Raw genomic sequence first — 115,343 nt, 5'->3', positions numbered from 1 at the left:
GCGGCTGGGATCCGCTGTACTTCGTCGACGAAGGCCGCCTGGACGCTACCCAAACCTGCGCCGACATCGTCGAGATGATCTTCGCCGACATCACCGCGCCAACCACACCAGCAGCCGGGGCTGGCCCCGACCGATTTCAGGCCGATGAGTGGCCCGCTGCCACGGTGGACGATCAGGATGGCCCCGTCGAATCGTCTCGAACGCTGGTGGTGCGGTGCTGGGGAACCAGCCACACCGAGCACCTCGTGGGTGAGTCACACCGCTTGGTCGACGTCACCGATCTTCCGGCGCCGGGCACGGCGGTAACGGTCGACCGATGGCGAAACGGCGGGTTCATCGAGCGGCTGAGCACCAGCTTGACCGCACGGCTTCCCGATGTCGCCATGGTCTTCCACAATCACGGCCGCGGCGGCGCCACTTCACGCGACCTGCTGGAAGCCATCGAGACCGCCGATGTCGACCAGGACATCGCCGTGTTCGAGTGCGGTACCAACGACGTACTGCGAGGTCACCAGGCCCGCCTCGCCGACAGTGTCGGCCTGCAGGAGTTCACGCGCAACTATCGAGCCGCGCTGGGCCAGCTCACCGCCCGCTCCCGGACTGTTGTCTGTCTGGCCTCGCCACCGGTCGCCGCGCATATCGGCCCGCGGGCAGCGGCAATCAACCGCGACCTGTGCGCTTACAACCTCGCTGCCCGTGACGTGGCGCGAGACGCCGGAGCTGTGTTCGTAGACTGCTGGGGCAAGTTCGTCACAACGGCCGCACTGCTGCATGAGCGCTCCGATAACTGGTCAGCCGCGCAAGTCCGTGGATGGCAGACGGCCTGCACCTGTCGCCCGTCGGGGACGAGATTGTCGCACGCAGCCTCGAGGCCGCCTTGGTCGACCAACACGTGATCCGCCAACTGCTTGCACCGACGAAACCGAACCGACAACGCCACAACACCGACGTGACGGTCCGCCACGGCCGCGTCGAGGACATCCCCGCCTGCGTCCACTTGCACGTCGATGTCGCCGCCGAAGGCAAATGGATCGGACCGGAACCCCCGATAGATGAAGACGACGTCGCAGCCCGTCTGCGCAACCTTGTCTCCACCACCGCAGGGCTGCTCGTTGCCGAGCATTCATCGGCCGGGATCGTGGCCACGGCCACCGCGGCTTTCATGACGCCCGATGTTGCGTCGATCACCATGATGGTCGCCTCCAGCCACAGGGGTGAAGGTATCGGGACCGCATTACTGGAGCGGCTGATTGACTGGTGCGAAAACAACAACGCGCACAAGGTCACCTTGCAGGTCTGGCCGCACAACCTCCCCGCGATCGGCTTGTACCATCGCGCGGGATTCGAGGTCGAAGGCACGCTGCGAGCACACTACCGACGCCGCAACGGTGAACTCTGGGACTCGATCATCATGAGCCGCTTGCTGCCCCGCCGCGACGGCCATGACTCCGCTCGTGCATAGATCGACGCCACGGACGCGGCCACGGCGTGCCGGGGCGGTGGCGGGGTCAACGCCACTGGTTGAGCCCGCATCGTGCCCCTTCGAGGCGACTGGTGGTGCAATGGCGTGTCAGGTCGTGGAGGTGCAGTGGTAGATATGCGAAAGCCGAGGTGCAGCGAACGTCACTCATCGGTGGAGACAGCTGGCTGCCTGTGCGCTGGCGGGCTGCGCTTACTTCTCATTTGCCGCATCCTTACCGACCCATACCCCAGCCCTGCCGATTCATTCGCTCGAAGTAGGCATCGTCTGCGGCCTGGATCTCTTCCTCTGTCAGCACTCTCCGATCGTCCGGCTTGGGGTCGACCTGTTCGAACGTTTCGCGGATCGCTGTGATCCCCGCCGTGACGTGTTCATCTCGGGTAAGTGGACGCATCGCCTTCTCCACTTTCGCGGCAGCATCCTGCTCGGCGGCTGCGGTGGCTTCCAGAATCATCCGCGCGAGTCTGTCTCCCCAGCGGTGCACGTCTCGGGTGAGTCGCCTACCACCCAAGGCGTCATCGACAGCGGCGTGCGCGAACTCGCCCACCCTCTCTGCGACGGATGCGCGCGGAGTGCTGATCGACCAAGCGATTGATGCAGAGGTCCTCCACGCAACTGGCATCTGTACCGGTCGAGCGGCTCGATATTCAACTTTGTCTACCCGGTCCGTCCCCACCTGATTGTGGGATCCGCGGCAGCCGTGGCGGCGTCGTGTGCTCGGAGAGTTGCCGTGAATCGCCCCGGCATGTCCGGAGACTTCATCTCTTGGAGAGGATGGAGTCGTGTCATCGAGGAGGAAGTACCCGGCCGAGCTGCGCGAGCGGGCCGTGCGGATGTTTGTGGAGATTCGTGATCAGCACGGGTCGGAGTGGGCGGCGATGCGGGCGGTCGCCGAGTTGCTGGGTGTAGGGCATCCGGAGACCGTCCGGACGTGGGTGCGTCAAAGTGAGGTCGACACCGGTGCGCGGGCTGGTGTGACGACCGAGGAGTCCGAGGAATTGAAGCGGTTGCGGCGTGAGAACGCAGAACTCAAGCGCGCCAACGCAATTCTGAAAGCGGCGTCAGCTTTCTTCGCGGCCGAGATAGACCGGCCACAGCGCTGATAGTCGGGTTCATCACCGAACACCAGGGCCGCCGCGAGAGCGGCGGCCTGCGGTGGGGCGTCGAGTCTATCTGCGCCGGGCTCACCGAGCTCGGGGTGAAGGTCGCCTCATCAACGTATTACGAACACCGGAACCGCACCGCCACGAAGCAGGAGCTGCGTGAGGAGGAAGTGGCGGTGCAGATCCAGCGTGTGCATCGCGAGAACTACGGCGTGTACGGCGCGAGAAAGGTGTGGCTGCAACTGAACCGGGAGGGCATCCGGGTTGCGCGCTGCACGGTGGAGCGGTTGATGCGTCGGCTCGGGCTGCGAGGTGCGGTGCGCGGCAGGGTCAAACGCACCACGATCCCGGACCCAGCCGCACCGAGGCCAGCGGATCTGGTGCAGCGCAAGTTCGCTCCGGTGGCGCCGAACCGATTATGGGTTGCCGACATTACCTATGTGTCGACGTGGTCGGGGTGGGTATATGTGGCGTTCGTCGTGGACGCCTACGCGCGTCGCATTATCGGCTGGCGCACGTCGACGTCGATGACTGCGGCGTTGGTGCTCGACGCGATAGAGCATGCGATCTGGACTCGTGAGCGCGAGGGATGGGACGTGAAAGATGTTGTGCATCATAATGATCGAGGATCTCAGTATACGTCGATCGCGTTCACCGAACGCCTCGCCGAGGCCGGGATCCAACCCAGCGTAGGCGCGGTTGGATCGAGCTTCGATAACGCCCTCGCCGAAACGATCAACGGCCTCTATAAAACCGAGCTGATCAAGACGCGGGCGCCGTGGCGCACGGTCGACCACGTCGAACTGGCCACTGCCGAATGGGTGGATTGGTTCAACCATCGACGCCTCTACCAGCATTGCGGGGATATGCCACCCGCCGAGATGGAGGCCGCCTACTACGCTCAGAACCTAGCTCAGCAAACCGCCGGGCTGTCACACCAGTAGGTCTCCGGACATGCCGGGGGGATTCACCGCGTCGCTGAGTATTCGGCTGATGGTGGAGCGGCTTTTGTTCAGTTCGGTTGCGATGCGGGTGGTATTCCAGCCGTCGAGGTGATGGTGAGCCAGCGCTTTGGCGACGAGTTCGGGGTCGCGACGCCGAGCTGGATCCCGTGCGCACAGTCGCAGTGCGAGCTGAGAAAACCTGTGGTCCGCGGATCGCAGCGTGAGCGGAAGGGTTTGCCCAGACTCGGTGACCGCAGGCGGTGTCTGCGTGTTCGCCAGACCGTCGGCCAACGGCTCAGCGATCGGCTGCGCTGGATCGGTGGCGTGTGCACGCTGTTCCCCATGAACGGAGTGTGCGAGTGCGAGGAGCGCGACGGTGGATTGGGCCATGGATCCTTCGATGATCAGCGGCCACAACCACGCTTCGCTCTGGGGTACTCCAGCGGTGATCGCCAGGGACCGGAGCGCGGTGAATGACAGCCAGAACGCGCCGGTGGCGATGAGGACGGTCATCGCGGTCGCGACCCACCTGGTGGCGCGGGTCGCGGTGTGCGCACGCGCGAGGACCGTTACCCCGTGGACTGCGGCCAGCAGCGCCAAGGGCGGGATCACCGCGACCGCGGCGGCCACGACCGGCAGGGCCGTGTCGTGCAGCAGGGCTTGGGTGGCGTTGCCGGTGATGCTGACGGTGGCTGCGGCGGCGAGCACGGTCCAGAAGAAGCCGTGCGCACGGGATTTCGGTGTGACCGCCTCGGGATCCGACGTCCGCGCGGTGTCCGTGGACGAGGTGAGAGCGAGGTCGGTCATGAGCGGGTTCCTCCGGTGGCGGGCTGGGCGGCGTGCGGACGGTCCGTCCGGTCGTGGCGGTAGGCGGGGGCGAGTGGATGGGATTCGCCGGTGAGTACAGCGAGTGCTGCGGCGATCTCGTGCAGGTGGGCTTTGACGTAGGTGGCGGTGACTCCGGCGTTCTTGCCGCGGTGTCCGGCGTATGCGCGGGCGACGGCGTAGCTGAAGGTGCGTTCCACCCAGGTGAGGGTGGTGTGGCGCAGCCAGTGCATGCTGACGCCCTGGGCGGCGACCCACGGCAGTTCCTCCCCGACGCGAGCCCAGATGTGGTCGTAGCGGCGGGAAGTGATGGGTTTGCCGTTGCGGTAGCGCAGCAACTGTTCCGAGCGTGGGCTCCCGCGCTCGGCCGCGTGTTCCAGTAAGCCGAGCATCAGGGTCGGTGACACCGGTTGCCACCGGTCGCTGCCGTCCTTCTCCCGTAGGAAGATCAGGCACTGGTCGGGGTCGAGATCGTGCGGACGCAGGGCGAGGGAACCGCTACGGCGGCAGGCGGTTTCGATGTGCAGGCGCAGGACCAGCGCGTCGAGGTCGGGGTCGTCGCCGGTGGTCGCGGCGGCGGTCCAGATCTCGGCCAGCTGATCCGACCCGATCGCGTAGCGGTGTGACGGGCGGCGTGTCGGGCGCGCGATCCGGCGGGCGGGGTTGTCGACGGGCCGGATCCAGCCTGAGTCCTCGGCGAAGCGGTAGACACACCGCAGGGCGCTGACGAAGTTCTCGGCGGCGCCGGTGCCGCCGCGCGAGGCCCGGTTGGTGCGGGCCTCGGCCTGGAGGCGGCGGGCCATGTCCTCGAACTCGGCCTTCTCCGGTTCGTCCAGACGCCGCTCGGCCCAGTGGGTGAGCAGATGGGTGAAATGAGTGTCGTAGGTGCGCAGCGTGCCCGGCGACAGCCGTGCCCGCACCTTCGGAATGACCTCGGCGAAGGTCGGCACCGTGGCGCCGGGGTGGACGAGATCGGCGGGAGAGATCCCCATCTGGGTCAGCAGCAACCGTGCTGCGGCGAGGGTGTCGGCCGTTACCGGCGAGTGGCTGGAGGTCGTCATCAGTGGGCCTCGCTCACCAACGCGAGACTCGGCGAGCACAGTTCGTCGAGCACGGCCGGTGGGTGGATCAGCAGCTGATGGTTGGTGTGGTGCGCGATCAACAGGGCGCGGTCACCGATGTCGAGCCCGATCCGACGGCGCAGCCTGTAGGGGATGCGAAAGTAGCCGCCCTCGGCGAACACGACGTTTGCGTCGGGTGCGGGGCAGGCCAGCAAAGCACCGGCATCGAGACAGGTCAACTCGAGTCGGATCCCGGGCTGCCAGTCGAGGGCGGTGAAGACGGTGCGGTCGACGATTCGTCCGCCGGAGCCGACGGTGCACAGCCCGTACTGGATGTGCCCGTTTCGGGGACGGACCGAGTGGTTCGTGACCTGTGGTCCTGAAGCGAGTTCCTGCAACCGCGACTGCGGCGGGATGACCGGCGCGATCACCGCGGATCGCTTCCGTCAGCAAACATCCGGGAGACGGCACAAGTGACGGAAACTGGCAAAAGCGCCACCAATCGGCGCAGGTCAGAAGGTGAAATCACAGCTCAGGCTCCTGTAATAAAGGGCCCTCGCGCACACTGCACGAATATCTGTCACGAATGACGGAGATCTGTGCGCGAGAGGGGACTTGAACCCCTACGTCCGTGGACACCAGAACCTAAATCTGGCGCGTCTGCCAATTTCGCCACTCGCGCTTGATGGTACGACCGTCCAAACTCTACCGGGCCAATCGGTCATAGCGAAGCATTGGGTTGGCGTGGCGTACTGGCCAGTAACCTCACCTGGGATTATAACGATTTGGCAAATCTCAATATGAGGGGCACTCATGTTTCGTACGCGTTGGTAACCCGATGGACCAGGGGCTTCAAACATGAGGCGGAGTCATGTTTACCTCCATTCTGGTACGTATGTACCGAAATACTCCTAAGTAATGGCCACGCCCGGAGGCAAACGTGAGGATTTCCTCATGATTTTGTGCCATCCTCGCCCGTATCAGGCCGATCACCCGCGATCACTCGTGAACCGGTAGGGACCGGCGTGTCGCCGAGGCATGTCGCATGGAGAAGGAAGTCGAAGCGTCTTGACGATCAACGAGAGCACCAAGACCGAGGCCGGACAGAGCACGAAGGCGGTTGTCGCCGCCGGGAAGGCCGCGTCGGATGGGGCGCGGTCGCCGCTGTTGGATCGTCTGCTCGACGGCGTTCCGTACGCGCTCGCCTTCGGGGGCCAGGGTGCCCGGTGGCTGAGCGAGCTGGAGGAGATCGGGCGCGACAGTGCGCTGGAGCCGGAGCTGACCGCACTGGTCAACGAGGCCGCCACGCTGCTCGAGCCGGTGGCCGCGCAGTTGTTGGTGGTGCGTCCGGTCGGCTTCGACCCGATCGGCTGGATGCTGGAGAACGAACTCGCCGACACCGACGAGGGCGAGACCTCGGCGGCTCCGTCCGAGCCGGTGCTGCGGTCGGCCGCGGTGTCCATGCCCGGCGTATTGCTGACGCAGGTGGCGGCCGTGCGGGCGCTGCGGCTGCAAGGCCTGGATCCGTCCGAGCACGCGCCGGTCGCGATCGTCGGGCACTCGCAGGGCCTGCTCGCCGCCGCGGCGGTCGAAGCCGGCGGCGCCCGGGACGCGGAGCTGCTCGCAGTGGCCCAGATGATCGGCGCCGCAGCCGGTTTGGTGGCACGGCGACGTGGGCTGATGCCGGTGGGCGAGCGCTCGCCGATGGTCGCGGTGTCCAACGTCGATCCCGAGCAGCTGCGCGCCGTGGTGGCCGAGGTGTGCGAGGGAGCCGATCCCGCCGCGAGCGTGGTGGTCTCCATCCGCAACGGACGTCGGCGCGCGGTGCTCTCGGGGCCGCCCGCGCAACTGGAGCGGGTGCGCCGGCGGTGCGAGCAGATCCACGACGAGCAAACGCGCGAGCGTGACGCCAAGGTGCGTGGTGGCTCGGTGTTCGCTCCGGTCTTCGAAGACGTGGCCGTCGACGTGGCGTTCCACCACCCGGCGCTGGCCGACACCGTCGACCTGGTGAGCAGCTGGGCCGACCAGTGCGGGCTGGACACGGAGCTGGCGGGCCGGTTGGCGCGGCAGATCCTGGTCGATCCGATCGACTGGGTGGACGCCGTCGAGGGCGTGATCTCCGCGGGCGCGCAATGGATTCTGGACCTGGGTCCGGGCGACCTGCTGTCCCGCGTCACCGCGGGCACGTTGAAGGGCACCGGCCTCGGCATCGTCGCGGCCGCCACCCGCGCCGGACAGCGCAGCCTGCTGACCCCCGGCGCCGCGCCGGAGCCCGCGGCCCCGTGGTCGGCGTTCGCGCCGCGCCCGGTGCGACTGCCCAACGGGCGCATCGTGGTCGAGACCGCATTCACCAAGCTGACCGGACGCTCGCCGATCCTGCTCGCGGGCATGACCCCCACGACGGTCGACGCGAAGATCGTCGCGGCCGCGGCGAACGCGGGCCACTGGGCGGAGCTGGCCGGCGGCGGGCAGGTGACCGAGCAGATCTTCGCCGACCGGGTGGCCGAGCTGAAGAAGCTGCTGCACCCGGGTCGTTCGGTGCAGTTCAACTCCTTGTTCCTCGATCCGTACCTGTGGAAATTGCAGCTGGGCGGCAAGCGGCTGGTGCAGCGCTCCCGCGCGGCGGGCGCCCCGTTCGACGGCGTCATCGTGACCGCGGGCATTCCGGAGCTGGAGGAAGCGGTCGCGCTGATCCACGAACTCACCGAAGCGGGCATCGCGCACGTCGCCTTCAAGCCGGGGACGGTCGCCCAGATCCGGGCCGTGCTGCGGATCGCCGACGAGGTTCCGGACTACCCGGTGATCATGCACATCGAGGGCGGCAAGGCCGGTGGCCACCACTCCTGGGAGGACCTCGACGACCTGCTGCTGGACACCTACGCCGAACTGCGCAGCCGTGCCAACGTGGTGATCTGCGTCGGTGGCGGCATCGGCACGCCCGAGCGGGCGACGGAGTACCTCACCGGCCAGTGGGCGGTGCGGCACGGATATCCGGTGATGCCGCTGGACGGTGTGCTGGTCGGCACGGCGGCCATGGCGACGCTGGAGGCCACCACCGCGCCGGAGGTCAAGCAACTGCTGGTGGACACCCCTGGCACCCCGGACTGGGTCGGGGCGGGCACCGCGTCCGGCGGCATGGCCTCGGGCCGCAGCCAGCTGGGCGCCGACATCCACGAGATCGACAACGCCGCCTCGCGCACCGGCCGCCTGCTGGACGAGGTCGCCGGCGACGCCGACGCGGTAGCCGCGCGCCGCGACGAGATCATCACGGCGCTGAACGCCACGGCCAAGCCGTACTTCGGCGACCTGGCCACCATGACCTACCAGGACTGGCTGGAGCGCTACGTCGAGCTGGCGGTCGGGCTGGACCGCCGCAAGGACTTCGACTGCGGCAGCGACCTGGGCGACGCGATCGCGGAGGCCACCCGCTCGGTGTGGCTGGACATCACCTGGCGCGACCGGTTCGCGGAGATGGTGCGCCGCACCGAATCCCGGCTGCACCCGGCCGACCGCGGCGAGATCCCGACACTGTTCACCAGCGACGACGACTTCGAGGACCCGGTCGCGGCGCTGTGCGCCCTGAAGGACGCCTACCCCGCTACGGCGCAGACCCTGCTGCACCCCGCAGATGTCCCGTTCTTCATCGCGCTGTGCAAGACCCCGGGCAAGCCGGTGAACTTCGTGCCGGTCGTGGACGCCGACGTGCGCCGCTGGTGGCGCTCGGATTCGCTGTGGCAGGCGCACGATCCGCGCTACTCCGCCGATCAGGTGTGCGTCATTCCCGGCACCGTCTCCGTCGCGGGCATCACCCGGGTCGACGAGCCGGTCGGTGAGCTGCTCGACCGTTTCGAGCAGGACACCGCCTACTCCCTGGTGCGTGCGGGCGTGACGCCCGCCCCGGTGGACGCGCGCCGCACGGCGGGTGTCACCAGCGGCCCGATCGACGCCGTGCTCGCCGCCCCCGACGTGCAGTGGGCCGGACGCACCACGATCAGCCCGGTGCACCGGCTCGGCGACCTGTCCGAATGGGTCGTCGACGGCAAGGGCGCGGTGCACCCGCCCAGCGGCGCGACGCTGGCCGAGACCACCGGCCCCGAGCCGGAGCACGAGTACCTGGAGCTCACCGTTCCGCTGCTGGCGGGCAACGCGGTGCGCATCCGGATCACCGTGCCGACCTCGATCTACAACGGCGGCGCCCCGGTGGTCACCGAGGCCGACGCCGACGAGGCCATGTCCGCACTGCTCGCGGTCGCGGCGGGCCAGGATCTGCCGGAGGTCAAGGGCAAGGTCGCGCATGTGAACCTGGCCTGGACGCCGGATCTGATCGCCGACCACGCCGGGGTCACCGGCTCCGGCCTGCCCGCCACGCTGAGCACGCTCGGCCGCACCGTGCCCGACGTGCTGGTCGGCGCCTGCTGGCCCGCCGTGTTCGCGGTGCTCGGCGCGGCCCGCACCGCGCAGGACGAGAGCGTCATCGAGGGCATGCTCGACCTGGTCCACCTCGATCACCAGGTGCATCTCGCCGGCGAACTGCCCGCCGAGACCAGTGTGCTGGCGGTGCGCGCGGAGGCCGGGGAGACCCTGGACACCGACCTCGGCCGCGTCGTCGAGGTGCACGTGCGGATCACCGCCATGCTGGACAAGCCCGAGACCGGGATGTCGATGCCGGTGCTGGCCACCCTCACCGAGCGTTTCGCGATTCGCGGGCGTACCGGCGCGGGCGAACTCACCGATCCGCCGCGCGCGGCGGGCACGGTGTCCGACGCGGCCAACGACACCCCGCGCAGGCGTCGTCGCGACGTGACGATCGTGGCGCCGCGCACCATGCACGCCTTCGCCGAAGTCTCCGGCGACCACAACCCGATCCACACCAGCGATGCCGCCGCGAAGCTCGCCGGGCTGGGCAGCCCGATCGTGCACGGCATGTGGCTGTCGGCCGCCGCGCAGCACGTCGTGTCGGCGGTCGATCCGGCGGCTTCGGTGCCCGCGCGGACACTGACCGCGTGGACCACCCGCTTCCTCGGCATGGTGCGCCCCGGTGCGCAGATCGATGTGCGCGTCGAGCGGGTCGCCGTCGACGCGGGCAGTGAGATCGTCGAGGTCTCCTGCCGGGCCGAAGGCGAACTGGTGATGGCCGCGACCGGTCGCACCGCGGCGCCGAAGACCGTCTACGCCTTCCCCGGACAGGGCATCCAGCGCAAGGGGATGGGGCTGGACGCCCGCTCCCGGTCGAAGGCGGCCAAGGAGATCTGGGACCGCGCGGACAAGCACACCCGTGCCGCGCTCGGGTTCTCGATCCTGGCCGTGGTGCGCGACAACCCGACCTACCTGAAGGCGCGCGGCGTCGAGCACCGGCACCCGGACGGCGTGCTGCACCTGACCCAGTTCACCCAGGTCGCCATGGCGACGCTCGGCGTCGCCCAGGTGGCCGAGCTGCGCGAAGCCGGCGCGTTCGTCGAGGACGCGCTGCTCGCGGGCCACTCCGTCGGTGAGTACAACGCGCTCGCCGCCGTCGCCGGGGTGCTGCCGCTGGAAGCGGTGCTCGAGGTGGTGTTCCAGCGTGGGTCCGCGATGCACGAGCTGGTGCCGCGGGACGCGCAGGGGCGCAGCGACTACCGGATGGCCGCGATCCGGCCCTCGCAGATCGGTCTGCCCGACGCGGAGGTCGTCGGCTTCGTGCGGGAAGTCGGCGAGCGGGTCGGGGAATTCCTCGAGGTGGTCAACCTGAACCTGCGCGGTTCGCAGTACGCGATCGCGGGCACGGTGGCCGGGCTCGACGCGCTGGAGGAGGAGATCGACCGCCGCCGTGCCGAGTTCGGCGGCAAGCGGGCGTTCATCCTGGTCCCCGGCATCGACGTGCCGTTCCACTCGACGGTGCTGCGCAAGGGCGTTCCGGAGTTCCGGCAGAAGCTCGAGCAGCTGCTGCCGGTGGATCTGCGCCCGGAGACCCTGGTCGGCCGCTACATCCCGAACCTGGTACCGAGGTTGTTCTCGCTCGAGCGGGCGTTCGTTCAGGAGATCGCGGACCTGGTGCCGTCCGAACCGCTCGCGGAGGTGCTTGCCGACTTCGACAGCTGGGCCGCCCGTCCGACCGAACTGTGCCGCGTGGTGCTGATCGAGTTGCTCGCCTGGCAGTTCGCCAGCCCGGTGCGCTGGATCGAGACCCAGGACCTGCTGTTCACCGACCCCGCGCAGGGCGGCCTCGGTATCGAGCGGTTCGTCGAGATCGGCCTCGGCGCCACGCCGACGGTGGCCAACCTGGCCTCCCAGACGCTGAAGCTGCCCGCGTTCGGCGGCGCCACCGTCGAGGTGCTCAACATCGAGCGTGAGGCGGCCATCGTCTACGCGACCGACACCGACCCCGCGCCGGTGGACGAGCCGGTCGAGGAGGCCGCGGCCGCAGCGGCTCCGGCGGCCGTCGCCGCCGCCCCCGTGGCCGCGCCGGCCCCGAGCTCCGGCGGCCCGCGTCCGGACGACATCGCGTTCACCGCCGCCGACGCCACCCGCGTGCTGATCGCGTTGTGGACCAAGCTGCGGCTGGACCAGATCGGACCGGTGGACACCATCGAGGGCCTGTGCGACGGCGTGTCGTCGCGGCGCAACCAGCTGCTGGTCGACCTCGGCTCCGAGCTCTCGCTCGGCGCGATCGACGGTGCGGCCGACGCCGACATGGGCGCGCTGTCCGCGACGGTGGAGCGGCTGGCCCGCACCTACCGCCCCTTCGGCACGGTGCTCACCGACGCCATCGGCGACCATCTCCGCAAGGTGTTCGGCCCGTCCGGCAAGCGTCCGGCCGCCATCGCCGAGCGGGTCACGAAGGTATGGGAACTCGGTGACGGGTGGGCCAGCCACGTGACCGCGGAGGTGTCGCTGGGCACCAGGGAAGGCACCAGCGTGCGCGGTGGCGACCTGGGCGGACTGGTCTCCGGTGCGCTGAGCGACGCCGCCTCGGTCGACGCGGCCATCGACGCGGCCGTGCAGGCCGTCGCGGCCCGCCGCGGTGTCGCGGTCTCGCTGCCGTCGGCGGGCGGGAGTGGCGGCGCGACGGTCGACGCCGCCGCGCTGGGTGAGTTCACCGAGCAGATCACCGGACGCGACGGCGTGCTGGCCACGGCCGCGCGCGTCGTGCTGGAACAGCTCGGCCTCTCCGAGCGGGTTTCCGCGCCCGAGGCGACCGACGACTCGCTGGTCGATCTGGTGTCGGCCGAACTCGGTTCGGACTGGCCGCGCCTGGTCGCGCCCGCGTTCGACGCCCGCAAGGCGGTCCTGCTGGACGACCGGTGGGCCACGGCGCGCGAGGATCTGGCCCGGCTGTGGCTGGCCGACGACTCGGGCAGCGCGAACGGACCGGTCACCGGATTCCTCGGCGCGGGCGAAGCCGTTGCCGCACAGGCCAACTGGTGGCGCCAGCGTGCGATGCACGAGGCGCGTTCGGTGCTCGCCGGGCTGTACGGGCGCATCGCCGAGGCGGCGCTGAGCACCGCAGAGCCGGGTCTGTGGTCCTCGGACATCGCGGTGATCACCGGCGCCAGCAAGGGTTCCATCGCCGCGGCGGTGACCGGCAGGCTGCTCAGCGGCGGCGCCACGGTGGTGGTGACCACCTCGACGCTGAACGACGAGCGCCTCGCCTTCTACCGCAAGCTGTACCGCGACAACGCCCGCCACGGCGCGGCGCTGTGGGTGGTGCCCGCGAACATGGCGTCCTACCAGGACATCGACGCCCTGATCGACTGGATCGGCTCCGAGCAGGTCGACAGCGCGGGCGGCGCGAAGATCAAGATCAAGGACGCGATGACGCCCACCCTGCTGCTGCCGTTCGCGGCGCCGCGGGTGTCCGGTGACCTCGCCGACGCGGGCGCGCGCGCCGAAATGGAGATGCGCGTGCTGCTCTGGTCGGTCGAACGGCTGATCGGCGGTCTGTCGAAGCTGGGCGCCGAGCACGATGTGGACGCGAAACTGCATGTCGTGCTGCCGGGTTCGCCCAACCGCGGCATGTTCGGCGGCGACGGCGCCTACGGCGAGTCGAAGGCGGCGCTGGACGCGGTGGTCGCCAAGTGGCGGGCCGAGAAGTCGTGGTCGGCCCGGGTCACCCTGGTGCACGCGTTGATCGGCTGGGTGCGCGGCACCGGTCTGATGGGCCACAACGACCCGATGGTCGAGGCGGTCGAGAAGGCGGGCGTGCAGACCTGGTCCACCGCCGAGATGGCCGACGAACTGCTCAAGTGGTGCACCTCGCGGGCCCGTCAGGTCACCGTGAGCGGCCCGCAGCAGATCGACCTGACCGGTGGGCTGGCCAGGGCCAAGCTGGATCTGCCCGCGCTGGCCAAGCAGGCCGCGGAGCAGGCGGAGGAGCAGACCGGCGCCGACGCGGGCCGCACCATCGCCGCGCTGCCCGCGCCGCCGACCGTGACCTCCGCGCTGCCGGTGCCCGAGTGGGGCGAGGTGACCGCGGACCCGGCCGACATGGTGGTCATCGTCGGTGCGGGGGAGCTGGGCCCCTACGGCTCGGCGCGTACCCGTTTCGAGATGGAGGTCTCCGACGAGCTGTCGGCGGCGGGCGTGCTGGAGCTGGCCTGGACCACCGGCATGGTCACCTGGGAGAACGACCCGAAGCCGGGCTGGTACGACGCCGCGTCCGGTGACTACGTGCCCGAGCACGAGCTGGCCGAGCGTTACCACGACGCCGTGGTCGCCCGCTGCGGCGTGCGCCGCTACGAAGACGACGGCGCCATGACCGACAACTCGGCCCCGCTGATGACCTCGGTCTTCCTCGACCAGGACCTGTCGTTCACGGTGGGCGGCGAGGCCGAGGCCCGCGCCTTCCACGCCGCCGATCCGGAGCACACGGTGATCACGCCGGTCGAGGGCTCCGGTGACTGGACCGTGACGCGCAAGGCGGGCACCGAGATCCGCGTGCCGCGCCGGGCCAAGCTGTCGCGCACCGTCGGCGGCCAGATCCCGACCGGGTGGGACCCCACCATCTGGGGCATCTCGCCCGACATGGCCGCTTCGGTGGACCGGGTCGCGCTGTGGAACATCGTCTGCACGGTGGACGCGTTCGTCGGCTCCGGGTTCAGCCCCGCGGAGCTGCTCAGCTGGGTGCACCCCTCGCTGGTCGCCAACACGCAGGGCACCGGCATGGGCGGCATGTCCTCGATGCGCTCGCTGTACATCGACAACCTGCTCGGCGAGTCGCGCCCGAACGACATCCTGCAGGAGGCGCTGCCGAACGTGGCGCTGGCGCACGTGGTGCAGTCCTACGTCGGCAGCTACGGCGCGATGGTGCACCCGGTGGCGGCCTGCGCCACCGCAGCGGTGTCGGTCGAGGAGGGCGTGGACAAGATCCGCCTCGGCAAGGCCGATCTGGTCGTGGCCGGCGGGTACGACGACCTCGGCATCGAGGGCATCGTCGGATTCGGTGACATGTCGGCCACCGCGGATTCCGCGGCCATGAGCGCCAAGGGCATCAGCGACCGGTACTTCTCCCGCGCCAACGACCGCCGCCGCGGTGGATTCATCGAATCGCAGGGTGGCGGAACAGTGCTGCTGGCGCGCGGCAGCGTCGCGCTGGAGATGGGCCTGCCGGTGCTGGGCGTGGTCGCCTACGCGCAGTCCTTCGCGGACGGCGTGCACACCTCCATCCCGGCTCCCGGCCTGGGCGCGCTGGGCGCCGGTCGCGGCGGGAGGGAGTCCAGGCTGGCGACCGAGCTGCGCAAGCTCGGCGTGACCCCGGACGAGATCGCCGTGGTGTCCAAGCACGACACCTCGACGGCCGCCAACGACCCGAACGAGTCCGAACTGCACGAGCGCCTCGCCACGGCCATCGGACGCTCGGACGGCGCTCCGCTGTTCGTCGTCTCGCAGAAGACCCTCACCGGGCACGCGAAGGGCGGCGCGGCCGCCTTCCAGCTCATCGGCCTGTGCCAGGTGCTGGAGCAGGGCGTCATCCCGCCGAACCGCAGCCTCGACTGCGTGGACGAGAAGATGCTGGCCTTCCCGCACCTGGTGTGGCTGCGCGAGCCGTTGCGGCTGGGCGATCGTCTTCCGCTCAAGGCCGGTCTGGTCACCTCGCTCGGCTTCGGCCATGTGAACGGTCTGCTTGCGGTCGTGCACCCCCAGGCGTTCATCCAAGCCATCGAGCCGGAGCAGCGCGAGGAGTACCAGCGCAAGGCGCAGGAGCGGCAGCTGTCCGGGCGGCAGCGGTTCGTGGAGGCGATGTGCGGCGGCGCGCCGCTGTACGAGCGGCCCGCGGATCGCAGGCTCGGCGGGGACGGCACCCCGGCCAAGCGGGCGCGCGAGCTGGAGGCCGACGTGCTGCTCTCGCCGGAGGCGCGCCTGGCGCAGGACGGCGCCTACCGGGCCAAGGGCATCGGATGCGCGTAACCGGAAGCGCGGCGGGGCAACTCGCAGCGCCGGGTCCGTGCGCGGGCTCGCCGAGCACGTCGTAGGCTGCCCGCCTATGACGATCCTCGGTATCGGCTTGGACTTGGTGACCATCTCCGAGTTCGCCGAACAGCTCGAACGCGCCGGAACCACCATGCTCCGGGAAAGTTTCACCGCGGGAGAGCGGCGCTACTGCCAGAGCAAAGGGACCGACCCGGCGCGCAGCTACGCGGCGCGGTGGGCGGCGAAAGAGGCGGTGCTCAAAGCCTGGGCATCGTCTCGGTTCGCCCGCCGCCCGCAGATCGGGGACAACCCCTATCCGCTGATCGAGGTGGTCAACGACGCGTGGGGCAGGCCGAGCATCAAGCTGCACGGCCTGGCCGCCGAATTCCTGCCCCGGGTACGGGTTCACCTGTCGCTGACCCACGACGGCGACACCGCCGCCGCGATGGTGGTGCTCGAGGACCCGGGCGAGCTGGCCGACCTCATCGAAGGCCGCGACAACGCCGGGTGAGCCGCGCGGTGGTCCCGGTGCCCGCCGGGACCACCGTCATCGCTCGCTGCCGGTGCGTGATTCCTTCTCCGCGACGAGCAGGTAGGCGACCATCAGCCGCTTCAGTTCGGCGACCGCTTCCGCACTGCTCTGCTCGTCCTGCACCGAGAAATTCAGCATCGAATAGACCACGTGCACCAGCACTTCGGCCATCATGGTGCGCCGCGCCCGCGGCGTGCGCGGGGTGAGCGGGCGCAGCATCTGCGACACGACTTCGGCGAACTGCTTCTCGTGGATGGCGCCGGTGGCCCGGGTGGACGGCGTGGACTGCATGGCGAGCCACACTTCCCGCCGGGACGGGTCGGTCATCCAGAGGTTGGCCAAGTGGTCGACGAACTGGTTCATGTGCCGCAGCCAGTCCAGGGACGGGATCTCGCCGTGGAAGTCGGCCAGCTCCTGGGAAACGGCAACCAGGTCTTGGCGGTTCAGCTCGCAGACGATGACGTACTTGTTGGCGAAGAACTGATACAGCGTGCCGATCGGCACCTCCGCCCTGGCCGCCACCTCTTCACAGGTGAAGGATTCGAAGCCGACCTCGACGAGCAGTTCCCTGGACGCCTGGAGTAAGGCGTCGAACTTTCGTTTGCTGCGTTCCTGCGTCGGCCGGCGTCGCGGCATGAGCTCCTGTGGGTCGTCCTGCAGCTCCAACGCAGGGTCCAGACGGTGCTTCGACCTGGCCTCCGCGCGTACTTCCACGCATCCAGGCTAACGGTAGGGACAAGCGTGCGATACGCGCATCCGCCGTTCGCGTCCCGGTGACTCGATTTCCGCTACCCATCCGTAACCGATGTGGTGCCGAACACTTACCGAGCGCGCGTGCATCGCGACGTGTGTTCCGAGCAGGGGAATCCATGGGGCTCATGGCTTTCGGCAAGCCCGTGAGCTCGGTCAATGCACAGAGGGAAGGCGTGATCAGTGGTGGCTGAATCTGTGGTGACTCTCGGCGTTTCGACCGAACGCGGTGCCGTGCACGCGGTGGCGCTGGCCGACGGCAAGAAGCTGGCCGACCGGGTGCTGCTGCGCCGGGTGGTGCGAACGGACGGTGACGGCAAGGCGGAGGTGGCCGCGGCGGTGGAGACCGCGCTCGGCGCGCTGACCGCCGGGCTGGGCGCGGAGCGGGAGGTCGGCGGCGTGGCGGTCGCCTACCGGGACCCCGCCGAGCGGCGCGCCATCGTGACCCGGCTGGCGGCCGGTCCGTGGCACAGCGCCTCGATGGTGTCGGTGAAATCGGCGCATCTGAGCGTGGCGAGCATGATGACCTGGCTCGACGCCTACGACAACCTGCTGATCTGCGAGGTGGTGCCCGGGTACCACGCGTTCACCCTGGTCGATCGCGGCCGCCGCCGGGTGCTCGCCGCGGTGGGGCAGGCGGGCCGCGCGACGCCGCGCTCGCTCGGCCTGAGCGTCGCGGCCACAGGGGAGCAGCTGGAGGCGGCCGCCGCGCGCCCCGACGCGGTGGCGCTGATCGGTTCGGCGGGCGCCGGGTCGGCGGTGCTGACCGCGGTCGAGACGTTCGAGGTGCCGGTGATCCCCTGCACCATGGGGGCTTTCGCGTCGGCCGCCGGTGCGGCGTTGAGCGCGCGGCTGGAGCAGGACGGCTACGCCGGGCCGGTGAGCGAGCCGCAGCGAGGGCGCGGCGGGGTGGCGGTGTTCGCCGCGGCCGGCGTACTGGCCAGCGGAATGGTCGTCGGCGGGAGCTACCTGCTGAACGATTCCGCCCAGCCGCTGCCGACCGTCGTCGCGGCGGACGCCAGGATCGAGGGCACCGGTGCGGGCCACGCCACCGAGCCCGTCCCGGCCGCGGACACCGAGGCGGACGGGCCGGTCGGTTCCGGCTTCGACGCCTCCACGGCCGGGGTGCAGCTGCCCCAGCACAGCTGGGGCCCTGCGCCGCGGAATCTGCCGCTGCCGCTGGTCGCCGCGGATGCCACGGACGGGACGGAGACCGAGGCGGAGGGCCCCGAGCCGCTGGTACCGGGCACCGGTCTCCCGTCCGATCGCAAGGTGGGCGCGCCCGACGGCGCGCTGCTGTTCCCCGGTGAGGCGCCGCCGCCCGCGGCGTTCACCCCGGAAGCCGCGGACTGGTGGGACGAGCATCTCCGCCTGATGGCGCAATGGGCCGCCCAGCAGGTCTGGCAGGCCTGAACTGGAGCCGCGCGGCGACCTCGGCCCGGCGTCCTTGCGGCGCCGGGCTTTTCGCTGCCCGCGCTACACCGACAGGTCGCGACGCAACTTGGCGACGTGGCCGGTGGCGCGGACGTTGTACTGCGCGACGGCGATCTTGCCCGCTTCGTCCACCAGGAAGGTCGAGCGGATGACGCCGACGACCGTCTTGCCGTACATGGTCTTCTCGCCGTACGCGCCCCAGGCGGTGAGCGCGGTGCGGTCGGGATCCGACAGCAGCGGGAAGGTGAGCTGTTCCGCGTCGCGAAACTTGGCCAGCTTGGCGGGCTTGTCCGGCGAGATGCCCACCACGTCGATGCCCGCGCCGTCCAGCTCGGCCAGATTGTCGCGGAAGTCGCAGGCTTGCTTGGTGCAGCCGGGCGTGCTCGCGGCGGGGTAGAAATACACGATCACCTTGCGACCGCGGTAGTCCGACAGCGAGACGTTCTTGCCGTCGGCGTCGGGGAGCGTGAAGTCGGGGGCGGTGTCGCCCGGGGAGAGTCGTTGGTTGGTGGTCACCTCCAGCACGCTATCCGAAGGCGGTGACCGGAGATCCTTCGCGCGGCCGGTGGGCGCGGCGTGGCGGCGGATAGACTCGTCCGCGAGCCCCGGCGCCATACGGAGGGCCGGACATGTGGCGTGATCGTGCACCGGGTGCGGCAATCGACAACAGGAGGGTGGAACGTGGCAAGGGATACCGAGCGGATCGAGCGGGAGATCGAGGCCGCCCGCACTCGGCTGGCGAGCACGCTCGACGAACTCGCGGTACGCGCGGACCCGCATCGCATCGCGGACGACACCAAGCAGATCGTGGTCGGGAAGCTGAACGAGCCGAAGGTGAAGTACAGCCTGATGGGCGCCGCCGCGCTGGTGGTCGGGCTGGTGCTGCTCAAGATCTTCCGCTGAGCTGGAAAAACGACGACACCCGGTGTGGCATCGCCCACCGGGTGTCGTCGTTTCGCGGTCGGTTCAGACCGTCGGGCAGGCGAAGCCGTCGCCGTCGGGATCCAGGTGCGGCCCGAAGCCGGGTTCGCCGCGGAACAGCGGCGCGCGGCCGGCGGCCCGGGCGTCGTCGCAGTTGGCGAAGGCGCCACCGGCCGAACCGGTCTGCGACAGACCGGCCGAGCCGGTCGCGGCGGAGCCGGTGTCGACGGCCGAGGAGCCGGTTCCGGCGGATCCGGACGGAGGGGCGGCTAGGGCGGCGGGAGCCGCGAGAAAGGTCAATCCCGCGACGGCCGCGCTGACGGAGAGCCGGCGAACGTTCATGTATTCCTCTGTGTGGTTGCTGCGGTGGAAGGGCGTCCGACCGGACGCCGCATCCACTGTTGTGACGGGCCGCTCTCTTGTCAACCTCGGGGGGAGGGAACTAGGGGATTAGGGGATCGCACCCATCGTCGTCGCTCACGCGGTAGTGCCGGTGCCGCGGATGTGCTCCGCGGGGATATTTCCCATGCGTCCGGCCTGATAGTCCTCCATCGCTTCGATGATCTCGGCGCGAGTGTTCATCACGAACGGCCCGTACTGCACCACAGGTTCCCGGATCGGCTGTCCGCCGAGCAACAGCACTTCCAGCGCTCCGGTCCGATTGTCTTGGCGCGCATCGGCTGTCACGCTGATCGCGTCGCCGCGGCCGAAGACCGCCAGCTGTCCTTCGCGCAGCGGTCTGCGTTCCGCGCCGACGCCACCGCTGCCGGAGAGCACGTACGCCATCGCCGTGAATTCCTGCGGCCACGGTGTTTCGAGTATCCCGCCGGGCGTGATCGATGCGTGGGCGTAGGCGATCGGGGTGTAAGTCGATCCCGGGCCGGTGAATCCACCGACTTCCCCGGCGATGAGCCGCACCAGCGCGCCGCCGTCGTGCGAACTCACCAGGGTCAGTTCGCGTGCCCTCAGGTCTTGGTAGCGCGGTGTGGCGAACTTCAGTGCACGCGGCAGGTTCACCCACAGCTGGATGCCGTGGAACCACCCGCCCGAGGCGACCATCTCCTCCGGCGGCACCTCGTCGTGCAAGATGCCGGAGCCCGCGGTCATCCACTGGGTGTCGCCTTCGCCGATGACTCCGCCGCCGCCCTGCGAGTCGTGGTGCACCATGGTGCCGTCCAGCATGTAGGTCACCGTCTCGAAGCCCCGGTGCGGATGCCAGGGCGCGCCTTTCGCCTCGTGCGGTTCATAGGCAACCGGGCCCATCTGGTCGAGCAGGATGAAGGGATCGGCCGCGCGCAGATCCATGCTGGGGAACGGTCTGCGCACCTCGAATCCAGCGCCCTCACGTTGGGTGTGCGCGGTGACCACGCTTCGGACCGGCCGCTCGCGCAGGGTCGCGTCGGGGCGGGGCAGGCGGGGCAGAACCATGATGTCGGGAACGGTCACGGCGGGCATCGGAACCTCCTGAGGAGTTGGTGTCCATGTCAACCAACCGCGACTACACTTCATTCCCATGGTCCGGTGGTTGAGTGACGACGAGCAGGCGACTTGGCAGGCCTATGTGCGGCTGCGCCAGCGTCTGGACGGGGCGATTTCCGCCGGGCTGGCCGAGGACGGCCTGTCCCTGGCGGACTACGAGCTGATGGTGGCGTTGTCCGCCGCCCCGAACGGCTGTCTGCGCGCCAAGGAACTGGCCGCGGAGGTGTGCTGGGAGAAGAGCCGGTTGTCCAAGCATCTGGCCAGGATGGACGCGCGCGGCCTGGTCGAGCGGCGGCCCGCCGAGGAGGATGCGCGCGGCATCATCGTCCAACTCACGCCGGAAGGGCGCGTAGCGCTGGAGCGGGCCGCGCCGAACCATGTCGATCTGGTCCGTCGCGTCTTCGTGGAGCCGATGACGGCGGACGAGGCTCAGGTGCTGCGCGCGCTGGCGGACAAGGTGATCGCCGAGGTGGAGCAAGTGACCGAACTCGGCGCCTGAGCGGCGGGATGGCGCCGAGCTACCCGGCGTCGGTGCTGTTTCCCCGCCACCGACGCCACCACCGCCGACGGGGGCGAGTTGTCGCCTCCTCGTTCTGCGGTGGGGAGGGCGCTGGGTTCCGGCTGTTCGACTGCTCGCGCCTCGGCCGCGCGGCCGCGCGCGCGTGCCGCCACTGCTCGACGATCTCGTCCGCGTTCACCGGAGCGATCGGCACGAACGGCCCTTCCGGCATCCGCAGCCAGTCCACGATGCGTTTGTTGAGTTCGCTCACGGCCGCCCGCACCTGGCGTTCGCTGGTCGCGTCGCGCACCTCGTCGGGCAGGTGCTCGATATCCCGGCGCAACAGCAGCGACGGTGGCAACAGCGCCTCGCTGCCGACGCCTTCGCGACGCAGATATCCGCGTAGCCACCAGTCCTGGTCGTAAGCCGTGCCCGCCCCGGGGATCGGCTTGCCGGTGCCGGGGAGGTTGTCGAATTCGCCGCGCTCGGCCGCCTCGCGGATCTGCTTGTCGACCCACGATTCGAAGGTCTGCTTCGGCGGCTTGCGCTCGGTCATCGCGACGGCCGGGGCGGCGGATACATGACATTACTCTACGGAACTTTGTAGTAGACGTGAAAAGCCTTGTGTGCCAACTATTTTGAAACAGTCAAGACCACGGACGGATCGGCGGCTTCACCCACAGCAACTTCTCGTCGGTGTGTTCGCGCCGGGCGGCGGGATGCCCCGGATGGCGGGCGGCCCAGTCGCCCTTCTCCGCCAGCAGCCGCGCCACCGTGGTCCAGGTCTCGTCGGTGCTCGGCGGATTCGTCGCGGCGGCCCTGGCCAGTTTGCGCCGGACGGGCGCGGGCATCGCGAGCACCTCGGGACCGGTGATGCCGCGGTGCCAGAGATAGCTCGCCAGCCGTCGCGCTTTCTCGGCGCGGCTCTTGGCCGCCGCGTCGTTGTGTGCGTAGTCGGTCACGGCATGTCCACAGGGTTGCAGGTGCCTCGACCCTAACGGACGCAGCCGGACGTCATCCGTCGACGGCCTGCGCCTGGCCGAGGAGCACGAAGCTGCGCTCGGGCCGCCGCGCCGGAAGGGCAGGAAAACGCCCGGCAGCCTCCCCCATCCGCGGATGGGGGAGGCTGCCGGGCGGTGGTGGCGCTCAGTACGCGCTGTTGACGTTGTCCATCGAGCCGTAACGGTGCGCCGCGTAGTTGCAGGCGGCGACGATGTTGGCCACCGGATCCCAGATGTCGAAGGGTGTGCCCGCGACGTGGTAGGCGGCGAAGGTGGGGTCGATCACCTGCAGCAGGCCCTTGGACGGGATGCCCATGGCGGCATTGGAGTCCCACAGGTTGATGGCCTGGGGGTTGCCGGTCGACTCACGCATGATGTTGCGGTGGATGCCCTCGTAGGTGCCCGGGATGCCGTTGGCCTGCATGACGTCGAGCGCCTGGCGGATCCAGCCGTCCAGATTGTCCGCGTAGACCGGCGGGGCCGGGGCGGGCATCGGGGCCGGGACCGGCTCGGGAGCGGGAGCCGGGGCGGGCATCGGCGCGGGGATCGCCTCCGCGACCGGGGCGGCGGCCTGCTCGGCGACCGGAGCGGGCGCGGCCTCCTGCTGCTGCTCGGGCTGCTGCTCGGCCACCATGGCGATGCGAGACGGGACGCTGTCATCGGCAACGGACGCCGCGGAGCAGGCGGCCACGGCAACGACACCGGCGGCGGCGACCGCGACGGTGACGGTTTCGCGGAACGAGGGGCGGCGAAGGGTGGAAAGGCGTCTGTCAGGCATTGCGAATCGGTTCCTTGATCGGGGACTTACTCGATCCGGCCGCAGTTGGGCAGCACGGATCCTGCGGCGTACGCTCGTGGACGCGCGCCGAAACGGCCATGTGCTGTTGTGTGGTTTTGTTGTGGGGGACGTTGACGTCCCCGGAACGCGACGCGGTTCGTGCGGCGCCGGATCGCCCGCACTGGGGCTCGGCCGCGGTGTCGCGCGAGACTTCGCACCTCGATGCGAAGAGACGGGCGGAAGTAGGTTCGCGGGTCCGTTGCCGGATTCCGCTCCGCTGATCACTGGCGGGCAACTGCCTGCCGTGTGATCGTTACCGAATCGGTGTCTACAACTCCTCGGGCTGACCAAACTTCAGTTCGCTTCGTGACCTGATTGCAGAATGGTCACGCTAGGTGAACACAGGGTGAACGGATCTTGAATGCCAGGTGTTGTCGATCTTGGAAAGCCGATGACTCGGTAGCCGAATCGTTATCCAAGCTGGGAGTTTGCCATTAAACCTCTTGTGCTGTACGTCACATAATTTTTCGGCCGTACAGCTGGATTTGTGGGTCTCGACAGGCGTAACGCTGTCCGAATTGAGACCCGTGGTGCATCTGGGAAAAAGCCCAGGTCACGATGATGTCACGGCGGCTGGCTGCTGTGGGGACGAAAAAACCGTGCCCTTGCCAGCGAATGCTGGCAAAGACACGGTTTCCGTGTTGTGCGCCATCAGGGACTCGAACCCCGAACCCGCTGATTAAGAGTCAGCTGCTCTGCCAATTGAGCTAATGGCGCGTGCTCCGTGTTCCGGTGCGGGACAAACCTTAACAGGCCAGGGCTGTAGAAGTGAAATCGTGCCCTGACCGGCGGCGGCGCGCGGCGCTCCCGCCCCGGTAACGCCGGGGATCGCCGGGGTGATCTACGGGTGGTAACGCTGCAGTGACGGACAAGGTGTTCACATTGGCGCGAACGTGACGCACTGGCAGAATGTCCGATTGTGGTTCCGACCGCCCGCGTACACGGCGGGGTGAGCGGCGTGGTGGTCGGGAGACTTTGAAACGGGGTTGAAATGAGTGTTGGTCCAGGTCGGCGGAAGCGTAAGCCGGCCGCACGCTGGTCGGTGCGCACTATCGCGGGACCGGTGATCGTCGTCGCGGTCGCCGCACTGGCATTGACGGGATGTTCGGCGTCCGACGCCAAGGATGCGGCGCAGGTGGCCATCGACCGCAACCCCATCACGGAATTGATCAAGCCCAAGCTGCTGTCGCCGGTGAAGGACGGTGAGGTCGGCGTCTCGCCGGGCGTCCCGCTGGCGTTCAAGGTCGAGGACGGCAAGTTCACCAACGTGACCTTGGTCAGCCCGCAGGGCAAGACGGTGGAGGGCAAGCTCGCCGCGGACGGGCGGTCGTGGGAGACCGCCGAGGTGCTCGGCTACGGCAAAACCTACCGATTGAAGGCCGACGCGATCGGGCTGGGTGGTGCGAACTCGGCGACGCTGAGCTTCACCACGAGTTCTCCCGGTAACCAGACCAAGCCCTACCTGGTTCCCGGCGAGGGCGAGGTGGTCGGTATCGGCCAGCCGGTGGCCGTCCAGTTCGACGAGAACATCCCCGATCGGAAGGCCGCGCAGTCGGCGATCAAGATCACCACGGAGCCGCCGGTGGAAGGCGCGTTCTACTGGGTGAACAACCGCGAGGTGCGGTGGCGGCCCGAGCATTTCTGGGCGCCTGGGACGAAGGTCACCATCGACGTGAACGTCTATGGGCGTGATCTCGGCAACGGTTTGTTCGGGCAGGACAACATCCACTCGTTCTTCACCATCGGCGACGCCGTGATCTTCACCGCCGACGACAACACCAAGCAGGTGACCGTCGAGCAGAACGGTCAGGTGATCCGCACCATGCCGACCTCGATGGGCAAGGACAGCACGCCCACCGACAACGGCGTCTACATCGTCGCCGACCGGCACGAGAAGATCATCATGGACTCCTCGACCTACGGCGTGGCGGTCAACTCGCCCGACGGGTACAAGACGCCGGTGGACTTCGCGACGCGACTGTCCTACAGCGGGATCTTCTTCCACTCGGCGCCGTGGTCGGTCGGCGCGCAGGGCTACAGCAACACCAGTCACGGTTGCCTGAACCTCAGCCCGGCGAATGCGCAGTGGGTCTTCCAGAACGCCAAACGCGGTGACATCACGATCGTGAAGAACACCGTGGGCGGCACCCTGTCCGGCGTGGACGGCTTGGGTGACTGGAACATCCCGTGGCCGGTCTGGAAGGCGGGCAACGCGGACGACAATCGCTGAGCCGAAAAAGAACGCCGAACGGGCCACCGGAGCGAATCCGGTGGCCCGTTCGGCGTTCGGGGGCGTCAGGGCAGCATGTTGCAGCCCAATCGGGCGTCGCCCAGGATCGCGATCGCGCTGCCCGTGGCGGCGCACAGCAGCTTGCTGCCCGCCGAACCGCTGCCGGCGGAGCCGGTGGTCGCCAGGCCGCCGGCCGAGCCGCTCGATGCCGAGCCGGACGCGGGCAGCGGGGGGAGCCCGATGCCCGCGACGGCGGTTCCGCTGGATCCGGTGAGGAGGGTGGCGCCGACGAAGGCTGCGATCACCGCAGAACGCATCACGAGGTGTGTCTTTCTGGTCGAACCGGGCGAGCGCCCCAGCGACGCCGTCCCCTGTGCACCGCAGTCTACGGAGGCGGGAGAGATTCTGAAGGATATTCGTTTCACATTTCGCCGACTCCGGAACCGCAAAGAGTTTGTGGCGCAACGAAAAAACCCGGGTGGCTCCGATCTCTCGGAGCCACCCGGGCTATTGGGGTGAGCGACGGGACTCGAACCCGCGACAGCCAGGATCACAACCTGGTGCTCTACCAACTGAACTACGCTCACCATCGCCGGTAAGAACCGGCGGGCTAGATATTAGCGTGTCAACCCGCCCACTCCCTAATCGGCGTCTGGCGAGCCGTTGACCTGCGCCGATTCGGCCTGCTGTGCGGCGAGGTCGGAGATCTCGGCGGCGACCACGGCGATTTCGGTGGTGGAGGGACCGGGCGGCGCGACGAACGCGGTTCGCCGGTAGTACTCCAGTTCGCGGATGGACTCCTGGATGTCGGCCAGCGCGCGATGGCTCAGGCCCTTCTCCGGCTGGCCGAAGTAGATGCGCGGGTACCAGCGACGACACAGTTCCTTGATCGAGCTCACGTCGACCATCCGGTAGTGCAGGTGGGCATCGAGCAGGGGCATGTCCCTGGCGATGAACCCGCGATCGGTGGCGATCGAGTTACCGGCCAGTGGCACAGTGCGCGGGGTGGGGATGTACTCGCGGATGTAGTCGAGCACGCGCTGCTCGGCCTCTTCGAGGGTGACGGTGGAGCGGCGGGCCTCGTCGGTCAGCCCGGAGCGCGCGTGCATCTCGGCGACCACCGCGGGCATCGCGGCCAGCGCGTCGTCGTCGGCGTGGATGACGATGTCCACGCCCTCGCCGAGGATGTTGAGATCGCTGTCGGTCACGAGTGCGGCCACCTCGATCAGCTTGTCGCTGTCCAGGCGCAGGCCGGTCATCTCGCAATCCATCCACACCATGTATTTGTCGGACACCCGTGCAACATTAGCCGGGCGTGGGCCCAGCGCATGCGGTACGGCGCGGCAACTGCATGGCAGCCGATCCGGTCCCCAATCCAACCGGCGGGGATACAGTTCTCCCAGATCGGCACCCGGCGTTTTCGGTACGGCAGCAAACGCTGCGTAACGCAGTTCCGGCGAAGCCAGGAGGACGCGCGATGACCACCCCTCAGGAGAAGGCGGCCGCGGCGCGCAAAGCGGCCGACGAGGCGGCGCGTATCGCGGCGCAGGCGGCCGCAGCCGCGGAGGCCGCGGAACGCGAACTGGCCGAGCAGACCGCGGGAGCCGGTTCGGCAGGACGGGACGAACCGTCCGCCGACGCCCGAGGGGCGTCCGCCGCCTACGAGATCGCCGCCGGGTACGCCTTCGAGGGCGCTGCGCTGGAACTGGGCACCGTTGTGGTCGACGGCACGGCGGTTCCCGATGCGCGTGTGCGCATTCCCCTGCGGATGATGAACCGGCACGGCCTGGTTGCCGGAGCAACCGGCACGGGGAAGACGAAGACCCTCCAGGGCATCGCGGAGCAGTTGTCGAGCGCCGGGGTTCCGGTGGTGCTGGCCGACATCAAAGGCGACCTGTCGGGGCTGGCCGAACCGGGGCGATCGGACCAGAGACTCGCCGCGCGCAGCGCGGAGACCGGCGCCGCGGACTGGGCGCCGACCGGATTCCCGACGGAGTTCGTCTCGCTGGGCACCACCGGGACGGGACTTCCGGTCCGCGCGACGATCAGCTCGTTCGGCCCGGTGCTGCTGAGCAAGGTGCTCGAGCTGAACGAGACGCAGGAGTCGACCCTCGGCTTGATCTTCCACTGGGCCGACCGCAATGGGCTCGCGCTGCTGGACCTGAAGGACCTGCGCGCTGTGATCACGCATCTGACCAGTCCCGAAGGCAAGCAGGACCTGAAGGGCATCGGCGGCGTCTCCGCGACCACCGCCGGGGTGATTCTGCGCGCGCTGGTGAATCTAGAGGCTGGCGGCGGCGACACGTTCTTCGGTGAGCCCGAACTCGACCCGGCCGACTTGGTGCGGGTCGTGGATGGGAAGGGGGTGATCACGCTCTTCGAACTCGGCGCTCGGGCGGCGCGTCCGGCGCTGTTCTCCACCTTCCTGATGTGGGTGCTCGCCGACCTGTTCCAGACGCTGCCGGAGGTCGGCGACGAGGACGAGCCCGTGCTCGTCTTCCTCTTCGACGAAGCCCACTTGCTGTTCTCCGACGCTTCCAAGGCGTTCCTGGATCAGGTGGAGCAAACCGTCAAACTGATCCGGTCCAAAGGGGTTGGTGTGTTCTTCTGCACCCAGCTGCCCACCGATATCCCGAATCCGGTGCTCTCCCAGCTCGGCGCGCGTATCCAGCACGCGCTGCGCGCGTTCACCCCGGACGACCAGAAGGCGTTGTCCAAGACCGTCCGCACCTATCCCCGGACCGGTGTCTACGACCTGGAGCAGGCGCTGACCTCGCTCGGTACCGGCGAGGCCATCGTGACCGTGCTCTCCGAGCAGGGCGCGCCGACGCCGGTGGCGTGGACCAGGCTGCGGCCGCCCCGGTCGCTGATGGACGCCATCGGCGCGGACGCGATCCGATCGCGTGCCCTGTCCAGCTCGCTGGCCTCGAAGTACGCCCGGACCATCGACCGGGAGTCGGCCTACGAATTGCTCGCCGCGAAGGTGGCCGCGGCGTCGCCGGAGCCGGAGGCCGCACCCGTACCCGGCCGTACCGCGACCCGTGCCGAAGAGGACTCCGCGGCCGAGCGGATCATGAACAACCCCGCGGTGCGCGGCTTCCTGCGTTCGGCTGCGGCGGCGGCCGGCCGGGAGATAACCCGCAGTCTGTTCGGCGCGAGGCGCCGGTGAGCGCGGCGGTCCGCGCGGGTCAGCCGACGTCGCGGGCGAGCAGGTCCGCGGTCGTCTCCCGGCGGACCAGTTCGCGGGCGCGGCCGTGTCCCACGGCGATGATCGGCGGGCGCCCGACGCAGTTGTAGGACGACGCCAGGCTGTGGTGGTAGGCGCCGGTGCAAGGCACCGCGAGCACTTCGCCCGGACGCAGGTCCGCGGGCAGCCTGATGTCGGCGGCGATGAGGTCGCCCGCGTCGCAGAAGCGACCGGCGACCGTCGCGGTCATCTGCGGGCCGCGCGGGTGGCGGTTGGCTACGACGACGTCGTAGCGGGCGCCGTACAGCGCGACGCGCGGGTTGTCGCCCATCCCGCCGTCCACGGTGGCGTAGGTGTGGCCGCCTTCCACGTGTTCGACCGACAGCACCCGGTACAGCGTCACCCCCGCCTTGGCGACGATGGCTCGACCGGGTTCCAGCGCTATCGCGGGGCGTGGGAAGTGGTGACGGGCGCAGGCGGCGTCGAGGGCGTCCTCCAGGATGTCGGCGAGTTCGGGGAGGTTCATCTCGGTGTCACCGCCGCGATAGGCCACCGCGTGACCGCCGCCGAGATCCAGCTGGGTCAGGACGGCGCCGTGGTCCTGCCGCACCTGTGCCATGGCGCCCACCATGCGCCGTACCGCCTCGCCATAGTGGTCCGGGTTGTCGATCTGCGAGCCCAGATGGCAGTGGAGGCCGACCAGGGTGAGGTTCGGCTGACGCATGAGCCGGTCGATCGCCTCGGCGGCCGAATCGCTGCCGAGGGGGAAGCCGCACTTCTGGTCGTGCACACCCGTACGCACTGCGGGATGACCGTGGACGTCGATGCCGGGAGAAAGTCGTAGCAGCACCTGCTGCGGTTTTGTGGCCAGGGCGGACAGCAGCGTGATCTCCGTGTGCGAGTCGACCACTATCCGGCCGATCCCCATGTGCACGGCGGTGGCGAGCTCGTCGAACGACTTTCCGTTGCCGTGCAGCACGATACGGCGGGGCTCCACGCCTGCCGCCAGCGCGACAGCCAGTTCCCCCGCCGAGCACACGTCGACCGACAGCCCTTCCCCGGTGACCCATTCCATGACGGCGCGGATCATCAGGGCCTTGCCCGCGTAGATGATCTCCGCCTCGGGGAACGCCTTGCGATAGGCGCGGCAGCGGGACCGGACCTCCTGCTCGTCCAGGAGATAGGTGGGCGTCCCGTACTGATCGGCGATATCGGCCAGGGCGACGCCGCCGAGGGTGATCCCGCCGTCGCCGTCGTAGTGCGTGTCCCGCGGCCACACCGCGGCATCCAGGCGCGAAGGTGATCCCGACCGCAAGGACGGGAGGATGTCGAGCAGCGTCACGATGTACTCCTGGGTCGCCCCCGCTTTCTCGGATTGCGGGGCCGATGCCAGGACTACGCCGGGTACGGGGCCGGTGGGCTGGTCATTTGCGGATCCTTGACCACCCGGCGTTCCTTCTTGACAGGTCGCTGACGCTCAGTTGCCGAGCTTCTTGTAGAACGCGCCCGCAATCGGAGCGGTGACCGCGCGCGGACCGTATTGCCCCGCCACGCTCATCCCCTTGCTGATCAAGCCGGGGACCACACGCATCTTGTTGCGGGCGAGTGCGTCGATCGAGACCTTGGCGGTGTATTCCGACGAGACCCACATGAAGTCGGGCACCATCCGGTCGACGATCGAAGCTTCGGCGGGGTCGGGAATCTCGGTGCGGACCGGCCCGGGCGCCAACAGCGTGACGTGCACACCCGAGCCTTTCAGCTCGCCGCGCAGCGATTCGGAGAAGGTGTTGGCGAACGCCTTGCTCGCGGCGTAGGTGGCGTTGTTCGGGATCGGCATGTTGCCCGCGGCCGACCCGCTGATCAGGATACCGCCGCCGCGCCGGGCGAGCATGCCGGGCAGCACGGCCAGGGTCAGATCGTGCACGGCGACGGCGTTGAGCTCCATCTGCGCGCGCTCGTAGGCCGGGTCCAGTTCGGCGACCGCGCCGAAGGTCGCGATGCCCGCGTTGTTGCACAGCACGGCGATGTCGCGGCCGGCCAGTTCGTCCACCAGCAGACCGCGCTGCTCGCGGTCGGCCAGGTCGACCGGGCGCACCTCGGCGGTGATGCCGTGGGCCAGGGTCAGCCGCTGCGCGAGCTCGGTGAGCAGCTCCTCGCGGCGGGCGACCAGGATCAGCGAGTAGCCGCGTGCGGCGAGTTCGGCGGCGAGCGCGGTACCGATGCCGGAGGAGGCGCCGGTGACGACCGCGCGATTCTCGGAGGTGGGGGAGGGCAGGCTCACCCGGTGCAGCCTAGGCGATGCGGCGCGGTGGCCCGCCGCACGATCCCCGGCGACGTCTCCGCGCCGCCCGATCACAGTCGTGCGGCGAGCCGGGTGCCCTGGTCGATGGCCCGTTTGGCGTCCAGTTCTGCGGCGAGTTCGGCGCCGCCGATGAGATGCAGGCTGACCCCCGCCGCGCGCAGCGGGGCCTCCAGGTCACGCACGGATTCCTGGCCGGCGCAGACGACGATGTTGTCGACGGGAATCAGCTGGGGCCGTTGCCGTTTCTCGCCGAAACTGATGTGCAGTCCGTTGTCGTCGATGCGTTCGTAGTTGACGCCGCCGAGCTGCTCGACGCCCTTGGCCTTCAGCGCGGCGCGGTGCACCCAGCCGGAGGTCTTGCCCAGATCTTTGCCGAACGGCGTCGTCTTGCGTTGCAGCAGAACGACTTCCCGCGCGGCGGGCGCGGGCCGGGGCGTGGTGAGCTGCCCGGGGAGCTGGTCGTCGTCGGAGGTGACGCCCCACTCTTCCTTCCACTCCTCCAGCTTGAGTGTGGGATGGCCCTCCACGGTGAGGAATTCGCTGATGTCGTAGCCGATGCCGCCCGCGCCGATCACCGCGACGCGTTTGCCGACCGGCTTCTCCTCCCGGACCAGCTCCGCGTAGGACAGCACCATGGGGTGGTCGATACCGGGGATGTCGGGGATGCGCGGCTGCACGCCGGTGGCGAGCACCACCTCGTCGTAGCCTCCGGCGACGAGTTCGTCGGCGCCGACCCGCTTGTTCAGATGCACGGTGACGCCGGTGCGCTCGAGCATCCGGTTGTAGTAGCGGATCGACTCGCTGAACTCTTCCTTGCCCGGGATGCGGCGGGCGATGTCGAACTGGCCGCCGATCTTGTCGTCGGCCTCGAACAGATCGACGCGGTGGCCGCGTTCGGCGAGGTTCACCGCCGCCGAGAGCCCGGCCGGGCCCGCGCCGACCACCGCGATGCGCTTGCCGCGGCGGGTCGGCAGCAGCTTCAGCTCGGTCTCGTGACCCGCGCGCGGGTTGAGCAGGCACGACACGGTCTTGTGCTGGAAGGCGTGGTCGAGGCATGCCTGGTTGCAGGCGATGCAGGTGTTGATCTCGTCGACGCGATCCTGCGCGGCCTTGTTGACCCACTCCGGGTCGGACAGAAACGGACGGGCCAGCGAGACGAGCTGGGCGTCACCGCGGGTCAGGATCTCCTCGGCCACCTCCGGCATGTTGATCCGGTTGGACGCGCAGACCGGTATGCCCACCCGCGCGGTGATCTTCGCGGTGAACTCGACGAAGGCGGCGCGGGGCACCGAGGTCACGATGGTGGGGACGCGCGCCTCGTGCCAGCCGATGTCGGTGTTCAGGATGTTCGCTCCGGCGGCTTCGAGTTCTTGTGCCAGCGCGATGATCTCGTCGAAGGTCTGCCCTTTCTCCACCAGCTCGGCCATGGACAGCCGGAACACGATGATGAAGTCCGGGCCGACGGCGGCACGGGTGCGGCGCACGATCTCCACCGCGATCCGCCGCCGGTTCTCCGGCGATCCGCCCCACGCGTCGGTGCGCTTGTTCGTGCGCGGCGCGAGGAACTGGTTGATGAAATAGCCTTCACCGCCCATGATCTCGCAGCCGTCGTAACCGGCGAACTGCGCGAGTTTCGCGCAGCGGGCGTAGTCGTCGATGGTGCGCTCGATGCCCTTGGCCGACAGGGCGCGCGGCCGGAACGGGTTGATGGGCGCCTTGATCGATGACGCCGACACACTGCCCGGCATGTAGGAGTAGCGGCCCGCGTGCAGGATCTGAATGGCGATCTTGCCACCATGGGCGTGCACCGCTTTGGTGATCCTGCGATGGCGGTACGCCTCGGTTTTGTTGGTCAGCTTGGCGCCGAACGGCAGCAGCCAGCCCGCGCGATTGGGCGCGTAGCCGCCGGTGATGATCAGGCCCGCGCCGCCGCGTGCGCGTTCGGCGAAGTAGGCGGCCAGTTTGTCGGTGTCCCAGGCGCGGTCCTCCAGGCCGGTGTGCATCGACCCCATGACCACCCGATTGCGCAAGGTCGTGAAGCCGAGATCGAGTGGCTCGAACAGATGGGGGAAGGAGCTCATGGGTGAGGTCGCCTTTCTCCGTCAATCCGCGTGCGGGGCTGACGCGCGCGGGTGCAGTGCTTGCAGAACTTCGTCGCACCATTCGACGAACCCCGACTCCACGCGAATGCCCGCGCGCAGGACGAGGTACTGGTGCAGGGCTGTCCCGCCGAGCCGGTCGGGGGCGGGGAAGTCGCGTTTCTCGATGTGCCGGTACAGCTCGAGGCGCTGGGCGTGCTGGTCGCGATGGCGGGCCACTTCGGCGCGCAGGGCGGTGATGTCCCCATACGCGGCGGCGCGGATCTTCACCGCGAGCTCGTTGCGCGGGGTGCCCGAGTCGCTCGGTGCGGCGATCCAGCGCGCGAGTTCGGCGCGGCCCGCCTCGCTCACCGAGTAGACCTTCTTGTCCGGTCTGCCTTCCTGCGCCACTGATTCGCCGTCTACCCAGCCGGATTCCTCCATGCGTTTGAGCACGCGATAGATCTGCTGGTGGGTCGCGCTCCAGAAGTATCCGATGGACTTGTCGAAGCGGCGCGCCAGCTCGTATCCCGAGCCGGCGCGCTCGGTCAGCGATACCAGCAACGCATGCTCGAGTGCCATGCGGTGAGAATAGCCGTGACATTCGGTACTATGCAACTAGGTGCATATCGGCTCTCGTCTGAACCGCGGTCCGGTTGCGATTTCCGCCGCACTCGCGACGGCCGTGCGCATTAAGCTGCGCGGCATGACCGAGGTGAACGCCCGGGCGACAGTAGGACAGGCCGCCGGGCGCGGGCAGGTGCTGGCGTGGGGGCTGTGGGACTGGGGGTCTTCGGCATTCAACGCCGTGATTCTCACGTTCGTCTTCTCGGTGTACCTCACCGACAAGGTCGGCGACGACCTACCCGGCGACGTCTCCGCCAGCGCGTGGCTGGGATTTGCCTTGGGTCTGGCGGGCCTGATCGTCGCGTTGACCGCGCCGATCAGTGGGCAGCGCTTCGACGCGTCCGCCAAGCGCAAACGTTCGCTCGGCGCGCTGACCGCGCTCACCATCGCGGCGATGACGCTGATGTTCTTCGTGCACGACGACTATCGCGACCTGTGGCTCGGTCTGGTGCTGCTGGCGTTCGCGTCGGCCTGCTTCGAGCTGGCCAATGTGCCCTACAACGCGATGCTGCGGCAGGTCTCCACGCCCGCGACGGTCGGCCGGGTCTCCGGCTTCGGCTGGGCCATGGGCTATTTCGGCGGTATCTTCCTGCTGCTCATCTGCTACTTCGGCTTCATCGCGGGGGAAGGCGACAATCGCGGAATGCTCGGCGTGCCCACCGACCAAGGACTGAACATCCGCTTGGTCGCCGTGCTGGCCGCCGTCTGGTTCGCCGCCTTCGCGCTGCCGGTGCTGTTCGCGGTCCCGGAACTGCCACGCACCGGCGCCGATCCCGGCGCGGCGAACGCCGGATTCCTCGGCTCGTACCGGGTGCTGTGGCGGGACCTGCGCGAGCTGGCGCGCATCGACCCGCGCACGGTCGGGTTCCTGGTGGCCAGCGCCGTGTTCCGAGACGGTCTCGCCGGAGTGTTCACCTTCGGTGCGGTGCTCGCCGTGCGCGTCTACGGCATCGCCGACTCCGATGTGCTGCTGTTCGGGATAGCGGCCAATGTCGTCGCGGCGCTGGGCGCGGTCGTCGCGGGCCGTTTCGACGACCGGAACGGCCCCAAGGTCGTCATCGTGGTGTCGCTGTCCGCGATGCTGGTGTGCGGGCTGGCGCTGCTCGTGGTATCCGGGCCGTTGATGTTCTGGATCTTCGGCTTGCTGCTCACCGTTTTCGTCGGTCCCGCGCAGGCGGCGGCGCGGTCGTTCCTGGCCCGCCTCGCGCCGCCGGGCCGCGAAGGCCAGCTGTTCGGCTTGTACACGACCACCGGGCGCGCGGTGTCTTTCCTCGCGCCGAGCCTGTTCGGCGCGTTCGCCTGGCTGTTCGACGCCGAGCGCGCCGGTATCGCGGGCCTGCTGATCGTGCTCGCGGCGGGGCTGGCGATGCTGCTGCCGCTGCGGTCGCCGAAACCGGTCGCCGTCGTCCGCGGCGACGCCGAGGGGGTGCGCCCGGCCGAGTGAGGCGCGCACCTGGCTCGGATCAGCGCCTTCCTGGCGGCCGCCAGCCGCCCATGCCGAGGGCGATCAATCGCATCTGCTGGACGGTGCGGTCGATGATCGCCTGTTCGCCGCGCGGCGCGGCCGACACGTAGGCGGCGATTCCGTCGGTCACCGTGGTGACCATGAGGTCGGCGGCGATCTCCAGGTCACGCGGCGTCCAGGAGTCCAGGGCCCGGATCCGGGACAGATCGGCGACCAGTTCGCGCACGATCAGCTGGATCTCCCTGGCGATTGCCGCGCGCAACGCCGCGGACCCGCCGTGGCGCTCCCTGGTGAGGAAGCCGAACAGCTCACGCTTGGGGCCCACCTGGGCGAACACGAATCGCACCGTGTCCGACAGGCTTGCCTCCGCGTTGCGGCGGACCTCGCGCAGCGCCAGCCGCAACGCGGTGACGCCGTCGTCGACCAGCGTGGCGCCGAGGTCCTCCAACGAGGCGAAGTGCCGGTAGAAAGCCGTCGGCACGATACCGGCCGACCGTGCGATCTCGCGCAGGCTGAGCGCGGCGAATCCGCGCTCGGCGGCCAGCGCGAGGGTGCCGTCCAGGAGTGCCTGCCTGGTCCGCTCCTTGCGCTCGCCTCGGGTAGCTGCCTGCTCATTCATCCCGGTGAGCATACATCCGTTCACCATTCGACCTATCCCTAGATGTAGTTCGAGTCACATGTTTCGCCGGTTGACACCTAGCCCCCGTCATCAGTCACACTAGTTGAGTGTACAGACGTGCACTGAAATCAGGTCGCACGTCGTCAGCCCGACAAGAGGCACGGAGAACTAATGGTGGATCTGATCAACCTGGTGCAGACCCTGACCTCGCCACACCCGCTGGACCGGTATCTGGAGCTGGTCCGCCCCACCCTCACGGTGCGGGACATGCGGGCCGAAATCACTCACGTGCGCCGCTCGGCGCCGGGTTCGGTCACGCTCACACTGCGGCCGACCCGGCAGTGGAAGGGCCATGTCGCCGGACAATATGTCCAGATCGGCGTGGTGATCGACGGTGTGCGGCACGCGCGGTGCTATTCGCCGGTCAACCCGGAAGGCGGGCGGGATCGCCACATCCAGCTGACCGTGAAAGCGCATCCGGACGGCCTGGTGTCGCAGTACCTGTATCGCCACGCCACTCCCGGCATGGTGGTCGATCTGACGCCCGCCGACGGCGTGTTCCGGCTGCCCGAGCCGCGGCCGCGGCGCCTGCTGCTGATCAGCGGCGGCAGCGGCATCACGCCGGTGCTGTCCATGCTGCGCACGCTCGCCGCGGAGGACCATCCGGGCGAGGTCGTGTTCCTGCACTACGCGAAGTCGCCCGCGGTGCTCCCGCACCGAGCGGAACTGGACGCGATCGCCGAGCGGCACCCGAACTTTCGCATCGAGCTGCGCTATCCGCACCGCACGCGAGACGTGACGAGGGTGGATTCCGGTGCGCCGTGGGTGGACCTGAACCAACCGAAGGGCAGCGGATACTTCGACTACGACGAACTGGAGCGCGTCGCGCCGTGGTTCGCCGACGCGCAGACCTACGTCTGCGGCCCGCAGTCGCTGATGGACGCCGTGCGCACGATCTATCAGGCCGAGCAGCTGGAGGACCGGCTGCACACCGAGGAGTTCACGCTCTCGCTCGCCCCGGCCGACGCCGCGGACGCGCAGGGCACCGTCGACTTCTCGGCCAGCGGCGTGAGCGCGCCGAACAACGGCGCCACGCTGCTCGAACAGGCCGAATCCGCCGGGCTCAGTCCGGAGTACGGCTGCCGCATGGGGATCTGCTTCTCCTGCACAGCGGTGCGTCGTTCCGGTTGCACGCGCAATCTGCGCACCGGCGAGACCGACAGCGACCCCGACCAGCCGATCCAGCTGTGCATCAGCGCGCCGGTCGGCGACGTCGAGATCGATATCTAACGAAGGGGACCAGTCATGACCATTCTGACCGAAACCGAGCACGGACCGCTGGTCCTGAGCCCGGACCAGATCGAGGAACTCGGCCGCGAACTCGACGAGCTGCGCGCCGCGATCGTCGCCGACCTCGGCGAGCGCGACCGGGAATACCTGTACTCGATCATCAAGGCGCAGCGCGGCTTCGAGATCGCGGGCCGCGGCCTGATGTATCTCGGCTTCCTTCCGCCGTTCTGGCTGGCCGCGGTGGCCGCGCTGAGTGTCTCGAAGATCCTGGACAACATGGAGATCGGCCACAACGTGATGCACGGCCAGTACGACTGGATGCGCGAGCCCGGCCTGAATTCCCGTGTGTTCGAGTGGGACACGGTCTGCCCGGCCGATCAGTGGAAGCACTCGCACAACTACCTGCATCACACCTACACCAACATCCACAACAAGGACCGCGACATCGGCTACTCCATCCTGCGCATGGACGAGGGCCAGGAGTGGAACGTGCTGCGGCTCGGGCAGCCGCTGTACGCCTTCGCGCTGATGATGCTGTTCGAGTGGGGTGTGATGGGCCACGACCTGGAGGTCGAGAACATCCTGGCGGGCAAGAAGAAGTGGCCGGAGGTCAAGAAACTACTGATCGGGCAGTGGCGCAAAGCGGGCAAACAGGTGCTCAAGGACTACCTGGTCTTCCCCGCGCTCACCGGTCCGCTGTTCTTCCACACGCTGGCGGGTAACGTCACCGCCAACCTCGTGCGCAACGTGTGGGCCTTCGCGATCATCTTCTGCGGTCATTTCCCGGCCGGCGTACAGACGTTCACCGAGGAGGAGACCGAGGACGAGACCCGCGGCGAGTGGTACATCCGGCAGATGCTCGGCTCGGCCAACATCACCGGCAGCAAGCTGTTCCACATCATGTCCGGGAATTTGTCGCACCAGATCGAACACCACCTTTTTCCGGACCTGCCCGCGAGCCGTTATCCGGAGATGGCCCCGACCGTGCGCGCATTGTGTGAGAAGTACGGTTTGCCGTACAACACCGGTCCGCTCGGCAAGCAGATCGGCTCGGTGTGGAAGAAGATTTTCAAGCTGGCACTGCCGCCGCGCTGGGTCGAGAGCGAGCCGTCTCCCGGTGTTATCGTGATGCGACAGCGGAAGGCGAGCGAAGCGGGCGTGTGAATGATCGGGAAATTCGAAAGCAACAAAGATCTCATTCAGGAATTGACGTCTTCCGGCGCCCGGCATGTCGGCAATATCGCCAACATCATCACGGGCACCGTCGCCGAAGTCACCCGGGAGATCGGTGAGTGGATCACCGATGCGATCGAGATGAACGAGGCGGCGGCCGCGGCGCGCCGGGACGCGGCGGCGCAGCAGGACCTCGACCGTGACCTCGGCGACGAGGCCGAGGTAGCGGTCACCAAGCCGCAGACGGCTACGAAGCCGCAGGCAGAGGGGGCGGAGAGTTTCCTCGACGCCGAGGTCGTCGAACCCGAGGTCGACGAGCCGCGCTGATCACCACACCGGCAGCCTGCGCCGGTGTGCGATGACGTCGGTGATCAGATCCTGATAGCCGTCGATCAGCTCGGCCAGCCTGGTCCACTGCAGGTGGGCCGCGTCGCCCGCCTGCGCGGGCTGCGGCCCGGCCGTGACCTCGTCGCCCAAAGTGTGACGAGCCGCAACCCATTTCGCCGCAATTCGATCGATCACCGCGCCGAGGGTCTCGGTATGCAGGGAGGCGCCCTCCCGGTGTTGCACATTGGCCGCGACCCAGGCGTCGATCCGGCCGATCCATTCGGCACGGCAGCCGTCGATGTCCTCCAGTTGCTGGCTGCAGGCCGCGACGCTGGTGCTGGACGCCCCCGGTGCGTGCGCTCGCGTCAGCGTGCGCTGCCGCCGCTCGTGGCAGTCGACGAGTTTCCGCGCGGCGTGCAGCACGCTGTGGCGATGCTGGCTTTCGCCGGGCTCGCGGATCGCGCGCAGCAGTGCGGCGGGCGGTGGTAGCTCTTCGGTTCCGAAACTGCGCTGAGCGTATTCGGTGGGCATGGGCGTACCTCTGCGACATGACGACTCCTTGGATACGCCAGGGCCGAGGGGGATTTCGGGGAGGGGCGCCCCTCGGCTCCGGCGTAGTCCCGCAACCGGATGTCGTCCCGCGGTCCACCAGCACGGCAGAGAACCGGGAAATCCGCGACGATGCGAGAGAAGACGTCCGATAAAATCGGGACACTTTCAGGAAAGCGCGGTAGCCGAATCCGCGCAACACTCTGGTCTGCGAATCCGGGAGCTGCCGGGAAATCGTTATGTTCCGTTACGGATCGGTCAACCGGCGCGGATCGTCGCCCGGCGTTCTCCCATTCCTCGAGCGCATGAGCAGCAACCGATTCGCCGCGACCGCTGCGCGCTGCCGCTCGATCCGCTAGCCTCGGTGTTCGTGCCCGCCTATGTGTCATCGCCCGAGTTGACATTCGGCTTCATGTTCGCGTTGGAAGACCCCGAGCGAATCGCAGAGGTCGTGCGCAATCTGATCGTCCGCAAAACCATCTCGGTCTTCCGTCTCGCCAGGCTGTCGGACGACGACGGCCCGCCGGAGCGCTACGTGGTCAACTGGGCGGTCATCCCGCAGATCTCGATCACCACCAGCGCGCCGGATCACGAGGAGTTGCGGGCCACCCGCACCATGCTGGTCAACGCCTTCCTGAGCGAAGACGGCGAGGTCAGCTTGTATTCCGCGCAGTCGAGCGGGCCTGCCTGACCGGGCCGCCCCGGATGACGCGCATCCGGGACGGCCGCACCGATCAACCGACTGGAACCGGCGCGTCGAGTCGTCCGGACCGGGCGAGGGCGAACAGGCCGGCCGCCGCGGCCGCACCGACGGCGACGAGCACCGCCCAGGCCAGCGCGCTCATCCCGGCTTCGCGCGTGGCGTCCAGCAGTGCTCCGATACCCAGGTTTCCGAGCAGAATGCCGATGCCGACAATGGTGTTGTAGAGGCCGTAATGCGTCGCAACCAGGCGGTTGCCCGACAACGCGACCACCGTGTCCATTTCGAACGGAAACACCGCCGCCGCACCGATTCCCAGTGCTGCCGCGGTCAGCAGCAGTGCGCCGATCGCGGGCCACACGCCGAAGCGGGTGCCCGGAATCGCCACCAGTGGCACGAACGCCGACGCGAGGATCGCCAGGCCGGCCACCAGACTGTGCGCGCGACCCCACCGCCGGCCGAACCATCGGGTGATGCGCAGTTGACCGGCGATCGCGATCACTCCGGACAGCACGAACACCGCCGTCATCAGCACGGTCGCCGAGTCGCCCGCGATCCGCGCGGCGTGCACGGGCAACGCCAAGTAGACCTGGAAGGCCAGCACCGAGGAGCTGATCATCGCCGCGGCGAACAGCAGGAACGGGCGGTTGGCCAGCACGAGCCGCCAATCATCCAGCACCGAGCCGGTTTTCGGCTCGCCCACGTGCTGTGGGAGCGCGCGTAGCTGGGCCAGCGTCAGCACGCCGAACACCACCGCGGCGCCGGTGGCGGTCGCGCGGAAGTCGACGGCCATCAGCGCGAGCCCGACGATCGGGCCGACCAGGATGCCTGCCTGGTAGAAGACGTTGAACACGGCGAACGCCTCCACCCGCCGCTCGCCGGAGTCCGCCGCGAGATACGCGCGCACCGCGGGGTTGAACAGCGCACCCGCGAAGCCGGTGGCCGCCGAGGCGACCAGCAGCGCCGGCAGCGTCTCCGCGACCGCGAGCAGTGCGAAACCGCCCGTGCGCAGCAGGCATCCGGTCACGATGAGCGGTTTGTAGCCGAGTCGATCGGCCAGCGTGCCGCCGAGCAGGAACATGCCTTGCTGGGCGAAATTGCGGATGCCGAGCACCAGCCCCACCGCCCACGCGGCCAGCCCGAGCGGCCCGGCCAGGTACCCGGCCAGGTAGGGCATCAGCATGTAGAACCCGGTGTTGATGGCGAACTGATTGACCATCAGCACGCGGCTGGGCCGATCGAAGCCGCGGAAGGCGGCGATCAGGTCGGTCATCGTGTCCCCTCCTCGCGTGCGCCGCCACGAGGATCGATGACCGTGGTGCACCGGGTCCAGGACTCCGCGACCGCGTCGCCCGGATGCGCGATGCGGCGCGGCGCGGCGGGCGGGGTGGCGCCGAGCAAGCCGTGCGCACGGCAGTACTCGTCGTTGTAGACGGTGTCGAAGTAGCGCAGCGGACCGTCGGGGAAGACCGCGGTGATTCGCGTGGCCGGGTCGCTGGTGCGGGCCAGCCAGCCCGCGACCAGGGCGACCGCGCCGACGCTCCAGCCGCCGGCGGCGTGGTGGGTCGCGGCGAGCCTGCGGCAGGCCCACACCGCCTCCGCCGGCGCGACCCAGTGGACCTCGTCGAACGCCGGATAGTCGACGTTGTCCGGGTGGATACTCGACCCCAGCCCGCGCATCAACCGCGGGCCCGCCGGCTGCCCGAAGATCGTGGACGCCACGGTGTCGACGCCCACCAAGCGCAGGTGCGGAAAATACCGGCGCAACGTGCGGCTGATCCCCGCGGAATGCCCGCCCGTCCCGACCGAGCAGACCAGGACGTCGATCCGTCCCAGCTGGGCGACCAACTCCAGCGCCAGCGTCTCGTAGGCGTCGCGGTTGTCGGGGTTGCGGTACTGGTCGGGGCACCATGCTCGCCGGTCCCGGGTCAGCAGCTCGGTGACGCGGTCGCGGCGCGCCTGCTGCCAGCCGCCGGTGGGGTGCGGCTCGGTGACCAGCTCCAGCCGCGCGCCATAAGCCGCGAGCATGCGCCGCATGAGCGGCTCCAAGCCGGGGTCGGTGACCAGCGTGACCGGGTGGTGATACACCATGCCCGCCAGCGCGAGGCCCAAACCGAGGGTGCCGCTGGTCGATTCGATGATCGGAGCGCCCGGTGCCAGGTCGCCGCGGGCCCTGGCGCGCTCGACCATGTGCAGGGCAGGCCGGTCCTTCATCCCGCCGGGGTTGGCGCCTTCGAGCTTGGCCCAGAAGCCGCGGCCGTCCGGTTGCGTTGTGCTGTCGAGTGGTTCGGTGATCCAGAGGACCGGCGTGTTGCCCACCATGGTGTCCGGCCGCGGGCAGCGCTGGGCGGCGGTCAGGAGACTCGCCGGGCTCGCGAGCGGGGCCGAGGTCGCCGGTTCGCGCGGAGCGGGTTCGGGCACAGCCGGGTTCTGCAGTGCAGAAGTCATGGGAATCGTCGATTCTGTGCGGTCGCTGGCTACAGCGACGGTGTGAGTGCGGAGGTCGCACGAACACCGGCCGGGCCCCGGCAGGCTCCGGCCTGACGCTGACCGATCAGTTCCGATCGATACCGAATCGAGTGAGTTTGTCTCTGCCCGGCCACACCGGGAGCGCCGCGACCGGAGGCGCGCGCACGCCGCCGCCGAGCGCGGCCGCGGGCGCCGTCAGGAGCACCGACACCGCCGCGACCAGCAGTAGCACCAGTAGTGTGACAGCGCGCGGCAGGGCGGCGAGCACCGCGTCCGCGGGTACGTGCCGGTCCGGCTCGGCGGCGTGCTGATGGCGGTCGAGGAGGATCGCCGGGGAGGCGGGGGAGGCCATGACGGGACCGGACGCTTCGATGTGCGCGTGCGGCGCGACGGCATGTGTGAAGACGTGACACTGCGGCACCGCCATGGCGATCACCCAGACGGTGTACGCGAGAGCCACGAGCACCCGGGCAACCGGTAGTCGCAGCGCGCCGAACGTCACGGTTCCCGATGGTACAAGTCCGGCAGCGGCACGAGTCGCCGGTGGTGCGGCGGCTCGGTCGATTCGATTGCGGCGCAAGCCCGGCCGTGCGGCAGGGCCCCCTCTTCGAACCCTGTTCGTTGGCGTGTCGGTATCAGATGGTGCCGTTCCCGAGCGCCTGGATACGGGACAATCAGGACACCTACTGGTTGTGGCTTGGATCACAGCAACCGTAAGGAGCATCGCTCATGGAACTCGAGAAGCCCGTCGTCCCGTCCGACCCGATTCGCGTGCGCGGCGATCTGGATCCCGCGCTGTCGCGGTGGTTGTGGCTGGTGAAGTGGCTATTGGCGATACCGCACTACATCGTGCTGCTCTTCCTGCACATCGCCTACGCGGTGCTCACGGTGGTCGCCTTCTTCGCGATCCTGATCACCGGCAAGTACCCGCGGGCACTGTTCGACTTCAACGTCGGCGTCATGCGTTGGGGATGGCGGGTGACCTTCTACGCCTTGTCGGTACTCGGCACCGACAAGTACCCGCCGTTCAGTCTGCGCGCGAACGCCGACTACCCGGCCGACTTGGAGATCGACTACCCGGAGACGTTGCACCGTGGCCTGGTCCTGGTGAAGTGGTGGCTGCTGGCCATTCCGCACTACCTGATCGTCGGCGCGGTGGTGAGCGGCGGCATCGCGGTCGCGGGCGGCGAGGGTGACGACTGGGGCGGCGCCTCGATGTCGCTGCTCGGCATCCTGTTGCTCGTGGCGCTGGTCGCGTTGCTGTTCACGGCGCGGTACCCGCAGGGCCTCTACGACTTCGTGATGGGCATCAATCGGTGGATCATCCGCGTGCAGGCCTATGCCGGTTTGATGCGCGACGAGTACCCGCCTTTCCGGCTCGACCAAGGCGCTCGCGAGTCCGACTGAACCCGATATCGCCACCGGATCCGCCCGCCCGGCAGCGGGCGGATTCGTGCGCTCGGGGCCGGAAAGGCTTCGGCGCGGTTTCCGGAAAGGGCCACACCCGGCAGGCATCGGTGTTAGAAACACTGTCACTTCAGATTTTGGAGCGCTCGCGCACGACGAGTAAGGATCGCCATGACCGTCGCCGAGATGCCTGTTTTCGAAACACTCGAATCGAACGTGCGCGGGTACTGTCGCTGCTGGCCCGCCGTCTTCGACACCGCCAGCGGCGTGTGGTTACGCGACGAGAACGGCAAGGAATACCTGGACTTCTTCGCGGGCGCGGGCTCGCTCAACTACGGCCACAACAATCCGGTGCTCAAACGCGCACTCCTGGACTACATCGCCGGGGACGGCATCACCCACGGACTCGACATGTCCACCGTCGCCAAGCGGCGGCTGCTCGAAAGACGGTGTCGCGCAGCGGGTCGGATTCCGCGCTGGAGGCCGCGACCGCTGCCAAGGGTGAGCGGATCGCACGGGCCCTGAGCGAGCCGACCGCGGCCTTCCCCGGTGTCTCTACTCGTGGACGTGGCCTGGTGCACGGCGTCGTCTTCGAGGACGCGTCGCTGGGGGAGAAGGTCGCGCAGGCCGCCTTCGACCGTGGTCTGCTGGTGGAGACCTCCGGATCGGCGGATGAGGTGGTCGAACTGATGCCGCCCCTGACGATCGCCGAGGACTCCTGCCCGCCGTCGCCCCCGCAGGCCGACGAAACCGCCTCCTCGCCCGCGAGTGCCTAGGGGCTGCGCGCACCGGCTGATCGATCCGGGGCGGGATGGTGCGCGGTGTCGAGTCCGGCGCGGGGTATGCGGCGGGAGACCAGCGCCCGGCGCTGGAACGCGGGCCTGCCAGTCGATCCGGGGTGTCCAGTGGCCGCTCGGGACTTCGTCGCAGGGGCTTGCCATAGCTGGTGAATACGCGCATTGCGCCCGGACACGAAGTGCGAAATCTTCGAAGGTTAGGACATTCGGATCCTGACGAGAACCAATCCAGGCGAATGTGGGAACTGCTCGTGAACTGCTCGCGGTCGATGTCGCGCGTCGGCGCCTCCGGCGGCTTCGGCGCGTTCGTCGTTCCCGGAACGCGGAGAGCGCCGTGACGCGGGCCGGGGAGGATCTCGCCGGGTTCACCGAGCGGATCGCGGATGAGCTGCGTGCGGTGGCCCCGTCCGGGTGGCAGCGGCTGGAGGCGTGGTTCGCGATGACCGTGGTCGCCGAATCGGCGCTGCTGGTGGTCGACGATGGTTTCCGGTCGTTCCGGTGCCAGGTACCGGATGCGGTGTGGAATGCGGTGCGCCGGCATCGGGAGGTGTCGGCAGGGGCTGCCGGCGGGCCGTGGTGGCGGTTGCTGGTGCGCATCGATGCGGACGGTGCCGAGGCCGTCGCCGATCACGGTGCGGTGCCGTTCCCGGGCGAGCAATTGTTCGCACCGGAAGCCTATCTCGCCGACTTGGAACGCTATCCGCGGGAGCGGCTGCCGGTGTGGCTGGCGGCCTACCTCGGGCGTGGCGAACGCCGAACACGGTCGCCGCGCGCTGCCGCCGACGCGATGCGTGCGGACCAGCGTGCGGGTTTGCGGGCGGTGGCCGTGGACAACGAACTGCCGGAGCTGGCCGTGTTGTGGGCACGGTGGGCGGTGCTGGCGGCAGCCTTCGTGGCGGTGGGGTCGAAGCAGGGACCGCGGATCGGTCCGTCGGTGGGCATCTTCGAAGGCGGGGGACGCAGTGGTTCGACGTTGACCCTCCTGCCCGGTGACCGGGCTGTGCTGTCGGGTGGTGTGTGGGATGCGCCAGTCCTGGACGCCGCGTACAACGCGGGCGCTGCGATGCCGGATTTGTTCGCGGGAGCGCCGGCGTGGGTGGCCGATCCGGTGCTCAACCCGCGGGCGACCACCGGTTTGCTGTCGTTTTGTTACTGGTGGGAGGCCGGTCGGTGGTATCGGGGTGAGTCCGCGCCGATACCGGAGTGCGCGCCGGCGCTGCCCGCGGTGTGGACGGTCGGCACCGTGGCGGGTGTCGTCGGCAACTTGCTGGATGATCGGTCGAGCGGTACGCCGGAGGCGGCCGAGTTGTTGGTGTCGGCTGCGCAGGCCGGGGCGGTGACCCGCGAGGCCATCGCGCAGGCTTTCGGTGACGCCACCGACATCGATGGCGCGATGTTCCAGTTCGTGCTCGCGGATCTGGCGGCGAACCACGCGGAGGGGATCGGCGAAGCGGATGCGCTCGACCTCGTCCGGGATCACATCCGACGACGGGGTTATGAGACGACGGGATACCCGCTGTCGAGGTTGCGAGCTGATCGCATCAGCGTGGGGTGGGTGGTGCGTTCGCCGGTGCCGGACGGCGAAATCGCCCTGGACCGGGCGGTTTTCTATGTCGCCGACGATGGTGTTGTGGAGCGATCGACCACGTCGGTGCCGTTGTCTGCGTTCGTCACCGGTTTCGAGCGACGGTTCCGGCTGCGCGGGAACGGCCGCAACACGCCGGAGGGGGTCACGACGTGAACCAAGTCCGGTTGGATCCGGACAGCCTGCGAAATCGGGGAGCGCGGCTGGCCGAGCTCGGGGACCGCGTGGGGCAAACCTATGCCGGACTGCGCGATTCCTTGGCGCAGGCCGAAGGCAGTTGGGGCGACGACGATCTGGGTGTCGCGTTCGCCCGTGAGTTCAAGCCGCAGGCCGACAATCTGCTGGCCGGCGTACGGGCCATGGAGGAAAGTCTGCGCGGCACGGCCGCCGGAATAGTCGACGCCGCCGGCCAATTCGAAGCACACGACAGGTTCGGCGCCAGCCGGGTCGGCACTACAGCCGCCTCCCTGGCCCCGATCGGCGAGCCGACGCTGCCCTGGCCGGAGGGCAGCTCGTCCTCGCCCGCAGGCCCCCAGGGGCCCGTGACGGCGGATCCCGCGGCGACCTTTCCGGCCGCGGCGAACCCGGCGTATCCCACGGATCGGGCCGACCCCGCCGAATCACCCATCCCCGGCGGGTCACGGACACCGGACGCGTCCGTGGGACGCTCCACGCCGGAGGGCGGTCCGCAGCGAGGTCCCTCGGATCGGGCAGCGGGCCGAGAGGGGAATCGGGGAGCAGGAGGACCGGGCAGCGGCAACTCCGGCAAGCCCGCCGCAGACCCCGGTCGTTCTCCGGCCTCCACGACGCACCCTCCGGCCGCCGCACGCGCTTCAGCCGCTGACTCCGGTCGCCGTCCTCCGGCCTCCGCGGTGTTCCCTCCGGCCGTTACCCGGGATGCACCTCCTGCCCCGGGCGGGCGGCAGGCCGGGGCACGCTCACCGGGCGGTGGGGGACGACGCGACACCCCGTGGTCCGGGCAGCCGCCCAGAACGGCCGGACCACCCGCCGGTGCCGAGCCGAGACCCCCAGGCCCTCGGTTCGGTTCGCCGCCGCGGAGGCAGAACCCCACCGACGAATCGTCGGGGCGCGATCGGCGTCGCTCCGGCGCACGGCCTGCTGTCGATCCCGTGGTCGGCTGGCTAGCGCGGACGCTGGCCGAGCACCACGACGTGCGGGTGGCCGGATTCGATACCCCCGGGTTGCAAGTGCCGGTCGTGCGCGAATTCGTGGCCGCTGTGGACCGGGTGCTCACCGACTACCCGGTGATCGCTCTCGACGTCGTCGCGGTGGCAGAACTCGATGCCGAATCGGGGCCGGTGCGGTGGAGTCCCGATCCAGGCGATACGCGGGGTACGAGCGCAGGCCGGTCGATCACCCTGGACCAGCGGACCGCGCTGGAGTCGAGGCGAGCGACCGGGACCGGGGAATCCGCGGCCGAGTCGGCGGAGCCGGCAATCTACCTGGCGACGCTGCGCGAATTCGGCCGGGCGCTCGACTGCGCCGGTGGCGGTCTCGCTCGCAGGCAGGCGCAGCGCGTCCTGATCGCGGAGTACCTGCGTCTGGAGGCGGGACACGACAGCACGCTCGCCGAGGTGGTTCGCGGTTACCGGCGCTGGCGCGCCGTGTTGGCCGGGGACGCTGCGGACGCGGGCGAGTTCGACGTGAGCCGGGCACTCGGCGCCGCGTTCGCCGATGTCGTGCTGCGCGGCGACGAGGCGAGCCGCCAGGCGCGAGCACTGCACGCGGTGCTGGTCGACGCGACGTCGCGGCGGGGGTAGGCGGTGCCGGTGGACGGTTCGTTGTCGCTGAACCCGGTCGTGGAGCTGCGCCGCTTGTTCGAGGGTTTGCCCGGCCCGGTGCGTCGCCCGATCGAGTTGGTGGTCTTCGGGGGAGACCTGCCGCGCGCCGACGTATCCAGGATGCGGTGGATGGCCGCGGAGCTGCGGGCCAAGGCCGACGCCATGAACGAGCACGCGGAGGATGCCGGAAACATACTGGCGCAGGAGGATTCGCTCGGCGCCCTGGGTGACCGAGTGCGCGAGACATTGCATCTGCACCAGGAGGGCGCGGCCAAGCTGCGGGAGGAAGCGCTGGCCTTGGCCGATCAAGCTCACGCGGCCGCCAACGATGCGGAGAAGACGCTGTGCGTGATGTTCGCGTTCGGCGTCGAACTGGCCTGGCGCATCATCAGCACGTTGGCGGCAGCCGCCGCGGCCGGTCCGGCCGGACAGGTTGCGGCGGCTCCCGTGGTGGAGTCGATGCTGATCGAGGGCCGAGGCAGGGTCGCGCTGATGCGCGCGGGCCTGGAACAGGCCTACAAGGCGGGCGCGGCGAAGACGGCGACCCGACTCGCGGCATTGGGGCCGCACCGGTTCGTTCTCGCGGTCGGCACAGCCGCCGCGCTGCCCGCGGGTGTGGATCTCGGGGTACAGATCGCGCAGGTCGAGTCCGGCGACCGGACCGCGACCGTCAAGGGCCCGAACGGGGAGAACCCGAGGGGTATCGATCTGAAGTCGGTCGAAGCCGCAGCAGTGTCGGGCGCCGGAGGCGCGGCGGGCGGCATAGCCGCGGGCAAGGTCGCGCCCAAGCTTCTTCCCCGGCTGCAGACCAGCCGCTCGGCGCTCGGACTGGTGCAAGGGGTCGCGGGCGCGGTGTCCGGTCTGGGTGCGGCGGCATTGGTCACGGGCTGGCCGGAACACTTCGAAGACGTGCTGGCGTCGCTGCTCAGCGGCGGATTGGGCGGAGTCGTGGATGTCCACCGTGGCGTTCACCCGGATCTCGGTTCCGCCCTCCCAGAAGTGGTCGACGGCGGCGGCGCCTACGTTCCTCCGGATCCAGCCACGGTGAGTCTCAGCAAGGATGCCGTGCTGCGGTTGGCGGGTGCTCCCCAGGGGGCGGAATCGCTGACGCCCGTTGCGCCTGCTCCGGTGGACAGCACCACCCCGCAGCTCGCGACCTCGGCCGTGCCCGGCCACGCTACGGATGCCGGGGCATCGCAGCCTGGACGGAACCTGGTTTCGTCCGGACCACCGGAAGCGACGGGTGATGGGCAGCACCAGCCGGATGAGGCCGGGGGCCTGGCACAGCGCCTCGCCGATTCGGAATCGGGTGAGCAGACTCGCGCGCCGGACGACCGCACCAACAGTCGGGCGGGAGCGCATGGGCAACCAGGTGACCACCATTCGACCGCGCGACCGGGCGACCGGGGATCGGCAGACCATGCCGGCGATCGGGAGCCGGGTGTCGGCCTTCCCGCCGGTGGCGAGGAGACCTCCGGTGCCGGCGCGCGGGCCGGTGCAGATGTGCCGGGCGGTAGTGGCGCTGCGCAGACCGGTGATCCCGCGCAGGCCGATGATGATGGGCACGATGGCGCTCGCGCACATGGCGGTGAGGGGCACGATGGCGGCGGTGCGCAGGCCGCTGACGTCGGCAATGCGCAAACCAGGGACGGCGAGCATGCCGGTAGTGGCGGCGGTGCGCAAGCCGCTGACGTCGGCAATGCGCCAACCGGGGACGGCGAACATGCCGGTAGTGGCGGCGGTGTACAAGCCGGCGACGGGCGGGGCGGTGGTGGTGCGCACGGTGCCGACGGTGGAGGCAATGCGCACGCCGGTGGCCCTGGTGCTGCGCAGGCTGCCGGGGGTGTGGCTTCCGGTGCGGTGTCGGCGGGCGCGGGTGACGACCACTCCGGTTCGGAACCGCGGCAGGCGGCAGCTCATGGCGGGGACCACGCGCGTGCGGTCGGTGGCGGCCGGAGCGCACGGGCTCCGGTCGGCGACGGTATGGCTGGGCACGAGCCGGCGGCGGTGCGGCCGGGGCGGGGGCCTGGGAAACTGGATCCGCCGGTGCAGGTGGGAAATGCGTCCGGTCGCCATGGTGCGGGCCCTGAAGGCCTCGCCCGGGTTACGGCGCCGAAGCACGCCGACGTACCACCGGTGCACGAGCCACCGGCTGTGGAGCAGTCCAAGGACGCCGTGCCCGCTGACGTTCGCCCGTCCGTGCACGACGGACCCGACCGCCCGGCAGCGGAGCTGGTAGCGGAGCTGGCGGGGTTGCCGTCGGCGGATCCGGCGACGAAGCAGGACCTTACCGCCGAGCAGCAGACGCAATTCAAAGCTGCGGCGAAGAAGGCGCTGGCGTTGTATCGGCTGCGGCACGAGGAGCTGGCCGCTGAGTCGTGGGAGCAGCGCAGGCACGCGATGGAGCACGGTGACCGGGCCGAGTCGCTGCTGCGGTACATCGACGCGATGCGCGAGGGTACCGGGAAGACGCCGCGGTGGAATCAAATCAAGGCGTTCCTGCTCGGCGAGCACGGGTTCATGCGCCAGATGGGCACGGGGCAGGGCAAATCCATGGTCGGTGCCCTGGATACGTTGCGGCAATTGTCGCGCGGGGAGCCGGTGGAGCAGGCGAGCGGAAAGCCGGTGCGGGTGCACCATGTGATCACCACGACCGAGGTGCTGGCCAACGAGGGGGTCCGGGAATTCGCGCCGATGCTCCGCAGTCTCGGGTACGAGGTCGCGCGCTGGGATCCGCACAACCCGCCGGGCGAGACGGAACGCCCGACCGTGTACTACATGACCTACGACGAGCGCGCTACCGCCGAGCTGTTCGACCGGCCGCCGCCGGGGAAGACCGCGACCATCGATGAGGCGGATGCGGTGCTGGTGCACAACCAGACGGTGCACTACCAGTCCGACGGACAGCGGGAGCTGGCCTCCGAGGTGGAGGCCGCCGCGGTGTACCGGGTGCGTGACTTCTTGAAAGCCGTGTTGCGCAGCAGAATCACGACGGCGGAGGACCTGTCGGTGCATCTCGGAGAAGCACTCCACGACGGGCCGCTGTCGGTGGCGGAGAGCGGGGCGGCGCGGCCGCTGTCGGCGGAGGAGGTCGGGGCGGCACGGACGCTGACCGCGCGGTTGCTGCGCGAGCAACCCGAGCGGTGCCTCGATACGGTGAGCCGGTTGTGGGAAAGCCACGCCGGGCGGGAATTCACCGCCGAGGAAACCGAGATGGCCCGTGCCTTCTTGGATGTCAGAGCGGGCCGGTTGAAACTGAATCGGGACTTCCAGATCTTCGGGCAGGATGCCGAGAAGAAGATCCAGATTCTCGACGAGTACGGGAAGCCGCGCAGCGATCCGAAGATCGGCACCGAGAGCCGGTGGTTCGGAGGCCGTCACAAAATGGTCGAAGCGATGTTCGGCGCCCCGGTGTATTCCGATGGGACGGGATCGAAACAGGTCACCGTGGAGGACGTCCTCGGCGGATACGAACATCTGCATCTGATGTCGGGCACGCTGGAACGGACCGCGGCCGAGATCAAGGAGAACTTCCCGGTCGAGGGTGGTCTGGCGAAGGTGGAGGACTTCGGGCGGTCGAAACTGGCGGGGGAGGAGGATCGGATATTCCTCACCGAGCCGGACAAATTGCGGGACGCGGTGACTCGGGTACAGCAGTTGCAGGCCGAGGGACGGCCGGTGCTGGTGATCTGCCCGTTCAACGATCTGGCGCGGAAATTCTCACTGATGCTGACCAAGGCGGACGTGGAACACACTGCGATCGACGCCCGGTGGTTCGCCGAGCACCGCGACAACAACGCCGCGGAGGAACATTTGCTGTCGGTCAAGGACACCGCGGGTGCCCGGGGCGCGGTAACCGTCGGCACGGGAATGCTCGGCCGGGGCTTCGACGTATCGATCAGCGACGAGGTCGACCGGTTGGGCGGGGTGCACGCGCACATGCTGGGGCGTTCGCCGACGAACCCGGACGAGGATCATCAGTGGTCGGCGCGGGCTGGGCGCAACGGCCGCAACGGCAGCTTCTGTTTCAACGTCGCCGCGTCCGACCGGCTCTACAGCGACGCGCAGCAGCACGGTGCGCGTGTCGCGGTCACCCACTATCGGACCGCACTGGCCGAGCATGCCGCAGCCACCGCGGAATACACCGAAGCCGTCCGCCGGGTGGGCGGTACGGATGCGGCCCGACCAGGTGAGGCCGTGCAGGCGGCGCGGACGAAGGTCGCGGCCACCGCGGCCGATGTCGCCGCGGCCGAGCGGGAGATGCGCAGCCTGACATCCACCCTGCAGAACGACGCGGCCGACCGCGTGTATCTGGAGCGTGCGATGCGCCGCGCGAATCAGGCCCACGCGCCCCCGACCGCAGTTGCTCCCGCCGCCCCCTCGTCCCAGACCACTGTCGCTCCGGGCACTCTCCACACCGAGCCGGGCACTGTGCATACTTCGGCGGATACCGGCCGGACCGGGGCAGACACCGGTCCGACCAGGTCGGACATCGGCCACGCCGGAGCGGAGATCAATCGTGCCGCGATGCAGGCTTTGCACGCCGGGCCTGATGCCGTCCAACCGCACCAGCGGGGGGACCGGTTCGCGCGGCTGGCCGGGTGGCTCGGGATCCCGGCATCGGTCCAGGCGGCCGCGGCGGTGTTCGACAACGACGATGCCGACGACCCGTTGAGCCGACTGCTGGAACGAGCAGGCGTCTCCTCCGCCGCCGTGGAGACGCTGAACCAGCACCTCGACCACGCCCCGCCCGCGGCGGTGTTGCGGGCGGACGCCCTCACCGACGAGCAAGCACTGAATCGACTGACGCCGCAGCGCAACCGGCTGGCCGCCGAGCTAGGGTGGGAACCCGCCCAGGTCGCGGGCGCGGAGGGCGTACGCCAGGTCGGCGCCGCAGTCGACACGGCCCGCGCGGAGCTGGCGGTCCTGCTGGATGTTCCCGTCACCGAGGTGAACGCCGCCGCCGCCCGCGATGTGCTCGCCGACGCGGTCGCCCGCATGCTCGCCCGCACCGAGATCGCCGACGACCCGGCCACCGAACTCCGCGTTCTCGCCGCTTCCACCTATCTGGCCGTCACCGCCCTGCTCGACCTCGCCGTCGCCATTCACCAGCGCAGCCCGAAGAGTTGCGTCAACAACGGCGTGACGATGATGCGGGTGCTGTACCCGGACAACGAGCACGCCTACCACCTCCCGGACGACATGCCACTGCGGGGCCACGACGCCGAAGCCACGGAGCGGGCCTTCGGCGGCGCCTTCCGGGCATTCCGGTCGCTGGACGAGGCCGCCGAATCGTTGGCAGAGCGTCCCTGGGGTAGCCAGGCGCTGGTCTACAAGTGGATGAACAAGGGGGAAGTCGAAAGTCACTTGGTGCTGCTGGTCAACGCCAGCGACCGGGCGGAGGCCCCGAACCTGGTCGTCCTGGACATCGCGGCCGCCCCCGGACAGGCTCCGATCACCGCGGCGGATCTGGCGGCCCGGCCCGCGCTGCTGAAGAAGGCGGTCGGGTTCCAGCAGTGGCGGCGTGCGCAGCAAGCGTTCATCGACCGACTGACGGAGGCCGATCGCCGCGTTTTCGCCATCGAGTTCGACCACAAGGGCGAACCCCTCGACCGCCTTTCCGCCACACGGCGTTCTGCTGTCGCCTCCCAGGACCCAGGACTCCCTCCACCATCGCTCTGGTCGAGCCGTGCCCCACCGCTGCGGCGCAACCAGTTCGCACTCGCCGGTCATCGCCCGGTCGGCGACGGCTCGTTACCGGGGAACTCCGTCCGGGCCGACCCGAGCCAACCGGACACGGCGCCGTCGAACGTCGGCACCGGCCGGGCGAGGCCGCACGACGAGCCGGAAAGTCGCGGCGCGGGAGCGGACTCCATCGGCCACTCCGGCGAAGACGGTGATGGCGAACCACACATCGCACATGAGGGCTCGATCGACGGCCGATCATCCGATGCGATGTCGTTCCTTCTCACGGGGGATCTCCCCGCTGAGCGGATGACAGGGCCTGTTGTCGTTCCCCAGCAGCTTCTGCTCACCGAGGAGCTTGCCGTCGCACTGTCGGATGCACTGACCGAACGCGATCAGGCAGTCCACCGGATCACCGACCAGGTGCGCGAATTGGAGCACGCGCTCGCGCCAGTGGTCGGTGAACCGGGAACGGTGGACATGGTGTCGCTGATGGGTGTCCGCGATGAGCTGAGTGCGTTCTTGGGCCGGCAGTTGGCCGCATACGCCGAAACCGCGGAGGGACAGCGCGATCAGATGATCGCGACCCTGCGTGAGATCACTGCGCGCCCGCGTCTCGACGAGCGAGATATTCGGGTGCTTGCCGAGATGGTCCCGGTCAAGCGCAATAAACTCATCGCGTCGCTTCCCGGGGTGCGAGATCGCTATGCCCAGGAGTTACGCACGGCGGCTCGGGTTCGGCTTGCGGAACTGGATTCGCATCGAGCGGAGTTCTTCCGAGCCGATGACGCGATACGGCGTTTGCAGCGCGGAATCCAGGGCCGGCTCGACCGCGCGGCAGAGGTGCTTTATGACCGCGGTTCGCGCAGGACGGTCCGGGGTTTGCTCGACGGCATCGATGCGATGCGTTCCGAAATATCGGCGGCCCGTCGGCAGATCAGCGTCGACTGGCAGGATATCCCGGACAATGAGCTGGCACCGTTGCTGTCGGAGATCACCCGAGGTCTGCGTAGCAGAGAAGATGCAGTCGAAGCGGTAGCCGCCGTTGCCGCGCCCCGGCACATCACCATGGTCGTCGATGACGCACTGAGGACTGTCGAAAAGTCCGCGGTAAGCATATTCGCCGAATCGTCGATACGCGGATTCGTGTTCCGGGATCACGATGCGAGGAACGTCAGGGCTGTGGAGGACGCCATAGCCCGCGTGCGCACGATGGTGCGCGCTCCCGAGACCAACCCCGATCTGTCCATCCGAGTAGCAGACGAATCGGCGGAGCGCCGATCCGATTTCGGCACCTTCGTGGATCCGGCCGATACACTGTATCTGCACTTCACCCCCAATATTCGCGCCATCGCGACCACGGGCATGATCCGGTCCGGCGCACACGACGACGTCGTCAACACCACGGCCGCCCATTCCGTCGGGGTGCATTTCATCAAGCCCGGGGACTGGCAGGGCACGGAAAACTTCAACATGTACGTCGGATACGCCGGGCTCCGCCGCACACTCAGTGGCACTGTATTGCCCGACCCGCTCGGCGCGATCGTCGTCATGCCGCTCGGCGCGATCACGGAGACGACGCCGTTACGCAACGAAGCCAAGACGACCGCACCGGACGAGGCTCATCTGGCCAGCGACGCCACGTTCCGTCCATTGAACGGGAGTCCCAGATACGCCTACCCTCTCGACGACGCCTACATCATTCCTTGTTACAGCGACCTGCAGGTCTCTCGGGAGCAGCGTCTGATCATCGATCCCGATACCGGGGAACGACACTGGCGACCGGTTGCCGAGCCGATCCGTGACGCTTTTCGCCGCGCCGGATACGACGAAGCTTGGATCGATCGGCACGTCATCGAGTTACCGGAACGCATCGCAGCGGACCCCGAAACTCGCGCCAGCCATGGGGAGTACGACCGCACCCAAAGGTTGATCCGGCAGGCCCAGGAGGAGATCAAGCGGCGGATGGCCGAGGACGGGAAGTACACGGATCGACTCGTCGTCCCTTTGTCCACCGAGCACGGGCGACAACTCGAGACCCTCGATCGGCACGGCGCAACGCGGCAGGGCTACTACTCGACATTGGATTTCGCGATCGAACGGCTGATCGTCGCCGACCGGCGCCCGCCGGAGACCGCGCCACCTGCCGGCCGAGCTACAGTGCCCGGAGAGCAGCCTCGTGCGAAGGTGGCGGGGCAGTCGAGTGGTGGCGATGCCGAACAGCGTGCCCGGCCGCGCGGTCCGGACGGTCTCATCGGCCGCCGTCCATCGCTCGATCCGGAAGGTGGCGCCGAACGGAGAACGGCCCAGGCCGGTACACCGGGATCGGACGGTCCGATCGATGCCGGTGAGCTCGGTCGGCTGCTGGCCGAGCACGGTGTCGTGGTGGGACGTGCGGCGGCGGCGCGCGTATTGGGTTCGGACGTGTCGGGTGACCCGGATGTCGTCGAACTGTCGGTTCCGGAATGGCTGTACCGGCGGTGCGCGGCGGAAGGTTGGGCACCCGACGACGGACAGCGCTCGGTGCTGGCGCGGGGGCGGTTCCGGGTATCAGTGGGTTGGCCCGGCGTCGGGACCGACGTGGTGTCGCACGAGGACCTGGCGGTCCGGTCGTGGCAGCCCGCCGAGGGCGGATCGAAGGTCGCCGTGCTCGCCGATGTCTATGCCTGGATGCAGGAGACGCAGGACCGGGCGTCTACCGACTGGATCAAGAATCACCTGTTGAACCCGGCGGCTGCGCCGCTGCCCGTCGCGGTGATCGCGCGCGAGATCGACGAGGTCACCGAGATGCTGCGGGAGCGAGTGTCGCGCGAAGAGCTCACCGATCCGGAGATCCGGCGCGGGATACGGCTGGCCGCCGAAGGTCTTTTCGCCAGCCGGACGCTGTACGGTCATCCGAGTATCGGCCGCGCCAACCACCTCCACGACGACGCCTTCGAGCTGCGTGAATTCGGGGTGGCAGCCCTCTACCACAACGGCATGGGCGTGGCCGAGGACCTGCGCCACATCGTGGACAACGGTGTCCTCCAGGGGGCCGACGTAGGCGAGATCGTCTCCGCGCTGGTCGCCGACGCATGGAGCGATCTCGTCTACGGTGGCGGGCGGCGCAGCGACAACCCCGAGGGCTACGACGAGTTGCGCTCGGCGCAGTTGCTCCATGACCGCGCCCTGTCGCACGGCTGCGACGCGAGCACCGCCCGGATGCTCGGATTCGCCGTCAACGGCACCGGATTCGATGAGCGGACCGGTAGTCAGATGATCGCCTCACCCGCGGCTGTCGAGGAAATGCGGCAGCGCTGGGGGGAGATGACCGACGGCGAATTCCACACGGCGACGCGAGTTGCCCGGTGGGTCGCCGCCGCGGACCTGCAGACGTTGTCGGAGCCCGACGCGGTCGTGCAGAGTATCGAATTGGCCCTAGAGGACCTCATGTCGCGCCGATTCGACCCGGCGCGTGTTTTCGGGCGAGTCCCGTCCGAATGGGGCACTCGAGCCAACAACGTCGACGAAGCGCTCCGGCTCGCGGACCGGTTCGGGCGCATGCCGCCGGAAGGCGGCCACATCACCGTGCGTCAGGCCCTCGTGAACCGCCTGCGCGGCGGTGCCGGCTTCACTCACCCCGACAGCGGATACCGGCCGCCGGACTCGTGGTTGCTCGCCAACCGGGACATGCGCCGCGACCACGCCGCGAAGTTGCGGGAGATCGCCGACCGGTTGGCGAGCGACTCGAGTTATACACCGATGGACGCCTATCACGACGCCCGCTCGCACGCGGCCGAGATGCGGGAGAAGTACAGCGGATTCCGTTGGCAGGTGGTCGTCGCGCCGGGCGCTCGGACGTCCGACCCCGCGAGCATGGCCGCCACCGTCGCGGCTCGACTGCCCGAATCGGACCCGTCGGGGATGTCGGACGGCGTGATCGACGTGATACCGCGGGTCGCGGAGATCACCCGCACCCGGAGCGGGAATGCTCCTGTGATCGTGGTGACTTCCTCGCGGGACACCGACGGCCGGCCGCGATTGGTCGCTCAGTTCGACTACACCCGGGCGGACGCGACCGACCCCGATCCTGGTGTGACGTCGGCGGAACTGCGCAGTGAGCTGGCCGAGGTGGACTGCCGCATCGATCTCGAGACCGCCGATCCCTTGCCCGAGGGGCAAGTCTGGCATCGTTTGCGGTTCGACTTCAGCAGACAGCGGATTCTGGTGTGCTGCGCCGAATGGGGGTTGGGTGCAGGCGGCATGGCCACGTTGACCGTGGGGCTGTGCCAGGCACTGGCGGAGGCCGGCCACGTGGTGACGGTTCGGACAGGGGAGGTGGGGCGCGCTCGCCGGATCCGTGGTGTGCAGGTGATCGGCCCCCGCGACAGCGAGCCCTCCGCTGTGACGCGTGAGCGGATGCTGTCCGATTGGGGCGACCTGCCGGAATCCATGGATCTGGTGATCGTGCACGATGCGGGCGACGGTCTCGCCGCTGCGCTGGCCGCCGAGGAGCGGTACCCCGCGGCGAAACTGGTACGCATCAACCATCTGACGCCGATGCTGTTTCACACCTTGGGTCACAACCCGCAACGTGGCCGGGCCAAGCTCGCGGCCGATGTCTATCTGGCGCGGCGTGCACATCTGGTGGCCGGGCTGGGACCGGTGCTCGCTGCCGACGCGCTGTCGTCGGCGGTCATGGCGGGGCACGGCTCGGTGCACGAACTTCAGCCAGGTCTGGTGCCGGCCGAACAGCCGCCGGTCCCCGCGCCCGGGGAACCGGCCAGGATCCTGTTGCTCGGCCGTGCGGAAGACCCGTTGAAGGGAGTTGTGGAGATCGCCCGCGTGGTGCGCCGGCTTCGGGCCGGCGGGCGAGACGTGCGGCTGATGGTGCGCGGCTATCCTCGACGCGGTGTCGATTCGGCCCGCGCCGAATTGGTCAGGTTGGTCGGCCACCCGGACGCGGTCGAGGTGGCACCGCGGACGTCGGATCGTACGGTGCTGCAGGCGGATATCCGGTCCGCGACGGCTGTGGTGATGCCCTCGCGTGCCGAGGGATTCGGTTTGGTCGCCGCCGAGGCGATCGAGCAGGGTGTGCCGGTCGTGGTGCCGTCGTCCAGCGGAGTCGGCAGGTTCCTCACCGAGTTGGGCGAGTACCGCGAGCAGGCGGAACGGTTCAACATCGTCGAGCAGCAGCTCGGTGCGGCGCCGAAGATCGAGACCTGGGCCGCCGCACTCGGCTCGGTACTCGACGATGTGCCTGCCGCCTGGGCTGCCGCGGGCCGGCTGCAGCGACTGCTGCAGCCGTTCACCCGCAAACGCAGCGCGAAGATGCTCGTACATGCCGCCGTGAACACCGATCCGCGCCCGCACCGGGACATCCGGCCTTCTCGCGCCCAGGTGTCGCTCGAAAACGGGCATGTGGTGGTACGCGGTGAAGGAACCGACTACGAGCTGATACTCGACGTGGCCGACGCGATGGAAACCGATCCCGCGGTGCGGCGGGCCGTGATGGGCTACACGGTCGTGAAGTTCGCGCCGTCACGAGACCCGCTGCCGATCCGGCTCGCGGCAGCGCCTGTGGACGGGTGGCTGTTCGATCAGTCCGGGAAAACCGCTGCGCGCCACGATGGTCCGCGCACGAGTATCCTGCAAGCGTTCGTGGCGACGGTGTCGGCGCGGGGATTCGGCGCGACCACCATCGATGACGTCTGCCGGCGCGCGCGGATCTCGCCAGGCGCCTTCCTCGACCACTTCCTGACCACGCACAGCGCCCTGACCGAGGCACACCGGGAGGCTCTGCGCAACCTGAACCAACTGGTGGTCGACGAAGTGGCTGCTCTGCCGGCATCCAACCGCACCGCCCGAGTCACCACCGCGGTGGACACCTACGTGCGCGCCTTGGCCGCACGCCCGGCCACGGCGCGCCTCCTGTTGGTCGAGGGATTCGCCGCCGATCCGGGAACACGCGCCGAACTCGAGGCGGGCACGGTCGAGCAGATCGCCGCCACGCTCGCGACCGTGTTCGAGGAATCGATCACGTCGACGCCGGCGCGCCGCGCACTAGCGGCAGCGGTCCACGGCATGCTCGCCGACTGGGCCGCGACCGGCGACGCCACCGCCGTGCCTGCGCTCCGCCGAGGACTCGTCGATCTGCTTCGGAACGGCACGACCCCGGCGGTGGGCTCGGTGGCCGAGTATCCGGCCGACGTTGTGGAGTCGTCTGGGCAACGGCTCAGCAGCTCGACGCCACCGGCAGAACCCGACGAGCGGGAGCGGATCCTCACACAGTTGATCGCGGTCACGGCCGAGCAGGGTTACGCCGAGATGGCTCCGGAGACCGTTCAGCGGCGCGCCGGAGTGTCAGCTCAGACGTATCGGACCGTGTTCTCCGACAAGCAAAAGGGTTTCGAGGCTGCCTGCGCGGCAGCCGTCGAACGGGTGCGGAGCACCGCCCGGGCCGCGATGCCGGACACCGTGGCCGATGACCCGCAGGCACGGCTTCGGGCCGCCGTCCACGCCTACCTCACCGCGCTCGCAGCGCATCCGGACGAGGCCCGCGTGCTGCACTTGGACCTGTTCGCACCGGGCCCAAAGGCACTCCGGTTGCACGACCGGCACCGGGCCATGCTGGCCGCGCACTTCGACGACGTGCTCGAGGAGAGTGACGCCCGCACCGCCCGGCTCCTCGCCTCCGCCGTCGCCGGAGTCGTCACCGATCGGATCCTCTCCGGCCGGATCACCGGGACCGGAAGCCGACGGTCCGCCGGAGGCGAATCCAAGCGGATCGCCGCGCTGCCCGGATTCGCGCCGGTGGTGACGGCCGCGGTCGGATCTCTCCTCCCCGACATCAGCGCGACTACGGCTGCCGACAGTGGCGCTTCCGGGCACCAGCCCACCGGGCCGGACCGGTCGGACGGTTACATCGGCAGCAGACCCGGGGAATCCACGCCTCGGCCAGGCGGCCCGTCCACGGACCTCCCGGCGCAGCAGAATCAACCCTCCTCGGCTTCGGCGCAAAACCCCGAGGGGGCGGGCGACGCCGGCCTCACCCGGCCGTCTCGTGATCTCGACCCCGACGCGGTGCCATTCGGACCGGAGGCCGTCGTCCGGGTCCTCGGCCCCGACCCCGTGCCGCCCGGTCTCCTGCACGCACAGCGGGGTTTGCAGCGGCAGAACGAGGCGGCTGTTGTCCTCGCCCGGGCCGGCTTCCAGGTCGAGCAGCACCCTGACGAATCCGGCGCGCGGCTGCCCGACTTCCGGATCGAGGGACGGATCTTCGACTGCTACTCACCGACCACCGGCAAAGTCAGCAATATCTGCTTCGAGATCCGCCGCAAGGTGTATGTGAAACGCCAGGCCGATCGGATCGTGGTGAACCTCACCGACTCCGCCGTCGACCCGGTCGAATTGAGTCTGGCGTTGCGTCGGCACCTGATCCCGAACCTGCGCGAAGTACTGGCCATCGACCGGCACGGCACTGTGCTGCGGCTTTCGCCGGGACCCTTGACCGTGGTCGCGAGCCTGCCCGACACGGGCGACCACGGATTCATCGGCAGCAGACCGCGCGAGCGGGCCGGTGAATCGGACGCTGCGAGTCGCGCGGACGCGCGCCGGGTGACGGTCGAAGGGGCCAGTCCGCCCGGCCTCATCGGCAGCCGTCCCAGTGAGCAGCCCGATCCGTTGGACGCCTCGCGTGGCGCGTGGCTGAAGGCGTTGCGGCTCGAACAGGGGAAGAAGCAGAAGGACGTTGCGCAAGCCGCGGGCCTGACCAATTCCGCACTGTCCAATATCGAGAAGGGACGACGGACGACGCTCGGCACTTTTCAGCAGGTCTGCCGTGCGCTGGGAGTCGAGGGCGAGGCGCTGGTCGCGGCCGCTCGGCGGTTCTATCCGGATGTCGATCTCGAAACCGAAGTCGCCGCGCATGATTCGCTGGGCGGCTGGGTCGCCGCGTATCGCAACATCCGCGGCATGACAAAGGCGGATCTCGCACGCGCGGTCGGAGTGACGCCGACGCGGATCGGCGAGGTCGAGAACGGGGATCGACCGCCACCGAACCTCTTCTTCCGGATTGCTCGAGCATTGGACGTGGGAGAGCAGGCGCTGGCTGCGGCTGCGCGCCGCTTCTATCCGGAGCTCGTGCTCGACCTCGATCCGGCGGCGCACGATCCGGCCTCAACCGGCACGTGGATCATGGCGCTGCGGCACAGCCGAAACATGACCCAAGCCGAGCTGGCACGAACCGCGGGCACGTCGGCGGGTTACATCGCCGGGATCGAGGGCGGGGAATACACTCCGAGCTCGATCATCTTCCGGCGGATCTGCCGGGCCCTGGAAGTCGCGCCGAGACTCCTCGGCACGGCCACACACCACTTCTATCCGCAGCTCGAACTCGATCTCGCCCCGCGCATGCACAATCCCGCGTCCCCGGGCGGCTGGATCGTGGCTGTACGTCACGACCGCGATATGACCAGGCTGGAGCTCGCGGAAGCGATCGGGCCCGGCTGGGGCCATCTCGGCCATATCGAGACCGGAGAATATGTGCCGAGGTTCGCGGTTTTCCGGCGGATCTGCGAGGTACTGGGTATCGACGACGAGTCGTTGCGGGCGGCCACCCGGCAGTTCTATCCGCACATCGATCTCGACCTCGAGCCGGCGGCACACGACCTCGGCGGATGGATCACCGCGTTGCGTAACGACCGGGACATGACTCGCGTCGAACTCGCCCGCGTGACCGGGTTGTCCACGAAGTACCTCGCACAGGTCGAGAACGAGAATCGACGGCCGCAGTTCGGCACGTTCCGGCGAATCTGCCGGGGGCTGGGAGTCTCGGGTAGCCTGCTGATCCAGGCGGTGCGGGACTTCTACTCGGACATCACCGCCGACATCGATCCCGCTGCGCACCAATCGCTGGGGCGATGGATTGCGGCGTTGCGTTACGACGAAGGAATGACGACGACCGAACTCGCGCGGCGAGTGGGGATGCCGCGCAGGTCTCTTTCCGATGTCGAGAACGATCGCACTCTCCCGCGGTTGAGTAAATTGCGGCGACTGTGCCAAGCGCAGGGCGTCGGTGGCGAATTGTTGCTGGAGATCGTCGAGCGATTCTATGCGGATCGATACGAGCGGTCCGGCTATCGAGACGAAGAAGAACTGTTCCAACGGTATGTCGTGACTCGGGTGGGTACGCCTGCGGAAAGGGAGGTCAAGGACGAGATCGCCGAGAGGTTCGCGTGGATTCCGAAGGCGGTCGCGCGTCGCGAAGATCCGGCTATTCGTGACGAGGTGGAACAGGTTGCCTGGATCGGGATGCTGCTCGCGATCGGCAATCACGTTCCGTCTGCGTCGTTCGCTGCACACGCGTGGGCCAGCTGCCGTGGGGCGATATTGCGGTACCGCCTCGCGATCCGGTCCCCCGATCTCGACGACCGCATTCTGCGGCTGGACGCTCCGATCAGCGACGACAGGTCGGGACACTCGGTCGTAGCCGATTCGGCGCCGGTACGGTCCTCCGACACCGGCTTCGTGCGGAAGGTCCGCGCCGCACTGGCCGACATGGACGATGCCGCCACCGCGGAGCAGCTGGTCATGCTGCATTTGGTCGAGGGCATGTCCTTTACCCGCGCCACTCAGCTGCTGGGGTTGCCGGCCGATGTCGCGGCAGACGTTCGTGCCGAGACGGTCGCCCGCTTGCGCCGCGCGTTCGCCCGTCGTCAACCGTCTGTCCGCACCGCAAGCGAGCAGAACCGGCCGACGCCGTGGACTACGGCGGGGGCGGAGCCGGATCAGCCGCCCATTCCACCGGTGTCGCGCGGCGATTCCGCGCCAGGCGAGGGCAGGACCAGGCCGGGCGAATTCATAGGCAGCAGGCCCGGGGACGACGCGCCGGTGGCTCCGGGGGATCCGGGACGTGCCGGAGCGGACCCCACCGCCGATCTCATCGGCGCGGTCGACGCGCGTGCCGGGCTGCCCACTCACACCCCGCCGAGGACCACTCCGGGGTCCGGGTCCCTCGGCGACCGTCGCCCCAGCAGTGTGCCGGAGGCTACGGTGGCCGATCCGTCCACGCGCGACGAACCCGCCGGACCCGATCCGATCCACGCCACGGGAGAAGAACTTGCGCACTGGGCAACCCAACTGTCCGACCACGGCTTGCAAACCTTCCTCACCCGCGCCCAGACCGAAACTTCGGCGCATATCGCAGACCTGCGCCGCGGAGAATCGCCCGCGCTGGAAGCAGCCATCGCCGCGGCACGCGTACAGACCGCTCTGGTGGTCGAACAGTTGCACCGAAGCGCCGCCGGTGGTTCCGGATCGTTGCTCGCCGCGGCCGATGCGGCCACGAATGTATTCGAGGTAATCGGAGCGCTGCACTCGGCCGACACTCGGTCGGCGTCCTATATCCACGATCTCGATGTACTGACCCGATTCCCGGAGCGATTGCGCGCAGCCGCCGAACTCGGTGCGGCGCGCTTCGTCGACGGCTCCAATTGGGCAAGACTTGCCGACGAATACCTCGTCGCGGGACGCGACAACGGCTGGGATCAAGAGTTGATCCAGTCACTGCGTGTGCTGCCCGCGCGAGCAGCCGAATTCACTGCGGCGCTCACCGGCTCGGACCGGACCTTCGGCGAGGCCGCCGGTCGATATATTCCGAACGCCTACCGGGCGGCGATGCACTACCTGACCCGCAGCCACGACACCGACCAAGCGATCACCCGGCTTCGCGAGCTGGACCACGCGGTCGCGGCGGCGGTAGATCGCCTGGGGTCGACCCGGGCAGCCACCGAAGTAGGGCTGTCGCTGCTTCAACTGCGAATCGACATCCACGCGGCAATCGCGTCCACGGACGGGGCGATCGCTCCCGCTATGCGATCCAGCGCCATGCAGGGCCTCGACCACAATCCACAGCTACCGCAGATGATCGAGCGAATCGTGCTCGACCTCCGTGCTCTCGCCCGGCACGGCTCCGAAACACCGAGACCGATCCGACCGACCTACACCGCGCACCCCATTACGGTCCAGGATGTGCTCGGGGCCTACGACGAGGAAACGTCCCCGGTTCTGGCAGCCGAGGCTTTCGCTGTGCAGGACGGGACTTTTATCAGATCGACCGGCCGGTCGTCGCAGCTGCTGCAAACCGGGTCAGACGGTGTTTCCTTCGCGATGGATCAGTGGGGGCGTTTGCTGGCCGCGGCCACCCACGAATCTCTACTCCACCTGATATCGGCTATGGGGGACGAGCTGGCCGGCTGGGGCGTGTTGTTCACCGACGATCACGGACAGCTGGACGGTCCGGTACGGCCTTATCGGCTCGAAAAGATCTTCGATCCCATGGGCACCGCCCAACTGCGTGATGCGCTGACGCGCGGGGGGCTCCGCCTCGATGACGTCAACTTCGACAACGAAGGCCAGGGCAAACTGTGGCGCCGCGATGCGCCGCCGGTGTCGGCGCTGTTCACCATGAAACCGCTCGGCGTCCTGGGAAGCATCGAGTCGATGTTCGCCGTCTACGACGACGGTTTCTGGATCAATCCTGTTCGCGGCGGAACAACACGCAGCGCCGACGAGGTGCGAGTACCGCTGATCCTCGGCCCTCTGCGCCACGAACCCGGCAATATCGAGGTTGCCGTATACCGGCAGGGCGACCGCACGATGGTCCGATATCGTGACCCCGACCCAGGTCCCGAACCCGATCGAGTCGCCCCCGTATTCGCCGAGTTCCATCAGCGCATGAACCGATGGGTGGCCGAATCCGACGGTGCCGAATGGCACGCCGACACCGCCCGAATAGTTCACAGCTTCGAACAGCACCTCGAACGGTCAGCTCCTCAGCAAGAAGGCCCCGACGGCTACATCGGCAACCGCCCATCGGATTCCGCACCGGAGCCGGACGGTCGCCAGCCCCTCGAAGAAGACCCAGCCGTCCGGAACGAGCATTCGATGCCGGATCCGGTATATGCCACGCACCAGGAACTCACTGACTGGGCCGCTCAGCTGTCGGATGGGGAACTACAGCGTTTCCTCGCCGAAAAGCAGGCTGAAGCGTCGGCTCATGTGGCAGCCGTGCATCGCGGCCGACCGCCCGCGGTGGATGCGGCCATCGGGACGGCACGAGCACAGATCGCCTTGGCGGCCGAGCGATGGCGGCGGCTCACCGACAGCAGCACCAGACCGTCGAGCGCCGACGCCCAGACCACAGCCGACGCCGCGACCGCCGTCTTTCACATCATCGGAGCGCTCCCGATGGCCGCGACGTCGCCATCGGCGTTCACCGATGATCCCGATGGTCTGCTCGACCTGCTCACCCGATTCCCGGAGCGACTGCTGACGGCCGCCGAGCGGGACCAGGCAACCGGGGCCGACGCAGAGGACTGGGCGCGACGCGCCGATGCCTTCCTGACCGAATACCGAGGCGGCGACTGGGATTCGGAACTGATCCGGTCCCTGCGATCGCTGCCGGCGAAGGCAGCCGAATTCGCGCACGCGCTCACCGGTTCGGACCGCGCCTTCGGCGCGGCGGCCGCGCAGTACATTCCGGATGCCTACCGCGCGGCACTGTATTTCCTCACCCGAACCCGAGATGTCGCGCAGGCAGTGGATCGGCTTCGCGAGGTGGACCACGCGGTCGCGGCAGCGGTGGACCGTCTCGGATCGTCCCGGCCCGCCGCCGACGCGGGCTTGTCGCTCCTCCAGTGGCGCATCGATATTCACGAAGCCCTTGCCTACGCGGCCGACGCGGCGGCATCCGAGATGCGGTCCAGCACTCTTCTCGGGCTCGAGAAGAATCCACTGTTGCCGCAGAGGGTGACCCGGGTCGTCGATGACCTCACCGGTTTGGCCCGCCACGGTTCGGAAACGCCGAGACTTATTCGGCCCGCCTATGCCTCGCATCCGGTGACGTCCGAGGAACCGTTCACCGACGACGACTATCGGGAAGCCATCGGCGCGAATTTTCATCCCCGGGTGCTCGGCGTGCACGACGGACAGTTCCGCACGCTGCAAGGTACGTCATTCGAACCGCTACGGACCGGGACCGAAGGGATTTCCTTCGTCATGGACCGGTGGGGCCGGATGGTCGGCGAGAACGAACACGCCGACATCCTGCACGTGCTGGCTGCCATGGGGGACGAGGCGGCCGCCTGGGGCATAGTCTTCACCGGCGAGGACGGCCGCCCGGTTGGGCAACTGTATCCCTACGCATTGGGCGGCCAGCGCGACCCGATGTGCACGACACAGTTACGCGATGTGCTGATACGGGCGGGATTCGACCTCACCGACACCAGTTTCAACAACGAATCCCTCGGCCGGCTGTGGCAGGGCGAATTGCCATCGCTGCCGGATCTGTTCACGATGGACAAGTGGGGCTTACTGAACAGCATCGAGGCGACCTTCGGCGCGTACGATGACCTTTTCTGGGTGCGGACCGATCGCGAAGAGATCACCCAAAGCCCCGATGAGGTGCGGGTGCCGCTGACACTCGGCCCCTTGCGCCGAGCGCCCGGACACGTCGATGTAGTCGTATATCGTGAGGGCGAACACATCATCGTGCAGTACCGCGACGGTGACCCAGGTGCCGAACCCGAACAGGTTGCACCGGTGTTCATGGCCTTCCACGAGCGGATGACGAGGTGGGTATCCGAGTCCGACGGTGTCATATTCCACCCGGATACCGATGCTGTGGTCGTCACGTTCGTTCAGCCACACGATCGTCCGGGTAACACGCAAGACCGCCCCGACGGCAACATCGGCAGCCGCCCACCGGACTCCCCAGCCGATTCGAACGATTCCCCCCGGCGCACATCCGCGGTGTTCGCACCTGATACACCTGCGTCACAGGTACGTGCTTCGCTGGCGGAGTCGCTGACTTCTCTCGAAGCGGGCACCACCTCGGTCCCCACCCAACTGCTCGATGTCGCTGCATCGCTGGTGAACTACGGTCTGGCCGCCGCAGGGGGCGACAGCGTCGAAGTTTCGCTGTCGAGCAGAGACGACGACAACGGCATCACGGTCGTCGGAACGCTGTTGGGATCGACCGTGGTCCGTGCCCGTCGGGCTCTGGAGTCGGAGTTGTTGGGCAAAGGGTTCGGCACGTTCGAATGGCGGACTGGCGAAACGGAGTCCTGGTCGGTGCACCTGTGGGCAACTCGAGAAAGCATCGTGCACGTGGACTCCGCGCAGTTAGCGGGTCTGGCAACGGATTTCGGTGCGGATCAGGTGAGATCTGCGGTATCCGCAGCGGTCGGGCGGGCATCACGACGCTGGGGTGGCCTGAAATACACCGGAGCGCTGACGGTCGAGGTGCACGATGGGCGGCTGCGGGTGCGAATGCTGGGGACCGTTCCCCTGGAGGGTCTCGCTTACGAGCCCCCCACGCTGTTCGACGCGACCATCACGCCGCCCGGCCCGCACCGGCCCGGCGGGTTCATCGGAAGCCGGCCGCCCGAGGCCGCCGATGCGGATGGGCTTTTCGCCGAATTGGCGCGTAACCGCGCGGCCGCCGCAGCGGAGCTACGCGCGGCGGCACGGCAATTCGGCGAACAGCCACCCGAACGTGGTGCGGAGGCCGCGGCCATCGACGCGTGGCAGCACGCCCAGAAAGCTTCGGCCGCGACGATTGCCACGCTGACAGGGACGAACCCCAGCCTGGTGACGACACAGATCAGCGAAGTGCTCAACCTGCTGCACAGACGGCTGACCGCGCTCACCCGGCCGGAATGGGACCGACTGCTCAGCAGTCCCGGGCGGCACCTGTTGAGAGCGCTCGGGCCCTGGATCGGTCGCAGCCTCCGGCTGGAAGACGATCTCCAACGCGCCACGACACTGGCACTCGAAGGAACACCGGACAACGCACTCAACACCTCGAATGCCGAACGGCGCACTCGGCGAACACGTGATCTGGACGACATGCTCGGTCGCTCTGCCACCAGCGCGGGCGCAGCGGCGAATGCGGATCTGGATCTACCGCAGGCACTCGAACGCCTCGCCGCCTCGACCGAGGAGACCCCTACTGGTCACCTGCTGAACGCGCTGCTCGATCATCTGCGGTTCGCCCGCCTGATCCAACTGACCACCACTTGGATGGAACTCGACCGATACATCACCAAGAACTTCGGCCGATTCGAGACACCGGAACAGTCAGCCGATTCGGCTGCAAAGGAAGGTGATCGCCCATCCGGGCTCATCGGGAACCGCCCCCAGGATCAATCGACGCCGTGGTCACGCTCGAGCAATCGGACCGGAGCGTCCGACCCGGCTGATTCCACCGATCGCCCCGAGCCGTCGCGCACCACTCCGTGGTCCCGGCCGACCGACAGCTCAGAGCTCGACGGCCTACCCGATCCGACCGATCCTAGATTCCCGCACCCCAACGCGTGGATCGTAGCCGCGCGCAAGCGCAGGAAAATGTCTCAGAAGGACTTGGCCGCCCACATCGGCCTGAGCGTGACCCAATGGGGGATTAAAGAACGTGCATCAAACCCACGCACCAAGGAGTTTCAGGTCTCCCTGGAGCACGCACGGCGCGCGCTCGAGGCACTGGCCGCGCCGGAGAATGTCGCTGTGGCCTTTTTGCAACGGTTCTTTCCGGAGGCGGCAGCGAAATCCGGCACCGATGAGCCGGGCCCTGCCCACCCTCCTGGTTTCATAGGCAGTCGACCTCCTGCCGACGAAACCAACCTCCGAACCGGACTCGACAAGGTCGCGGAGACACCCGATGTGAAGCAAATCCAGGCGATGCGGGGACGTCCGGGAGTCACGATCGAGTTGTGGACCTTCGACGACAAGCGCGAGACCAAGGTCCTCCGGGAGACCTACGACGACGTCGACCAGGCCATGGCGGAGTGGATGAAAGCGTTGATCGGCCAGGCGATGGGCGCGCCGATCGCGGAGGTGTCACTGGAGATACCGATATACCATGTCCTGTACCGGGATTACGTGGCCGAGGGAGCACTCGACAACCCCCGCGCAGTTGACATGCTGGGCCTCTTCGCGGCGATCACCGGCAAAACGAGCCCCTTCGCCGCCGCCTTCGTCCGCCACGTCAACGGCCGCAGAGTGTGGCAGGACCACCACCTCCATCGGCAAGACATCATCGAGATCGGACGGCTGGTGGACGCCGTCGGGGACGTGGCCATGGCATTTCCCCCGTCGATCTCGAGGACAGTGCTCGATACGCACAGGGCGGCGATGTCCGCGTTGCGCGAGGTGGCGAAGCACGCCCCCGAGCACCCGTTGTGGATGGCCGGGCTCGATGACGAAGCACAGGCCAAGACCAGACTGGTTGCAAACTTCGAGCTCGATCACCCCTATATCGAGTTGTCCGGGCTAATCAGTCCCCACATCCCGGAGAAAACCGTCAGGGAAATCCTGGGGAGATTGGATTACCTGCTCGGCAAGTATCGGTACGCTCCCGGCTTCCACAAGCTCATGACCAACATCCGCGTACTGAAGATCGATTTCTTGGTGCAAGCCCGTGCTACCGCTGAGCGTCAGCCGAAGAACCCCGAGGCTGGCAAGATTTCCTCCATTCGAACCATACTGACATTCAGTTTGCAGTATGCGGCCGATCCGGAGAATGCCCTCGCTGACAGCGAGCGAGGTCGCATTTACGGAATGCATCCGAGCAGTGCACAAATATATGCAGACGATGTGGACCACGAATTCGCCCACGCGATCGACCAAGCCACCAACCATGAACTCAGCGATAATCTCGCCACCGTACTGACCGACGCCTACGAAAAGCTGATCAGGTACGGCTTGACCGAGACCCCCAGGGAATGGCTCAGTCGCCTGCCCTCGTTCGCCTTCGAAGATTCGACCAAGACCAGACTCGATTACCTCGAGGCCATTGCTGTCGGATTCGCCGACGCGGAGATCAACGGCATCATCGTCGGCACGCCGCAATGGGTCATCCACGAGTACGTCACGAAACTTCGACCGCCGGAAATCAAGCCGGTACACGTCGACATGTATCAGCAGGACCGTCCCGAGCAGCTGGTCGAACCTGCTTCGGCGACAGCAAATGACGGCGCACGCCGTGAAGGTATGGGTACGGTCGCTGTGCAACAGCTGAGCGAGGACGACTGGCGCCTGGATCGGGAGTTGGCCCTTCGGGCGATCGAAGACACCCCCTGGGCGTACCGGATGACCTACCAGGAGGCCCAGGCCCACACCGAACAATACTGGCGCGACGAGATCAGAAATACTCACTCGAGCACGTTCGTCGCGATGCGCGACGGTAAACCGATCGGTCAGATAGCGGCCCGGCCCACAAAGGACCGGCCCGGAGTTTGCCAACTCTGCGCCATCTGGGTCGCGCCCGAAGCCCGCGGCACAGGGGTCGGTGATCAGTTGATGCAGGCCCAACTGCAATGGCTACGCGGCAACGGCCATGCTGTCGCGGTGCTGTGGACCCGTGCAGACAACACCTTCATGCAGGATTTGGCCGCCCGGCACGGTTTCGGTCGGACGGGAAATAGCAAGCTCGATCCTGGACGCGACATCCCAAGTATCGAAATGTGGTGCGACCTCACCTGAGCCGCTACCACGACGACGCGCAGGCACCCGAAGTCCGGCGGTTCGAATCGAACACTCAACCGTGGCTATCCTCGGCATCGCATGGTTAGGGCGATCGAAATTTCAACCATGAAAACAACCATCGGCACCGGCATTCGGTGCTGGGCTACCGTACCCCGGCCGAGTACGCTGCGGTCTGCACTCACACCCACCACCCCGTGGGCTGCGACAGCAACTGAACACCGATCAAACGACATCGATTCTAGAACCGGGTGGTGTGCCATCGGGGACTGGTCATGCGTGCCACTCGGTCGGTGAACGGTCGGCCCCGGCGAAGATGTCTCGGGCGTTTGAGTTCCGCGGTTGGCGGGTAATAGCACTGGGGGACCCGCATCGTTGCAGGTCCCCCAGCGCTGCTGCGCCCCCGGCAGGAATCGAACCTGCGACCTAGGGATTAGAAGGCCCTTGCTCTATCCAACTGAGCTACGGAGGCAGCGGGTTCCACGATGGCCGACATCGGCCGTGCTGTCCAGCGGGTCGATTATAGCGACCGTCCAAGTGGGCGGATTCTCAGTGTTAGCAAGGTTTCAGCCATCCCGAGACAGTAGGTGACGCGCCGGTGGTGATCCGCGGCCAGGATATCGGTACAAACCCGACCGGGCCACGGAATACTCGCCGAACTACGCTCAGTCGTATGTCGTCCGTCCCCACCTCGTCCGCCGCTCCCCGAGCCGAGGCCGCCCGGTCCGGGGCGAGGTACGCGGCGGTCACCGCGCTGGCCGGCGCCATCGCGGCCGTGGTCGCGGCGCTGGTGGTGGGGTTGTCGGCGGCCCAGGCGCTGAGTCTGCTCGGCATTCCCGACCCGGGCGCGCCGACCACCTACGGACTGCCCGCGATCCGGGCGCTCGCCGATCTGTCAGGGGCGCTGACAGTCGGTTCGCTGCTGTTCGCGGCCTTCCTCGTGCCACCCCAGCGCAATGGGTTGCTGGACGTGGGCGGGTATCGCGCGGTGCGCATGGCGTCGAACTTCGCGGTGCTGTGGGCGTGCTGTGCGGCGCTTCTGGTACCGCTGACGGTCTCGGACACCACTGGTCAGCCGGTGGGGGAGGTGCTTCGGCCGGCCGGTCTGTGGCGGGCCATCGGTCAGATCGAGCTGGCCGGGGCCTGGCGGACGACCGTCGTCTTCGCCCTGATCGTCGCGATCGGTTGCCGGCTCGCGCTGCGCTGGGGCTGGACTCCGGTCTTGCTCGGCGCCGCGATCGCCACCATGATGCCGCTGGCGCTGACCGGGCATTCCTCCTCGGGCGGGTCGCACGACGTGGCGACCAACAGCCTGATCCTGCACCTTGTCTCCTCCGCCGTCTGGGTCGGCGGCTTGTTCGCGGTGCTGGCGCACGCCGTGCGCGGGGGCGCCTACACCGACGTGGCGGCGCGGCGTTTCTCGCTGACCGCCACGGTCGCGTTCGCTGTGATCGCCGTCAGCGGCGTGATCAACTCCTGGGTCCGGGTGCCGCTGGACGAGCTGTTCACCACCACCTACGGCAGGTTGGTGCTGGCCAAAGCCGCGGCGTTGGCGGTGCTCGGCGTGTTCGGTTATCTGCAGCGCCGCGCCGCGCTGCCCGCTCTGGCGGCCGATCCCGGCGACCGCAGGGCGCTGATCCGGTACGCGGGCGTCGAGGTGCTGATCTTCGCCGCGACCATCGGCCTCGCGGTGGGCCTCGGCCGCACGCCGCCGCCACCGCCGGCCTCCGTCCCGACTCCCGTCGAGGTGGAACTGGGCTACGACCTGGCCGGGCCGCCCAGCTCGGCGCGCCTGCTGTTCGACTGGCGGTTCGATCTGATCTTCGGCACGTTGTCGATCGTCCTCGCGGTGCTGTACCTGCTCGGCGTGCGGCGGCTGCGCGCACGGGGTGACGTGTGGCCGGCCGGGCGGACGCTCGCCTGGCTGTCCGGCTGTGTGGTGCTGCTCGTCGCGACCTCCTCTGGTGTGGGCCGGTACTCGCCCGCGATGTTCAGCGTGCACATGGGGGCGCACATGGCGTTGTCGATGCTCGCGCCGATCCTGTTCGCGCTGGGTGGTGCGGTGACGCTGGCGCTGCGCGCGCTGCCCCCGGCGGGCCGCGGCGGCGTGCCCGGTCCGCGGGAATGGCTGCTCGCCGCGGTGCACAACCCGGTGTCGCGTTTCCTGACCCACCCGATCGTGGCCTCGGCGATCTTCGTCGGCGGGTTCTACGCGCTCTACCTGGGCGGCATCTTCGACGCCTACGCCGACTCGCATGCCGCGCACCTGCTGATGAACCTGCACTTCCTGCTCAGCGGCTACCTGTTCTATTGGGTGGTGATCGGCATCGATCCCAAGCCGAGGCAGGTGGAGCCGCTGACCAAGCTCGCCATGGTGTTCGGCTCACTGCCGTTCCACGCGTTCTTCGGCATCGCGCTGATGAGCATGACCACGGTGCTCGGCGGCTGGTTCTACCGCGGTCTCGGTCTCGGCTGGAACGGCGATCTGCTCGGTGACCAGCGCACCGGCGGCAGCCTCGCCTGGGCGAGCGGTGAAGTGCCCCTGGTGGTGGTGATGCTGGCGTTGCTGATCCAATGGTCGCGCAGCGATCAGCGGCTCGCGCGGCGCACCGACCGCGCCGCCGAACGCGACAACGACGCCGCTCTCGCCGCACACAACGCGATGTTCGCCGAGCTGGCCAAGCGAGATGGAGAAGTGCGTAAGTGAGTGAACGCGCCACCACGGTCTCCCCACACAGACCGGCCGGGCGGGTGGAACGGTCGCACGTGCGATCCGCACGCAAGCGGCTGGCGGGCCGGATCCGCAAGACGCCCGTCTTCCACACGTCCGTGGCGAGCCCGTCGGGCCCGGTGCCGGTGACGATGAAACTCGAGCACCTCCAGCACGGCGGGACGTTCAAGGTGCGCGGCAGCCTCAACGCGTTGCTGGAGTCGGGCGACGGCGTCGATCAGGTGGTGATCGCCTCCGGCGGCAACGCGGGCATCGCGGCCGCGCTGGCCGCGGCACGGCTGGACAAGACCTGCACGGTCGTCGTCCCGGAGACGGCGCCGCACACGAAGGTCGCCGCGATGTGGTCGCACGGCGCCGAAGTGCTGTGGCACGGCACCACCTACGCCGAGGCCTTGGCGCACGCGACGGAACTGGCCACCGAACGCGGCGCGCTGTTGCTGCACGGCTACGACCTGCCCGCGGTGGTCGCAGGCATCGGCGTCGTCGGGCTGGAACTCGAAGAGCAGGTGCGCGGGCGTCCGCCGGTGCTGGCCGCGGTGGGCGGCGGCGGACTGATCGCCGGGATCGCGGCGGCGGTCGGGCGCCGTCAACGGGTGATCGGAATCGAGCCCGAGGGTGCGGCGGTCCTGCGCGCGGCGCTGGCGGAGGATCGTCCGGTCGACATCGTCGGGTCCGGAGTCACCGTCGACACCCTGGGGCCGACGCGGATCGGTGACATCGCCCTCGACGTCGCCCGCAGGCACGACGTGCGGTCGCTGCTGGTGAGCGATGACGCGATCACCGCGGCGCGCGAGTATCTGTGGCGCGAATTCCGCATCCTGGTCGAGATGGCGGGCGCCGCGGCGCTGGCGGCCGTGCACAGCGGCGCCTACGTTCCCGCGCCGGATGAGCGACCGGTGATCGTCCTGTGCGGAGCGAATACCGACGTGGCGGTGTTCTGACCGAACGAGGTGAAAGCTCGTTTTTCACATTCGGCGGAGTTGTGCACATTCCGGCAACGGGTCGCTCGGCTTTCGCGGAATCGGCGCACCCTGGAAGTGCCTCCTGGTGGGGGAGGAAATCCGGGCAGACCCGGATCCGAATGTGAAGGGGCGTAATCATGTACGAGGCGAACGCGACCGTGATCGGAACGATCGCCACCCATCCGGTCAAGCGCGATCTGACCAATGGCGAGCAGGTGGTCACCTTCCGGCTGGCGAGCAATTCTCGTCGGCTGGATCACACGTCGGGGCAATGGGTGGACAACGGCACGTTGTATCTCACCGTCAGCTGCTGGCGCCGGCTGGTGGCCGGTGTCGACGCGTCCCTGCGGCGCGGCGATCCGATCATCGCCCACGGCCAGCTGCGCTCGCACGAGTACCGCAGCAAGGACGGCGTCGAACGACGGGATCTGGAGATGCGCGCGACCGCGGTCGGACCGGACCTGTCCCGCTGCACCGCACAGGTGACACGGTGGTCCGACCTGCCGTCGCGGAATACTTCCGAGGCGTCGAGCGCTGAAGGTCGGGTGCCGGTCGGTGCCGCGCTGGGGGAGAATATCGTTACCGCCGGTTCGGCACCGGCTCGCGACAGCACGCCCGAGCCTGCCGACGCTTGATCGCACGACCGGTCTTCGTCCTGCGCGGCAGGGTAGCTCTGCTTCGTCCGCTCATCTCTCGCACCGATAGGCTTCACACTTATGGCTGAGTTCATTTACCAGATGAAGAAGGTTCGCAAGGCGCACGGCGACAAAGTCGTGCTCGACGATGTCACCTTGAACTTCCTTCCCGGCGCCAAGATCGGCGTCGTCGGCCCGAACGGCGCGGGTAAATCCAGCGTGCTGAAGATCATGGCCGGACTGGACCAGCCGAACAACGGTGACGCGTTCCTCGCCGCCGGCGCCACCGTCGGCATCCTGCAGCAGGAACCTCCGCTCAACGAGGAGAAGACCGTCCGCGGCAACGTCGAGGAGGGCATGGGCGAGATCAAGGTGAAGCTGGATCGCTTCAACGAGATCGCCGAGCTGATGGCCACCGACTACTCCGACGAGCTCATGGAGGAGATGGGCAAGCTCCAGGAAGATCTGGATCATGCCGACGCGTGGGATCTGGACTCCCAGCTCGAGCAGGCGATGGACGCGCTGCGCTGCCCGCCGCCGGACGAGCCGGTGACCAACCTCTCCGGTGGTGAGCGCCGCCGGGTGGCGTTGTGCAAGCTGCTGCTGAGCAAGCCCGACCTGCTGCTGCTCGACGAGCCGACCAACCACTTGGACGCCGAGAGCGTGAACTGGCTCGAGCAGCACCTGGCGCAGTACCAGGGCGCCGTGCTCGCGGTCACCCACGACCGGTACTTCCTGGACAACGTCGCCCAATGGATCCTCGAGCTGGATCGCGGCCGCGCCTACCCGTACGAGGGCAACTACTCCACCTACCTGGAGAAGAAGGCCGAGCGGCTCGAGGTCCAGGGCAAGAAGGACCAGAAGCTGCAGAAGCGGCTCAAGGAAGAGCTCGCCTGGGTGCGGTCCGGCGCGAAGGCCAGGCAGGCCAAGAACAAGGCCCGCCTCGGCCGGTACGAGGAGATGGCGGCAGAGGCCGAGAAGATGCGGAAGCTGGACTTCGAGGAGATCCAGATCCCCGCAGGCCCGCGCCTGGGCAACGTGGTGGTGGAGGTCGAGCACCTGGACAAGGGCTTCGGCGACCGCCAGTTGATCAAGGACCTGTCGTTCACCCTGCCCCGCAACGGCATCGTCGGCGTGATCGGTCCCAACGGCGTCGGTAAGACCACGCTGTTCAAGACCATCGTCGGGCTCGAGCAGCCGGACAGCGGCGAGGTGAAGGTCGGCGATACGGTCAAGCTGAGTTACGTCGATCAGAACCGCGCGGGCATCGACCCGAAGAAGACGGTCTGGCAGGTCGTCTCCGACGGCCTGGACTACATCGAGGTCGGCCAGCAGGAGATGCCGTCACGGGCTTACGTGAGCGCATTCGGCTTCAAGGGCCCCGACCAGCAGAAGCCCGCGGGCGTGCTGTCCGGTGGTGAGCGCAACCGGCTGAACCTGGCGATGACGCTCAAGCAGGGCGGGAACCTGATCCTGCTCGACGAGCCGACCAACGACCTCGACGTGGAGACCCTGGGCTCGCTGGAGAACGCGCTGGAGAAGTTCCCCGGCTGCGCGGTGGTCATCTCGCACGACCGCTGGTTCCTCGACCGCACCTGCACCCACATCCTCGCGTGGGAGGGTGACTCCGACAACGAGGCCAAATGGTTCTGGTTCGAGGGCAACTTCGAAGCCTACGAGGCCAACAAGGTCGAGCGCCTCGGCCCGGAAGCGGCCCGTCCGCACCGGGTGACGCACCGCAAGTTGACCCGCGGCTGAGTTCGGCGCGGGGGTGGGTGCGGGCCGCACCCACCCCGGCAACTCGCGGCGCTCGTGCCCGTTCGCTGTGAACGGCAGTCGGACCGGATGGCGGCGAGTCGATTTCGCCGTGTGTGAACCCATTGCTACTGCGGGTGTGCGCACGAAATCGTGGCCGCTGCTGCCTGGTGTTTGCTCATGCGCCGTGGGAGGCGGCGCAGCCGGAGAACAGAGCCGGAAGGGGGGATCGAACGCGCTCGGTGGGGCGGCGCGAAAAGTCTTTGTCGCGAACGCGGAACAGGAGTGACACCTACCCGTGCGTAGCTCGCTAGGGTGGGAGACGTGAATGCGCAGGCGCAGTTCGAGCAATCGGTGGCTTCGACCGCCGGCGCGGTGGTCGAGCTGACCCGAGGTACCGGTGCGGCGCCGCTGCCGCCACGGATACGGCCTGTAGCGCTCACCTGACGTTAGCGGGTCCGATTCTGTGCTGTGCCCGAAGTCGTCGCGTGCGACCCCGGCACACGAGCGGCGAATTCCGCGGTCGTGGTGAACACCTGGATGTCGAAAGGGATTTCACCCACGCGTCATCGGCGCACAGTTACCCTCGGACCGGCGTCACTTTGTTACGGAACCGATATCCGAGGGAGTTGGCGAAAATGACCGTCTCGTCCGAATTGTCCAGCGCGGCGTGGGCCGCGGGTTTGCCGCAGTCGCTGCGCGGCGAACTCGCGACGCTCGAGGAGGCGTACTTCCGCCACGTCGACGCGGGCGATGTGGACTGTGCGATCACCGGCATCACCCAGATCTTCCGCAGGCACCTCGAGTTGGCGGTGACGCGCCGCCCCGGTCGCGCGCTGGTGCGGGTGTATCACCCGGATGACGGCTCCGGAATCGGTGCGGCGGTGCAGATCGTCACCGACGACATGCCGCTGCTGGTGGAGTCGATCAGCTCCTCGCTGAGCCGGATCGGCGTGAGCGTCAGCGAGATCATCCACCCGATCTTCGAGGTCGAGCGGGACGAGCGGGGGCAGCTCACGCACGCCGCCGCGCACGAGGTGGACGGTACCGGCGCGGCGGGCCTGCGTGAATCCTGGATGCACGTGCAATTGCATCCCTCGACCAGTGCGGCGCTGCTGGCCAAGGTCGAGGCGGCGGTGCCGGACGTGGTGGACGATGTGCGTCAAGTGATCGGCGACACCGAAGCCATCGAGGACGTGCAGAGCAAACTGGCCGACGACCTGGACCAGGCGGCGCGATCCGGGACCGCGCCGTTCGAGCCGACCGAACTGACCGACACCGCGAATCTGCTGCGCTGGCTGGCCGGCGGGAACTTCACCCTCCTCGGTTACGCGCGCTACCGGCTGAACACCGACCAGGGCCGAGAGATGTCCACGGTCCTGCCCGCCACCTGCCTCGGGGTGCTGCGCCCGGACGTGGGCACCGACTTCCACGTGCCGGTCAACGGTGGTGACCGCCCGCTGCTGACGCTGACCCAGGGGCTGGTCCCCGCCACCGTGCACCGCGCGGTGTACCCGTACTTCGTCAGCGTCGCCGACTTCGACGCCGACGGAACGGTCATCGGTGAACACCTGTTCATCGGTGTATTCACCGTTACCGCCGTGCACGAGAACGTCTTGGATATCCCCGTGATCGAGCGCCGGGTCCGGTCGGCGATCGAGGGGAGCGGATTCGACCTGGAATCGTTCTCCGGCCAGGCGATGCTCGAGGTCATCCAGTCCTTCCCGCGCACCGAACTGTTCTCCGCCGACGGTGAGACGCTGCGCCGCACCGCCACTGCCGTGCTCGGCGTGGGCCTGCGCCGCCAGGTGCGCCTGTTCCTGCGCGCGGATACCTACGGCCGCTATGTCGCCTGCCTGGTCTATCTGCCTCGCGACCGATACACCACCAGCGCGCGGCTGGAGATGCAGGACATCCTGGTCCGCGAACTGGGCGGGGTGTCCATCGACTATTCCGCGCGGGTGGGCGAAAGCGACTTGGCGCGCGTGTATTTCACGGTGCGCATGCCGGAGGCCGAACTCGGCGTTCAGCGTCGCGCGACGCCCGCCGCCGACACGTCCGAACCCAACCGGCTGCGTCTGCAGGCCCTGCTCGCCGAGGCCAGCCGCACCTGGGACGACCGCTTGAACGACGAGGTGAGCACGTCGACGGTGCTCGATCCCGCCGTGGTGCAGCGGTACGCGGAAGCTTTCCCCGAGGGCTACAAACAGGATTTCGCCGCGGCCCGCGCGCTGGCGGACATCGTTCGGCTGGAGCGGCTGCGCGACGGACGGATCGACCAGTATCTGTATCGGAAGCCGGACTCGGCGCCGGGATCCTGGCGCTTCACGCTCTATGTCGGCGGCAGCGGTATCTCTCTGAGCCAGGTGCTCCCGCTGTTGCAGAGCCTCGGCGTCGAAGTGGTCGACGAGCGGCCGTACCAGCTCGAGCTGGAGGCCGCCGACGGCGGAGCCGGCGGTGAGCGGTGGATCTACGACTTCGGTCTGCTGGCTCGCGCGGAGCTGCTGCGCAGCTCGCTCGATCGGGATCTGGACGCGGAACTGCTCGAGTCCTCCAAGCGCGCCGATGTGCTGGAAGCCGAGGTACGCGGGCTGCGCGAGCGGTTCGTGGAAGCCTTCGAGGCCATGTGGTACGGGCGCGCGGAGGCGGACGGTCTCAACGAACTCGTGTTGCGTGCCCGGTTGCCGTGGCGGGCCGTCTCGATCCTGCGCACCTATGCGAAGTACCTGCAGCAGGCCGGTTTTCCATACAGCCAGGCCAATATCTGCCGGGTGCTGCTCACCTATCCGGATATCGCGCGCCTGTTCGTCGACTTGTTCGCCGCGCGTTTCGATCCCGACACCGTCTCCGCCGAGCACGCGAAGGACCTGGAGACCCAGGTGCGTGGGCGGATCGACGAGGTGGTCAGCCTGGACGCCGACCGCATCCTGCGCGCGATCCTCGGCCTGATCAAGGCGACGCTGCGCACCAACTACTACGTGACCGACGCGGAAGGAAACCCGCGCGACTACGTCTCGGTGAAGGTGGAACCGCGGGAAATCGCCGAATTGCCGAAGCCGAAGCCCCAATTCGAGATCTTCGTCTACTCGCCCCGAGTCGAGGGCGTGCATCTACGGTTCGGGCCGGTGGCCCGTGGTGGACTGCGGTGGTCGGATCGGTTGGAGGATTTCCGCACCGAGATCTTGGGTTTGGTCAAGGCGCAGGCGGTGAAGAATGCCGTGATCGTGCCGGTGGGCGCCAAGGGCGGCTTCGTGGTGAAGCAACCGCCCGCCGCCACAGGCGATCCGGTCGCGGACCGGCAGGCATTGGGCGCGGAAGGCGTCGCGTGCTATCGCACGTTCATTTCCGGCCTGCTGGACGTCACCGACAACGTCGACCGCGCCAGTGGGCAGGTGCTGCCCCCTGCGAGGGTCGTGCGGTGCGATGGTGACGACCCCTACCTGGTGGTGGCGGCGGACAAGGGCACGGCGACGTTCTCCGACATCGCCAACGACGTGGCGCAAAGCTACGGCTTCTGGCTGGGCGACGCGTTCGCTTCGGGCGGTTCGGCGGGTTATGACCACAAGGCGATGGGCATCACCGCCAAGGGCGCGTGGGAGAGCGTGAAGCGTCATTTCCGTGAGATGGACATCGACACCCAGACCCAAGACTTCACTGTCGTCGGTATCGGTGACATGAGTGGTGATGTGTTCGGTAACGGGATGTTGTTGTCGGAGCACATTCGGTTGGTGGCTGCGTTCGATCACCGCCATATTTTCTTGGATCCGGATCCGGATGCGGCGCGTTCGTATCGGGAGCGGCAGCGGATGTTCGCGTTGCCGAGGTCGTCGTGGGCGGACTACGACACGTCGCTGATCAGCCCCGGCGGCGGCGTGTGGGACCGCACGGTGAAGGCGGTGCCGATCAGCCCGCAGGCCAGGGCCGCCCTCGGCCTGGGCGATGACGTCGTCTCGCTGTCGCCGCCGGAACTGGTCCGCGCGATCCTGCTGGCCCCGGTCGATCTGCTGTGGAACGGTGGGATCGGCACCTACATCAAGGCGAGCACCGAAACCAACGCCGAGGTGGGTGACAAGTCGAACGACCCGGTTCGTGTCAACGGGAACCGATTGCGCGTCAAGGTGGTCGGGGAGGGCGGCAACCTGGGCGCGACGGCGCTGGGCCGGATCGAGTTCTGCCGTAACGGCGGCAAGATGAACACCGACGCGCTGGACAACTCGGCGGGCGTGGACTGCTCCGACCACGAGGTCAATATCAAGATCTTGCTCGACGCCGTCGTCTCCGGCGGTCAACTGCCACCGGACGAGCGCAATCCGCTGCTGGCCTCGATGACCGACGAAGTCGCGCAGATGGTCCTGCGGGACAACGTGGCGCAGAACTTCCTCATGGGGATCTCGCGTACCGAGGCGACGCAGATGCTGAGTGTGCAGATGCGGCTGATCGAGGATCTCGAACAGCGGCGCGGCCTCGATCGCGAGCTCGAAGCGCTGCCCTCGGATCAGGAGATGAAGCGCAGGTCGGAGGAAGGCTCCGGGCTGGCCTCGCCGGAGCTGGCCAATCTGATGGCGCACGTGAAGCTTTCGCTCAAGTCCGATCTGCTCGATTCCGACCTGCCCGACAGCCAGTACTTCGCCGCGCGGCTGCCGGACTACTTCCCGACGCCGCTGCGCGACCGGTTCGGCGCGGCGATCAAGCGTCACCGGCTGCGGCGGGAGATCGTCACCACGATGATCGCCAACGAGATGGTGGACTACGGCGGCATCACCTACGCGCACCGGCTCAACGAGGAGGTCGGCGCCACCACCACCGACGCGGTGCGCGCCTTCGCGGCGGCGACCGGAATCTTCGACCTGCAGGAGCGCTGGGCGCGCATTCGCGCCTGCGACGCACCCACCGCGGTGCGCGACCTGCTCGAACTGGAGACCAAGCGCACCCTGGACCGGGCGTCCCGGTGGCTGCTGAGCAACCGGCCGCAGCCGATCGCGGTGGGCTCGGAGATCAGCCGGTACCGCGCCGACGTGCGCGCACTCGCCCCGAAGGTGCCGGGGTGGCTGCGCGGACATCACGTGTTCACCCTCACCGACCGATCCGCCGAGTTGATCGCCCGTGGCGCGCCGACCGACCTGGCCACCGAGGTCTTCGGTCTGCTGCACCTGTTCCCGCTGCTGGACATCGTGGACATCGCCGACATCACCGATCGGGACGGCGACGAGGTCGGGTCGCTGTACTACGCGCTCAACGATCACCTCAAGATCGACTGGTTGCTGCAGGCGGTCAGCCACCTCGAACGCGGTGACCGCTGGCATGCGCTGGCGCGACTCGCGCTGCGCGACGACATGTACGGTTCGCTGCGCTCGCTCACGCTCGATGTGCTCTCCGGCGGCGACCCCGAGGAGACCGCGGACGAGAAGATTGCATACTGGGAGTCGAAGAATCAGTCCCGCCTCGGCCGAGCCAGGGCGGCGCTGTCGGAATTGTTCGAGTCCGGAACCCACGATCTCGCCACGTTGTCGGTTGCAGCGCGGCAAGTGCGGAGCATGGTGAGCGGGGTGGGCGCTCAATCGGAGGTACCACGTTGACGAGTTCGGTGAGCGGCAGCGGAAAGGCGTCGGGCAGTCTCGTGCTGCCCAGGCGTTTCCACGCCAAGGTGGACGTCAGGTGGTCGGATATGGACGTGTTCCAGCACGTCAACCACGCCCGCATGGTGACGTTGCTGGAAGAGGCGCGGATTCCGTGGCTGTTCGAGGACGGCCGTCCGACCGCCCCGCTGCGCGAGGGTTGCGTCCTCGCCGACCTGCGGGTCCGGTATCGCGGCCAGCTGCGGCACGAGGACACGCCGCTGGATATCGCCATGTGGATCGAGCAGTTGCGCGCGGTCGACTTCACCATCGGTTACGAGGTGCGGGCGGCGGGCGCGCAGCCCGATTCGCCCGCGGCCGTGGTCGCGTCCACGCAGATCGCGGCGTTCGATATGCGGGCGCAGCGGTTGCGCAGGCTCACCGATGCCGAGCGTGATTACCTGTCCGAATGGACGGAGTGAGCGTCGGCGCTGGTCGGATGCTGACGGCGGAGCGGCCGTGATGACAGAACAACGTGTGCTGCATGTGCCCGATCCGGCGGAGCGAGAGAATCTCGCGACGTTTCTGACCAGGGCCGTGCGGCTGGACCCTGCGGCGGTGGTGCGCCTGCGCCGCCGCGGGGAGAAGTACGTCGCGGCCTGGGTGGCGACGGGTTTCGAGGCGTTGGCGATGCGCACCGTGGTGGCCGAGCTCGGCGTCGACGACGTGACGGTCGGCGCCGATCTCGTGCTGGCCGGTTCGGCGAGCGGCGGTCGGATAGACCTCGGATACGCGATGGACTCCGCGTGGCGTGGCGCGTTGCCGCCCACGGACGGGTTCGCGCACGTCGATGACGTGCCCGCGCGCACGCTCGTCGAACTCGCCGAGCAGGGTGCGCAGCTGGCGAAGGAACACGGCAGTGGCCATGGCCCGCCGGCCTCGCTGCTCGATCAGGCGGTACTGACCGTGTCCGGCGCGGGCACCCGGGTCCAGGTGCCGATGCGGGTCGTCTTCGCGCTGACGGCGATGGACTTCATCCCGCATTCGGGGGAGAAGGCCGACCCCCGCCGCATCCCGCCCGCCGAGATCGTGCGCGTCCGGGCAACCAAGACATGGCTGCGGCTCGACGCTCGCTACGGTTCGGTCGCGCGCCGGCTGGGCGGAGGAATTCCTCTGCTGCCGCACTGAATTCCGTGGTGGCGGTCAGGGGCACCCGGGAGTCACGCGCCGCAGTCATGAAAGCCAGTGGTCTCGATGTCGATTGGTCTCGTGCACAACGAAATTCGCAGATGTAGGTGACGAAGCGAATTCTCGAGTAGCAAACGACTGCCCCGAAGCGATCGATGGGGCAGGCGGCGCCGTCGGCAGGAGGGGACGGCGCCGCCCGCCGCCGCGAGAAAGAAGCGGGCCGCCGGACAGTCCCGGTCGCTCAGGAGATGCCGAGCAGGCGCACGAATGCCGTTGTCGCGGCGGCCGCGAGGATGACCAGCAGAATGGGTCGTCGGAACCAAGCGACGAGTCCACCGGCGAAAACTCCTGCCGGCACGGCGAATCCGAGGTTCGCGGTGCCCAGCGGCAGGGTGGTGACGGCGACGAGCGCGGTCAGCAATACGACGGCGCCGATTTCCAGCAGCCGCACCATGCGCGCCGGAAGGCGCACTCGGTCACGCAGGGCGGGTCCGGCCCAGCGGAACGCGTAGGTGCCTGCGGCGAGGGCGACGACTCCGGCGGTCAGCATCACGCCGCTTCCCGTACGGTCGCCGGTTCGGGCTTCTCCCGCACTGCGACCAGCACCCCGGCCAGGGCGAGCAGGACCGGCAGCCCTGTGGGCAGGAACGGAGCGCTGACCAGCGCGATCGCTGTGCCGACACCCACCGCTGCGAGGGTGGTCCGGTCTCGCAGTGCGGGCAGCACCAGGGCGAGCAGAACCGCGGGGAACACCGCGTCGAGTCCGAGCGCCGAGGTGTCGGTGACCACCGATCCGATCAGCGCTCCGATGGCGGCGCCGCCGGGCCAGGCGAGCAGCACCCCCGCGCCGGTGATCCAGTAGGCCGCGCGCCTGCGTCGCGCGTCGGGCTGAGCGATGGTCATCGCGACGGACTCGTCGTTCATGAGATGGACGCCGAGCGGACGCCACCAACCCGCGCCGACCGCGTCGGGGACCGAAAGCCCGTACGGCACATGCCGGGCGTTCACCAGTAGTCCCGCCAGCATCGCCGCGAGGGGACTGCCGCCGGTGGCGACGATCCCGAGGAACAGGAACTCCGAACTCCCGGCGAGCACCACGCAGCCGAGCAACACCGGCAGCCAGACCGGAAAACCGGCCGCGACCGCCGTGGCCCCGTAGGAAATCCCGATCACCCCCACGGCGAGGCACACCGCCCCGATCCCGAGCAGTGCATTCCGGTCGAGTGTTCGCCATATCGAACGCATGTAGCTTATAGTGAACACGACGCGGCGCTCCGTCAACCTCTTGCCCGCAGGAGTTCCGCCGGGCAAGCGATGCGAGCAGCGCCCGCACCGGGCGCCGGGCAGAGCTCACGGCATAATCACGGCAACCACCACACGCAACGACAGAGCAGCACCACGGCGGCGCAAGTGCGCGGGGGCAACGACCAGGCGGCACCACCTCGGGCCTCTGGCGAAGCGAGAGCTGGCATGTGCTCTGCGCGGCCGAACCGACACGGCCGTGCACACCCAGCGCCGCAGGTGCGGGACGACCAACGGAGCGGGAAATGACGCAGCAGGACGCGACGACCACACCGCAGGCGGTGATCGCCGCCGCGCTGCGTCGCGAGCGCACTCGGGCCGGACTGTCGTTGAGCGAGGTCGCAGGTCGCGCCGGCATCGCGAAATCGACGTTGTCGCAACTGGAGTCGGGCGCCGGGAACCCGAGCCTGGAGACATTGTGGGCGTTGTGCGTCGCACTGGACATGCCGTTCTCTCGATTGCTCGACCCGCCGCGCCCGAAAGTCCACGTGATCCGCGCCGGGGAAGGCCCGGTGGTGGCAGCCGAGCAATCGGAGTACCGGGCGACCCTGCTGGCGGCCGGGCCGGCCAACTCCCGCCGTGACCTGTTTCGCATCACCGCGGAACCGGGGCACGCGCGCCGATCGGATCCGCATATCGCCGGTGTGGTCGAGCACGTGCTGCTCGCCGAAGGGCGCGCGCTGGTGGGCCCGGTCGACGCACCGGTCGAGCTACACCCGGGTGACTACATCGCCTACCCGGGTGATCGGCCGCACGTATTCGAGGCATTGGCGTCGCCGACCTGGGCGACGCTGGTGGTGGAGTACACCTGATCCGTCAGGCGGCACCCTCGCCGAGATACTGCAACCACACCGGGTCGAGTTCGGCGGTGGTGGACAGCAGGCGCCAGTGCGGTCCCTTCGGGGAGACCAGCGGGGCCCGTAGCGTCCAGCCCAGCTCGCTGAGCAGCTTGTCGGCTTTGCGATGGTTGCACGGCGCGCAGCTGGCGACGCAGTTCTCCCAGGAGTGCTCTCCGCCGCGGCTGCGCGGGATGACGTGGTCGATGGTCTCGGCCTTGCCGCCGCAGTATCCGCAGCGGTAGCGATCCCGGTGCATGAGGGCGGCGCGGGTCATCGGCACCCGGGCGCGGTATGGGACGTGGACATAGCTGCGCAGGCGGATCACCGAAGGAATGGCCACCGACGTCTCGGCGGAGTGCACTACCGGGCCTTCGTCGCTGTGATGAATGGCGTCGGCCTTGTCGCAGATGAGCAGGATGATCGCGCGGCGCGCGGACAAAGCGGTGAGCGGCTCGTAGGTGGCGTTCAACAGCAGCACCCGGCTCTTGAGCCAGTTCGTGCCCTCGGTGGGAGGGGCGGTGGGGCGGGGTCCGTGGTCGTGATGGCCACGATGTCCACCCGGATATCGTTCGGACAAGATGTGCAGCGGAGTAGCCCCCGACCCACGATTGTGGACGTCGGCGGGCTCGAGTTGTCGGTGCGCTCGCGCCTCGTGTGATCGGGCGCCGTGCCGCTGCTTCATCTCGACCTCGATTTCATGATTGGCAGGATCATGTGGTATCTGCAAAGCAGAGACTGTCACCCAGTTGACCATGGAATGTCGGGCATTGCACGGTGATTTTCGACAATGTCCGGTTAACTGTGGCTGAAGTGCCATTCCGGCGCGACGTTCCGGTTGCCGACCGGCGGCGGATGGGCGGTGCGGCGGCGGCGACCGGGCGCGGGCACAATGGACGGCGACGCATCCGGTGAATCGAGAGGGTCTATGACTTCGGGCGAGCAAACGGCGACGTCGTTCTACGAGGCGGTCGGCGGGGCGGAGACGTTCCGGCGGCTCGTCGCGACCTTCTACCGGGAGGTGGCCGCCGACGAGGTGCTGCGCCCGTTGTATCCGGAGGAGGATCTCGGCCCGGCGGAGCGTCGTTTGCGGATGTTCTTGGAGCAATATTGGGGCGGGCCGCGCACCTACTCCGACGAACGCGGCCACCCCCGCCTGCGCATGCGGCACATGCCGTTCACCATCGGCCCCGTCGAGCGGGACGCGTGGTTGCGGTGTATGCGCATCGCGGTGGCCGAGATCGAGCCCGCCATACTGGACGACGAACGTCGCAAGGCGCTGCTCGACTACCTCGAGATGGCGGCCAATTCGCTGGTGAACGCCCCCTTCTGACCCTCGGGGGCTGGTGTGTTTTCTACCGCGTTGTGGTGTCGGCAGATTCGCTGATGAACCGCCGGTGACCGGAACCTTGCGCGTGAGAAACGTGACTGAGCAGTGCTTTTCGCGTGATCAGCCGGCAGTGCCGATCATTTGCCAAGGCTCTGAATCGTCGTAGTACGCGAGAACTCGACCGTCGAAACTTTGGCACTATTGCGATGTGAGTGATGCACCAGCCTTAACGGCGTCGGCGGATCCCACCACCTCGTCATGGTGGCGGTCCGCCGTGTTCTACCAGGTTTATCCCAGATCCTTCGCGGACTCGAGCGGCGACGGGGTCGGCGATCTCGGCGGCGTCCGGGACAAACTGGGCTATCTCGAACTGCTCGGCGTCGACGCCCTCTGGATCTGCCCCGTGATGCGTTCGCCGATGGCCGACGGCGGCTACGACGTTGCCGATCCGCGCGACATCGACCAGCTCTTCGGCGGGCTCGCCGCCATGGACGCGCTGATCGCCGAGGCGCACGCCCGCCGGATCAAGGTCACCATGGACCTGGTGCCCAACCACACCAGCGACCAGCACCCGTGGTTCCGGGCGGCGCTGGCGGCGGCTCCCGGCAGCCCGGAACGGGACCGGTACATCTTCCGCGACGGCCGTGGTCCCGACGGCGACTTGCCGCCGAACAACTGGCCCAGCATCTTCGGCGGTCCCGCGTGGACCAGGATCACCGAACCCGACGGCACGCCCGGCCAGTGGTACCTGCACATCTTCGCCCCTGAGCAACCCGACCTGAACTGGACGAACCCCGAAGTCGTCGCCGATTTCGAGCAGACGTTGCGGTTCTGGCTCGACCGCGGCGTGGACGGCTTCCGCATCGACGTCGCGCATGGCATGGCCAAGCCCGACGACCTGCCGGACATGCCCGAGTTGTCCGTCTCGGCGCTGCTGGCGCACGACGACAGCGACCCGCGCTTCAACAATCCCGCCGTGCACGACATCCACCGCAGGATCCGCAAGGTGGTCGACGAGTATCCGGACGCCGTGACCATCGGGGAAGTGTGGGTGAACGACAACACCCGCTTCGGCGAGTACGTGCGCCCGGACGAACTGCACCTGGCGTTCAACTTCCGTCTCGCGGAATCGGCGTTCGACGCCGACGCGGTGCGCGACGCGATCGACAACTCGCTCGCCGCCGTGGCGCCGGTCTTCGCCGTGCCCACCTGGACGCTGTCCAACCACGACATCGAGCGGGAGGTCACCCGGTACGGCGGCGGCGCGCTCGGCGTCGCGCGGGCGCGGGCGATGGTGCTGGTGGAACTCGCGCTGCCAGGTGCGGTCTTCGTCTACAACGGCTCCGAACTGGGGCTGCCCAACGTCGACGACCTGCCCGACGACGTGCTGCAGGACCCGGTGTGGGAGCGGTCGGGGCACACCCAGCGCGGCCGCGACGGCTGCCGGGTGCCGCTGCCGTGGGAGGGTGTCGCGCCGCCGTTCGGGTTCACCACCGGGACGCCGTGGCTGCCGATTCCGCCCGAGTGGGCGCCGCTGACCGTCGAGGCGCAGCTCGAGGAGCTGGGGTCGACCTTGTCGCTGTATCGCCTGGCGATCGAACTGCGCGCGCTGCGGCCGGAGTTCGCGGGGGACCGGATCGAGTGGTACGGCAGCCCGGCGGGATGCCTGGCGTTCCGCCGCCCGGGCGGGCTGGTCTGCGTGCTCAACGCCTCCGACGCACCCATCCAGCTACCGCCGGGAGACCTGCTGCTGGCCAGCGCGCAGGCCGATGCAGGCCAGCTGCCGCCGAACGCGGCCGCCTGGTTGGTCTGAGTTCCGACGGAAAACCCCAGCTCGGTGTGGGTGCGACCGACACGGACGGCGGTCCGGCTCGACCGGACGGAGAACTACTACAGAGGATCGTCTACCTTTGATCCGTGAGCATTCTCGAGACAGTGCTGATCTTCGCCGGCATCCCGCTGGTGATCTACGGCGTGATCGCCGGATTGTCGTTCCTCGGTAAGCCACTGCCTGGCGAGAAGCCGGTCCACTTCACCCTCGGTCAGAAGTGGACCCAGCAGCCGGTGCTGTGGAGTGCCACCGAAGAGGTGATCGGCTCCGGTCACCACTTCGCGGAAACCCCGCATGGAGTGCATGCGGCCATCGAGTCCACCGAGGTGGAGCTGATCGGAGGACGGGCAAGTGGCAGGTTCTAAGTGGCCCGCGGTGGTCGAAGCCGATTTGCCGCACGGATACGCGATCACCAGTAGCGGACGCGTCTCCGGCGTGCACGAGGCGGGCGATGTGTTCAAGGAGGCGCCGTTCAACGATGAAGAGCGGCTGACCATGGACAACGTGCTCACCGAGGCGACCCGCGCGACCAAGGTGCGCTTCAACGTCTACATCGGCGATCTGGGCGAGGACCCGGCCGCGCGTGCGGACGCGATCTTCCCCGGCACGCCCGAGGCGGCGCACTCGGTGCTCATCGCCGTCTCACCCAACGAGAAGGCGATCGAGGTGCGCTCGGGCCGCGCGGTCGCCGACCGCGCGAACGACCGTGTCTGCCAGCTCGGCGTCACCGCCGCGCTGAGTTCTTTCCGGCAGGGCCAGCTGATCGACGGCGTGGTCTCCGCGGTCCGCGTGATGGCCGCCGCCATCGGAAGGTAAGAACGAACGCCGCACCGGCGCGTCCACCCGACCGGGCGGACGCGCCGGTTTCGTTCACGGCTGCGCGTCGAACGCGCGGGCGCGCAGTGAGCGTTCGATGCCCGCCTTGCCCTCGCTGACCAGGCGGCGCAGCGCCGGAGGGTGGTCGCCGGCGAGGAACTTGTCGGCGACGGCCACCGCGTCCTCGCTGATCGCCCAGTGCGGGTAGAGGCCGACCACCACGGTCTGGGCGACCTCGCTGGAGCGCCGCTCCCAGACGCCGGGAACCTCCGCGAAGTACCGCTCCACGTAGGGAGAGAGCAACTCACCCTGACCGGCGGGCGCGAAGCCGCCGACGATCGAGCGAGCGGTGATGTTGGGCACCGTGTCGTCGCCCATCACCGTCGCCCACGCCTGCTCCTTCACCTCGGCGATCGGACGCGCCGTCGCCGCGGCGGCCGCCTGCCGCTTGCCCGCGGCCGTGGGGTCGTTGGCCAGCTCCTGGTCGATGACCGGCGTGTCCAGGCCGTCGGCGTCCAATTCGCCCGCCGCGGCGAGGGCCGAGACGATCCGCCATCGCAGGTCGGTATCGATCACCAGGCCGGGCAGCCCGACTTTGGCCGGGTCGCCGTCGAGCAGTTCACCGAGCACCTCGGTGTGCCAGGCCGACAACTTCGCGCCGGTCAGCGCGTTGACGAAGGCCAGCTGGTGGTCCGAACCCGGCTCTGCCTCTCGCGCCAGCTCCAGCAGCCGATTGGCGAATTCCGGCCAGCCGGTGGTCGCGGCCCATTCCGGATCGGCGTAACTGCTCAGCGCGGTATTGGCCTGCATCAGCAGCCGCTGCACCACGCCGATCTCGCTCTCCGCGCCGACACCCCGCTCGACCAGCGCGACGAAATCGCGGGCGCGGAACTCGGCTTGCCGCGTCATCTCCCAGGCCGCCGACCAGGCCAGCGTGCGCGGCAGCGGCTCCGCGATGTCGGCGATGCGGTTGACCAGCACATCGAGCGAATCGGGGTCCAGACGGATCGAGCAGTAGGTGAGGTCGTCGTCGTTGACCAGGACGAACTGGCCGCGCGGCACGCCGATCAGCGCGGGCACCTCGGTGCGCTCGGCGGCCTCGAGGTCGAGCTCGACCCGCTCGGTGCGCACCAGCTTTCCGTCCCGCTCGTCGTACACGCCGATCGCCAGACGGTGCACGCGCCGCTCGCCCGCGCCCGGTTGCGCGCCCTCCTGCACCACCGCGAACGAGCTGAACTTCCCGTCGTCATCGACTTCGAACTCCGGGCGCAGGATGTTCAGCCCGGTGGTCTTGAGCCACTGCGCGCCCCAGGTGGACAGGTCGCGTCCGGACGACTTCTCCAGCGCCGACAGCAGATCGTCGAAGGTGGCGTTGCCGTAGGCGTGGTCGGCGAAGTACGCGCGCAGACCGGCCAGGAACGGTTCCAGGCCGACGTAGGCGACCAGCTGCTTCAAGACGCTGGCGCCCTTGGCGTAGGTGATGCCGTCGAAGTTCACCTCGACCGCGGCGAGGTCGGGGATGTCCGCGGCGATCGGGTGCGTGGAAGGCAGCTGGTCCTGCCGGTAGGCCCAGGACTTCTCCACGTTCGCGAACGTGGTCCAGGCGTTGGCGTATTCGGTGGCCTCGGACTGGCACAGTACCGAGGCGAAGGTGGCGAACGACTCGTTCAGCCACAAATCGTCCCACCACTTCATGGTGACCAGGTCGCCGAACCACATGTGCGCCATCTCGTGCAGCACGGTCTCGGCGCGGCGCTCGTAGGACGCCCGGGTGACCTTGGACCGGAAGACGTAGTCCTCCAGGAAGGTCACCGCGCCCGCGTTCTCCATCGCGCCCGCGTTGAACTCCGGGACGAACAGCTGGTCGTACTTGCCGAACGCGTACGGGACGCCGAAGTTGCGGTGGTAGAAGCCGAAACCCTGCTTGGTCTCGGTGAACAGCCGCTCGGCGTCCATGTGGTCCGACAGCGAGGCGCGGCAGTAGATGCCGAGGGGGATGTCGCCGTGGTCGTCGGTGTAGACGTCGGTCCACTGCGCGTAGGGACCCGCGATGAGCGCGACCAGGTAGGTGCTCATCCGCGGGGTGGTGCGGAAGACGTGCTTGCCCGGCTCCGGCGCGAGGGTCTGCACTACGGCGGCGTTGGAGATCACCTGCCAGTCCTCCGGTGCGGTGACCGCGAGATCGAAGGTGGCTTTGAGGTCGGGCTGGTCGAAGCAGGCGAACATCCGCTTGGCATCCGCCGTCTCGAACTGCGAGTACAGGTACACGGCGTCGTCGGTGGGGTCGACGAACCGGTGCAAGCCCTCGCCGGTGTGCGAGTACTCGCACTCGGCCTCTACCACCAGCTCGTTGCGCTCGGCCAAGTCGGTCAGCGTGATCCCAGTCGATTCGTCGTAGCCGGAGACGTCCAGTGCGGTGCCGTTGAGCACCGCGGAGCGTACGCCGCGCGCCACGATGTCGATGAACGTGCTCGCGCCTGGCGTCGCGGTGAAGGTGACGGTGCTGCGGGAGAAGAAGGTTTGCTCGCCCGGGGCGCCCGCACCGTCGGTAAGGTCCAGCTCGACGCGGTAGTTCTCGACCGACACCGTCGCGGCGCGTTCGATCGCCTGGTCGCGAGTGAGGTTGGGTGCGGACATAAGGCTCCTTCGAGGTCGAAGAACTGGCACGGGCGACACCCACAATGCCACTTCGGTGCGGCGGGCCGCGCGGGACTTTCCCGAGAAACCCCGATGTCCGTCGGCCCCAGCGTGCCGGGACGGCGGACGGCGCGACGGCCGCGCTCGGGGCCGGCGGTATTGTGCCTGGTACAGCACGGTTCATCGGCACGGATTCGGAGGCTCGACGTTGAAGCATGTGCACGCCGGGAAGGTGCGTGACCTGTACGAGGACGGCGACACGCTGCTGCTGGTCGCCTCCGACCGGGTGTCGGTCTACGACGTGGTGCTGCCCACGCCGATTCCGGACAAGGGTGCGCTGCTGACCCAGCTGTCGAACTGGTGGTTCGAGTACTTCACCGACGTGCCCAACCACGTGGTCTCCGCCACCGACGTGCCCGCCGAGTTCGCCGGTCGCGGCATCCGGGTCAAGCCGCTGAAGATGGTCCAGGTGGAGTGCATCGCGCGCGGCTACCTGACCGGTTCGGGGCTGGTGGAATACCGGCGGACGGGTTCGGTGTCCGGTGTCGAGCTGCCGCCCGGGCTGCGCGAGGGCGACAAGCTGCCCGAGCCGATCTTCACGCCGACCACCAAAGCGTCCGAGGGGCACGACGAGTCGATCACCTTCGCGGACGTGGTGAACCAGGAGGGGCGCGAGATCGCGGAGCGACTGCGCGAACTGACCCTGCACATCTACGCCCGGGGCGCCGCGCATGCCGCCGAACGCGGTGTCATCGTCGCCGACACCAAGGTCGAATTCGGCTGGGACGGCGATGTGCTCACCCTCGGCGACGAAGTGCTGACCTCCGATTCGTCGCGGTTCTGGCCCGCCGACGAGTGGGAGCCCGGGCGCGCGCAGCGCTCTTTCGACAAGCAGTTCGTCCGCGACTGGTCCACCTCAACGGGCTGGAACAAGGAGGCGCCCGGCCCGGAGATCCCGGCGGATGTCGTCGACGCGACGCGCCAGAAGTACGTCGAGGCCTACGAACTCATCACCGGCCGCGCCTGGGCCGGCGTGCCGCGCTGACGGTCATTCCGCGAGCAACTCGGCCAGCCGGTCCACGCAGGGCCGCTGGCCGGCGACCAGCTTCGCTCGCGCGGTGGGCGCGTCGAACCACTCCGCGCGATCGATCTCCGGGAACTGCGTGAACCGGCCGGAGCGCGGGGGCCATTCGAGCTCGAAGGTTCCCGGCACCACGGCGGCGGGGTCGAGGTCGCCTTCGACGGCCCAGACGGTGAGAATCTTCTTGCCGCCGCTGTAGCGCGTCTCGCCCAGCGGCAGCCACACGCCGTCCGGGACCGGCAGTCCGAGTTCCTCGGTGAACTCGCGCCGCGCCGCGGTCCGCGCGTCCTCGGCCTCCGGCTCGTACTCGCCCTTCGGAATCGACCAGGCGCCCAAGTCTTTTCGCGCCCAGAACGGACCGCCCATATGCCCGAGCAACATCTCGACGGCGCGGTCCGGGGTCCGGCGGAAGAGAAGGACTCCCGCACTGTGTTTGCCTGTCACACCGCGTAGTCTGCCCGGCCGCGACCGACGAGCGTCCTCGCCCGCTACTGCCCGGCGCGTCGCGGGAGCATCGGAAGTCACCTTCACCCCGCGAGAGTCGCATTCGCTTCCTGGCGCAACCGTGCCGCGCGAATGGTGAGATAGTCGCGCTCGGGCACGCTCGTCGTGCGGGCGGCGGCGCTGGTGTAGCAACCGACGGCCGCGTCCACCGCGCCGGCCATCTCGTGCAGGTGTCCGCGTACGGCGTCGAGCCGGTGGGTACCCGGCAGTCGCTCGTCGAGCGTCTCGGTCAGTGCGAGACCGGCTTCGGGGCCCGACACCATCGCCGTCGCCACCGCCCGATTGAGCGTCACCATCGGATTGTCCGAGAGCTGTTCGAGCCGCTCGTACAGTGCGAGGATCTTGGTCCACTCGGTGTCCTCGGCCCGCGGCGCCTGCGCGTGCAGAACCGCGATGGCCGCCTGGATCTGATAGGGGCCGCGCAATCCGCCCGCGAGCGTGCCGGTGACGAGGGTCGTCCCTTCGGTGATCAGCGCCCGATCCCACAGCGCGCGACGCTGTTCGGCCAGTGGGATGAGTTCGCCGTGCGCGCCGGTGCGTGCCGCGCGGCGGGCGTCGGTGAGCAGCATCAACGCGAGCAGGCCGGTGACCTCGAAGTCGTCGGGCAGCAGCCGGTGCACGGTCCTGGTGAGCCGGATCGCCTCGTCGGACAGATCGGTCCGCTGCAACGCGGGTCCGGAACTGCTGGTGTGGCCCTCGTTGAAGATCAGGTACAGCACGTGCAGGACCGAGCCGAGCCGTTCCCGCCAGTGCCGGTCACCCGGCTGTGCGAAGGGACGCTCGACCGTGGCCAGCTTCTTCTTCGCCCGCGTGATTCGTTGCGCCATCGTCGCTTCCGGCAGCAGGAAGGCGCGGGCGATCTGTTCGGTGCCGAGTCCGCCCACCGCCCGCAGCGTCAGCGCGATGGCGGCGGCGGGCGACAGCGCCGGATGACAGCACAGGAACAGCATGGTGAGCGTGTCGTCGTGGTCCACCGAGACGGCGTCGGTCACTTCGCGGTCGAAGGCTGTGGTTTCCCTGCGCCGCCGGGCCACCTCCGCGCGCACGGCGTCGGCCATGCGGCGCTGCGCGACTTGGACCAGCCAGGCCCGCGGATTGTCCGGCAGGCCTTCCCGCGGCCACTGGGTAGCGGCCGCCAGCAGCGCTTCCTGCAGCGCGTCCTCGGCGGTGTCGAAGTCGCCGAACCGGCGGACGAGCGTTCCGAGGACCTGCGGCGCCAGTGCGCGCAGCAGGTCCTCGGTGCTCGCCGGGAGCGGTGTGTCGTCGGGCACCGCACGCCGGTCGCTCATTGCTCGGTGGCAGGGGCGCCCATCACCGCGCGCACTTCGATGTACTCGCCGATCGGTTCACCGCCGGGCCCGGGTGCGGCGGAGGCCTGCGCGGCGATCTCATAGGCCCGTTCGGGACTGTCCACGTCGACGATCCAGTATCCGGCCAAGAACTCTTTGGTCTCCGGGAACGGCCCGTCGGTGACCACCGGCGCCGATCGACCGTCCGAACTGACGATCCGCGCCTCTTCCGGCCCGGCCAAACCCTGCGCGTCCACCAGCTCACCCGCCTCGGCGAGCTGCGCACCCAGCGCGCGCTGGAAGTCTATGTGCGCTTGGATTTCTTCCGGGGACCATTCGTTGATCGGTGTGTCGCAGTGCGCGGTGGGTCCGTAGGTCTTCAGCAGCATGTACCTCACGATTCGTTTCCTCTCCTGCGTTCGGTCGCGTGGAGCGCTCCGGTGGCGCTCGTGAAGAGGTCGGAGCCCAGCTTACGGATTCGACACATGCAATCGGTGATCCACATCACAACTGCGCCGTGGTGTCGGCCAGCCGGTCCGGGTCGACCGGATCCCCCGCCAGGATCAGTTCCTTGATCCGATCGGTCACGTCCCATACGTTCACGTTCATCCCGGCGCGCACGCGGTTGTCCGCGTCCAGCCAGAAGGCCACGAACTCGCGCTTCGCCGTGTCACCCCGGACGACGACCCTGGCGTACTCTTCCGGCGCGGCGAACCCCGTGTATTCCATGCCCAGGTCGTATTGGTCGGTGAAGAAGTAGGGCAGCCGATCGTAGGTGGCCTCGTGGCCGAGCATGGTCGCGGCGGCGACCGCGGGTTGGTTGAGTGCGTTCGCCCAATGCTCGACCCGGATCCGGCGGTGCAGGACCGGATGCTGCTGCGCGGCGATGTCGCCCACCGCGACGATGTCCGGGTCGCTGGTGGCCAGCCGCTCGTCGACGAGCACGCCGTCGTCCACCGCGAGCCCGGCGTCGGCGGCCAGTTCCACGTTCGGGCGCGCGCCGACGGCGACCAGCACGGCGTCGGCCTCGATCGTGCTGCCGTCGGCGAGCCGGACGCCGTTGGCGACCGCCGTGGCGATGGCTTCCTCGGTGGTGATCGCCTCGACCTGGGCGCCGAACCGGAACTCCACGCCGTTGGCCCGGTGCAGGTCGGCGAACACCTCGCCCATCTCCGGCCCGAGCACCGCCAGCAGCGGCAGATCGGCGCGCTCCACGATGGTCACCTCCACGCCCGCCGCTCGCGCCACCGCCGCGACCTCCAAGCCGATCCAGCCCGCTCCGATGATGACGATCCGGCGCGTCGCGCTGCTGAACAGCTCGATCAAGGTGTCGGAATCCTCGATGGTCCGCAACGTGTACACGTTGGGCGCGTCGGCGCCGGGGATCGGCAGGGTCCGGGGCGTCGAACCGGTGGCCAGCGCGAGCTTGTCGTAGGGCAGGGTGGAATCGTCGGGCAGGGTGATCGTCTTCGCCGCGGGGTCGAGCCCGGTGACGGTGGTACCGAGGCGGACTTCGACGTGGTGGTCGCGGTACCACTGCGCGGGAACGACGGTGAACTCCGGCAGCGCCTTCTTCCCGGCGAGATGCTCCTTCGACAGCGGCGGCCGGTCGTAGGGCAGCTGCTCCTCGGCGCCGATCAGCGTCACGCTTCCGTCGAAATCCTTGGCGCGCAACGCTTCCGCGAGTTTGGCCGCGCCCAGTCCGCCGCCGACGATGACGAAACGCTGGTCAGGACTCATTGCGGACTCCTTCTCCGAAGGGAACCAAGCTCCTGCCGATCAACCCTACTGTCCGCCGTGCGCGCGGCCGGCGGAAAACGGCTCCCCGGGTGGGAACGAATCGGGAGCCGCCGTGGTTGGTCGAGGTAGGGCGGCGAAGTGTGCGCGCCGTCCGTCCGCATGCGATCGAGAGGAAGCCGCCCGTGACCGAGAAAGTCACCAAGGACGTCGCCGATTTCTGGTTCGACCCGCTGTGCCCGTGGTGCTGGATCACGTCCCGCTGGATTCTCGAAGTCGAGCAGGTGCGCGACATCGACGCCCGGTTCCACGTGATGAGCCTGTCGGTGCTGAACGAGGGCAAAGATGTGCCGCCGCAGTACCAGGAGCTGCTCGACACGGGCTGGGGCCCGGTCCGCGTCGCGATCGCCGCGGCGCAGGAGCACGGCGACAAGGTGCTGTTGCCGCTCTACACCGCGATGGGCACGCGCATCCACAACCGCCGCGCCGAGTACGAACGCGACAGCCGCAAGGAAAGCCTCGCCGCGGTGATCGCCGACTCGCTCGCGGAGGTCGGCCTGCCCGCCGAGCTGGCCGCGGCCGCGGAGAGCACCGACTACGACGAGGCGCTGCGCAAGAGCCACCACGAGGGGATGGACAAGGTGGGCCCGGATGTCGGCACCCCGACCATCCACATCAACGGGACCGCGTTCTTCGGTCCGGTCCTGTCCCGGATCCCGCGCGGCGAGGAGGCGGGCAAGCTGTGGGACGGCGCTGTGGCGCTGGCTTCCTACCCGCACTTCTTCGAGCTGAAGCGCACGCGGACGGAAGATCCGTCGTTCGACTGAGCTTGTGCGCGGGTGCCGCCTGGCGGCGCCCGCATCGGTCAGAGCACGGACTTCGGCGGGCTCGCGGGTACCTGACCGTAGGAACTCGCGTAGCTCGCCGGTATGCCCGCGCCCGCGGGCGGCGCCGGGCGCAGGAACAGCTTCCCGTGCCTGCTGCGATCGCGCAGCGCCCACATCCGCCAGGTGAGCACCGGGTGGCTGGACAGGGCGTTCACCATCCAGACGAAGAATCCCTTCTCGACGGCCGCCCGATCGGCCATCTCGTCGAAGCCGATCAGCCGGTTCATGTACTTGCCCGCGGCCAGGGTGCCCATGGCCGCGGAGGCCCCGGTGTGCCGGTTGCAGTAACCGTGGTTGTCCGCGGTGTACTCCTGCGCGCGGATCAGGCTGTTGCCGATGATCGGCAGGAACGGAACGAGGAACATGCCCAGTTGCCGCCAGTACGACGTGTGCCCAGCCGCGATGTGTCCGACCTCGTGGCCGATGATGAACGCCAGCGCGTCGGGTTCGCGTGCGGCGCCGCCGATCTCGAACAGATCGCTGTAGACCACCACGTAGCGCCGGAAGCCGTGGCCGCTGGCGAACGCGTTGATCTGGCCGTTGCCGAGCACGACATACGCGTCGGGCACCTTCGCCATGCCGAAGCGGGCGGCGGCGTCCACCACCATCTGATAGCCCTCGGGGAACTGCGTCGGCGACATCTTGACGCCGTTGACCCGCTGACCGGCGTAGTTGATGCCGCGGCCGAACCACAGCAGCAGGGGGGCGGCCGCGAACGCCAGCACGTACTGGTCGAAGTTGCCGGTCGCGAGCAGCACCAGCGCGATCAGGTACGCGAACACGGTCAGCACCACCACGACCACCAGCATCGGGATCTCCCAGCTGTGCCGGGCGGGCATCCCGAACGGAGACAGGCCGCGGGGCTGCCGCTGCGGCGGCGCCGGGGGCGGCACCGGGAGGCCGGGGTAGGAACCGTACGGCGCCGGATACCCGGCCGGGGGAGCGGCCGGATGTGAGCCCGAGGTGTACTGCTGGCCGTAGGACGCGGCAAGCGTGTCCTGAGCCGAGACCCACCCGCCCTGCGGGGGGTATGGGTCGGCCTGTCGGCCCGCCTGGTCGGGCGGCTGGGGTTCGAACGGCTGCATGGGATGAACTCTATTCAGTTGCCGGGAACGGGGTTGGCGCGTCGGCCGTGTCACCGGGGCCGGTGGCCGCGAACACAGCTGTCGTATCAGTCGATTCGCGCGTACCCACCGCGGTGTCAATCGCGGGGCGTGCCCTGTTGCCGCCGCGTCGCGGACGCCTGACACAATGCCAGCCATGCGCGTTTACCTGGGTGCCGACCATGCCGGTTTCGAACTGAAGAATCACGTCAAGGCCCATCTCGAGCAGGCGGGCCACGAGGTCGTCGACTGCGGCGCGCTCGAGTACGACGCGCTCGACGACTACCCCGCCTTCTGCATCGAGGCGGCCCGCCGGACGGTCGCCGACCCCGGCAGCCTCGGCCTGGTGTTCGGCGGCAGCGGCAACGGCGAGCAGATCGCCGCCAACAAGGTGCGCGGCGCCCGGTGCGCGCTGGCCTGGAGCGTGGAGACCGCGAAGCTGGCCCGCCAGCACAACAACGCGCAGCTGATCGGCATCGGTGGCCGCATGCACTCGACCGAGGAGGCGCTGGCCATCGTGGACGCGTTCCTGTCCACCCCGTGGTCGGGCGAGGAGCGCCACCAGCGGCGCATCGACATCCTGGCGGAGTACGAGAAGACCGGTATCGCCCCGCCGGTTCCCGCGTACTGAGCGCACGGAGGTCGTAACCGGCTGTGCCGGAAGGACATACACTGCACCGTCTCGCGCGGCTGCATCAGCGTCGGCTCGCGGGCGGTGTGGTGCGCGTGTCGAGCCCACAGGGGAAGTTCGCCGTGGGAGCGGCCCGGGTGGACGGGCAGATGCTGACGAAATCCGAGGCGTGGGGCAAACACCTGTTGCATCACTACGAATCGGGCTTGGTCGTGCACGTGCATCTGGGCTTGTACGGCACGTTCACCGAGTCCGGGCTGCCGATGGGTGAGCCGGTCGGGCAGGTGCGGATGCGCATGGTCGGCGGACCGGACGGACAGCCGGGCTTCGGCACCGACCTGCGCGGACCCGCAGCGTGCGAGATTCTGCTGCCGCCGGAGGTCGCCGCGCTCACCGACCGGCTGGGCCCGGACCCACTGCGGCGCGGCGCGGACCCGGACCGGGCATGGTCGCGAATCCATCGTTCTCGCAGGCCGATCGGTGCGCTGCTGATGGACCAGCAGGTGCTCGCCGGGGTCGGTAACGTCTATCGGGCGGAACTGCTGTTCCGCCATCGGATCTCGCCGCGTCGCCCCGGCACGGAGCTGTCCGTGGGCGAATGGGCCGACATGTGGGCTGATCTGGTCGCGCTGATGCGGGTGGGCGTGCGCGTCGGGAAGATGGTCGTGGTGCGTCCCGAACACGATCACGGCGAGCCCTCCTACGCGCCGGATCGTCCGCGCACCTACGTCTACCGCCGCCAGGGCGCCCCCTGCCGGCTGTGCGGAACGCCGATCGCCCACCAGGTGATGCAGGCCAGAAATCTGTTCTGGTGCCCCAGCTGCCAACCGGGCTGACCGGACCGCCGCCGTGCGGCCCGGTCAGCCCGCGACGGCGGTGTCGATGTGCGGCTCGTCCGCGAGGGCGAAGCGGCGGCCACCGGCCGTCTTCGCCGAGTACATCGCCCGGTCGGCGCGGCGGAGCAGATCGGTGAAATCCAGCGGGCTGCCCGGCGGGTTGTAGGCGGTCCCGACGCTGGCCGACACGGGTACCGGCCCCGCCGACGACCAGACCGGGTCACGCAGTGCGGCGACGATCCGGTGCGCGAGATCACCGAGGTTGTTGTGGTGCGGATTGGTCGCGAGCACGAACTCGTCGCCGCCGTACCGGCAGATCACCGTGTCCGGCGGACAGGCTTCGCGCAGCCGGCCGGCCAACTCGACCAGCACCTCGTCGCCGATCGCATGGCCATATCCGTCGTTGATCTGCTTGAACCGGTCCAAGTCGATCAGCAGCAGCCCGACGCCGCGAGTCGGGTCGGTGGCCATCAGGCGGACCTTGTCCTGCAGCAGCGTCCGATTGGCCAGGTCGGTGAGCGCGTCGTGGGTGGCCTCATGGCGCAGCCGGTGCTGCAACGCGGCGATCTCCTGCACCCGCAACGACACCTTGGCCGACAGGTTCTGCTCCTGTTGCGCCAAGGCGCGCTCCTGCAGCGCCTGGGCGTAACTGTCGATGGCCTGACTGGCGATGAACGGCCAGCGGGTGGCCACCAGCGAACCGGGCGCGCCGGACGGGAAACCGAGCAGCCAGCGCGTCGCCTGCGCCAGCATCCGGATCCGGTCGAAGGGCGCCTCGGCGAGCCGGGCCCCGAGCATGCGCGCTTCCAGTACTGGGAACGGCTCCGACCTGGCCAGCGTGAGCAGGCGCTCGACGATCTCGATCAGCACGGGTTCCAACTGCTGGGGCACCGCGCCCGACCCGGGCTCGGCGCAGACCGCACGGGCCCAGGCACGGGCCATGGCGGCTACCGGGGGCTCGATATCGGCCGACATCGGACTCACCCGGTGTGAGCGACGTCGGTACCCGGATGCCCTGTGAGCACACAGGTGCCGGCGCCACCCTGATCGTTCCCACTGCTACGCGGTTGTGTCCACCTGGTTCGGCGCACGCTCACCGCCCCCTTTCCAGATACCCCCGTCCGGCAAAAAGGATCCTAGCAAGCCACTCGGCATCGAAAAGTGGCGATTTGCAACGTGTTCTCGATGCTCGGTGAATGGCGACCGGGTATGTGATCGTTCCCGTCGCGTTGGTGTTACACCCGATTCCGGTTCGCTGCAAAATCGCGGCGCGACGCGCTGGCGACACGCGGTACGAAGTGTGCGGGGAGTGGTGCGCGGGCCGCGGGGGCGGTCCGGACCGTCCCGGTGCCGCCCGCTTCACGAGAATCTGTTCTCGCACGCGAGGTCCTCGCCTTCCCTGTCGAGTTCCGGATGATGGTGCCGAGCGTTCCAGTGGCGGGCGCCTGCTCGCGGTTCGCCCGCGGGGCGGCGGCCCCGGTGGGCCACCGCTCGCGGGCATCATGTCGGAGCCCGGCTCGCCCGGGTGGGCGATGAGCGCCCGGCCGCGTCGAGGGCGCGCCTGCGCCTCCGGAGGCGCAGCCGGGGCGCGATCGGCCGGGGGCCCGTGTGACGGGCCTGCTCCCGGCGCGCACCGCTTCGACCCCCTCCCGGGCCGGTGGCCGTGGCTCGGTGACACGCCGAGCGCGTCGGCCGTGACGGCGAGTCGTGCGGTCCTCATCGGAATTCCCTCGAGCGAAGTTCCTGGGGTGACAGGTGTGTCATTCGAGTTTCGCCCACCGGAATCCGACACGCCAGAGTTTCAATGAAAAACAGCCTTTAAAATTTCGTGTGCGCGCGCCGCCGGGCTCCGGCGGACCGGTCGTGCGAGACTGGGCGCGGCAACCCCGGAGCGCTCCGGCGGGCAACCTGCGAGATCGCGCTGCGCGGGGGGCTGATTGGCGTTTCGGAAGCCGGGTTCGGTACAGTCGGATCGCACACGACATCGTGGCGATCCCATCGGTGTCGTATGCCTGCGGGTGTAGTTCAATGGTAGAACCTCAGCCTTCCAAGCTGATGGTGCGGGTTCGATTCCCGTCACCCGCTCCACGGAATGTTCATCCTCGTCGGCGGCCCGCCCCGGCCGCCCACGAGGGCTACGGGGTGTAGCGCAGCTTGGTAGCGCATCCGCTTTGGGAGCGGAGGGTCGCAGGTTCAAATCCTGTCACCCCGACCAACGTTCGGGGGGCTCTTTCGCGATCGAATTTTGTTCGACGTAAGCGGTGCTCGCATCGGTCCGCCGTCTTCCGTCAACGGATCGGTATACCTACGTATGTCATCAGGTTTCGTGTGTGCGGCGGCGCGGACGCTCGCGCCGTCACGGGAGCGGGGTGCACCGCTCCGGTTCCGGGAAGCCGTCGCCGGGCACCTCATGGCAACTCTTCGGCACTGCACGATTCACTGGTTCGCGGGGTCCCTGTTCGATGCCCGAAGGCGAGCGCGACGGATTTTCCCGCCGGCGCCGTCGGCGCACCGCTCGAAAGGGCCGAACGGATTTGTCTACCTAAGTATTGAACAGTGCCGGATGGAAATAAGAGAACGGTCGGTTCGCGGCCGTGCCGTCACTGCTCCGCTTGCAGCTGCGGGGTGGAGGCCACCGTGGGCGACGGCAGCTCGGAGTGCCGGGCGAACGCCTGGTCGATCAGCTCCGAGGTGGCGCGGGTGACGATCAACCGGGCGATCGCCAGATCGGTCTCCAGCTTGGTGCGATCGCGCGGAGTCCGTGCGGATTCTTCGTAGGTCTGCCCGGCGAGGCGGTAGAACAGCTCGGTGGCGAAGCGGTCGGCGATGCGATCGCAGTCCGCGCGCAGGCGCTCGACCAACTGGAACGTGTCCTGCATCGGCAGCCCGGTGTCGGCGAGCCGGGTGGCCAGATCGCAGCACCGCGGATTGGTGACCCGGTAGGCCTCGAGCGGGTCTTCGCTGGAGGCCAGCGCCTGCTTCGCGTAGTCCGGCAACTCGGCGTAGCTGTCCTGTGGCTCGGTGGTGGCTTCCGGATCCGGTTCGGCTGCGTTCGCGTTCTTCACGCCGAGGACATCGGCGAGTCCGTCGCCGCGGTCCCAGGCCTCGAGCAGCTCCCTGATCCCGTTCAGCTTCATGCCACGCCCCAGCAGGCGGCTGATCGTTTGCAGCCGGTTGAGGTGGTCCGACCCGTAATACCCGATCCGCCCACGCACCTCCGGCGAGGGCAGGAGCCCTCGCTCGTGGTACACGCGGACGCTGCGCACGGTGGTGTCGGCTGCCCGTGCCAGTTCGTCGATCGTGAATTCAGAGTCTGCAGCCATGTTTAAAAGGAAACCATAGTCGGGCCCCCGTGGAAAACGGTCCGTTTCATAACGTGCCGTTAAAGACGGTAGCTGGGTGTTGCTTCAAGGTCAACGAGCCGTTACATAGCGGCACAAGAGGTTGTGTGCTGGGCAACAGTGGGCTACCGTGCGTAGACCAGCTTATCGCGGCTGGCTTCCGGGGACTGTTGAGCAGCCCTGATGACCGTCCGATCCATGGGCCACGCACCTGTAAGAGGTGTGTGCTCGGCATCCCCGGAGATGGCTATGAGCATTACGCGAACCCTTCCGATGGACACGGGATCCATTGCGTCAGCAAAGGTCTCGTCGATTCCGGCAAAGTCGAACCAGCGGCCCCCGTGCGCCGACGTCCCCGACAACTGGGACATGGACACCGGGAATCCGGATGCCTGGCGAGCAGCGGTGCGCACCTGCCAGAGTTGCCCCCTGCTCGTGCAGTGCCAACAACTGGCGCAGGCGCTGACCTCCCGCGGTGACGGTCCCCGCGCGATGATCTGGGCCGGCGTCGCCTATGACAACTCCGGCGGCGTCATCGAGAACCTGGACCGGCACCGCGCCGCGCCGATCGACCACAAGCGCCCCATGCGGATCATCCGTACCGGACCGCGTCCGCTGCGCACGGTCTCCACTCTTCCCGCGCCCCGTCGGCACATCGTGCTCGGGCAACCCCTCAAACCGACCGGCACCGACGGTCTGTGACTATGCTGCGTGCAGTTTTCCGTGTCGAGTCCTTCGGTGGTGTGTAACTCATGACAGTGCTGGCATTGGAGATCGGGTCGTCGGGATTCGCGGCGACCAGGGTGGCCGACGATGTCGACACCGACGACATCCGGAGGATCCCGATCCCGGCGACGGGCGCCTGGGACCGATGCCAGGAATTGTTGCTCGAGGTCGCGGGCGGTGACCAGGTCACCGCCCTCGGCATCGCTTCGGCCGGGCCGATCGATATGGCGGCCGGCGTGATCGCTCCCGCCGATGTTCCGGAGTGGCGAGCGGGTTTCGGCATCGTCGGAGCCGTGCGGAAGCTGTTCCCGGAAGCGCAGGTTCCGCTCGCGCTGGACGGCGTGTGCCTGGCGCTGGCGGAGCGAGGTTTCGGCGCGACGAGCGGAGTGATGGACAGTCTGGCGATCGGCGTCTCCGATCGCATCACCGGCGGGGTCGTGGTAGGCGGCTTCAGCTTGGTGGGGCGCACCGGCAACGCGGGCCACGTGGGTCATGTCCTGGTCCCCGGGTTCGACGATCGGTGCTCCTGTGGCGGCCGTGGATGCCTGGAGGCGGTCGCCGGCGGGCTGGCCGTGGTGCGCTGGGCGCGGGAGCAGGGCTGGGCCGGCACATCGGTGCCGGAGCTGCTGGAGGCGGCCCGCGTGGGCGAGGACATCCCGGCCGCGGCGCTCGGCCGGGCGGGCACGGCGCTCGGCCGGGCGATCGCCTCGGTGGCGGCCTTGCTCGACATCGATCTCGTTGTGCTCAGCGGCTCACTCGCCGGAGCCGGACCCGTGTTGTGGAAACCGCTGGGCGAGGCCGTCGCCACGCATGCCAGGCTGAGCTTTCTGCCTGGATTGCGCGTGATTCCTTCGCAGCTCGGGGATATCGCGACGGTCCTGGGCGCAGGTGTGCTGGCGCTGGCTGGAAGGAACGCCTGATCTTTCGCGCTACGGCACAAGCCCTGAGCGAGAAAAGGTTCCGGTTGGGAGCCAAATTAGCCACGGTAATGCTACCGGCCGCGGATTGCGGCCGCCGTTGATCTTGTGCGCCGGTTTGCGGCGGATGTGCCGTCGCGCTGCGCGCCGGTACGGGGGTGGCTCGACCGAACGTAACGTGAACAAAATGAACATGCCTGCGCGTGTCCCAGGAATATGACGGAGACTTCATGAGTACAGGCGGTTCTCTCGCAGGTTGATTGAGCCGCTAAATAACGGTACATTGCCTGAGTCACAAGATGTCTCATCCGGGTTGAGGCGGACTCGGAGGAACGGCTGGTCGGGCAAGTGCGAAGCGAAGTGGCGCAGTGATTCCTTGGGTGACGATCGAGACGTTGGCGCCGGACGGCATGTCCGTGGCCTCGGTGGGGGATGCACCGCGTGAGTTCGCGAGCTGGCAGCGGGTGTTGCAGCGGACGCTGTCCAAAACGCCCGCGTTGTACGACAAGCTGACGACCGCGGGCCTGACGGAGGCGATTCATACCGCGCACGACCAGGCGCAGGATGTCGACTTGGCCATTCAGACGCGGGCGGGACGGCACCAGCTGCTCATCCGCCCGATCTTCGGCCCGGCCGGCGACGTGCACGCCGTGCGACTGTGGCTGGGCCCGGCATCCGAGCGGGTCGCCGCGCCGCGCCCCGCGGTGGGTGCCATCTGGGACCTGAGCAGTCAGACGATCCAGCAGCCGAGCGGGATCACGCGGCTGTCCGGCAGCACTGCCGAACAGTACGTCCCGAGGATGTCGATCGCGGAACTGTTCCACCGGGTCTCGAGCTTCGATCGGCATGCGGAGGTCCTCGATCTCCTCTATGACCCCAAGCCCGGTGAGCGGATGCAGTTCGACACCACCGTCGTGCACGGATTCGGACGCCCGGCCCAGTGGCGGATCACCATCCGGGCCCGCGACGACGAGCGCACTCGCGGCGCGTGGTGGCTGATCGAGGACGTGACCTCGGAGAACGCGCCCGCGGCGTGGCCCACCTTGGAGCGCATCGGACTGCGTGAGGCGCACCGCCGGGCGGGCACGCATCTGGCCGTGGTGCAGCTGGAGCACACCAGCATCTCGCACTGGCTGACGGACCCCGCGCCGTGGGTGCGGTGGGACTACCTCTTCCGGCCCGTCGACGTCTTCCACCCGGATGATCGTCCCAAGCTGGCGGAACTCGGTGATCGGCTGCGGTCGGGCGACAGTTGCGGCGTGACGTTGCGAGTACTCAACTACGGCGGTGGTTACACGCCCACCTCGCTGCTGCTGTACCCCTATCCCGGCTACTCCAGCAGACAGCTGGCGATCGCTCAGCTGGTCCGGGCCGCCGACGACGTTCCGTTGCTGGAAACCCATCGGCAGGTCCTGGAACCGCGGCAGCGCAGCGCGCCGATCGGCTATGACGAACAATTGCGGCATTGGCTCGCGGGCAGGGTGAAAAGCAACCCCGCCTGCTGACGATTGATTCCCATGAGTGGGAACTACTGGCCGGTTAAGAACGCCTGTGCTCTCTACCATTTCGGGAGTGAGGACAGTGGTTCGGGGACCGGCAGATTCGGGTGAGGCACTGCTTCGCCGGATGGCCGCCCGCCGCCGTCGCGACAACATCGTGGTCGCGGTGCTCGCCGTACTCGCCGTACTCGGCGGCGGCCACGCGATTCTCAGTGTCTTCGATTCCGGTCCGCCCGCGCCGTCGGATGATTCGACGACGGCAATCGTCGGGCACGCGCAATTGGCGGGCTCTTACGCCGAGCAGTTCGTCGTCGCTTACCTGACCGCCGTTGCCGGGCAGCAGGATCGGATCGGCGAATACGTCGGCTCCAATCAGCAGATCGCGTTGCCTTCGTCCGCGCGCCAGGTGTCCGATCCGTCGGTCGTCTATGTTTCGCGTGCGCTCGCGGCGGGCGGGCTCGAGGTCTGGTCGGTGACCGTGTCGGTCCGCGTCGGGAAGGCCGGCGCCGCGGCCGCCTCGGATCAGCGGCATTTCTATCGTGTGGCGGTGTCGGTGTCCGACGGGCGGCTGCGTGCGCTGTCGACGCCCGCCCTGGTCCAGGCTCCGTCGAAGGGCGTCGACCTCAAACTGGCCTATGGCGCGCCGTGCGCACCGGATACGCCGCTCGGGCAGGTCGCCGCGGGTTTCCTGAGCGCCATGCTGGCCGGGAACGGCGACGTGGCCCGTTACACCACACCGGATGCCGGACTGGCCGCGCTGAAGCCTCCTCCCTTCACCGCCGTCGAGCTCACCTCGCTCACCACGGATGACTCGAGCTGTGGCTCCGGCGGTGCGAAGGCCCAGGTGCTGGCTACGGTGAACCCCAAAGCCGACACCGGTGCCACCGCGACACTGGCCTACCCGCTGACGATGATGCGCAACGCGGGCCAGTGGCAGGTGGTGTCCATAGACCCGATTCCCGCCCTGGCCAGTCCGCTGGCGGTGGTCGTCGGCCAGGACTCACGTGGCGGATCGCCGCCGACCTCTACCTCGTCCCCCTCGACGTCGGTGACGATTCCGCCGGCGACACAGAACTGATCCGAGAGGCAGCCCGATGGGTAACTTGAGCAACATCCTCTATGGCATCCTGATCTTTGTCCGATGGGGCGGAATGATCATCATCGCCATCGTCACGATCGGTGTGGTGATTTCCGAGGCGGCGAAATCCAGGCTGTCACCGGCGCGGATCATCGTCGTCTTCGGCTCGGGGTTGATGGCCGGGGTGGTGATCTGGATTCTGCCTACGACCATCAACTACGCGCGAACGGACGCCAACCTCATCGTCCCTGATCACCCCATCGGTGGTTATCGATGACCCAAGTGATCAAGGTGTTCACGCCGATCAAACGTGTCCCCACGATGATCGGCAAGGCGCAGAACGGGCAGAAGCTGCCGTTCGGCCCCTACACCCTGCCGCAGGTCGCCGCTGCGGTGGCGATGATGTCGGTGACTTCGGTGGGCGCCATGACGTTGCCGCTGAACCCGGCCGTCACTTTCATCACGGGTCTGGCAGTCACCATTTTGGCGGTCTTCGTGCTCGGGCTGGTGCCGTACACGGGCGTGCGGATGCTTTCACGCGCTTTCTGGCTCGGCAGGCTCATCGTCTATCGCAAGCCGGTGTCGGCCTCGGGCATGCCGATCACCAGTGACTCGGTGCGCCACACCATGTTCATCGAGGAGACCGTGGTCCTCCTGCTGCCCGACCGCCCTGGCACGGCGGTGGCCGCTCAGCCGAAATCCGGCATCCGCCTGCTCGAGGTGGTGAGTGGAGGCGGTAAGGCCACCGACCTGTGGCGGCGATTGAACGGCAACGACAACGGCGACAGCAACGGCACAGCCTCCGGAGGAAGCCCCTGATGGCACTCGGACGAGATCTACAGCCCACCGCGGCGATTCGCGGGAATCTCCAGTTCACCCATTCGGGTCTGGTCACCGCGACCTACTTCATCAATCCGCTCGGTTACGGCTTGCGCAAGGCCGGTGACAAGTACGACGTGAAGATGGCGCATCACGCGCTGGTCACCAATCTGCCGAGCGGGTCGCTGCTGCTCGGCATCCAGGCGCGCCTGAACACGATCGATGTGCTCACCAAGATGGTGGAGGGTGTCGACCTGGACGAGTGCGAGGACTACGCCGACGAGGTGGTGGCCTCCTACGAACGCGTGCACGCGATCATGCCGCAGACCCGAATCTTCCTGTTGTCGATCCCGGTCGGGGCCAGCAACTCGAGCATGTCCGCGCTGTCGCGCCTGTGGCGTGGCAGCACCCCCACGATCGATGCGACCGCGATCGCCCGCGCCGACTTGGACGAGTACGACGAGAAGGCGAACGAGATCCTGTCCAGGATCGGCGGTGACTTCGATCCGGTTCCGGTTCCCGCGGCCCTGTTTCAATGGCTATGGGAGCACTATCTCTCGCGCGGCGCGGCAGGGGACCCGGTGGCGCCCACTCGTGCGGGCGCGCTGGACGACGCGACGGCGGCGGTGTTCCGCTCCGCCGCGCTCGACGAGGGGGCACAGGCCGACAGCAATCGGCGTATCCGTCCCTCGTTCATTCCCGTGATCAAAGTGGTACAGCCGGATTTCGAGTACCGCCCGTCCTACCAGGCGATGCTGACTCCGCACTCCTTCCCGTACGCGGGCATGACGTTTCCCGGTGGCAGCGAGTTCCTCAACGTGCTGGAGGGTCTCGGCGATGTCACCGTCGACTGGGGCATGCGCATCTCGACCAAGCCCGCCGAACAGGTGTTGAAGAACAATGAACTCAGTTTGCGCAGACTCGGCGAGCAGATGGATCAGCGGGACCAGGAGGTCTCGTTCGCACAGAACACGTTGGCCTCGAAAGCGCGCATGCTCGGCGAGTACAACCAGCACTTCGAGGTCAACGGCGGGGAATCGGAGGTCTCGTTCACGACGGTGATCGCCATCGGCGGACCGACGCGGGACGCCACGATGGACGCGGTCAACACGCTCAAGCGGCGCTACAAGCGGTTCCAGGTCGACATGACCGCTCCGGTCGGCGCGCAGGTCGACCTGTGGTCGATGCTGATTCCCGGCAGCCCGCCGCGCCGTGCCTTCGACGACTTCGCCCATATCGTCCCCTCGGACATGTGGGCTGGTTTCGTGCCGTTCACCACCAGTCAGATCGGTGACGACAGCGGGCCGGTGATCGGGGTCAACCTGCTGTCGGGCCATTTCGAGCCGATCCACTTCGGCATCATGGAGGCCGCGCTGCACGACCTGTCCGCCTCGTTCGCGGTGACCGGCGAACTCGGTTCGGGCAAGTCGTATTTCCTCAAGCTGATGGCCGTGCTTGTGCACGACATGGGCGGCCAGTTCCTCGCCATCGACCGCAGTCAGGTCGGCGAGTGGGAGCACTTCGCGCGGTCGATCGATGACGCGGTCATCATCGACCTGGCCAATCCCACGGTGTCGCTGGATCCGCTGCGGTTGTTCAACCCGCGCATCGCGGGCGAACGTGCGCTGGATTCGATTCTTCCGCTGCTGGATCTGTCGCCGACTTCCGGCGCGGGCGCGGCGGTGAGCAATCTGCTGTCCCCGAGAGGCATGGCCGAGCACAAGATCAAGAGCCTGCTCGATCTGTACCACGTCGTTCGCCGGTTGCGGGAGCATCCCGAGCGGGGCGAGGAGTACGCCGATCTCGCGGCGCGGCTGGGCACTGTGGTGGAGCGGGTTCCGGTGCTGTTCGACCCCAAACTGCGACCGCTGCGTCTCGATGCCGCCGCAACCGTCGTCCGCAGTCACAACCTGCAACTGCCGAGCGCCGAGGAACTCACCACGCCGCACTTGTACAACCGGTTGCCGCTGACGAAACGGCTCGGCACGGCGCTGTACGAACTGGTCGGCGTGGCGGCGCGGGAGGCGTTCCTCTCCGACAACGGCAGGTTCGGCCTGCTGGTCGGCGACGAGGCGCACCACTTCACGCAGACCCAGGTCGGCTCGGCGGTCACCTCGGACTTCAGCCGCGACGGCCGCAAGCATCTTGCCGCGATCGGGCTCGCCTCGCACGATCCGGCCACCGACTTCCAAGGCGCGGCGCACAACCTGATCCCGAACCGGTTCGTCTTCCGGCAGCGCGACGAGACGCTGGCGCGCAACAGCTTGGAGTGGCTGGGCGTCGATCTGGAGGAAGCGCCCTTCCTTCTGCAGATCTTGCGGGAAGAGACCTCGCCACCCGTCGGACCCGGTCGTCAGATCCCCGAGGAGCGTCGCGGCGAGATGTTCATGCGTGACGCGTTGAACCGCATCGGTCGCGGCAAGGTGCTCGGTCCGGCGCGTCCGGACCGGGCCGCGGCGATCACGAGCACCCCGACCAGCGTCAATGGCATGCGTTCGGCGCTACCGGAGCGGTCGGTGCGCTGATGAGATCGCTGCTCGCCGCCAGGATTCGCACAGATCAATCGTCCTTCGGGATGCCTTGGGAACCGCAGTTCTGGGACGCGGACCGTTGGCGACCGCAGATGGTGTTCCGGCGTTTCCGGGCTTGGATCAATGCTTCCCGCCGTCGCCGTCGCACCACGTGGATCGTGATCGTACTCTTGGTGCTGTTCGTCTTCCCTGGCCTCATTCACGCGGTGTCCATCGCGCAGACGGGCACGGTCACCCCCCCAGGGACCGCACCCAACAGTGCGACCAACTGGATGGATGTCAAAGACTCTTATGGCGTCAACGTGTCGAGCTACATGTTGGTGGTCGATCGCGGCGGAGTGCTGAACATCGGTAATTTCGCGCTGTGGATCATCCTCATGCCGCTGTTCGCGGTATGGCAGCTGCTGACGATCACCGGGGTCTGGCTGCCCGGCAAGGCGCTGGACTTCCAGTGGCTGAGTCTGATCAGCGCGCCGTTGCAAGCGATGGCCCGCAATCTGACCACGCAGATCGCGACGCCGCTGCTGGCGTCGACGGCGCTCGCGATCGGCGCTTTCTTCGTGGGCTACTTCGTCGTTCGCGCCTTATACGCGAAGGCCGCTGTACAGGTCGTGACGATGATCGCCTTTGCGATCGCGGGCGTGTTCTTCCTGGCCAACCCGCTTGCCGAGGCGTTGTCCGATCACGGTGTGCTGGTGCAAGGTCGTAACGTCGGGCTTTCGGTCGCGGCGGGTCTGAACGGGGACAACAATCCTAATCCAGACCAGTTGGTCCGCACGCTGCAAGCGACCATGGCGACCAATATCATCCGGCTCGGGTTGCAGGTCTGGAATACCGGGCACGTGGTGGACAACAACCCGTCTTGCCGGGCGGCGTGGTCCGCCGGCATGGCGGCAGGCAGCGAAGACCGGGTGCGCAACGGGATGAAGTCGTGCGGCGACAGCGCCGCGTATGCCGCGATGGGGGATCCGAGCGTCGGACAGATCGGAGCCGGACTGCTGCTGTTGCTGTGCGCGCTCATTCTCCTGGGCTTCGCCGCGTACCTGTCCTTCAAGATCATGTGGGCAGCACTCGACCTCATCTACTACGGGTTCGCGTCGATCTTCGGGTTCGCCGCCGGTGGCTACGTCTACGGTCCGACGCAGACTTTCGCCGTGCGTTGTGTGGTTCACGGCTTCATCGCCGGCGCGAAAATGGCCTTTTTCGTCATCGCCCTCGGGGTCTACGAGCTGTTGCTGGGCAGCCTGTTCCGAGCGGCGAACGGTCAGATCATGGTGGTGTTCGTGATCGGGGCCGGCGTCGAGGTCGTCGCCATCGTCCAGGTGCGGCGTCTGAGCAGGAATATCGACGAGGCCAACGACTGGGTGACCCACCGCATCGGCGCGGCGATCCAGAACCCCGGAATGGCGCAGGCTGCCGGTGGCGGCGCCCCATTGGGTATGGGTTTGGGCATGGGGAACTCCGGCGCGGCCAACTCGATGACCCCGCTCGCCATGCTCGGTGCGATCAGCACCATCAACAGTTCGCCGGTCACGGCGTGGATGGTCGGTGGCCGCCTGAATCCCCTCAATCCTTTCTCCCGGGTAGACCATCTCGACAAGAGGAACAAAGCGAGGGGCCTGAGGACTCGCGACCTGAGGGCGGCCACGCACGGCTCTGCCTTCGATCGTGTGGCTGCTGCCGATTATGCCCGGGAGGGTATAACCAGGTCCGGGTCGCACCGGAATAGTGAAAGGTCTGCCGCCTACGCCGCGGAGAATGTCGCGCATATGACAGGCATGATGGGCGGCGTGCAGTACGCCCTCCGGATGGCCGGTATCGGTTGGACCCGAGGACAACGGGCGACTATCGCGCGCGCGGATATCATCCGGCACGCGGACGACGAGCCGCTCGCATCGAAACACCTCGGCCGGGTCGTCGCGGCGCACAAACACTTCGAGCGGGACTTCCATACGAATCCGAGAATGATGATGGCCAGGTTCCACGGGTTGGAGGCCAGCGTCGATCGGTACCGAGGTGACTACCAGGGCGGTGTGCGGATTTCGGACGAGCTGGCCCAGCTCGGCAGGGATTACATCGACAATCCGACAAGGGAATGGATCGAGGCATTGCAAGGCCATGCCTCGGGGCCGATCAGAGACGCTGGCACCGCACGGCTACAGATCAATGGCCGGGACATCTCGCAGAACGAGGCGGACCGGTTGAGGCAGTGGATCGCCAACGAGCATGCGCTGCGGATCCAGGCGGCCACCAACTGGGTAGCCGAAAATCCACAGGACTTCGATCGGATCAGAAGACTGCGTTCCGAAATCGACAGAGCCGCCCAGACCGACCAATGGCAGGCGGGCCGGAATATCACCGGTGCTGTCTCGCTCGCGCAGCCGGACCCCGCGGCAAATGCGCTGCCCGACATCCCGGACAGGATCCTGAATCCCCTCAGAAACCCGCGCGGCCGCTGATCAGCCCTCGATAAGGGCAGGACAGTGGGGCAGATAGCAGAGAGAGGCACACGATGATCGGTCGTCTTCTGACGCTCGTACTTATGCCGCTCTGGGTATGGGTGGTGATGGGGGGCGTGGGCGTCGTGCTCGTGTTGATGATGGTTCTGGTGGTGGTCATCGGCGGGTCGACGTCGGCGATCGCCTCCGACCTGCACTATCAGTGCGACAGTGCGGTGGGGCCCGACCCCTCGCAGACAGTGACCCCCAGCCGCGCGACGACAGCGGCGCGACCGACCGCGAAGAGCGCACCGGCGGGTGGAACGACCTCCACTCCCACCACGAATCCGTACGCCGAGCTGACCATCGCACCGGACGACACCCGCGCCTCCGATTGGGATCGTGCCTGCGCCACGGCGATGAAGTACGCGCCACGCCAGGATCCTGCCTTGCTGTACGTCAACGGGGGCATCGGTGTGGAGTGTGCGCGTCGGCTCGCTCTGGCACAGCTGACGGCGAACGGTGCCGGCAACGGCTCCGGTAGCCGAGCCGGCGCCACGGAGTTCACCAGATCTGTGATCTACCAGGCATCGGCCGCGCAGATAACGGGTCGATGCGCGACTACCGAGGCGGCGGTGGCGCAGCCGTCGGTTGGAGACGGCGCGGGTCAACCGAGCGTTCCGGCGCGGCGGGCATGTGGACAACTCGGCGAAGCGTCGGTAGTCGTGTTGCCGAACACCATTGCCGCACAAGCCGCGTGCGGCCAGCGAGTGGATCCCATCGCAGTCTCGGCGGGCGATCTGGTGTTCTGGAATTTTCGAAACAACGCGCCGACCCAGGTCGGCATCGCGGTCAGCGACACGCGGCTCGTCACCACCGATGAGACGACCGGAGAATGCGTCGAACTGACCATCCCGAGCACGAATGACGTGCGGGTGAAACGAGTACTCGGCAGCGGGATGTGATGAGTGAGTAAGCGATGCCGCCAACAGAGGTAGAGCCACAGATAGAAACCGGCGAGGATGCCGAGGCGCCGCCGGTACCGATGACGCCGTGGTCCAACCGGCCCGATCAGCAGCGGCCGCGACCGGGCGCGGTGCCGGGTTCGCCTGGCAGTCCGGCCCCCGGACCGGGACAGTCGCCGGGACCGGGACAGCCGGGATCCGGTCAGCCGAATGGTGGCGGCGACGCCGGGGTTCCGGGTTCGGCTGGTTCGCCGGGCACTGCCGGTCCGTCGGGTGTTCCGTCTCAGTCGGTGCCGGGTCAGTCTGGTGTGCCGGGTC

The 115,343-nt window shown here is 68.3% G+C and carries 79 protein-coding genes, 6 tRNA genes and 1 pseudogene (1 of these 86 running past the window's edge); 49 read left to right on the top strand and 37 right to left on the bottom strand.

Going from position 1 to position 115,343, the window contains the following annotated elements; genetic code table 11:
- Together ACWEKR_RS08135 and ACWEKR_RS08130 are read left to right on the top strand one after the other, a co-directional pair.
- Nucleotides 1-896, top strand: partial view of a GDSL-type esterase/lipase family protein gene (locus ACWEKR_RS08135; RefSeq protein WP_452353872.1) — the 3' end only. The gene continues 1,693 nt to the left of window position 1, outside the view; 896 of the gene's 2,589 nt are visible here — the last part of the coding sequence; the start codon falls outside the window, past its left edge; the stop codon is at nt 894-896.
- Nucleotides 812-1,462 (top strand): N-acetyltransferase family protein, encoded by a 651-nt coding sequence (locus ACWEKR_RS08130; protein WP_452353871.1) that lies wholly within the window; start codon nt 812-814, stop codon nt 1,460-1,462. The genes ACWEKR_RS08135 and ACWEKR_RS08130 overlap by 85 nt, the downstream gene beginning before the upstream one ends.
- A 232-nt stretch (nt 1,463-1,694) precedes the next feature.
- Here ACWEKR_RS08130 and ACWEKR_RS08125 read toward each other — a convergent pair whose 3' ends face one another.
- Complete coding sequence (locus tag ACWEKR_RS08125) at nt 1,695-1,934, bottom strand: hypothetical protein (RefSeq protein WP_356968329.1); 240 nt, start codon at nt 1,932-1,934, stop codon at nt 1,695-1,697.
- A 328-nt stretch (nt 1,935-2,262) separates the two neighbouring features.
- On the opposite strand from ACWEKR_RS08125, the gene ACWEKR_RS08120 reads away from it, so the two are divergent.
- A protein-coding gene (locus ACWEKR_RS08120) for an IS3 family transposase (RefSeq protein ID WP_452353870.1) occupies nt 2,263-3,527 on the top strand; the annotation gives its coding sequence in 2 pieces (ribosomal slippage) (nt 2,263-2,545 and nt 2,545-3,527; 1,266 coding nt in all).
- On the opposite strand, the gene ACWEKR_RS08115 is transcribed toward ACWEKR_RS08120, so the two are convergent.
- The 4 genes from ACWEKR_RS08115 to ACWEKR_RS08100 all read right to left on the bottom strand — a co-directional run bounded on the left by ACWEKR_RS08115 (nt 3,516) and on the right by ACWEKR_RS08100 (nt 6,095).
- Nucleotides 3,516-4,334, bottom strand: coding sequence for a DUF2637 domain-containing protein (locus ACWEKR_RS08115; RefSeq protein WP_452353869.1), 819 nt, complete (start codon nt 4,332-4,334; stop codon nt 3,516-3,518). The two genes, ACWEKR_RS08120 and ACWEKR_RS08115, sit on opposite strands and share 12 nt — an antisense overlap.
- Nucleotides 4,331-5,413, bottom strand: a complete 1,083-nt coding sequence (locus ACWEKR_RS08110) for a tyrosine-type recombinase/integrase (protein WP_356968325.1) — start codon at nt 5,411-5,413, stop codon at nt 4,331-4,333. The genes ACWEKR_RS08115 and ACWEKR_RS08110 overlap by 4 nt, the downstream gene beginning before the upstream one ends.
- Complete coding sequence (locus ACWEKR_RS08105; protein WP_452353868.1) at nt 5,413-5,844, bottom strand: hypothetical protein; 432 nt, start codon at nt 5,842-5,844, stop codon at nt 5,413-5,415. The genes ACWEKR_RS08110 and ACWEKR_RS08105 overlap by 1 nt, the downstream gene beginning before the upstream one ends.
- Before the next feature lie 169 nt (nt 5,845-6,013).
- Nucleotides 6,014-6,095, bottom strand: a tRNA-Leu gene (locus ACWEKR_RS08100).
- 386 nt (nt 6,096-6,481) lie between these two features.
- Here ACWEKR_RS08100 and ACWEKR_RS08095 point away from each other — a divergent pair.
- Both ACWEKR_RS08095 and acpS read left to right on the top strand, forming a co-directional pair.
- The gene (locus tag ACWEKR_RS08095; protein ID WP_452353867.1) at nt 6,482-15,796 is read left to right on the top strand and encodes a fatty acid synthase subunit beta domain-containing protein; all 9,315 of its coding nucleotides are present in this window, start codon (nt 6,482-6,484) and stop codon (nt 15,794-15,796) included.
- A 76-nt stretch (nt 15,797-15,872) separates the two neighbouring features.
- Nucleotides 15,873-16,310, top strand: a complete 438-nt coding sequence (gene acpS, locus ACWEKR_RS08090) for a holo-ACP synthase AcpS (protein WP_043688517.1) — start codon at nt 15,873-15,875, stop codon at nt 16,308-16,310.
- A 36-nt stretch (nt 16,311-16,346) separates the two neighbouring features.
- On the opposite strand, the gene ACWEKR_RS08085 is transcribed toward acpS, so the two are convergent.
- Complete coding sequence (locus ACWEKR_RS08085; RefSeq protein ID WP_223522150.1) at nt 16,347-16,967, bottom strand: TetR/AcrR family transcriptional regulator; 621 nt, start codon at nt 16,965-16,967, stop codon at nt 16,347-16,349.
- Between the two features lie 297 nt (nt 16,968-17,264).
- Here ACWEKR_RS08085 and ACWEKR_RS08080 point away from each other — a divergent pair, with 297 nt between their 5' ends.
- Nucleotides 17,265-18,494, top strand: a complete 1,230-nt coding sequence (locus ACWEKR_RS08080; protein ID WP_452353866.1) for a hypothetical protein — start codon at nt 17,265-17,267, stop codon at nt 18,492-18,494.
- Between the two features lie 63 nt (nt 18,495-18,557).
- Here the strand turns inward: ACWEKR_RS08080 and bcp are convergent, their stop codons facing one another.
- Nucleotides 18,558-19,031 (bottom strand): thioredoxin-dependent thiol peroxidase, encoded by a 474-nt coding sequence (gene bcp, locus ACWEKR_RS08075; RefSeq protein WP_452353865.1) that lies wholly within the window; start codon nt 19,029-19,031, stop codon nt 18,558-18,560.
- A 165-nt stretch (nt 19,032-19,196) separates the two neighbouring features.
- On the opposite strand from bcp, the gene ACWEKR_RS08070 reads away from it, so the two are divergent.
- Nucleotides 19,197-19,418: a DUF3618 domain-containing protein gene (locus tag ACWEKR_RS08070; RefSeq protein ID WP_452353864.1), complete on the top strand. Its 222-nt coding sequence runs from the start codon at nt 19,197-19,199 to the stop codon at nt 19,416-19,418.
- 63 nt (nt 19,419-19,481) lie between these two features.
- Here ACWEKR_RS08070 and ACWEKR_RS08065 read toward each other — a convergent pair whose 3' ends face one another.
- Both ACWEKR_RS08065 and ACWEKR_RS08060 read right to left on the bottom strand, forming a co-directional pair.
- On the bottom strand, nt 19,482-19,778 hold the full coding sequence (locus ACWEKR_RS08065) for an excalibur calcium-binding domain-containing protein (RefSeq protein ID WP_195077436.1): 297 nt from the start codon (nt 19,776-19,778) through the stop codon (nt 19,482-19,484).
- A gap of 135 nt (nt 19,779-19,913) precedes the next feature.
- The gene (locus tag ACWEKR_RS08060; RefSeq protein WP_452353863.1) at nt 19,914-20,891 is read right to left on the bottom strand and encodes a pirin family protein; all 978 of its coding nucleotides are present in this window, start codon (nt 20,889-20,891) and stop codon (nt 19,914-19,916) included.
- 70 nt (nt 20,892-20,961) lie between these two features.
- Here ACWEKR_RS08060 and ACWEKR_RS08055 point away from each other — a divergent pair, with 70 nt between their 5' ends.
- On the top strand, nt 20,962-21,414 hold the full coding sequence (locus ACWEKR_RS08055) for a MarR family winged helix-turn-helix transcriptional regulator (protein WP_452353862.1): 453 nt from the start codon (nt 20,962-20,964) through the stop codon (nt 21,412-21,414).
- A 19-nt stretch (nt 21,415-21,433) separates the two neighbouring features.
- Here the strand turns inward: ACWEKR_RS08055 and ACWEKR_RS08050 are convergent, their stop codons facing one another.
- The 4 genes from ACWEKR_RS08050 to ACWEKR_RS08035 form a co-directional block, all read right to left on the bottom strand.
- Nucleotides 21,434-21,970, bottom strand: a complete 537-nt coding sequence (locus ACWEKR_RS08050) for a DnaJ family domain-containing protein (RefSeq protein ID WP_452353861.1) — start codon at nt 21,968-21,970, stop codon at nt 21,434-21,436.
- Between the two features lie 91 nt (nt 21,971-22,061).
- Nucleotides 22,062-22,376: a hypothetical protein gene (locus ACWEKR_RS08045; RefSeq protein WP_452353860.1), complete on the bottom strand. Its 315-nt coding sequence runs from the start codon at nt 22,374-22,376 to the stop codon at nt 22,062-22,064.
- A 184-nt stretch (nt 22,377-22,560) separates the two neighbouring features.
- Nucleotides 22,561-23,193, bottom strand: a complete 633-nt coding sequence (locus tag ACWEKR_RS08040) for a transglycosylase SLT domain-containing protein (RefSeq protein ID WP_452353859.1) — start codon at nt 23,191-23,193, stop codon at nt 22,561-22,563.
- Between the two features lie 704 nt (nt 23,194-23,897).
- A tRNA-Lys gene (locus tag ACWEKR_RS08035) sits at nt 23,898-23,970 on the bottom strand.
- Between the two features lie 274 nt (nt 23,971-24,244).
- Between ACWEKR_RS08035 and ACWEKR_RS08030 the strand changes: the two genes are divergently transcribed.
- Nucleotides 24,245-25,483 (top strand): L,D-transpeptidase, encoded by a 1,239-nt coding sequence (locus tag ACWEKR_RS08030; protein ID WP_452353858.1) that lies wholly within the window; start codon nt 24,245-24,247, stop codon nt 25,481-25,483.
- A gap of 65 nt (nt 25,484-25,548) precedes the next feature.
- On the opposite strand, the gene ACWEKR_RS08025 is transcribed toward ACWEKR_RS08030, so the two are convergent.
- The 3 genes from ACWEKR_RS08025 to orn form a co-directional block, all read right to left on the bottom strand.
- Nucleotides 25,549-25,800 carry a hypothetical protein gene (locus tag ACWEKR_RS08025; protein WP_452353857.1) on the bottom strand — a complete coding sequence of 84 codons (252 nt, stop codon included), beginning with the start codon at nt 25,798-25,800 and terminating at the stop codon, nt 25,549-25,551.
- A gap of 194 nt (nt 25,801-25,994) precedes the next feature.
- Nucleotides 25,995-26,070, bottom strand: a tRNA-His gene (locus tag ACWEKR_RS08020).
- Between the two features lie 54 nt (nt 26,071-26,124).
- Nucleotides 26,125-26,778: an oligoribonuclease gene (gene orn / locus ACWEKR_RS08015; RefSeq protein WP_452353856.1), complete on the bottom strand. Its 654-nt coding sequence runs from the start codon at nt 26,776-26,778 to the stop codon at nt 26,125-26,127.
- 182 nt (nt 26,779-26,960) lie between these two features.
- Here orn and ACWEKR_RS08010 point away from each other — a divergent pair, with 182 nt between their 5' ends.
- Nucleotides 26,961-28,652 carry a helicase HerA-like domain-containing protein gene (locus tag ACWEKR_RS08010; RefSeq protein WP_452353855.1) on the top strand — a complete coding sequence of 564 codons (1,692 nt, stop codon included), beginning with the start codon at nt 26,961-26,963 and terminating at the stop codon, nt 28,650-28,652.
- Between the two features lie 19 nt (nt 28,653-28,671).
- On the opposite strand, the gene lysA is transcribed toward ACWEKR_RS08010, so the two are convergent.
- From lysA to ACWEKR_RS07990, 4 genes are all read right to left on the bottom strand, one after another.
- A complete protein-coding gene (gene lysA / locus ACWEKR_RS08005) occupies nt 28,672-30,012 on the bottom strand; it encodes a diaminopimelate decarboxylase (RefSeq protein WP_452353854.1) in 1,341 nt (446 codons plus the stop codon).
- Between the two features lie 135 nt (nt 30,013-30,147).
- On the bottom strand, nt 30,148-30,951 hold the full coding sequence (gene cmrA, locus ACWEKR_RS08000) for a mycolate reductase (protein WP_195084797.1): 804 nt from the start codon (nt 30,949-30,951) through the stop codon (nt 30,148-30,150).
- Nucleotides 30,952-31,022: 71 nt separating this feature from the next.
- On the bottom strand, nt 31,023-33,053 hold the full coding sequence (locus tag ACWEKR_RS07995) for an FAD-dependent oxidoreductase (protein ID WP_452353853.1): 2,031 nt from the start codon (nt 33,051-33,053) through the stop codon (nt 31,023-31,025).
- Nucleotides 33,054-33,074: 21 nt separating this feature from the next.
- On the bottom strand, nt 33,075-33,632 hold the full coding sequence (locus tag ACWEKR_RS07990; RefSeq protein ID WP_452353852.1) for a PadR family transcriptional regulator: 558 nt from the start codon (nt 33,630-33,632) through the stop codon (nt 33,075-33,077).
- A 124-nt stretch (nt 33,633-33,756) separates the two neighbouring features.
- Here ACWEKR_RS07990 and ACWEKR_RS07985 point away from each other — a divergent pair, with 124 nt between their 5' ends.
- Nucleotides 33,757-35,121, top strand: a complete 1,365-nt coding sequence (locus tag ACWEKR_RS07985; protein ID WP_452353851.1) for an MFS transporter — start codon at nt 33,757-33,759, stop codon at nt 35,119-35,121.
- A gap of 19 nt (nt 35,122-35,140) precedes the next feature.
- On the opposite strand, the gene ACWEKR_RS07980 is transcribed toward ACWEKR_RS07985, so the two are convergent.
- Nucleotides 35,141-35,761 carry a TetR family transcriptional regulator gene (locus ACWEKR_RS07980; protein ID WP_452353850.1) on the bottom strand — a complete coding sequence of 207 codons (621 nt, stop codon included), beginning with the start codon at nt 35,759-35,761 and terminating at the stop codon, nt 35,141-35,143.
- A gap of 171 nt (nt 35,762-35,932) precedes the next feature.
- On the opposite strand from ACWEKR_RS07980, the gene ACWEKR_RS07975 reads away from it, so the two are divergent.
- Genes ACWEKR_RS07975 through ACWEKR_RS07965 form a run of 3 tightly spaced genes read left to right on the top strand, consistent with a single transcriptional unit; the run spans nt 35,933 to nt 38,551 of the window.
- On the top strand, nt 35,933-37,051 hold the full coding sequence (locus tag ACWEKR_RS07975; protein WP_452353849.1) for a ferredoxin reductase: 1,119 nt from the start codon (nt 35,933-35,935) through the stop codon (nt 37,049-37,051).
- A 15-nt stretch (nt 37,052-37,066) separates the two neighbouring features.
- Nucleotides 37,067-38,215, top strand: a complete 1,149-nt coding sequence (locus ACWEKR_RS07970; RefSeq protein WP_452353848.1) for a fatty acid desaturase family protein — start codon at nt 37,067-37,069, stop codon at nt 38,213-38,215.
- A gap of 42 nt (nt 38,216-38,257) precedes the next feature.
- A complete protein-coding gene (locus ACWEKR_RS07965; RefSeq protein WP_452353847.1) occupies nt 38,258-38,551 on the top strand; it encodes a hypothetical protein in 294 nt (97 codons plus the stop codon).
- Here the strand turns inward: ACWEKR_RS07965 and ACWEKR_RS07960 are convergent, their stop codons facing one another.
- A complete protein-coding gene (locus ACWEKR_RS07960; RefSeq protein ID WP_195084805.1) occupies nt 38,552-39,082 on the bottom strand; it encodes a DUF4254 domain-containing protein in 531 nt (176 codons plus the stop codon).
- 388 nt (nt 39,083-39,470) lie between these two features.
- Here ACWEKR_RS07960 and ACWEKR_RS07955 point away from each other — a divergent pair, with 388 nt between their 5' ends.
- Nucleotides 39,471-39,791: a hypothetical protein gene (locus ACWEKR_RS07955; protein WP_195084806.1), complete on the top strand. Its 321-nt coding sequence runs from the start codon at nt 39,471-39,473 to the stop codon at nt 39,789-39,791.
- A 43-nt stretch (nt 39,792-39,834) separates the two neighbouring features.
- Here the strand turns inward: ACWEKR_RS07955 and ACWEKR_RS07950 are convergent, their stop codons facing one another.
- The 3 genes from ACWEKR_RS07950 to lpqS all read right to left on the bottom strand — a co-directional run bounded on the left by ACWEKR_RS07950 (nt 39,835) and on the right by lpqS (nt 42,771).
- Entirely contained in the window at nt 39,835-41,073 is a 1,239-nt protein-coding gene (locus ACWEKR_RS07950) for an MFS transporter (RefSeq protein ID WP_452353846.1), read from the bottom strand.
- On the bottom strand, nt 41,070-42,248 hold the full coding sequence (locus ACWEKR_RS07945; RefSeq protein ID WP_452353845.1) for a PLP-dependent cysteine synthase family protein: 1,179 nt from the start codon (nt 42,246-42,248) through the stop codon (nt 41,070-41,072). The genes ACWEKR_RS07950 and ACWEKR_RS07945 overlap by 4 nt, the downstream gene beginning before the upstream one ends.
- A gap of 106 nt (nt 42,249-42,354) precedes the next feature.
- Nucleotides 42,355-42,771, bottom strand: a complete 417-nt coding sequence (gene lpqS / locus ACWEKR_RS07940; protein WP_452353844.1) for a putative copper homeostasis (lipo)protein LpqS — start codon at nt 42,769-42,771, stop codon at nt 42,355-42,357.
- A gap of 227 nt (nt 42,772-42,998) precedes the next feature.
- Between lpqS and ACWEKR_RS07935 the strand changes: the two genes are divergently transcribed.
- The 6 genes and pseudogenes from ACWEKR_RS07935 to ACWEKR_RS07910 all read left to right on the top strand — a co-directional run bounded on the left by ACWEKR_RS07935 (nt 42,999) and on the right by ACWEKR_RS07910 (nt 71,065).
- Nucleotides 42,999-43,676: a DUF4389 domain-containing protein gene (locus ACWEKR_RS07935; RefSeq protein ID WP_452353843.1), complete on the top strand. Its 678-nt coding sequence runs from the start codon at nt 42,999-43,001 to the stop codon at nt 43,674-43,676.
- Between the two features lie 171 nt (nt 43,677-43,847).
- A pseudogene (locus ACWEKR_RS07930) lies at nt 43,848-44,120 on the top strand (aminotransferase class III-fold pyridoxal phosphate-dependent enzyme); the annotation flags it as partial.
- 131 nt (nt 44,121-44,251) lie between these two features.
- Entirely contained in the window at nt 44,252-44,452 is a 201-nt protein-coding gene (locus tag ACWEKR_RS07925; RefSeq protein ID WP_452353842.1) for a hypothetical protein, read from the top strand.
- Between the two features lie 355 nt (nt 44,453-44,807).
- Nucleotides 44,808-46,214, top strand: a complete 1,407-nt coding sequence (locus tag ACWEKR_RS07920; RefSeq protein WP_452353841.1) for a hypothetical protein — start codon at nt 44,808-44,810, stop codon at nt 46,212-46,214.
- A 974-nt stretch (nt 46,215-47,188) separates the two neighbouring features.
- Complete coding sequence (locus ACWEKR_RS07915; RefSeq protein WP_452353840.1) at nt 47,189-47,839, top strand: hypothetical protein; 651 nt, start codon at nt 47,189-47,191, stop codon at nt 47,837-47,839.
- Nucleotides 47,840-47,848: 9 nt separating this feature from the next.
- The gene (locus tag ACWEKR_RS07910) at nt 47,849-71,065 is read left to right on the top strand and encodes a GNAT family N-acetyltransferase (RefSeq protein ID WP_452353839.1); all 23,217 of its coding nucleotides are present in this window, start codon (nt 47,849-47,851) and stop codon (nt 71,063-71,065) included.
- 398 nt (nt 71,066-71,463) lie between these two features.
- Here ACWEKR_RS07910 and ACWEKR_RS07905 read toward each other — a convergent pair.
- A tRNA-Arg gene (locus tag ACWEKR_RS07905) sits at nt 71,464-71,537 on the bottom strand.
- A 201-nt stretch (nt 71,538-71,738) separates the two neighbouring features.
- Between ACWEKR_RS07905 and ACWEKR_RS07900 the strand changes: the two genes are divergently transcribed.
- The 8 genes from ACWEKR_RS07900 (at nt 71,739) to ACWEKR_RS07865 (ending at nt 83,891) form a co-directional block, all read left to right on the top strand.
- Nucleotides 71,739-73,772, top strand: a complete 2,034-nt coding sequence (locus tag ACWEKR_RS07900; protein WP_452353838.1) for a cytochrome c oxidase assembly protein — start codon at nt 71,739-71,741, stop codon at nt 73,770-73,772.
- Complete coding sequence (locus ACWEKR_RS07895; protein WP_452353837.1) at nt 73,769-74,737, top strand: serine/threonine dehydratase; 969 nt, start codon at nt 73,769-73,771, stop codon at nt 74,735-74,737. The genes ACWEKR_RS07900 and ACWEKR_RS07895 overlap by 4 nt, the downstream gene beginning before the upstream one ends.
- A 158-nt stretch (nt 74,738-74,895) precedes the next feature.
- Nucleotides 74,896-75,393, top strand: a complete 498-nt coding sequence (locus tag ACWEKR_RS07890) for a single-stranded DNA-binding protein (protein WP_452353836.1) — start codon at nt 74,896-74,898, stop codon at nt 75,391-75,393.
- A gap of 81 nt (nt 75,394-75,474) precedes the next feature.
- Complete coding sequence (ettA, locus tag ACWEKR_RS07885; protein WP_195084815.1) at nt 75,475-77,151, top strand: energy-dependent translational throttle protein EttA; 1,677 nt, start codon at nt 75,475-75,477, stop codon at nt 77,149-77,151.
- 321 nt (nt 77,152-77,472) lie between these two features.
- The gene (locus ACWEKR_RS07880; protein ID WP_452353835.1) at nt 77,473-77,595 is read left to right on the top strand and encodes a hypothetical protein; all 123 of its coding nucleotides are present in this window, start codon (nt 77,473-77,475) and stop codon (nt 77,593-77,595) included.
- Between the two features lie 191 nt (nt 77,596-77,786).
- Nucleotides 77,787-82,724 carry an NAD-glutamate dehydrogenase gene (locus ACWEKR_RS07875; protein WP_452353834.1) on the top strand — a complete coding sequence of 1,646 codons (4,938 nt, stop codon included), beginning with the start codon at nt 77,787-77,789 and terminating at the stop codon, nt 82,722-82,724.
- The gene (locus ACWEKR_RS07870; protein ID WP_452353833.1) at nt 82,721-83,185 is read left to right on the top strand and encodes an acyl-CoA thioesterase; all 465 of its coding nucleotides are present in this window, start codon (nt 82,721-82,723) and stop codon (nt 83,183-83,185) included. The genes ACWEKR_RS07875 and ACWEKR_RS07870 overlap by 4 nt, the downstream gene beginning before the upstream one ends.
- 40 nt (nt 83,186-83,225) lie before the next feature.
- On the top strand, nt 83,226-83,891 hold the full coding sequence (locus ACWEKR_RS07865; RefSeq protein ID WP_452353832.1) for a hypothetical protein: 666 nt from the start codon (nt 83,226-83,228) through the stop codon (nt 83,889-83,891).
- A gap of 241 nt (nt 83,892-84,132) precedes the next feature.
- On the opposite strand, the gene ACWEKR_RS07860 is transcribed toward ACWEKR_RS07865, so the two are convergent.
- Both ACWEKR_RS07860 and ACWEKR_RS07855 read right to left on the bottom strand, forming a co-directional pair.
- A complete protein-coding gene (locus tag ACWEKR_RS07860; protein ID WP_452354118.1) occupies nt 84,133-84,441 on the bottom strand; it encodes an AzlD domain-containing protein in 309 nt (102 codons plus the stop codon).
- Nucleotides 84,441-85,136, bottom strand: coding sequence for an AzlC family ABC transporter permease (locus tag ACWEKR_RS07855; protein ID WP_452353831.1), 696 nt, complete (start codon nt 85,134-85,136; stop codon nt 84,441-84,443). The genes ACWEKR_RS07860 and ACWEKR_RS07855 overlap by 1 nt, the downstream gene beginning before the upstream one ends.
- Nucleotides 85,137-85,438: 302 nt before the next feature.
- Between ACWEKR_RS07855 and ACWEKR_RS07850 the strand changes: the two genes are divergently transcribed.
- Nucleotides 85,439-86,005: a helix-turn-helix domain-containing protein gene (locus tag ACWEKR_RS07850; RefSeq protein ID WP_195084819.1), complete on the top strand. Its 567-nt coding sequence runs from the start codon at nt 85,439-85,441 to the stop codon at nt 86,003-86,005.
- A gap of 4 nt (nt 86,006-86,009) precedes the next feature.
- Here ACWEKR_RS07850 and ACWEKR_RS07845 read toward each other — a convergent pair whose 3' ends face one another.
- Complete coding sequence (locus ACWEKR_RS07845; RefSeq protein WP_195084820.1) at nt 86,010-86,714, bottom strand: HNH endonuclease; 705 nt, start codon at nt 86,712-86,714, stop codon at nt 86,010-86,012.
- Nucleotides 86,715-86,957: 243 nt separating this feature from the next.
- Between ACWEKR_RS07845 and ACWEKR_RS07840 the strand changes: the two genes are divergently transcribed.
- The 4 genes from ACWEKR_RS07840 to ACWEKR_RS07825 all read left to right on the top strand — a co-directional run bounded on the left by ACWEKR_RS07840 (nt 86,958) and on the right by ACWEKR_RS07825 (nt 90,006).
- Nucleotides 86,958-87,362 carry a globin gene (locus ACWEKR_RS07840; protein ID WP_452353830.1) on the top strand — a complete coding sequence of 135 codons (405 nt, stop codon included), beginning with the start codon at nt 86,958-86,960 and terminating at the stop codon, nt 87,360-87,362.
- A 205-nt stretch (nt 87,363-87,567) separates the two neighbouring features.
- Nucleotides 87,568-89,172 carry a glycoside hydrolase family 13 protein gene (locus ACWEKR_RS07835; protein ID WP_452353829.1) on the top strand — a complete coding sequence of 535 codons (1,605 nt, stop codon included), beginning with the start codon at nt 87,568-87,570 and terminating at the stop codon, nt 89,170-89,172.
- 104 nt (nt 89,173-89,276) lie between these two features.
- Nucleotides 89,277-89,555, top strand: coding sequence for an aa3-type cytochrome oxidase subunit CtaJ (gene ctaJ, locus ACWEKR_RS07830; protein WP_159842356.1), 279 nt, complete (start codon nt 89,277-89,279; stop codon nt 89,553-89,555).
- A complete protein-coding gene (locus ACWEKR_RS07825) occupies nt 89,542-90,006 on the top strand; it encodes a DUF5130 domain-containing protein (RefSeq protein ID WP_452353828.1) in 465 nt (154 codons plus the stop codon). The genes ctaJ and ACWEKR_RS07825 overlap by 14 nt, the downstream gene beginning before the upstream one ends.
- A 54-nt stretch (nt 90,007-90,060) precedes the next feature.
- Here ACWEKR_RS07825 and pepN read toward each other — a convergent pair whose 3' ends face one another.
- Complete coding sequence (gene pepN / locus ACWEKR_RS07820; protein WP_452353827.1) at nt 90,061-92,643, bottom strand: aminopeptidase N; 2,583 nt, start codon at nt 92,641-92,643, stop codon at nt 90,061-90,063.
- Between the two features lie 208 nt (nt 92,644-92,851).
- On the opposite strand from pepN, the gene ACWEKR_RS07815 reads away from it, so the two are divergent.
- Nucleotides 92,852-93,688 carry a phosphoribosylaminoimidazolesuccinocarboxamide synthase gene (locus tag ACWEKR_RS07815; RefSeq protein ID WP_452353826.1) on the top strand — a complete coding sequence of 279 codons (837 nt, stop codon included), beginning with the start codon at nt 92,852-92,854 and terminating at the stop codon, nt 93,686-93,688.
- A 3-nt stretch (nt 93,689-93,691) separates the two neighbouring features.
- Here the strand turns inward: ACWEKR_RS07815 and ACWEKR_RS07810 are convergent, their stop codons facing one another.
- From ACWEKR_RS07810 to ACWEKR_RS07795, 4 genes are all read right to left on the bottom strand, one after another.
- A complete protein-coding gene (locus ACWEKR_RS07810) occupies nt 93,692-94,168 on the bottom strand; it encodes an NUDIX domain-containing protein (protein ID WP_452353825.1) in 477 nt (158 codons plus the stop codon).
- Nucleotides 94,169-94,251: 83 nt separating this feature from the next.
- Nucleotides 94,252-95,517: an RNA polymerase sigma factor gene (locus tag ACWEKR_RS07805; protein ID WP_452353824.1), complete on the bottom strand. Its 1,266-nt coding sequence runs from the start codon at nt 95,515-95,517 to the stop codon at nt 94,252-94,254.
- Nucleotides 95,514-95,915, bottom strand: a complete 402-nt coding sequence (locus ACWEKR_RS07800) for a YciI family protein (protein WP_452353823.1) — start codon at nt 95,913-95,915, stop codon at nt 95,514-95,516. The genes ACWEKR_RS07805 and ACWEKR_RS07800 overlap by 4 nt, the downstream gene beginning before the upstream one ends.
- 106 nt (nt 95,916-96,021) lie before the next feature.
- Nucleotides 96,022-97,257 carry an NAD(P)/FAD-dependent oxidoreductase gene (locus tag ACWEKR_RS07795; RefSeq protein ID WP_452353822.1) on the bottom strand — a complete coding sequence of 412 codons (1,236 nt, stop codon included), beginning with the start codon at nt 97,255-97,257 and terminating at the stop codon, nt 96,022-96,024.
- A 182-nt stretch (nt 97,258-97,439) separates the two neighbouring features.
- On the opposite strand from ACWEKR_RS07795, the gene ACWEKR_RS07790 reads away from it, so the two are divergent.
- Nucleotides 97,440-98,081, top strand: a complete 642-nt coding sequence (locus ACWEKR_RS07790) for a DsbA family protein (RefSeq protein ID WP_452353821.1) — start codon at nt 97,440-97,442, stop codon at nt 98,079-98,081.
- 38 nt (nt 98,082-98,119) lie between these two features.
- Here ACWEKR_RS07790 and ACWEKR_RS07785 read toward each other — a convergent pair whose 3' ends face one another.
- Nucleotides 98,120-99,226 carry a M48 family metallopeptidase gene (locus tag ACWEKR_RS07785; RefSeq protein ID WP_452353820.1) on the bottom strand — a complete coding sequence of 369 codons (1,107 nt, stop codon included), beginning with the start codon at nt 99,224-99,226 and terminating at the stop codon, nt 98,120-98,122.
- Between the two features lie 175 nt (nt 99,227-99,401).
- On the opposite strand from ACWEKR_RS07785, the gene ACWEKR_RS07780 reads away from it, so the two are divergent.
- Together ACWEKR_RS07780 and ACWEKR_RS07775 are read left to right on the top strand one after the other, a co-directional pair.
- Nucleotides 99,402-99,875, top strand: coding sequence for a ribose-5-phosphate isomerase (locus ACWEKR_RS07780; RefSeq protein WP_452353819.1), 474 nt, complete (start codon nt 99,402-99,404; stop codon nt 99,873-99,875).
- A gap of 23 nt (nt 99,876-99,898) precedes the next feature.
- Nucleotides 99,899-100,711, top strand: coding sequence for an Fpg/Nei family DNA glycosylase (locus tag ACWEKR_RS07775; RefSeq protein ID WP_452353818.1), 813 nt, complete (start codon nt 99,899-99,901; stop codon nt 100,709-100,711).
- 24 nt (nt 100,712-100,735) lie between these two features.
- Here the strand turns inward: ACWEKR_RS07775 and ACWEKR_RS07770 are convergent, their stop codons facing one another.
- Entirely contained in the window at nt 100,736-101,686 is a 951-nt protein-coding gene (locus ACWEKR_RS07770) for a diguanylate cyclase domain-containing protein (RefSeq protein ID WP_452353817.1), read from the bottom strand.
- Between the two features lie 1,039 nt (nt 101,687-102,725).
- Between ACWEKR_RS07770 and ACWEKR_RS07765 the strand changes: the two genes are divergently transcribed.
- Together ACWEKR_RS07765 and ACWEKR_RS07760 are read left to right on the top strand one after the other, a co-directional pair.
- Nucleotides 102,726-102,799: transfer RNA gene (locus tag ACWEKR_RS07765), tRNA-Gly, on the top strand.
- Between the two features lie 50 nt (nt 102,800-102,849).
- Nucleotides 102,850-102,926, top strand: a tRNA-Pro gene (locus tag ACWEKR_RS07760).
- A 385-nt stretch (nt 102,927-103,311) separates the two neighbouring features.
- Here the strand turns inward: ACWEKR_RS07760 and ACWEKR_RS07755 are convergent.
- On the bottom strand, nt 103,312-104,034 hold the full coding sequence (locus ACWEKR_RS07755; protein ID WP_159842334.1) for a MerR family transcriptional regulator: 723 nt from the start codon (nt 104,032-104,034) through the stop codon (nt 103,312-103,314).
- Between the two features lie 387 nt (nt 104,035-104,421).
- Here ACWEKR_RS07755 and ACWEKR_RS07750 point away from each other — a divergent pair, with 387 nt between their 5' ends.
- From ACWEKR_RS07750 to ACWEKR_RS07710, 9 genes are all read left to right on the top strand, one after another.
- Nucleotides 104,422-104,754 carry a hypothetical protein gene (locus tag ACWEKR_RS07750; RefSeq protein WP_281875020.1) on the top strand — a complete coding sequence of 111 codons (333 nt, stop codon included), beginning with the start codon at nt 104,422-104,424 and terminating at the stop codon, nt 104,752-104,754.
- Nucleotides 104,755-104,804: 50 nt separating this feature from the next.
- Nucleotides 104,805-105,698: an ROK family protein gene (locus tag ACWEKR_RS07745; protein WP_195092444.1), complete on the top strand. Its 894-nt coding sequence runs from the start codon at nt 104,805-104,807 to the stop codon at nt 105,696-105,698.
- 377 nt (nt 105,699-106,075) lie between these two features.
- On the top strand, nt 106,076-107,200 hold the full coding sequence (locus ACWEKR_RS07740) for a GAF domain-containing protein (protein WP_195092446.1): 1,125 nt from the start codon (nt 106,076-106,078) through the stop codon (nt 107,198-107,200).
- Nucleotides 107,201-107,267: 67 nt separating this feature from the next.
- Complete coding sequence (locus tag ACWEKR_RS07735) at nt 107,268-108,272, top strand: conjugal transfer protein (protein WP_452353816.1); 1,005 nt, start codon at nt 107,268-107,270, stop codon at nt 108,270-108,272.
- 16 nt (nt 108,273-108,288) lie between these two features.
- Nucleotides 108,289-108,549, top strand: coding sequence for a hypothetical protein (locus tag ACWEKR_RS07730; RefSeq protein ID WP_039796594.1), 261 nt, complete (start codon nt 108,289-108,291; stop codon nt 108,547-108,549).
- Nucleotides 108,546-109,091, top strand: coding sequence for a hypothetical protein (locus ACWEKR_RS07725; RefSeq protein ID WP_452353815.1), 546 nt, complete (start codon nt 108,546-108,548; stop codon nt 109,089-109,091). The genes ACWEKR_RS07730 and ACWEKR_RS07725 overlap by 4 nt, the downstream gene beginning before the upstream one ends.
- On the top strand, nt 109,091-111,616 hold the full coding sequence (locus tag ACWEKR_RS07720; protein ID WP_195092450.1) for an ATP-binding protein: 2,526 nt from the start codon (nt 109,091-109,093) through the stop codon (nt 111,614-111,616). The genes ACWEKR_RS07725 and ACWEKR_RS07720 overlap by 1 nt, the downstream gene beginning before the upstream one ends.
- On the top strand, nt 111,616-114,081 hold the full coding sequence (locus ACWEKR_RS07715) for a hypothetical protein (protein WP_452353814.1): 2,466 nt from the start codon (nt 111,616-111,618) through the stop codon (nt 114,079-114,081). Before ACWEKR_RS07720 ends, ACWEKR_RS07715 begins: the two co-directional genes overlap by 1 nt.
- Nucleotides 114,082-114,164: 83 nt before the next feature.
- Nucleotides 114,165-115,025, top strand: a complete 861-nt coding sequence (locus tag ACWEKR_RS07710) for a hypothetical protein (RefSeq protein ID WP_452353813.1) — start codon at nt 114,165-114,167, stop codon at nt 115,023-115,025.
- The last annotated feature ends 318 nt before the right edge of the window (nt 115,026-115,343 follow it).

The sequence above is a fragment of the Nocardia sp. NPDC004573 genome (genome assembly GCF_053602135.1).
The sequence above is the reverse complement of the archived record's forward strand: the minus strand, read 5'-3'. Positions and strand labels throughout refer to the sequence as shown.

Excerpts from the sequence above, each read along its gene's own strand:
- ACWEKR_RS07980 (WP_452353850.1), bottom strand. The coding sequence starts at position 35,761 with ATGAATGAGCAGGCAGCTACCCGAGGCGAGCGCAAGGAGCGGACCAGG.
- ACWEKR_RS08110 (WP_356968325.1), bottom strand. The coding sequence starts at position 5,413 with ATGACGACCTCCAGCCACTCGCCGGTAACGGCCGACACCCTCGCCGCA.
- ACWEKR_RS07725 (WP_452353815.1), top strand. The coding sequence starts at position 108,546 with ATGACCCAAGTGATCAAGGTGTTCACGCCGATCAAACGTGTCCCCACG.
- ACWEKR_RS07995 (WP_452353853.1), bottom strand. The coding sequence starts at position 33,053 with ATGAGCTCCTTCCCCCATCTGTTCGAGCCACTCGATCTCGGCTTCACG.
- pepN (WP_452353827.1), bottom strand. The coding sequence starts at position 92,643 with ATGTCCGCACCCAACCTCACTCGCGACCAGGCGATCGAACGCGCCGCG.
- ACWEKR_RS07770 (WP_452353817.1), bottom strand. The coding sequence starts at position 101,686 with ATGTCGGCCGATATCGAGCCCCCGGTAGCCGCCATGGCCCGTGCCTGG.
- ACWEKR_RS07945 (WP_452353845.1), bottom strand. The coding sequence starts at position 42,248 with ATGACTTCTGCACTGCAGAACCCGGCTGTGCCCGAACCCGCTCCGCGC.
- ACWEKR_RS07865 (WP_452353832.1), top strand. The coding sequence starts at position 83,226 with ATGACAGAACAACGTGTGCTGCATGTGCCCGATCCGGCGGAGCGAGAG.
- ACWEKR_RS07935 (WP_452353843.1), top strand. The coding sequence starts at position 42,999 with ATGGAACTCGAGAAGCCCGTCGTCCCGTCCGACCCGATTCGCGTGCGC.
- ACWEKR_RS08030 (WP_452353858.1), top strand. The coding sequence starts at position 24,245 with ATGAGTGTTGGTCCAGGTCGGCGGAAGCGTAAGCCGGCCGCACGCTGG.
- ACWEKR_RS07840 (WP_452353830.1), top strand. The coding sequence starts at position 86,958 with ATGACTTCGGGCGAGCAAACGGCGACGTCGTTCTACGAGGCGGTCGGC.
- ACWEKR_RS08060 (WP_452353863.1), bottom strand. The coding sequence starts at position 20,891 with ATGCCCGCCGTGACCGTTCCCGACATCATGGTTCTGCCCCGCCTGCCC.
- ACWEKR_RS07795 (WP_452353822.1), bottom strand. The coding sequence starts at position 97,257 with ATGAGTCCTGACCAGCGTTTCGTCATCGTCGGCGGCGGACTGGGCGCG.
- ACWEKR_RS08130 (WP_452353871.1), top strand. The coding sequence starts at position 812 with ATGGCAGACGGCCTGCACCTGTCGCCCGTCGGGGACGAGATTGTCGCA.
- ACWEKR_RS07730 (WP_039796594.1), top strand. The coding sequence starts at position 108,289 with ATGGGTAACTTGAGCAACATCCTCTATGGCATCCTGATCTTTGTCCGA.
- ACWEKR_RS07805 (WP_452353824.1), bottom strand. The coding sequence starts at position 95,517 with ATGAGCGACCGGCGTGCGGTGCCCGACGACACACCGCTCCCGGCGAGC.
- ACWEKR_RS07750 (WP_281875020.1), top strand. The coding sequence starts at position 104,422 with ATGGACACCGGGAATCCGGATGCCTGGCGAGCAGCGGTGCGCACCTGC.
- ACWEKR_RS08125 (WP_356968329.1), bottom strand. The coding sequence starts at position 1,934 with ATGATTCTGGAAGCCACCGCAGCCGCCGAGCAGGATGCTGCCGCGAAA.
- ACWEKR_RS08050 (WP_452353861.1), bottom strand. The coding sequence starts at position 21,970 with ATGACCGAGCGCAAGCCGCCGAAGCAGACCTTCGAATCGTGGGTCGAC.
- ACWEKR_RS07975 (WP_452353849.1), top strand. The coding sequence starts at position 35,933 with ATGGTGGATCTGATCAACCTGGTGCAGACCCTGACCTCGCCACACCCG.
- ACWEKR_RS07745 (WP_195092444.1), top strand. The coding sequence starts at position 104,805 with ATGACAGTGCTGGCATTGGAGATCGGGTCGTCGGGATTCGCGGCGACC.
- ACWEKR_RS08065 (WP_195077436.1), bottom strand. The coding sequence starts at position 19,778 with ATGAACGTTCGCCGGCTCTCCGTCAGCGCGGCCGTCGCGGGATTGACC.
- ACWEKR_RS07780 (WP_452353819.1), top strand. The coding sequence starts at position 99,402 with ATGCGCGTTTACCTGGGTGCCGACCATGCCGGTTTCGAACTGAAGAAT.
- ACWEKR_RS07875 (WP_452353834.1), top strand. The coding sequence starts at position 77,787 with ATGACCGTCTCGTCCGAATTGTCCAGCGCGGCGTGGGCCGCGGGTTTG.
- ACWEKR_RS07845 (WP_195084820.1), bottom strand. The coding sequence starts at position 86,714 with ATGAAGCAGCGGCACGGCGCCCGATCACACGAGGCGCGAGCGCACCGA.
- ACWEKR_RS07960 (WP_195084805.1), bottom strand. The coding sequence starts at position 39,082 with ATGCCCACCGAATACGCTCAGCGCAGTTTCGGAACCGAAGAGCTACCA.
- ACWEKR_RS08115 (WP_452353869.1), bottom strand. The coding sequence starts at position 4,334 with ATGACCGACCTCGCTCTCACCTCGTCCACGGACACCGCGCGGACGTCG.
- ACWEKR_RS07970 (WP_452353848.1), top strand. The coding sequence starts at position 37,067 with ATGACCATTCTGACCGAAACCGAGCACGGACCGCTGGTCCTGAGCCCG.
- ACWEKR_RS08025 (WP_452353857.1), bottom strand. The coding sequence starts at position 25,800 with ATGCGTTCTGCGGTGATCGCAGCCTTCGTCGGCGCCACCCTCCTCACC.
- ACWEKR_RS07950 (WP_452353846.1), bottom strand. The coding sequence starts at position 41,073 with ATGACCGACCTGATCGCCGCCTTCCGCGGCTTCGATCGGCCCAGCCGC.
- ACWEKR_RS07900 (WP_452353838.1), top strand. The coding sequence starts at position 71,739 with ATGTCGTCCGTCCCCACCTCGTCCGCCGCTCCCCGAGCCGAGGCCGCC.
- ACWEKR_RS07755 (WP_159842334.1), bottom strand. The coding sequence starts at position 104,034 with ATGGCTGCAGACTCTGAATTCACGATCGACGAACTGGCACGGGCAGCC.
- ACWEKR_RS07785 (WP_452353820.1), bottom strand. The coding sequence starts at position 99,226 with ATGCAGCCGTTCGAACCCCAGCCGCCCGACCAGGCGGGCCGACAGGCC.
- ACWEKR_RS08085 (WP_223522150.1), bottom strand. The coding sequence starts at position 16,967 with ATGCCGCGACGCCGGCCGACGCAGGAACGCAGCAAACGAAAGTTCGAC.
- ACWEKR_RS07710 (WP_452353813.1), top strand. The coding sequence starts at position 114,165 with ATGCCGCTCTGGGTATGGGTGGTGATGGGGGGCGTGGGCGTCGTGCTC.
- ACWEKR_RS07860 (WP_452354118.1), bottom strand. The coding sequence starts at position 84,441 with ATGCTGACCGCCGGAGTCGTCGCCCTCGCCGCAGGCACCTACGCGTTC.
- ACWEKR_RS07850 (WP_195084819.1), top strand. The coding sequence starts at position 85,439 with ATGACGCAGCAGGACGCGACGACCACACCGCAGGCGGTGATCGCCGCC.
- acpS (WP_043688517.1), top strand. The coding sequence starts at position 15,873 with ATGACGATCCTCGGTATCGGCTTGGACTTGGTGACCATCTCCGAGTTC.
- ACWEKR_RS07990 (WP_452353852.1), bottom strand. The coding sequence starts at position 33,632 with ATGGCACTCGAGCATGCGTTGCTGGTATCGCTGACCGAGCGCGCCGGC.
- ACWEKR_RS07890 (WP_452353836.1), top strand. The coding sequence starts at position 74,896 with ATGTACGAGGCGAACGCGACCGTGATCGGAACGATCGCCACCCATCCG.
- ACWEKR_RS07855 (WP_452353831.1), bottom strand. The coding sequence starts at position 85,136 with ATGCGTTCGATATGGCGAACACTCGACCGGAATGCACTGCTCGGGATC.
- ACWEKR_RS08010 (WP_452353855.1), top strand. The coding sequence starts at position 26,961 with ATGACCACCCCTCAGGAGAAGGCGGCCGCGGCGCGCAAAGCGGCCGAC.
- ACWEKR_RS08040 (WP_452353859.1), bottom strand. The coding sequence starts at position 23,193 with ATGCCTGACAGACGCCTTTCCACCCTTCGCCGCCCCTCGTTCCGCGAA.
- ettA (WP_195084815.1), top strand. The coding sequence starts at position 75,475 with ATGGCTGAGTTCATTTACCAGATGAAGAAGGTTCGCAAGGCGCACGGC.
- ACWEKR_RS07715 (WP_452353814.1), top strand. The coding sequence starts at position 111,616 with ATGAGATCGCTGCTCGCCGCCAGGATTCGCACAGATCAATCGTCCTTC.
- ACWEKR_RS07720 (WP_195092450.1), top strand. The coding sequence starts at position 109,091 with ATGGCACTCGGACGAGATCTACAGCCCACCGCGGCGATTCGCGGGAAT.
- ACWEKR_RS07985 (WP_452353851.1), top strand. The coding sequence starts at position 33,757 with ATGACCGAGGTGAACGCCCGGGCGACAGTAGGACAGGCCGCCGGGCGC.